Raw genomic sequence first — 115,343 nt, forward strand, 5'->3', positions numbered from 1 at the left:
AAAGAAATTCGAACCAGTGATTGTGATAGGCGAACTGGATGCCGGCCTGTTTGCACTGCTCGCCGCAGCGGTTGAATTTCTCCGAGGCTTGCTTCCAGATGTCGGGAGACTTGCGCAGTTCCTCGGGAATCCAGGGGTTGACAATGTAGTTCATGCCGATCGCTTTCGAGGTTTCGATAACCGCAGGGAACTTGTCGTCGAGCTCGTCGTATTGGACGTGAGTCGAGGGCGCGGTGAGACCGACTTTGTCGAGCGAAGCGCGAACCTGCTGGGAGGTGCGGCCGAAGTATCCGGCGAACTCGACTTCTTTGTAGCCGATTTTTGCGACCTTGGCGAGGGTGCCGTCAAAATCGTCCTTCATGGCATCGCGCACGCTGTAGAGTTGCACGCCAACGTGTTCGGCCCTGTGCTCGCCCGCAGCCCAGCCCAGATGGCTGGTCAGCAAAGTGGCGGCGGTGACGGTGCCTGCGGTTTCGAGAAAAGTGCGGCGATTCATACCCTGCTGATCCCTGCCCTGCTCATTGCCTTCGTGCTTTTTCATGAAGCTTACCCTCTGGAACGCTCGTCTGGGAGCGGGAGTCGAGTCCGGGAGCATTATACGCAGATTGCGGGAGAATGGGACAACTGCCGAGCGAGGGGTTGGGGGAAAAGAAAAACCCATCGAGCTGCGCTCGACGGACAGCCGAGGGCGGCTGTCCCCACATAAGACCAAGAATCAGACCTCGGACCTCAGACGTGAGTCGGTTGGCCGACGACTGACGACCGACGGCCGAAGTCTGAGGTCCGTGATTACGGCTTTACGACTTGCAGATTGTTAGTGACGGAGAAGGCGCCGGACACAGTATTGGCGCGAAGGCCGACGAGATTCTTGTCGGCTTCGCTGTCCACTACGCCTTCCAGAGTCACGTGGCCGCTCTTAACGATGATACGGATTGGTTTTTGCACGCCGAGTTCGTACCTCTGTAAAGCCGGATAACCGTAGATGGCACGGAACAGTCGCATGCGGAGGCGATCATCCATCGGGGATGGAGGAAGAACCTCAATTTGATTGTCGACCTTCTCGACACCTTCAATGTGTTTGACGGCGTTTTCGGCGTCAGACTTGGTAACGGGCCTGACCACCGAACCGAGCAGGGTGACGTTGCCACCGTCCACTTTGAAGGCAATGTAGTCGAAGACGCCAAAGTAGGGGAGCATCATGAGTTCGTGGCGAACTTCTTTGACGATGCGGTCCTGAGACTTGGCAGAGGGTTGTTGAGTGTCCTGGGCGGTGCCCAGAGTAAGTAAAGCGAGCAGTACGGCAAACAAAACCGGAAGCCTGTATCGCATTTGGTCTCTCCTTGCGGACGAAATTCCCGGATTTGGGGAAAGTCTAACCCAGGGGAGTGTTGCTTTGCGATACAACGAATGACGTATGCGGGTGAGAGTAGCGGCGCAGTTCGCCGGTGCGGGGTACGGGGCCTGGAGAAAGCGCCGCCACCCGCACCGGGTTCGGGGTATGTCTGCTGCCGGTGTTTCGATCTTTGTTCGTTGTTCGTTGGTCGTCGGTCGTCGGTCGTCGGCCGTTGGTCGTTGGTCGATCGACCTTCCGTTGTTCGATCTCGGCGCTTAGGCCGTGACGTTGACGCTGCTGCTTTGCGCTGTGCTGCCGGCGGTGCTGGCGGCGTTGTTCAATAGATTCAGGACAATTTGCTGGTTGCTGTTCTGATTCAGGTTGAGGGTGAACTGCTCGGGGCTTTGGTTTTGCCCATTGTTCACGCCGATGGTGACTTGCTCGGAGCCATTGGCGCCATTGCTGACGCCGATCGTGATCTGCTCACCCGGCGTGACGTCGCCGAGGTTCAGGACGATTTCGTTTCCCGCGCCGGACGCGGTCGAAGTTGCAGGCGTCGAGGTGGAGGTCGCATCCGCAGTGGAGGCGGCGCTGAGGTTGACTACGACCGAGGGTGTGACTGGGGCCGATCCTCCGGCCGCGCTTGGCGGATCGGCGGTGCGTTGGTTTTGGAACGTGCTTCTCAGTTGAACCAGCGCCTGTTTCGCGCCCGCCAGGTCTCCGTTTTGCAGGGCCTGACCAATGGCATTGAAATCCGCCTGGCGCTGGTTGATTTTGAATGAATCTCCATTGGCGAATGGGCCGTTCTGCCCCAGGTTCGAGATGGCACCGAATTCCTGCGTGGCCGCAGTCAGGTCCCCATTCTGTAGCGCCTGGCCAAGTTGCTGCAGGTCGGAGGCGCGCTGCTGAAAGTACTGTTGCGAGTCCTTGTAAATCAAATTTGAGGAAACCGCTGCTGTTGACATAAGTCTCTCCTAAGATGTGGGTCCCTTGAACGGAAGTCGTAGAACCTCTTGCCGTCCTGAACTTGATCGGCAGAGATGGGGAAAGCTTTACCAGGAAGTTCGCGTGGATCTCTCACCGACGCTGTCGATGAGCAGGCTTCGCCTGAGGAAGGGTTCCGCTTGAGATGACGCCCGGACGTGCGTTAGCTCAGTAGGAATGGAGGATTAGAGAAGAGTTAGGTTCAAGCCTGCTGGATCCGAGACCGCCGAGGTTACACGGATATCGGCGCAATTGTTGGCGATCCAGTCGGCGCCGGCTTCTTGCAGCGGGGTTTCGTGGACCGTGGTTGTGAAGGCGATCACTCTTGCTCCCGCGGCTTTACCCGAGCGGACCCCGGCGGGGGCGTCTTCGAAGACAATGCATTCTGTCGAATCGAATCCGAGAAGGGATGCGCCTTTGAGATAGGGCTCGGGGTGTGGTTTGCCGTGGGTAATGTCGTTGGAGGTAATGAACTTCATGGGAAGCGGCAGCCCTGCGGCGCGGAGGCGAACTTCGGCCAGCGCGCGGGTGCACGAAGTGACGATGGTCCAACGGTCGGCAGGAAGGCTGGCGAGCAATGCGAGCGCTCCGGGCAGGGGGACGACGCCCTCGAGGTCTGCGATTTCGCGGCGCTCCACCTCGCGATTCTCGGCGTCGTGATCGGCGTGCGGGAGATATTCGCGGACGGTCGTGAGACTGGGGCGGCCGTGGGCGCTGGCGACGACTTGTTCGGGGTCGAATCCGCGCTCGATGGCCCAGCGCCGCCACACGCGGGCGACCGCCGGAGTTGAGTCAATCAGGACTCCATCCATGTCGAACAAGAGAGCGGCGCAGTGAATTCGGGTCATAGTTTACTGATATAGCCATATTACGGTTTACCGGTCATAGCTTACATTTTTCTGGGTTCCTGCATCTGACGCTTTGGGGATGTTGACAGTTCCGTTCGCTCCGTTCGCTCCGTTCGGAAGTAATTGGAAATGGGGGAGAATGAAGTGTCGCGAGGGTCCGTAGGTTTCCTGCGCTTCTTAGGCTATGTCGCGAAGTTTTCCGGCGGGTGTGCGCGTTTTAAGAAGATCCGGGCGAAGGGGTTACTGCGTGCATTGAGCCCAGTTGGGGCGGGCTTGCTGTCACTCAGTTGCGGTTCGGGTCATGCGATCCTTCTGGTGAGCGCTCCGGCAAATGTGGTGGCCGATTCGCCCTTTAACGTTACGGTGACCGCGATGTACCAGGGAAAGCGGGACACGATTATCGATGGGCCGATACACTTCACGACGAGCGACGCGGCCGCGCAGCTTCCCACTCTTTACGTGTTTACCGCGGCTGACGCCGGCTCCCATACTTTTACTGGCCTCACGCTGGTGACCCCCGGCAATCAAACCATCACCGTGTCCGATTATGACGCGACTCCGATTGCGGGAAGCGCGAACGTTGTGGTTTCTGGCGCGGCCCAGTGACGACGGAAGCCGTTGCCGGCAATAGCGATTCCAGCCAACAAATAGAAGTCCTATCGCATCGGAATGCTTTTGGTGGGCATTGTTCGACATTTCGGCGCACTAAGGAAAGAACCCGCAATTGGGCCGGCAGACAGAGATTCCGTTCCACAACGTTTGAAAGAAAAAAGGCCAATGAGACGGCTTGCGGGAAACGCATGCTCTGCGCTCTTGCCCATTCAGAAAGAACGGCAGAAAATCATTTGGTCCCTGGTGTTGCTCTCGGCCAGCATCACTTTGGTTGCACCTTCGGCAGAAGCCCGGGGTTGCGGCTACACGCCGGCGAATTCCGGCAGCGCCGAAATAAATAACTCGCGCGCCTCGTGCCATCCTGCGTGCGAGTGCGAAACGATCGCAGTGGGGCGAGACTCCGGGTCGGATAGCATGGGCCGGCTGGGCTGCGATCGGCAGGAGAACGCCCCGCCCGCGCCGAGTTCGCCGCCGGAAGCGGGCGGCCAACAGGCGGCAAATTCGAGTCGACTGGAGAAAAAACTCCGGCACTCCCAATTGCCCGATTTCAACCGGGAAATTTATTACCGCAATAAGCTCGAATTCTCTCTGGACGCAGGATGGCTGCCCATCAATATTCCATTTCCACTGGACTTTCTCGAGGGCGCTCCTTATGTGCTTTATCCGCTTCGCTACACGCTGGTGCCGGTTGTGGCATCTCTGCGCTGGCACGTGGATGGGGTGGGAAGTCCATTCATTCTGCGGGGCAATTGGGACGTTACTTTCAGCGGGTCGTATACCGCGATTCCGAAAGGCGCGGAGACGCGATATTTTTCCTATGACATGGGCATTCGCCGGAATTTTGTTCCGCGCAATTGGCGCGCCACGCCGTACGTCGATCTCCGGTTCGGCCTGGGCCTGATCGATGCGAAGGGACCGCTCGGCGTGTACTATGCGCAAGGTCAAGACTACACTTTCACTTGCAACATGGGAGCCGGAGCGCGCTATAACTTCAATTCCCGCTATGCCATTTCCGCGGGCCTGAATTGGATGCACATCTCCAATGCGAATTTATCCGCGCCGCTGTACTCGAACTACGGCATCAACGTCTACGGGCCGATGTTTGGGATCGATATGCGTCTCGGTGGACCTCGGCGACATGCTGAATGATTCTTTCGGCTGCGTACTGCCGAAACGAACGGACACCGCTTCGTTTCTTGGGTAGTGGTACAGTTTGGCTTACGCGCAGAGCCGGTCAAGCGGGAGATCCTTCGCTTCGCCTGAAGAACGGCTCCGCTTGATTGGATAACGACGTTGGATGACATCATAGTCTAGAAAGCTAAAGAATCGGTTGACGCTTTATGCCCCTCGCGGACGGTAGTCGCCTAGGCATCTACGAAATTCACGCTCCCATCGGCGCCGGTGGCATGGGAGAGGTGTACCGCGCGACTGACACCAGGCTGGGGCGTGAGATTGCGGTCAAGATTCTTCCCGGCGAGATGGCGCAAGATGCGGATCGGCTGGCGCGTTTCCATCGCGAGGCGCGGGCCGTGGCCGCTCTCAATCATCCCAATGTGGTGACGCTGTACTCGGTGGAGGAGTGCGACGGCGTGCACTTTCTCACCATGGAACTGGTCGAAGGCCTGTCGCTGGACCGGCGCATTGCCGGAGGCGGCCTGCCGGTCGAGCAGATCATCGCAATCGCGGGCGCGCTGGCCGAAGCGCTGGCGGCGGCGCATGAGAAAGGGATTGTGCATCGCGACCTGAAACCGGCCAACGTAATGGTGACGAACGATGGCCGCGTCAAGGTGCTGGATTTTGGGTTGGCGAAAGATGTCGGGGCGGAATCCTCGACCGACGCCACATTGACTTCGGCCGGGCGAACGGAAGTCGGCATGGTGATGGGGACGCCAGGTTACATGTCGCCGGAACAGGTTTCCGGACGCGCGCTTGACCATCGCACCGATATTTTTTCCTTGGGCGTGGTGCTGCACGAGATGGCGACGGGCCGGCGGCCATTCGCCGGGACTTCTTCGGCGGAACTGGTAACTTCGATCCTGCGCGATAATCCGCCGCTCGTCACCGATACCCGGGCCGAGTTGCCTAACGATTTGGCCCGAGTAATCCGGCGTTGCCTGGAAAAGGATCCTCGCCACCGGGTACAGACGGCGCGCGATGTGAGCAATGAATTTCGCGACCTGGCGCAACTGGCATCCCGGCCCAAGCCCGATCCCGTCTCGGCTTCGCGGCCTGTAAGCGCAAACGATTCTGGGGCGGCTCGAGCTGACGAAGGTTTTTGGGTAGCTGTGCTGCCGTTCAAATATGGCGGCTCCAATCCCGATGTGGCGGCCCTCGCCGAAGGCGTGACGGAAGAGATTGTCACCGGCCTCGCGCGCTTCGCCTACCTGCGGGTGATCGCGCACAGTTCGGCCTTGCGCTACGCCCAGGGTGCTGTGGATGTCCGGTCGGCGGGCAAGGATCTGGGGGCACGGTATGTAATGGAAGGGAGCCTGCGCCAGGCCGGCTCAAGGCTGCGCATCGCCGTGCAGTTGGTCGACGCAGTCTCCGGCGCTCATCTGTGGGCTGAGACCTACGATCGTCCTTACCAGGCCGAAGCCGTCTTCGAGCTGCAAGACGAGGTTGTGCCCAAGATCGTCTCCACGGTCGCGGACACCCAAGGCGTTCTGCCGCACAGCATGGGCGAAGCGCTGCGGACGAAGGACGTCAGTCAGCTGAGTCCATACGAGGCGGTGCTTTGCGCTTTCTCTTACCTCCACCGGGTCAGTCCAGAAGACCACGCCAAAGCGCGTGAGGGATTGGAGCGGGCGGTGAAGCAGGCGCCGGGATATGCACCCGCCTGGGCGATGCTCGCGATCGTTACCCGGGAAGAGTACAACCACGGTTTCAACACCCGACCCGATCCTCTGGGACGAGCGTTCGCGGCAGCACGGAGCGCGACGGAGGCCGCGCCCTCGAATCATCTGGCGCATCACGCGCTCGCCTCGGTGCTGTTCTTCCAGCGCGAGTTGCAGGCTTTCCACACCGAGGCGCAGCGCGCAATTGCACTCAATCCGATGGACGGATTCACGTTCGCTTATCTGGGCATGCTGACTGCTTTTGCCGGCGAGTGGGAACGCGGTTGTGCCTGGTCGGAGAAGGCGCGGAACCTCAACCCACATCATCCCGGCTGGTATTGGTTCCCGCCTGTGTTCGATGCTTATCGAAAAGGCGACTATCGCGGTGCGCTGGAGATTGCTCAGAACATCAACCTGCCCAGCTTCTGGCGTACCAATCTCGTGTTGGCGGTAATCTACGGGCAACTGGGCGAGGCGGAGCCGGCGCGCAAAGCCCTGCGGGCCTTGCTGGCCGCGCGTCCCGAATTCGCGGCGGCGCGCGAAGAGTGCGCCAAGTGGTGGCAGCCGGAAATGGTGGAGAAGTTGATCGACGGCCTGCGCAAAGCAGGGCTGGAAATTCCCGGCGGCAATTCCTGAATTATCTAAAAACGTAGTCGTTGTTCGGCGATTGCGGTCAATTCGATTCGCCGGATGCGAGGTACTCCCCACCGCGCATCTCGGGGGTGATATCCAAGGTTCGACAAGGCGACCCCGATCCCGATCACATCAGCACCAGTTTCGTTGAATGGCAGAACCTAATCATGAGAATGCAGATGCGCCGATCCACCCGGCTCACGAATGCGTTCAGCAAGAAACTGTCGCATCTGAAAGCCGCTGTGGGACTGCATTTTCGCATGGTATAATTTTTGTAGAGTACACAAAACATTGCGTGTAACCTCGGCGATGGAGTCTGGAATCGCGGATCACGTATGGGGACTTTCGGAACTCCTCACTGCAAACGAGCTAGCATAAAAATTGACAAAACCTGTCGAACTTCTCCTTGCTTCCCGGAATGGGAGTGATATACCATTCCGGCGAGTACGAAAGTAAACCCCAAATACCTGTTTTGGAATCTAAATTGCTTATACGGTTACCGAAGTACACGCCCGGCTTTTGGTTACCGGGGTTATGTCGGTGATGTTGAACCATCGGCCAACTGATCGCAAAATCAGTTTGCGCCGATAGATTTGTTTCGGAGAGTGGATGGGCACCTTGACAGCACCTGCCGTCGAACTAAAAGAGCACCCGATAATGGTGACCGTCCAGGATTCCATATCTGGAAACGGCTTCCACGCACGCATTACCTTATCTGCTGGACGAGCATTAATGAAGGAAGAGCACGGCAAGTGGTGGATGTACGGGGTGCGTCCTGCCGGGATCGCTGCCTCTGGCGAGAACATCGAGGATGCATTCCTGCGCTTCCGAAGTGCGTACAAGGAAATCCTATTCGACATAGCACAGGAAAGCGCGAGCTTCCAACAGTTCGAGGAAGAGGTAGAGCGTTTTTTCAACGAGAACGACGCCGACAACGAGGATGAGCGACTGTGGGAGAAGGCGTTGGCGACCGTCCGCACGACTGCGTGCTCTCCGCCCGCTCCGTTCGCTAATTTGCCGCGATTGTCGCCGGAGAACCACCCGTCTTTCATCAAGGTGGAGCGGTTGGATGCAGGGGCAAATGTGCGCCTCACGCCCAGCGAGAATGTAGCTGATACCTACGCCTACTCATTCCCTAAAGCCGCCTAATGCATGTCAGCATCCGCCAGTTTCAGTGACATTCAGCGGATGCTGACAACCTGCGCTCCCGGCCACACCATACGACGGACAACGCATGGTCGCTGCGTATCGTATGGAAGCCTCGTATACCGTGACTTGCCGAAGTTCGACACCATCGAAGTGGGGCACGTCAAAAAGATGGCCCGCCATTTTGGGATTTACGATTGCGCGAAAAAATTCCTGAACATCTGCTAGGGGAATGCCGAAGGTTCGGCACCTTGCCGACATGTAGTCACCGGTCGAGTTCCTTGCCTGTGGAAAAGTCATCAACGCACTGTTAGGACACTACCGATTATCAGTTCCAGAACGGCGACATCTCCAGCGTGAGCACTTCGAATGGCCTCAGATGAAACGTGTGCCGTTCCTGCGTCGAAATAGCAATTGACTTGGCGGTGACATTTTTCCACGGGCTGCTTGCCTTGAACGCGCGCGCGGAATTCGCCGGCAATTCGAGCAGCGTCGCCAAAGGCGCAGTGAAATCCTGCGGCTGATCGCTGGGATTGCGCAGCGTGATGATCGCCTTCTCGCGCGACACGCTTTCCCGCACCTTGCTCTCCTTTGACCATGCGCCCCAGCCATAAACTTCCAGACGCGCGGGATCGCCGCCGATCCAGTGCGTGTCTTTGAGAACGCTTGCATTGTCGCGCGACCATTTGGCGGCTTCTGCCAGAACATCCCAGTCGTCGGCGGAGAGCAGCGACGGAGTAATGTACATCTCCTGCAACTGGGTGCCGGTGCCGAAGTAGGAGTGCACTTCGTCGGCAAAATCGTGGCCGGGATCGTCGCCGAGGCGTTCGGCATAACGCGCGTAGATGAGGCCGTGCAGCATGAGCGAATTGATGGGGAACAGTGGGCCGTCCTCGACTATCCAGCGATAGGTTTGCGAGTCGCGATAGGTGATCCAGCGCTGGCGGCTGGTGCCGACGCCGGCGAAGCTGTGGTCGTCGCCGCCGCGCCAGATGGAATCGGCATTGAGCAGCCAGAATGGAGATGCATAGGTTCCGGTTGTGAGGTTGATATAGAGATCGGGCTTCTTCGCGCGCAGTTCGCCGATCAGATGGATAGCGGCATCGAAGTCGCTGTCGAACTCGCTGCCTTTGATGACCTCGTTCGCATTTCCGGTGCCATCGAATTTGAACTGATTCACGCCATATTTCGCGATCATATCGAGGCAGGTGTCGCGGAAATAGCGATAGTATTTCGGCCCGGATAAGGCGAGGCCGCCTTCGTTGGTTTCGAATGCCTGGGCACGAGCGGAGATCAGGCGCTGCTCCTTCGGCTTGTCGTACCCGCCCCAGGGCGAGAGCCAAATGCCGGGCGCAGCGCCGAAAGACGCCGCGGTCTGTGTCACCTTCGTCAGGCCATCGGGGAAACCGGGGTTGAACTTCCATAGGGTGGTGGGATCGTCCCAGCCATCGTCGAACATGAAGCTGTCGAGTTTTACTCCGCGTCGCTTGGTGAGTTGCTCTCCGAAACTTTCCACGACAGCGACTGCCTGCTGCTCGTTGTAGCGGTCGAAATATCCCAGGTCGTACCAGGAGTTGTAATGCAGAAAGGTGCGGTAGGGATGAGCGCGCTCCAGTTCGATGTAGTGTAGAAAGTCACGGCGCATCTGGGTCGGGTGAGCAACGCCAATCACCGACGAATAGGTGAAGTCGCGGCCCGGCTGCAAGGGAAGCTCGCGGGAGAGCCAGCAGGTAGCGCGGTCGGCGCGGACGCGACAGTCGGACAAAGGGTGTTCGAATCCGACGAACCATGTGCCGGCAGTTACGGGCGATCCCTTGACGTGGCCAGAGACAACCGCACCCGGCAAAACAAAATCGAGGAGGCCGATCTGGGTGATCGCCACCGGTTGGTGCAGGATGCGGATGTTAATCTCCTGGCGAAGATAGTTGGCGCCATCGCGCAGGATGGCCTTCCAGATGACTCGGAGGTTGCCGGAGGAATCTTCGAGCACGACGCGGAGTTCGCGGCCGGTCAACTGATCGGCGGCTTTCGGCGATCGCGGCGCGGGGGAAATGTTCCGCAATACGGGCGCAGCCACAATTTTGAAATCGGAGGAATGCAGCGCGGCACCCTCTTTGGGCACCAACTCAAACACGTTGCCGCCGAGATTCAAGTGCGCTGTCGTGTAACGATTGGTCAGGCTCACAGGGCGCAGGATGCCGTCGCGAACGGACCAGGCAGCCGAGATGGCATCGTTGGAAAGGGTGATGGTGCCGTCCTTCATTCCTCTGGGTGTCATTCCGTCAGGCGCGGAACGAGAAGATTGAGCTGGGGCAAAATTCGCCAGGATCGTCAGCAGCAAGGCGCAGTAAAAGTAAAGAAGATTAAGACGTGGCATATTAGGTGGAAAAAATTCCTCGTTCGACGATAGACCGCCAAACAGACTAAGGGAGGAACGGCGCGTGAAACAAGAAGAAAGGCTCGTAAACCGGCGCGTGAGGGGGCCGCACATCGGGCAGAACCGCAGAAAACCATCGCTTGATTTGTATTTTTGAACGCGTTTAATTTCGCTGCGATTTGACTTGACTTTCCCCATAAACGAAAGTAATAGTTTTGACTCGCAATAATATGAAAGTCGCCTTGCTGGAGGCTAGCTATGCGTGTCTGCCTTAGCGGTTGGAATTTCGTCGCATTCCTCATTGTGTTATTGCTCTCGGCGAACGCATTTGGCCAAGGCAGTTATCGGGCGCAGATTCGCGGCGTGGTGACGGACCAATCGGGGGCGGTGATGACCAAGGCGACCGTTACGCTTACGAATGACGGCACCAACATTTCGCAGACGGCGCCGACCAATGAGCATGGAGAATATTTTCTGTCGGAATTGCGGCCGTCGGTATACACCATCAAGGCGCAGGCAGCGGGTTTCCAGATCGCGGAGAAGAAAAACGTGGTGCTGCAAGTGGATCAACAGACCACGGTTGATTTTGTGCTGCATCCGTTGAGCGTCAGCCAGACCATGGAAATAACGGAAACTGCTCCGTTGCTCGATACTGAAAGCGCGACCCTGGGGACGGATATCACCAGTGAATACGTGAAGGAAATCCCGCTGATGAACCGCAACTACTTTGGTCTGACGTTTCTGGCGGCGGGCGTGACCGAAGTGAGCGGGTCGGGCACTTCGGATAACTATCCATCCGGAACTAATTTCACTTCGAACGGGCAGCGCAATGCGACGGCCGAGGTACGGCTGGATGGCGCCCTGATCAGCGCGCCGGAACAGGGCGAGGGCGGGAATTCCAACGTTTACTACGAGCCGCTGGTGGAGAGCATGCAAGAGTTCAAGGTCGAGAACAACAGCTTCTCGGCCGAGTTCGGCAACAACGGCGGCACCGTCCTAAATATGGTTATGAAGAGCGGAACTAACGCCTTCCACGGCAGTGGGTGGTATTTCCTGCAACGCCCGCAGATGGATGCGCGCGATTTCTTCAACCCGGAACCGAATCCCAAACCTGACGTCCGGCGTGACCAGGGCGGCTTTTCTCTCGGCGGGCCGATCGTGAAAGGCAGGACGTTCTTTTTTGTGGACTTTGAAAAAGTCCATTACTCCAGCGCGGTTAGCGGGGTGGTCACCGTACCCACCATGGCGGAGCGAACCGGCGACTTCTCGAACTTGACCAATAACATTTACGATCCGACCGCCGGACTTCCGTGCGCGGGAGGGACGAGGCCGCAGGTGGGATACGACTGCAACGGCAATGTCACTGGGACACCTAATGTAATTCCACAAAACGAACAGGATCCCATCGGAATGGCGGTGCTCAATCTTTATCCCCAACCGACCAACGGGAACGAATTCAACAATTACAACTACACGACTACAACCCAGTCACCGGACTATCAGTTCGATATTAAGGTGGACCACCAGATCAACGACCGCAACCGTATCAGCGGCCGCTACAGCCGGGGATCGAGCAACTTCACGAGCCCGCTCAGTCTAGGGGATGGATTCGATAATGGGGGATACGCCACCAGCCCGGTGGTGGCGCAAAACGGCTCGCTCGAATATACGTGGACGGTTAACCCGCGAATCGTGTGGACGAGTCACGTATCGGTGGACCGGGTGCACCAACTATCGACCACCAATATCCCCACTATCTCCAGTTTTAACGCTTCCCTGTCAAGCGGAACTACGGGATTGCCGCCCGTATACCAGCAAGCCAACGGACTGGATCGGATGCCGACGTTTTTGATGCAGGGGAATCTGCCCTGGACCAATCTCTACGATCAGTGCTGCATCAACACGAGCTTTGCCCACACGCTGGTGAGCTACTCGTCCCAACTGGTGATTTCCAAAGGATCGCACCTCATTAAAATCGGGGGAGAACAGAGAATTTTCTACAACAATTTCTGGCAACCGAACTATCCGACCGGGTTCTTGACGTTTACGGATAACGTCACATCTCCGACTCCGAACAATGACGTTGATTCCTTTGGAAATACCAGCGGCAATCCCTATGCCAGCCTGGCGTTTGGTTACGGGGACAATGTGAACGCCTCGAGTCAGCTGGTGGTGACTCCGTCGGTGGCCAACCGGTCGTTAGAGACGGGATTTTATGTTCAGGATGACTGGAAGGTGAGCCCGAAATTCACGGTCAATCTCGGGCTGCGTTATCAGTGGAGTTCGCCTTACACCTCGCGCGGCAACCAGATCGAGTTCAGCAATTTTACCGCCGACAGCGGCGTGAATCTCGATACGAGCAGCGTCCAGGCGGCACTGCAATCGGTGGGGTTAAATTATCCGTCGTCCACGGAGTTGCTCGGTACAACGCAGTTCCCTACTTCCAGCATGAGGACGGTTCCAACCTACCGCAAAGATGTTGGGCCTCGACTGGGTTTCGCTTACCAGCTTGATGAGAAGACGGTGGTCCGCGGCGGAGCTGGCATTTATTTTGGAATGAGCCCGGCGACAAATTTCCAATATCCCGGCTCCGCGTTTCGCAAGACCGCCAACTTTTTTTTCACCAACGACAATTTTGACACGCAGTCCGCAACTCTCGAGAATCCATTTCCTGCCGGTTTTACCGGACCGCAGGGCAAGCAGTACGGGCAGTTTGCCAACTGGGGTTACCAGAACCCGAACGATCTAGGCACGACGGCGGCGCGGGACGCCGAGATTTATCAGTGGAATGTGGGGATCCAGCGCTTGCTCCCCAGCCAGATCGTGCTCGGCGTGGATTATTCCGCCAATCGCAGCGCTCATCTTCCCTGGTCGGGAACGAACAACCGAGACTACATCCCATCGGCTCTGCTGGCGCAGATTACGGCGGCCGTGACACCCACCGACTCGACGTGCTCGGCTGATAGTTGCGTGAGTAACTTTCTTCAAAGCCAGGTCGCCAACCCTTTTTATGGCATGTTCAACGCCGGATGCGTGCCCAGCGCGACTAACCCCTGCTTCAACGAACCCAATTCGAACTATGGGCAGTCGACGCTGCCGCTGGCATATCTGATCAGTAAGTATCCGCAATTCGCTCAGGACTTCGAAGGCTTGATGCTGGAGTCAGCCAGCTCCTGGTACAACGCGGTACAGATTCGCTTTCAGAAGCGGACGACGCACCACATCAGTTTCGAGGGCAGTTACACGATATCGAAGGCGACCGACGATTCCTCGGCGGGCCGGAACAACTGGGTGGGAGCGCTGGGCGCCGGCATTCCACAACAACTGGACAACCTGGGTGCCGAACGCAGCATAAGCGCCAATGACACCCCGCAGCGGCTCGCGGCCGCCGTAGTTGTCGATCTGCCGATCGGGCGCAAACAATGGATTGGCGGCGACATGAATCGTGTGCTGGATGGCGTGATCGGCGGTTGGTCGATCGCGACGCTGATTACAGAACAGTCGGGACAGCCCATGGCCCTCGCCATGTCGAACGCTCGTCTGGCCAACGGCACGCAACGCCCTGAAGTCATCTGCCCCCAACTTAAAACCGGCGTCAGCATGCACACTGTGGCGTTGCAATGGGAAAACGTGGGTGGGGGGACGAGCACGCCTACCTTTTTGAACCCGAACTGCTTTGCCGATCCTGGCGACCAGGTTCCAGGCAATGCTCCGCGCTATTTTTCCGGGCTGCGCGTCGATGGCATTCACAACATGGATCTGAATCTTTACAAGTCGTTTGTGCCGAAGGAAGGGATGCGGCTGGAGGTGAGGGCGGAGATATTCAACCTGCTCAATCACCCGCGTTTCGCGCAGCCGAATTCGTCCGTCGGCGACGGTCTATTCGGGACGATTACCGGCGATACCGTAAACGGAACGGTTCTCGAAACGCCGCGGTTTTTCCAGTTTGGATTGCGGTTTGAGTTCTAAAAGGTCAGCTGGTGCGTTGGCCTGGCTCTTCCAATTGATTCTGTTATGAGATTTCGACCGGCGCTATTCGGTTTGTTGGCGTGTGCGGCGTGCGGGCTGGCGCTGCTCGCACAGAATATCCCCGCCCAGGATGATTCGATCCCTCAGGACTGGACCAACTACGTCCGCATCGGCGCCTACGGGTTGAAAGGCGGTGATGCGCAGCAGATCGTGCGGCGCGCGCAGGAAAGCGGGGTGTTCGGGATTGAAGTGGACAACGATATTCCCGGGCGTTATGAGAGTTTTCTGCATCCCGAAGAAAAATTGAAGGCGATCCGCGAAGTTGCCGAGGCGGCGCACACCGCCGGCAACTACGCTTTTGTCTACATTGCGGGGACGGAGTGCATTACCGCACACGCCGATCAGACTCCGCATACTTTATTCAAAGATCATCCGGACTGGCTGCAACGCAACATCTCGGGCACGCCTGCCATTTTCGGCGGCGGGACCGCCTTCTGGATCAGAAAGGGCGACGAGGATGTTTGGGTGAGTCCTTATGCGCCGGAGTGGCGGAAAACTTACATGGAACGGGTTAGGCAGATCGCGGCGACGGGGATTGACGGCATCTACGTGGACATTCCCTATTGGATGACGCACTTCGACGGCTGGGAAAATACGTGGGCCAGCTTTGATGACTACACCGTGGCGGCGTTTAAGCGGCAGACCGGGCTGGATGCGAAGCACGATGTGAAGCTGGGGGATTTTTCCGATCCCGCGTTCCGCAAGTGGATCGAGTTCAGGATTCAGACCTTCACGGATTTCATGGCGGAGATTGACCATACGGCGAAGGCGGTAAATCCGAAGATCAAGACGATTCCGGAGATTTATCCGGGGATTGAAGAAGAAGCGGCGCGGGTGGGCGCCGACGTTTACAGCCTGTATGCGGTGGTGGACGCGATTGCGCACGAATACGAATTCGGCAGCGGCGATCACATGGCTTCGTCGCGGACGCCGCTCGACTGGTTCCGCTATCAGGTGGGCATGCATTCGTTTCGCGCGTTTGCGCAGGGAAAGGCGACGTGGATTTTGAATTACTCGTGGGACGGCGACAAGAAGGTGGATGCCCGCGAAGCGATGAAAAATCTGGCGATGTCGCAGATCATGGCAGGGGCCAATTTCTGGGACGCGCCGGGACATTCCATGGCGGGATCGAACGATCTGCCGACCCAGAGGGAAATCTTTTCGTGGATTCAGGCGCACGAGAAGACATTTTATTTGCCTCGGTCGCCGGTGGATCCGATTGGAGTTTACTTCTCGCCGGAGACGCGGAATTTTTATGCGAAGGATTTTATTGCCTCGTATCGTGGAATCTTGATTTTGCTGATGCAGAAGCATCTTGAATTTCAGATTGTGACGCCGCGGACGCTGGCGGATTTTCACGGCAAGACGCTGGTTTTACCCGACGTGCGCGTGCTCGGAGAGACCGAGAAGAAGTGGTTGCAGGATTTCGCGGGGCAGGGGAAGACGCTGGTAATTACGGGAACGGATGCGACTGGATTGAGTAGCGCGGATGGATCTAGTTCAAAAAATATCATCCGGTTTCCAGCATGTCCCGGCCGGGCCTACAACGCTTCGCTAGAAAAAGATTTTGAAAGCGCGTCGCCGGATTCTCAGCGGGACTTTTTCGACAGCTTGCAGGGTGGAAGCGCGGTGAAGATTAAAGCTGGGCCGCAGGTAGCGACGTCGATTGCCCGCACCTCCGACGGCCACATCAACTGTTTCTTTGCCAACTTTAGCGGGCTGCGAGGAGGGTCGAATCCTGTGCAGGCGCCGGAAACCGGCGTGGAAGTCAGCGTCGAATCGAAGGGTGAGGGCAAGGGATTTTTTCTACCGTTTCTTGGCGAGGTGCAGACGGTTAAGGGGACGCGTCACGGAGATGCAGTAAGTTTCGCGCTGCCGCCGATTACGAAGGGCGCTGTGTTTTGGTATGAAGCGGAGTAGCGCCGCCATCCGTTCGGATTCGTTCAGCACGCATTGGCGGCGAACGCCGCTCGAACTTCTCGCGAAAGAATCGGGGCACCCATGCCAGGATCTTTTGAGATTCACTTGCTTACGGCGCGGCAGGCGGGTCGCCCGCCGGACAGCCGCCGGGACGGCGGCGCTACTTACGAACTCGACTCCCAGTTCTTCGATCTCGCGACGGCTTCGTTCCAACGGTTGCGCAGTATGCGCGCCTGGGACGTTGGCAGTTGCGGTTCGAAGCGACGATCTTGGGTCGCGGCGGTATTGAGATCCTCGGGCTTCCAGAAGCCGACCGCCAGGCCGGCTAAGTATGCGGCGCCGAGCGCCGTGGTTTCGGTCACAGCCGGACGAACGACGGGCACGCCGAGAATGTCGGACTGAAATTGCATCAGGCTGTTATTGGCCGCGGCGCCTCCGTCGACGCGAAGTTCCGGCACAGCGTCACCGGAATCGAGATGGATGGCGTCGAGCAGATCGGCAACTTGATAAGCGATGCTCTCCAGCGCAGCGCGGGCCAAGTGTGCGGCCGTGGTTCCGCGCGTGAGTCCAAAGATGGAGCCGCGCGCATAAGAATCCCAATGCGGCGCGCCCAAGCCTACGAAGGCAGGCACAAAATAGATACCGCCATTGTCGGGCACCGACATGGCAAGCGCCTCGACGTCTTCCGAGCGGCGAATCAGGGCCAGGCCATCGCGCAGCCACTGCACGACCGCGCCGCCCACAAAGACGCTGCCTTCGAGCGCGTACTCGGTGACATCTCCGATTTTCCACGCAACCGTAGTAACCAGACGATTCGATGACGGCACCGCCCGGCGCCCGGTGTTCTGTAGCAGAAAGCAACCTGTGCCGTAGGTATTTTTGGTAAGGCCGGGACGGACACATCGTTGTCCAAACAGCGCCGACTGCTGGTCGCCGGCAATGCCGGCCAGAGGAATTTTCTCCAGGCCGGTTACGCTGGTCTCGCCGTAGATTTCGCTGGAGGCGTGCACAGACGGCATCATCGAAATGGGAATTTGAAACAAATCGAGCAATTCGCGATCCCAGGCGCCGGTATGAATATTGAAGAGCATGGTGCGCGAGGCGTTGCTGGCGTCGGTGACGTGAAGACGTCCCCGGGTGAGCTTCCAGAAGAGCCAGGTGTCGACGGTGCCGAAGGCAAGCTTGCCCGATTCGGCCAGACTACGCGCACCGGGGACGTTCTGTAAGATCCAGGAAATTTTACTGGCGGAAAAATAGGAATCGATCAGCAACCCGGTGCGCTGCTGGATCAGCGGGCCGTGGCCCTGGCTGCGCAGGCGCTCGCAGAAATCGGCGGTGCGACGATCCTGCCAGACGATCGCGTTGTACACAGGAATGCCGGTCTCGCGATTCCAGACGATCGTGGTTTCGCGCTGGTTAGTGACGCCGATGGCTGCGACATCGTTGGCGTGCGCGCCCGTTTGCGCCAGAACCTTGAGAGCAACCTCGATTTGGGAGGATGCGATCTCGTCGGGATTGTGCTCGACCCATCCGGGCTGCGGAAAGATTTGAGCAAATTCCCGTTGCGCGACCGAGCGCACTGAGCCTTGCCGATCGAACAATAAAGCTCGCGAACTGGTTGTGCCTTGATCGAGCGCTAAGACAAATTGCACCGAAATTCCTCTCTCGTCGTATGCTTCGACTGCGGTTGGCGCGAACGAGCATTTTACTGGGGCCGCAAGAAACGCCGAATGCCGAGATCGTAGACGGCGGCTCCGGCCAAGCCTCCGAGTAGCGGGGCGACGACGGGAATCCACCACACGCGGGTTCCGTCGGTGAGGCCGTTGTTCCGAAACCCGGCAAACACCGTGAAGAGCCGAGGGCCGAAATCGCGCGCGGGATTGATGGCATAGCCATGCATGCCGCCAAAACTCATGCCGATCGCAACCACGACCAGACCGATCATTAATGGAGCAAGATTCGCGCCGGGCGGCACGTTGAATTCGTCGGTGATCGCGAAGATCAGAAGGACCAGCAGGCCGGTACCGATGAATTGATCGAGAAAACCCGCTTGCGGCATGGCGGGGAAGGCTGGAAATGTAGTGAAGACTCCGGCGGTATGGTCCAGGTTCGGATCGACCTGGTGAAAGGCGGGATTGTAATTGGCGAAAACGAGCGCAGCGGCGACGAAAGCTCCCACGGTTTGAGCGATGCAATAGGGCAGCACTTTGCGCCAGGGAAACCCGCGAAAAACCGCGAGCGCGAGCGTTACCGCGGGATTCAGGTGCGCTCCTGAAATCTTGCCTGCGATGTAAATGCCCATGGTCACGGCGAGGCCCCAACCGAGAGTGATGTTGGTGAAGCCGCCGTGGATGGTCTCACCGGGAATATTGGTCGGGAAGAGCACGACCATAGCGACGACTCCGATGCCGAAGAGCATCAGCACAAAGGCGCCGAGGAACTCGGCGATCAACTCCGCCATCAGCGTCGGCTTCGATTTCATTCGTTCTCCGGTGCGGCATAGCGCTTGCGATGGCGCGAGCCGACCGCGAAGCAGTCTATCAGGGAAAGTGGCTCCTAAAGTAACTCCGGACCGGATTTTCCCTTGACATCTGGGAGCAGGGCCGTAAGATAGAAACATATTTATGCATTAGCATGAATACTTATTCATGATGAATAAAACACTGCGGCAACGGGCGGTTCTGGAGGTGCTGAAGCACGGGTCCATCGCCAGCCAGGACGATCTGCAAAGGCTCCTGCGCAAGCGCGGGTTCAAGGTCGGGCAGGCTACTTTGTCGCGCGACATTCGCGATCTGAATCTGAGCAAGACGCCGCAAGGTTATGCGCTGCCTCATGGCGACAATTCCGCGGGTCTGGCGCTGCCTCCGGTGTCGCGGCTAGTGCGGGAATTTGTACTCGACATTCGGTCGGCGCAGAACCAGCTCGTGATCAAAACTATTGTCGGCAGCGCGCAACCGGTGGCCGCGGCTCTGGATGAAGCGGACTGGAGCGAAGTAGTTGGGACGATCGCCGGCGACGACACGATCCTGATCGTGTGTCCCGACAGAGACGATGCCCGAAAGCTGGCGGGGCGACTTGAGGAAATGCTGGGCTGAGACTGGCGAAGACTGATGTTGGCAAAGACGATGACGGCAAAGTTCAAAACCGCAGTGCTGGGCGCGACCGGGTATTCCGGGGTGGAGCTGACGCGCATTCTTGTGCGTCATCCACGGCTGGAGAAACCGGTATTGCTTCGTCGGCCTGGCAGCGACGGCAGCGTGCCGGATTTGGCCGAGGTATTTCCGGCTCTTTCCGGAAATGGCGGCTATCCCTTGCATTCGCTCTCGTGGTCCAAGCTCAAACAACATGGAGTGGAACTGTTATTTCTGGCGACGCCGCACGAGGCGTCGCGCGAATTGGTGCCGCAGGCGCTCGCGCAGGGACTGCGAGTAATCGACTTGAGCGGCGCATGGCGGTTGAAGCAGGAGCAGCATCGCGCGATCTACAACTTTCAGGACGCGGATGCGGTGACGGCTGCGGAACTCACGGAGGAAGCGGTGTACGGGTTGCCGGAATTAAATGGCGATCGCGTTGGGAATGCCACGCTGGTGGCTAATCCCGGATGCTATGCCACATCTGTGATCCTGGCATTGGCGCCGCTGCTTAAGGCTGGAGTGGTGGATCGCAGTCGCGGAATCGTATCCGATTCGAAGTCTGGAGTCTCGGGAGCAGGTAAGGAACCTTCCGCGCAGACGCACTTCGTATCGGTGGCTGACAATCTGTCCGCCTACTCGGTTTTCAGTCATCGGCACGTTGGAGAAATCGTCGAGCAACTCGCACTAGGTCCGGCGGAATTGATTTTTACTCCGCACTTGCTTCCGATTCCACGCGGCATTCTGTCGACGATTTATTTGCATCTGAATCGGGAGATGACACCGCTGGAAGTCGAATCGTGCTTTCGCAATTTTTATTCGGGCAAGCGATGGGTACGGGTTTTTCAAACGCCGAAGCTGCCGCAGGTGCAGTTTTGTCTCCACACAAACTACTGCGATCTGGGGTTTTGTCTGGCGGAAGACGGAAGGCGGTTGGTGTTGATTTCGTGCATCGACAATCTTTTGAAAGGTGCCGCCGGACAAGCCGTGCAGAATATGAACCTGATGTATGGATGGGGGGAAGACGAGGGACTGCAATGACAATCGTGATCAAAATTGGAGGAGCGGCGCTCGAGGATGCGGCCACACTGCGCAAATGCGCGCGCGCGATTGCGGAACTCGCGCAGGATGGTCACCGCGTGGTTGTGGTTCACGGCGGCGGCAGCGCGCTCACGCGGGTTCTGAAGCAACTGGGAAAGCAAAGTGAATTCATCGGCGGGTTGCGCGTGACCGATGCTGAGACGCGCGATGTCGCGCTGATGGTGCTGGGCGGAATGGTGAACAAGAAAGTCGTGGCGGCGATTCAGGCGGCGGGAATGCCGGCGGTGGGATTCTGCGGCGGCGACGGTATGACATTTCGTGCGCGGCGAAAACAGATTCGCGGCAACGATCTGGGATTTGTCGGCGAGATCTGTTTCGCGGAGCCGTGCTGGATCGAAGCGTTATGGCAGCAGGGAGGAATTCCGGTTCTCGCTTCGCTGGCGCTGGGAGCGGACGGCGAGTATTACAACGTGAATGCGGATGAGATGGCGGCGGCGTGCGCGGCGGCCTGCCATGCCAACGCGCTGATTTTTCTCACTGATGTGCCGGGAGTGAAAGACGCCGAAGGCAGCGTGATTCCGTGGCTGAATACGAAACAGGCACAGGATCTGGCCGACGGATCGGTCGTCAGCGGCGGCATGTTGCCCAAACTGGAGGCCTGCCGCCAGGCGTTGAAGCAGGGAGTGGGCCGGGTGCGGATATTGCCTGCGGCGGAAGCGGAGACGCTGCCGCAGTTCTATCTCACGAAATTGAATTGCGGCACCGAGGTCACCTGCGCGTGAACGCGAGGGATGCTGCAGTTCGGCTTACGCGCGAGGCAGGTTCCGGCCGGAGATCCTTCGCTCCGCCTGAAAAACGGCTGCGCTCAGGATGACAGACGCAGTTTAGGAAGTCACACAGCAGCGAACGCGGAAATGGAGTTTCGAGACAGGAGTGAGAGTTGAACAGTTCATCGCAAAGCAGAGCGTTGCAAAATAGTACGGCGGCGGCGGAAACATTTCCTGGCGTCTTCTGGTGCCCGGACCTGGTATCGACCCGGGATCTTGGGCCGCAGGGCGTGCAGGCCGTGCTGCATCTGGCGGAGCTCATGAAATCGCGACCCTCGGTTTTCCAGCGGTCGCTAGCGGGCAAACAGATGGTGATGTTCTTTGAGAAGCCGTCGCTCAGAACGCGACTGACGTTCGAAGCGGGAATGACGAGCCTGGGCGGGACGGCGATGTTCGTCGATCAGTCGCAGAGCCGGCTGGATGCCCGGGAAAGACTGAGCGATATCGCGCACAATCTCGAACGTTGGGTGGATGTAATTGTGCTGCGGACTTTCGCGCAGGAAACCATTGAAGGCATGGCTCGCTTCGCGTCGGTTCCGGTGATCAACGCGCTCAGCGATTTGGAGCACCCATGCCAGGCGCTGGCCGATTACTTTACGTTGCAGGAAAGGTATGGCGATCTCAAGAAGATTTCGCTGGCGTATGTGGGAGACGGCAATAACGTTGCGCATTCTCTTTTGCTGACGTGCGCGTGCCTCGGGTCTTCGATCCGGGTCGCGACGCCGAAGGGCTACGCACCGAATGCGCAGATTGTTGCCGATGCTCGGAAGATTGCGAAGCAGACCGGAGCTGGAATTGAGTTGTTTACCGATCCTCGCGCGGCGGTTGCCGGCGCGGACGCAGTCTATACCGACGCGTGGGCGAGTATGGGGCAGGAGCAAGAAGCGGCGCAGCGCGCTGAAATATTTCAACCTTACCAGGTGAATCGGCAACTCATGGCAGACGCCGCGCCACATGCGGCTTTTATGCACTGCTTGCCCGCGCATCGGGGCGAGGAAGTTACCGACGAGGTAATGGACTCCGAGAATTCGGTCATCTTCGAGCAGGCGGAAAACCGGCTGCACGTGCAGAAATCTATACTTTATTTATTGCTGGGTGGCGCGGTGCGCCTGCCCGTTAGGAGCGCTCATGCCTGAGAAAGTTGTTCTTGCCTATTCCGGTGGTTTAGATACGTCGATCATTATTCCTTGGTTGAAGGAAAACTATTCCTACGACGTCATCGCGATGGTTGGCGATGTTGGCCAGGGCGATGACATTGAAGCCGTGGTTGAGAAAGCTTACAAGACGGGCGCCAGCAAGGTGATCGTTGAAGACCTGCGCGAAGAGTTTCTCACTGGGTATGTATTCCCTGCTCTGAAGGCCGGAGCGGTTTACGAGCACAAATATCTGCTCGGGACGTCGCTGGCGCGGCCGGTGATTGCGAAGCATCAGGTCGAAGTGGCGCTGCGCGAAGGGGCGACGGCGGTTGCGCACGGCTGCACCGGCAAGGGCAACGATCAGGTGCGATTTGAATTGACCTACCAGGCGCTGGCTCCGGAGTTGAAGATCATCGCGCCGTGGCGGGAGTGGACTTTGAAGTCGCGTGAAGACTGTCTCGATTATGCGGAGACGCACGGGATTCCAGTAGCGGCGAGCCGCGAGAAGATTCATAGCCGCGACCGAAATTTATGGCACATCAGCCATGAAGGCGGCGAATTGGAAGATGCCGGCAATGCACCGTTGCCGACGACGTGGCAAATTACGCGATCGCCGCAGGACGCGCCGGATAAGGCGGAAGAAGTAAACATCGGCTTCGCGCAAGGAATTCCGGTTTCGGCGAACGGGATGAAAATGGATCCTGTGTCTCTGGTCGAACTGGTGAACGAAATTGGGGCACGCAACGCGATTGGCCGCATCGACCTGGTCGAAAACCGATTTGTTGGAATGAAGTCGCGGGGATGCTACGAAACTCCCGGCGGGACTTTGCTGATTGCGGCTCATCGCGAACTCGAGGCTCTATGCCTTGAGCGCGAGGTTGCCCACTTTAAAGAACACATCGGCCTCAAGTATGCGGAGATCGTTTACTTCGGCCTGTGGTTTACGCCGCTGCGCGAGGCACTCGATGCCTTTGTCGAAAGCACGCAGAAAGAAATGACGGGCAGCGTGACGCTCTCGCTGTACAAGGGAAACGTGTCGGTGGTCAGCCGCGAGTCGGAGCATTCTCTTTACCGTACTGATCTTTCTTCCTTCACCATGGGCGACAGTTACGACCAGAAGGATGCGGCCGGATTTATTCGCATTCTGGGCTTGCCGTCGCGGTCCCGCGCCAAGACTCGCCTGGAGGTCGCGCGATGAAGATGTGGTCGGGAAGGTTCCGGCAGGCGCTGGATCCTGATTTTGAGCGCTGGCAGCGGTCGTTCAGTTTTGACCGACGTTTGCTGAAATGCGAACTGATGGCCAGCAACGCGCATGCGCGGGCGCTCAAAGCGGCGGGCATCCTCTCGTCCGACGAACTGATTTGCATTTTGCAGGGCCTGGGGCAGATCGGCGACAAAGCGGCCGCGCCCGCATTTCTACACGATGACGAAGCGGAGGATGTGCATCATTTCGTCGAGAAGCAACTGGTAGCGCTGATCGGCGAAACGGGATACAAGTTGCACAGCGGCCGCAGCCGCAATGAACAAATTGCGACGGATCTTCGTCTCTACGTGCGAGCGGCGATCGATCAACTACGGCAGGAACTGGCCGAGTTGTGCGGCGTAATCACCGATCGGGCAGAACAGGCCGGGGACGCGGCCATGCCCGCCTATACGCATCTCCAAAGAGCGGAACCGGTTCTGGTCGGGCATTGGCTATTGGCGTATGTGGAAATGTTTCTGCGAGATGCGGAACGGCTGGCGGACTGCCGGAAGCGCTTGAATCTTTGTCCGCTGGGATCGGGTGCGGTTGCCGGTGCGACTTTGCCACTCGACCGCGGCTTGATGGCGAATGCGCTGGGATTCGACAGCGTAACGGCCAACAGTATTGACGCTACCAGCGATCGGGATTTCGCACTCGAGTTCGTCAATGTGCTGTCGGTACTCGCGGTGCATCTTAGCCGCTGGGCTGAGGAGATGATTTTGTTATCGTCGCAGGAATATGCATTTGTGATTCTGCCAGAAGCTTATTCGACAGGCAGTAGCGCGATGCCGCAGAAGAAAAATCCGGACTTGCTGGAGTTAGTGCGGGGCAAGAGTGGGCGTCTCGTGGGAAATGCCATCGCTCTGATGGTTGCGGTGAAGGGCCTGGCGCTGGCCTACAACAAGGATTTGCAAGAAACCCAGGAACCACTTTTCGACTCCTGCGACCAGCTTCTGCAAATGTTGCCACTGATCACGGGATGGATGAAAGCAGTTGAGTTTGATCGGGAACGGATGCAGGAGGCCGCCCAATCGGGGTCGATGAATGCGTGGGCCGCAGCAACGTATCTAGTGAAGCGGGGCATGCCGTCGCGGCATGCGCATGAACGGATTGGCAAGGCGGTGCAGATTTGTATCGAGCGTAGCTGCGAACTACAAGCGTTGCCGCTGGACGATCTGCGAGCGATCAGCCCTGCGTTTGATGAGGATTTCTACGACGCGCTGAAACTGGCTTCGGTGCTGGCGGTACACGATGTTGCGGGCGGCACGGCTCCCAGCCGCGTGCGGAGTGCAATTCAGACGACGAGAAAAAAGATCGAGATACTTCGCGAGGAGGCCCATGCGCACGCGTAAAGCGATTCTGCCCGACGCAAACCAGATTCACGAGTTGATTGCGGCATACTCCGGTGACGGCACGCTGCTGCCGCGCACGTTGCCCGAAATTTGCGAGAACGTCAGGGACTTCGTTGTGCTCGAAGACGACGGCCGCATTATTGGCTGCGGCGCATTGCACCTGTATGGCACACACCTGGCCGAGATTCGCTCGATCACCGTAGCTCCGTGGGCGCAAGGCAAAGGCGGCGGCGGACGCCTGGTGAAGGCTTTGCTGGCCGAGGCCAGGCGTCATCGGGTGGGTTGCATTTGCCTGTTCACGCGCAAGCCGGATTTCTTCGCGGGTCAAGGGTTCTCGGTCGCTCAACGCGAAGACTTGCCTGACAAGATCTACAAAGATTGCCACGCCTGCCCGCGGTTTCACTGCTGCGATGAAGTGGCGATGGTCCGCGGAGAGTTGCCGAAGTTCGCTATTCTTCCGGAACCGGCGAATTGGCTGGTGAAGTTGCAGGGCTGGAGTCCGAACCACACCAGCTCTAGTTAAGTTCTCCGGCGCCATCTTCTGCGGTGCAGAGATAGACTTGGGCGGCAATTCCGGTCAGGCGCAGATAGCGTTCGACGATTTCTTGCGCGAAGTCGTCGGTACTTTCTTCGTGGACGAGATTGATGGTGCATCCACCGAAGCCGCCGCCCATCATGCGGCCACCGCAGAATCCGGGCAAGCCTTCGGCCGCGTCGACCATAATGTCGAGCTCCCGGCAACTGACTTCGTAGAGATCGCGCAGGCTGCAATGGGATTCGCGCATCAAGTCTCCGACCCGACCTAAATCGCCTTCCGCGAACGCACGGGCGGCATCGAGGGTGCGCTGATTTTCGCGGACGACGTGCGAACATCGTTTGGCGACTGTCATTGGAAGCGCCTGGGCATGCTCCTCCAACAATTCCTGCGAGACATCGCGTAGCGCGCCAATCCTGGGATCCAATTTCGCGAAATAGTTGACTCCTGCTTCGCATTCTTCGCGGCGAGTGTTATACGCCCCAGTCGCCAGAGCATGCTTGATCATAGTGTTGCAAACCACGAGGCGAACGCCGGCGGGAATGGGAACCGGTTGATACTTGAGCGAGCGGCAATCGAGAAGCAGCGCATACCCTGCTTTGCCCAAGCAGGAGACGAACTGATCCATGATGCCGACACGCGCACCGACGAAGCTGTTTTCGGCCTGCTGGCAGAGCCGGGCGATTTCGGGTAGCGGCAGTTTCGTTTCGCCGCTGCTCATCGACAACAGTGCAAGGGCTGAAGCAACTTCAACGGCGGCAGACGAACTGAGTCCCGCGCCGATCGGGACATCGCCGTGAACGAGAAGATTCGCTCCGGAAAACTGGACGCCCCGTCTCTGTAGCATGATCGCGACACCGAGGACGTAGTCACACCACTCGCCGGTGCGCAGCACAGGAAGGCTATTGAGATCGAACTCGAAATTGCCGGGAAACTCTTCGGAGTGGATTACGAGTGTATGGTCCGGGCGCCCCGCGATTGCCACATAGGTCGAGAAAGCGACGGCGGCGGGCATGACAAATCCATCGTTATAGTCGGTGTGCTCGCCGATCAGGTTGACGCGCCCGGGAGCGCGGAAGATGCGGGGACGATCTTGAAAGAGAGTCTGAAAATGCCGGCTGAGGTCCGCTACATTCATTGCTTTATGCCCGAATGCCCATGCAGAATGGATCCCACGAATCCAGCACGAGTTCTGCTTCGGCATTTACAAAAGCAACGCCCTTAATGCTGGGATAAATTTGTCCGTCCCGCACCGTAACGCTGCCTTCGAAGACACTTCCGACAATGCTCTCTTGCCTCAAGACTTGGCCTTTGCGAATCTTTCCGTCTGCGTACAGGCAGGCCAGCTTGGCGCTGGTTCCCGTGCCGCAGGGGGAACGATCGTAAGCTTTGCCCGGACAGAGAACGAAATTCTTGCTGTCGACCGAAGGCAGACGGGACGGCCCGAATAACTCGATGTGGTCGATTTCCCGATTCTCTGCCCCGGTAATTCTCTGCTGCCGTAAAGTCTGGCGAATCGCCCAAGTGAAGTCGGTGAGTTTGTCGATGTTGCTAAGCGATAGTTCCATTCCGTGGTCTTGCATTTCGTCGCGAACCAGGAAGAACCAGTTTCCTCCCCAGGCCACGTCGCCACGCACCTTGCCGTAGCGCGGGACATCGACTTCGATGTTCGCCGACAGGCGATAGCTGGCAACGTTGTTCACTGTGACTGCGCCGTCCGGGTGCAGGATGGCGTTCACGGTTCCCACGGGAGTCTCAATGCGGTGCTCTCCCGCTTCGATCCGTTTGATAAAGGAGAGAGTCGAAATCAAGCCAATCGTGCCGTGGCCACACATGCCGAGATATCCCACGTTGTTGAAGAAGATAACGCCGGCGGCGCAAGCGGGATCGACTGGTTTGCAGAGCAATGCACCGACCATCACATTGGAGCCGCGCGGTTCATTGACGACTGCAGAACGGAAATCGTCGTGGTCGCGGCGAAGGCGCTCCAGGCGTGCGGCGAGTGGACCAGTGCCAAGATCGGGGCCGCTGCTCACAATCACGCGAGTGGGCTCGCCGCCGGTGTGGGAGTCGATCACTCGAACTCGGCGGATCTGGCGGTCAGTCATGGGATTGGTCGTGGGTCGAAGGCTCAGCGGAATCTTTAGTGGAAATTCAGATCGAGGTAATGACTGAAACTGGCGATTGAAATCTGATCGCTACCGGGAACGTAGAAGCCGAACCGACCTGAAGAGAGATTAGTTCCGGGCAGCGTCCAGCGGTCGAGCACGAACCATGCGTTGCCTTGCTTGATCTGGTGGACAATCTCGGTTGGCGATACATGAATCTGCAAGGTGCGAAAACTCTTTTTTCCTCCTTTGTGAGGAATCTTGGCATCGCTCGTCTTCTGGCCGTTACGGATGTCGGTGCGGTAGAAATTATTGTCGTCCATCTGAAACAAATCGTAGTTGTTCGGGTCCGTGTAGTTCACGACCCATTGCAGGCGATGTCCTTTCGTGAGCATGGCGGAAAAGACGAAGGTTCCGCTGGTGGGAGTAACGCCGTAAAGGATGTAGTCGCCGCCCTTGCGAACGAACGCATCGTTTTCCTGCTTCCAACCCGAAGGGTCGTCCCACCTAGACATTCCGCTGGGGGCCAGTGGCAGTTCGATTGTCCGCGATTGTCCTGCGAGGACCTCGAGCGTGGAATTACGGACGAAATTATCGGCGGTGCGGGCAGTCAATGTATAGGTGCCGGTGGGCAGACTGAGCGGAGTCCCGCTGTTGACTTTGACGGGCGCATCTCCACCTTTGACCAGTGTGACTTGAGCATCGGCGGGAGAAAATGCGATTCTCAATTCGGCGGGCGCAGCGTCAAGAGTTGTATCGGCCGCGGACAAAATTACCGGCGTCCCTACGACGAAATGCTTTTTGACTTGTCGCGGCTTGAAACGGTCTTTACGCAGCTCGATCACGTGATCGCCGGGAGCGATCGACGACAGTGTCAGAGTGCCATCGGGCTGCACGGTTCCCGCACTCATCTGATCGATGAGAACCGATGCGCCAGGCGGTGCGCCCTGAATATTGAGCGATGCCATATGTGGAATCGGAAGAAGACCGAAGACCAGCCTGCCATGCTGGCCTTTGCGAATCCGGATCTTTTGATCGGGCGCATCCTGATAGCCGCCCTTCGCGACCCGCACGACATATTCTTTGGGCTCAAGGTTCGCGATCCGAAGCTGGCCTCCGTCGGTCAGTTGAGGAAACTCTTTCCCGTTGAGGAATACGTGTGCTTTGTCTTGTCCTGTAACGACGACGAGCGTGCCGACGTTCTGTCCGGATTCGACAAACAGGTTCAGTGCCGGTGCGGCGGCCACTTCGATCGATAGCTTGTATTGTTCGCCGCCCAGGTTCAAGGTCAAGTCATGCGAGCCCGGCGTAACTGACGAAAGGTCAATGCCCTCGGCGGTGAGATCGACTGGGGGTTGGCCGTCGAGCGCGAATTTCGCCCTGTCATCGCTCGAATACACATGAACCCGATCGCCCATGCTGCTCACAACTACGGCGAGAATTCCTTTCGCGGTCAACGGTGTTTTGACCACAGGCAGGGCGCCGGCCGTCGAGGTAAGTGCAAGCCCGAAAGCGCCTGACGCGCTATCGAACTTGAGAGTGTGATCGCCGGAAGGAATTTTGTCGAGCGACCATTGTGCATCCTGCAAGTCAGCCGGCGGTTGATCGTCGAACGTAATTTCGCCGCTGGCCGTATCGGAGGACAAGCGCATGCTGGGCAGTTCGAGTTGAGGCTGCGCGACGATTGCAGCGGGTTGCACGGCGACGGGTTCGGGCAATGGCTCTACGAATTTCTTATGCCTCGGCAGAAAAAACCAGATGGCGCCCAACAGCACGACGAATGAACCGGCGGCAGCCAGAACCTTTGCGTCGCGCGGGCCTAGACTGAACGCGGCTGTGGCGAGCCGCCTCGGGGGCGCGAGCGCGGCTGCCGGTTGTGTGGGGAGCTCTCGGGGTGCTTGCGAAAGCGGCGGCGAGGGTGGCGTGGGCGGTGGAGCGTCGATGGTTGCGGTTCCCGCGAAACTCAGGGTTGCAGCGGACGTCACGTCTGGGGCGATTCCCTTTCCGGACGATCCCGTTCTGCCAACCGCCGGCAGATTCAGCTTTTGCAGAAGAACATTCGCGCTGGATAAAACTTCTTCGTCCTCAAGATATTTGTCGGCTAGAGCTCGCGCTTTCGATCCCAGAGTTTGCTTGGTGTCGGGATCGCTGGCGGAATCGGCTTCGCTGTCCAGTCGACGTAATTCTTCGAGATCGCGACGGCGCGACTGCCGGCGCTGGGTTTGGAGATCGCGCTGCACCGCGTCGCGAATCTGAATGAGCCGCATCTCCCGCGGGTAGGACGATAGCGCATCCTCAACTCGTGACAACGCAGATTCCAAGTCGCCCGAGGTTTGCAGTTTGCGGGCTTGAGAAACGGCTTCTCCGACGAAGCTCTCGCGCTTCTGATCGAGAATGAGCGTGCGGAGGGTCTTGGCCATGGGGTGCGCCGGATTGAGCTCGAAAGCCTCTTTGGCGATCTTCTCCGCCTCATGCCAGTCGCGTTCGACCAGAGATTGCGCCTGTTCGATCAAAGTGTTGGCGAGAACCGCGCGCGCCAAAGGGTTGTTCTCGTCCAGTTCGTAGGCCTGGCGAAGCAACCGAATCCCCTCGGCAGGCTTTTCTTGCGCCCACAGGTCCTGCCCTTCCGACATCAGGCGCTGGGATTCCGTCTTGCGCTCGATTCCCTTCTGCGCGTGCTTTTCCAGCTCCTGCAATTCTTCGTCGTTGGGGAATTCTTGGGCCGCGGAGTGTAGTAAGTCGAAGGCGCGGGCATAGTCGCTGGAGTGCAGGCAGGAGTCGATTTGCTCGATGAGCTGGGTTCTTGACTCGATGCGGGCTTGCTGATCCCGGCGCTTCTGCAGCCGCTCCACCTCGAACTTCAATCCGGGATATTGACTGTAGATGGTTCGCAGAATCTCCCAATCATTGAGGGCATCGCCGAAGGCGGCTTGCTCTTCGTGCAAGTGAGCGCGTGCGACGATGGAATTTACCAGGTCGCGCTTGTCCTGCACCAGGCGCAAAGCGCGCTCGAAGTGCGATTCCCCCGGATGCTGATCCAGCGCTTCGCGCAGGATGCTGACGCGCTTGTCGAGATCGGGCTCGGCCTCTACCTGGCGGTCGATTTGCGCAATCAGCGACGAGAGATTTTGCCGCTGCTGCTCTTCAATGTCGTAGCGGAGGGCCTGAAAAATCGCATTAGTCGGATATTTCGATAGGTACGTTTGGCAAGTGACAATCGCCTTTGCGAAGTTGTGATCCGCCAGTTGCTTGCGCGCTTCCGCGTAGGCGGTGTTCATGGCATCATGTTCAGACCGCACTTCGTTGTAAAAGCTCTGGTAGCGGGCGCCGCTTTCGCGATTAACGGAGTCGGGAGCTTTGCGGTCGAGTTCGAGCACCACGCCCAACTTGGCTAAGGCGCTGCTAACGTCGCCTTTCTGCCACGCGTCCATGGCCGCTTTGTGGACCTGTTCTTTATCCTGGCGGAGCTTTTTGTATTCCAGCTCCTGCCGGTCGACTTCGGCCAGCAACTGCAAGGCGCGAACCTCTCTGGGCCGGAGTTGCAGCACGTTCTGGAGCGCCTCGCGCGCGTGCGGATAAGCATGATTGTCGATGTGCTGCTTCGCCAGGCGATACCAGTTTTCGATCTGATTCTCGCTGCGGCGGTTTTCGATTTTGCTCTTCAACGCCAGCGCGGTGGCGTTGTCGGGCTCGATTTGCAGAGCTTCCTGCAATTTCTGCAAAGCCAGCGGATCTTCGTCCTCCTCATAGCGAGCGCGTGCCTGCTCCAGCAACTGCGCCAGCGACTTGCGGCGGACGGCGTTGTCGAGCTGCCGGCGCAGCGACTGGATCTCGGCGTCCATGTGGCCTTCGGCTTCGACCTCGCCGAGAATCTCGCCGGCAAATTGCAGGTCGCCCTCAGCCAACGCCTTAGTGGCGCGCAGCAGCCGCGGCCGGGTGCGTTCCGCATCGAAAATCTCGATGGGTTCGTTGCGCAGCGCCTTGCTCAGAGTGTCGCCAAATTCTCGCGCGCTGGCGAAGCGGTGCCAAGCTTGCTTCGCCATCGCTTTGTGGACAACCCGACTCACCGACGTGGTGATGGCCGAGTTCACTTCAGACGCTGGAGGCGGTATCTGGTTCAGAATGGCTTCGACCACTTCGTCGGCGCGGGTGCGTTGGAACGGATGGCGTCCGGTCAGGGCCTCATAACAAACCACGCCCAAGGAGAAAATGTCAGATTGCGCCGACAGAGGCTTCAACTGAATCTGTTCGGGAGACATGTAGAGCAGAGTTCCTTTTTGCGCCCGCGTGGTGTGCGCATCGGCCATGTGCGCCACCCCGAAATCGATAATCTTGACCGAGTCGTCTTCCATCACAAAGATGTTGCTGGGCTTCAGGTCGCGATGCACCAGCCCGCGTTCATGCGCGGCCTGTAGTCCGCGGCAGGTCTGGGAAATAATTTCGACCGTGCGTTCGACGGTAAGGTGATGGCTCGACTTGCGCACAAAATGATCGAGTGTCGTGCCCGGCAAGAGCGGCATGACGAAGTAAGGCTTCTTTTTTCCTTCTTCTTCGAATTCCCCAATATCGAAAATTTCCACGATGTTGGGGTGGCTCATTGAGGCGAGGACGTCGCACTCTTTGTAGAACAGTTGAAGAGATGCGGGATCGGGAATGTCGAGGATCGTCTTGACGGCAACTTCGCGGCGCACAACGGTATCGTAGGCGCGATAGACCAGGCCCATGCCGCCCTGGCCGAGGATCTGCCTGACTTCGTAGCGACCGGCTAGTTTTTTAAGAGATCCCGTGGTGTCCATGGCGCTTCCTGCGAAGTGGGGCCCCAGCATTCTATATGAATTTTGCCGGTTGCTGTACCTGCTTTTTGGGGAAAGTGGGCAGGCCCAGAATGCCCCAAAAGCCTTGCTGGAAGGCAGTTTCAGGGAACGTAAAACCATCCGTGGAGTTCACTGCCCATGAGATAGATGCCCAGGCCACCTGAAGGAATCGTGCGGGGCAATGTAGAAGGGGAGGCTTCGGTGCACGGCTCAGCGAACCGGCCCGTGCGCCGGATTTCTTACTTGCCCTGAGCCAAGAATGCTGACAGTTTCTTCGCGATGTTGTCCGCGAAGCTGGATGACGCACTCCGAGCGAATGGACTGCTGTAGACCGTAGCGGCCCATATCACTGTGCCATCTCTGTCTACGAGCCGCATAGCTCCTTGAACACGAACGTGGCGTTCGTCGGGCGATTGGACCAGAATAGTTCCGGTCAGGACGCTATCCGCGGTGTCCTCGCCAGTGTCACCGTTTTCCTCTAAAACAGCGCAATTGGAACCACAATCCTGAACCAATGAACTTATCAATTTTGCGCGGACGAACCCGTCCCAGTCCGGATTGCTTGGGAAGTGAAGATTGTCCACAAAGATTCGGTGGACGTGCTTAGCGGAAGCGGGCTTGACGGTAGGGGACTGGCCGTTGAGAAACGTTGTTCCAGCCAACAGAAACGCGATCAAGATAGTCCTCATAGCAATCTCCATTCCTACTTGCATTCCCAGATGAACTGGTTAGTGCTCTCGTCCATTGTAGCTGTGCAGTTTTTGTTCACTTCAACGAGTTTGGTATGCAATAGCCCCGTCTGCTTCACTTGCGTCTTGGCAAAACCCGACATGTGTCTGTCGGAATCCCTGATCATGCTGACCTGCTCGACTATGAATCCCTTTTGCTCCAGCTTGGCCCGGATGTCGGCTTCGGTCTTCTGGACGTCGGCTTGACTGAATTTGGGAGCAGAGCTACACGCGGTCGCCATTGAGACCGCGAGGAGCAATATCCCGACTTTCCTCATAGCGAACCTCCAAGGGGAAAGAGAATTATCGAGTCGCCCGGGGGCCGAAGACCAGATTACGGAAGTTTGGTTTCCAGACTCGACAACCAGGCACGGTCTGCCGAAAACCAGTCCAGACTTTTCTGATGGTTGCCATAAGAAATTTGTATTGGACTGCATCGATAGGCACATTTATCGTCGGCGGATTGATTCTGGCTAGCAACGCGTGTGGGTTCGTCGGCGCGGCACCGGGGGGTTGTCCGCGCCGCTGATCCTTACGGGATGCCAATCGAAATTGCGCACGATTCACGAACAGGAGCACTGAAAAAGATGACAAAGCGAGCAGGGAGGCGTTCTCTGCGCCGGTGGCTGGCTTGGGCCAGCACCGCGATCGTTCTCGTAGCCGGAATGTTAGCCGGATTCTCTGCTCCCAGTTTTGCCGATGAGCCCAAGCCCGACCCTGCCGGCACCGCCACAGGAGATAGAACTGCGGCCGTCGATGCGGCCGGAAATCCCTTCGTGGTGGTTGAGCCGACCGATAAAACGGCTCCCGATTACATCCCGAACAAAAAGGCATTCGACGAGTACCAGGCCCAGGCCGCCAAGGAGCCGCTGGCTCTCAAACTTGCCGATAGCGTAGGCCACGTGCGCATCGCCACTAACATGGCGTGGACTCTGAACACGGGTTATCTGGTTCTATTCATGCAGGCCGGATTTGCTTTGCTCACCTGCGGGCTGGTGCGTAAGAAGAATGCCTCCCATTTGATGATGTTGAACTTCGCCGCCTATGTCTTTGCGTTCCTGGCGTACTACGCCGTCGGATACGCATTTCAGTTTGGAGCGGTCGCAATCAACGCCGCGCCGACGAATCTGGGTGGCGTACCGACGCTGAATCATTTCCTGATTGGCAGCGGGCAGTGGGGATTCGTCGGGGGAAAGGGTTTTTTTCTCGTAGGTCCAGCCTATGACAGCGCCAGCAATTGCCTGACGTTATTCGAAGTCGTGTTCATGGAGACCGCCGGCTACATCATCGTCGGAGCGATTTGCGAGCGCATCAGTTTCTGGGCGTTTCTGCTTTGCGAATTATTTATCGGCGCGATTCTCTATCCGATTTCCGGATGCTGGACGTGGGGCGGAGGTTGGATGTCGCAACTGGGATCGACCATGAACCTCGGCCACGGATATGTCGACTTTGCCGGGTCGAGCGTGGTTCACGCCGTTGGCGGCTTCTGCGCCATGGCACTCGCGATCGTGCTGGGGCCGCGACTGGGGAAGTTTGGTCCGGGAGGAAAAATTCGCGTCTTCCCCGCTCACAATATTGTGTACGTGGTTACAGGAACGTTCATTCTTCTGTTCGGCTGGATGGGATTCAATCCGGGGTCGACGCTGGGAGCAACCGACTTTCGCATTTCCGTGATCGCAGTGAACACGAATCTGGCTGCGGTCGCGGGCTCGGCGGTGGCCATGCTGATCTGGTATTTTCTTTTCGGCAAGCCCGATATCACGATGGCGTGTAACGGAATGCTTGCTGGCCTGGTCGCGATCACCGCTCCTTGCGCGTTTGTTTCTCCCACATCGTCGGTCATTATCGGCGTATTGGCGGGCTCTCTAGTGTGTGGCGGAGTGCTCTTCAACGAGCGTGTTCTGAAGGTCGACGATCCCTGCGGAGCGGTTTCCGTGCACGGATACTGCGGATGGCTGGGAGCAGTTTCCGTGGGCATTTTCGCCGACGGGACCTACGGATCGGGCTGGAACGGCGTCGGCGCCGCCAGCTATCTGGGTCATGCGGGTCAAGGCGTAACCGGCCTGATCCACGGCGACATGCGACAGTTCTGGTGTCAGCTCATGGGCGCGACTATCTACGCAATCTGGGCCTTCGGCGCCACGTTCGTTGTCTTCTGGGTCGTGAATAAAGTGAAAAGCATGCGTGTGCCTCCTGAATCTGAAGAGGAGGGATTAGATGTGCCCGAGTTTGGCATGCCGGGTTATCCCGAGGATGCGGTGGTTACGGGATCGTATTGAGATTGCTCAAGAATGGAATGAAGGTCCTCCGGGCGGCGCGAGCGGCGCGGACAACGATCAGAAAAAATGTTTAGAAAAACGATTTTTTCTGTAACATGGTCGCCATGCCAAACCGCCGGCGCGCTTTCAGGGTAGAAATTTATCTGATCTTCTTCGTTTTTATCGTTCTACTTCTTCCGTACGGTGTCTCCCAGGAAAATCAGCCGGCTTATCGCAATCCGAATCTCCCCGCCGAAGTACGCGCCGCGGACTTACTGAAGCGCATGACTCTCGAGGAAAAGGTCGATCAACTTGCGGGCGGGCGCCGGCGGGCACGGGCCACAGAAAGCCCCGAGGCAAAACAAATCTTTGAGGCGATGGGCAAGATATATCGCGAAGATTCGCAGGTGAGCCCGCACGATGCTGCCGCTGCGCGTAATGCGGCGCAGCATTATCTCGTCGAGAAAACACGCCTCGGCATTCCCGGGATTTTTCAGGGCGAGGCCTTGCATGGATTCATGGCGTATGGCAGCACAAGTTTTCCTCAGGTGCTGGGTCTGGCCAGCACGTGGGATCCGGGGTTGGTGCAACAAGCCTTCAACGCCGCTGCCGATGAGATGGCTTCCGCCGGAGTGAATCAGGCTTTTTCTCCAGTGCTCGATCTGGCGCGCGATCCGCGTTGGGGGCGGACTGAAGAAACTTATGGCGAAGATCCATATCTAGTTTCGCGCATGGCGGTGGCGGCTATCAACGGTCTGCAAGGCGCTACATGGGTGATTGACCGGCATCACGTGATGGCGACGATGAAACATTTTGCTGCCCACGGCCAGCCAGAGAGCGGCACCAATACGGCTCCGGCTAATTTTTCTGAGCGCGATTTGCGAGAAACATTTCTCGTTCCCTTCCGCGCAGCCGTACAGGAAGCGCACGTGGGCAGCGCGATGGCGTCGTACAACGAAATCGATGGCATCCCGAACCACATCAATCACTGGCTGTTAGATCGCGTACTCCGCCAGGAGTGGGGCTTCCGCGGGTATGTGACTTCAGACGGAAACGGCCTGCAGATGCTGGTTGACACGCACCACGTAGCCGCTGATTTTGGCGAAGCGGCGCGTAAGGCGCTTGCCGCCGGCGTGGACTTCGATCTGTCGGACGGCTCGGTGTACGCCACGCTCGTCGATCAGGTGCGCGATGGGAAGGTGTCCGAAGCTGAAGTGGATCGGGCGGTGCAGCGAGTACTGGAAGCGAAGTTCCGTCTCGGTCTGTTCGAAAATCCTTTCGTCGACCCCGACTATGCCCAGAAAATTACGAATAGCTCTGAGCATCAGGAATTAGCGCTGAAGGTGGCGCAGAAAGCGATTGTGCTGTTGAAGAACGAGGGCAATTTGCTGCCGCTCGATTTGAAGAAACTGAAGACAATCGCGGTAATCGGGCCGAATGCGGCCGATGTTCACCTCGGCGGCTACAGCCGCGACCCGGGACCGGGAAATCAGATCAGCATTCTTGATGGCATTCGCAAGCGGGTGGGCAGCAATGTCAAAGTGCTCTACGCGGAGGGCTGCAAGATCACGACCGGCAAGCAGGGCTGGTCGGCGTGGTACGAAAACAAAGTAACTCTGCCCGACCCGAAGGCCGAAATTGAGAGCATCCGTGCCGCAGCCGCCGCCGCGAGGCAGTCTGATGTGGCCATTGTCGTGGTGGGCGAAAATGAAAGCACCAATCGTGAGGCTTGGTCTGAGCAGCACCTGGGCGATCGCGATTCGCTCGATCTGCTGGCATCGCAGCAGGCCCTGATTCAAGCGATCGTGGAAACCGGCAAGCCAACGGTTGTGCTCCTGATCAATGGGCGGCCATTGTCGATCAACTACGTCAAGGAGCATGTTCCCGCGATTCTGGAAGGGTGGTATCTTGGCGAAGAGGGCGGTACCGCCGCGGCCGGTGTTTTATTTGGCGACGTGAATCCCGGAGGCAAACTGCCGATCAGCTTTCCGCACTCCGTGGGCCAGCTTCCCGATTTCTACAATCACAAGCCCTCGCGCAACCGCAGCTACCTGTTCAACAGCCGCGAGCCTCTATTTGCTTTTGGGTACGGCCTTAGCTATACGCAATTCCACTTTGATAATGTCCGGGTGGAACCGACAAGTATTCGCCCCGCCGCTTCAACCAAGGTCTCGGTTGACATTACGAACACCGGGAATCGTGCGGGAGACGAAGTCGCTCAGCTATATATCCACCAGCGCGTTGCATCCGTGACTCGCCCAGTCATGGAACTCCGCGGGTTCAAACGTGTTAGCCTGGCGCCGGGACAGAAAGTTACCGTGGACTTCACGCTGACTCCTGAAGACCTATCGTTGATCGATGTCAACATGAATCGCGTGGTCGAGCCTGGCATCTTCGATCTGATGGTCGGGCCCAGCTCGGTAGAAACTAGCAGCATTCCGCTCGAAGTGGTTAACCCATAGCTATAGGGCAATTGTTCTAGAACACTGGAGACTCGGTTTTCTCATGAGACAGTCCCCGAAGTTTGCCGTTTTATTCCTGAGTGCCGTTTTCTCTTGCCTGCTGTTCGCTACCAGAGCCCACGCCCAATGGACGGCGATGAATCCGGTTCGGAAAGTTCAACAAGAGGCCGACGGCGTTCTCTTCACCATGGGAACTGGCACCTTGAAAGTACAAGTGTGCTCGGATTCGGTGGTGCGGGTGCTTTACTCGGCCACGGCCACATTTCCAAAACGCACCGATTTCGTCGTGATCAAAGAAAGTTGGCCGGCGACCCACTGGGCAATGCAATCAACCGACGACGCCGTCACTCTGACCACTTCCCTGTTGAAGATTACGGTCACTCGCAAGGATGGTGCCATCAATTACGCTGAGGCTCACGGAGGAGCGCTGGTGCAGGAGCAGTCCCGCAGCCTGACTCCGGAAAAAGTGAATGGCGAAGATACCTACCGCGCCGAATCCTTCATCAGCATCTACGGCTCGCACGAAGCGCTTTATGGCTTGGGCCAGCACCAAGCCGGCGTCTGGAACTATCGAGGAGAGTCTGTTGACATCTCACAGGAGAACAGCAACATTTCCGTGCCCCTGATGGTCTCCAGCAAAGGCTACGGAATTTTTTGGAACAGCACCGCGCGCAGCCGCTTCAATAATCGCTTCGCAAATTACCTTTACATCAGCTCCGAAGTTGCCGAGGTGATCGATTATTACTTTCTCTATGGTCCCGACCTCGACAAAATCATCGCCAGCTATCGCGACCTCACGGGGCAGGCTCCTCTGTTTGGCAAGTGGGCCTACGGATTCTGGCAGTGCAAGAATCGGTACAAGTCGCAGGATGAAATCCTGGGCGTGGCGCGCAAGTATCGAAAACTGCACATTCCGGTCGACAACATCGTTCAGGATTGGTTCTGGTGGAATCGCAAGGGCGAGTTCATATTTAATAAGAATTATCCCGATCCCAAGGCAATGCTGGATCAGTTGCACGGCGAAAACTTTCATCTGATGATTTCGATCTGGCCATTTTTCGAGCCCGGCTCCGCGAACTACGACTACATGCAGAACAAAGGCTGGTTCGTCGACAAATTCAAATACGCGAAGCCGCCCTACCATACCGACGCGATGGCCGTGTATGACGCTACCAGTCCGGAGGCCCGCAAGTATTATTGGGACGAAGTGAACAAGGGCTTATTCAGCATTGGTGCCGATGCCTGGTGGATGGATACGACCGAACCGGAAACCGAAGGCCAGGAAGAAAATATTTTACTGAATCACAAACTCGCGGCGGGGAGCGGAAATCGTTATCTCAATGCTTATCCATTGCTCGACACGCAGGCTGTGTATCAGGGACAGCGCAGCGCGTCGGATGAGAAGCGCGTGTTCATCCTGTCACGTTCCGCGTTCGCGGGATCGCAGCGAAATGGCGTAACCGCCTGGTCAGGCGACATCAATTCGGACTGGCTCAGTTTCCGGCGGCAGGTTCCAGCGGGTTTGAATTTTGCGCTTTCTGGAATTCCGTACTGGACCACTGACATCGGTGGATTTGTTTTCGGCAGTCCGAGCGATCCTGCATTCCGCGAGTTGTTCATCCGCTGGTTTCAGTATGGCACGTTCAATCCCATTCTCCGCGTTCACGGCACGCGCAATCCCGACGAGAACGAATTGTGGTCCTACGGACCCGATGCGCAAACCATTCTGGTGAACTTCGACCGTCTGCGCTATCGCATGCTGCCCTACATTTACTCTCTGGCATGGAAGACGACCAGTGAAGCTTACACGCCAATGCGGCCGCTGGTGATGGACTTTCGCACCGATCCCCGCGCCCAGAATGTCGGCGATCAATTCATGTTCGGCCCCGCCTTCCTGGTGAATCCTGTGACCGAACCGGCGGCGACGACGCGGCAAGTTTATTTGCCAGAAGCGAAGTGGTACGACTTCTGGACTGGATCGACAACTGAGGGACGGCAAACCATTGCGGCCATTGCGCCGCTCGGACGTCTGCCTCTGTACGTCCGCGCAGGATCCATTCTCCCGCTCGGTCCCGACGAAGAATGGTCAACGCAGAAGGCCACCGACCCGATCGAGCTTCGCATTTATCGGGGCGCGAACGGGGATTTCACGCTCTACGAAGATGAAAACGACGGTTACGGTTACGAAAAAGGCGTGTACGCGACGATTCCGTTGCATTGGGACGATGCGGCCCACACCTTAACTATCGGCGACCGCAAGGGACGGTTTCCCGGCATGCTCGAGAATCGGACGTTTCGCGTGGTTCTTGTCGGCGAGAACCATGGAGTTGGGATCGACGCTGCGGACGAGGCAGACAAGGCCGTGCAATACTCGGGAAAGCAGATCGTGATTGAATAATGACGCCCAGTAATCCCTTCCAATAATCCCGTCGCAGTGATCTCGAAGAATTATTTTCCCGGGCCCTGAGCCTGTTGTTTTGCCGTGATGCTCTCCACAATCTGCCGCTCTTTGGCTCCGTCATCGGGGCGATGCAGACGATAGTATAAAGTTGCCAGTTCGACGTGCGGCTCGAGCCAGTTGGGATCGTCTTTCACCAGCAATTCCAATTCTTTCGCCGCGGTTTCGTAATCTCCCGCCGTGCTCTTGAGCATCGCATCTTCGTAGCGCGCCATCGAGTCTATAGGCTTGAGCCGTAGCGCGCGATCAAGGTAGCCCTTGGCCTCAGCAATATCGCGGCGCTTGTAAAGAATAGCTCCGAGATAAAGATTGGCCTCGAAATCGTCGGGGTTGGTTTTAAGCGCCTCGCGAAAGGCAGCCTCGGCGTCTTTCACGTCTCCGGTCTTGTCTCTGGCTGTGCCAATGAGCGTATATAGTCCGGGGAGTGAGGGTTTCAGGCGAAGCGCTTCCTCAAGATCCTGGCGCGCCGGTTCGTAGTCATTTAACTCTAGCAGCGTTGCCCCCGCGATCATGTAGGAATCCGCGGCAGAAGTTGCCTTGGCAACTTTCTCCATACGTGCCACTCCTTCGCGCCGCCGGCCTTTGGTGTCGATCAGCGCAGATGCAAGAACATATTCAAAATCCATATTCTGTGAATACCTGCTTTCGAGAGGTTCGAGAAGAGTGAGTGCGGCTTCCGTCTTGCCGGTTCGCAGATCGCTGTCCCCTAACAGAATCGTGACACGCGCCTCATTGGGCTGGGAGTCGTGAAGGATTTCGAATTGTTCGCGGGCGTGTTCGAAATCACCTTTCTTGTAATAGGCGAGAGCGAGGTTCAGCAGGACGGGATTCTTGTCCTTGATCGAGGTGAGGGAGGCGCGGTACATCGCAATCGCTTCGTCGAACTGGCCCACGTGTACCAGTGCGGCGCCGAGATTCACCTTGGCCTGAACGTCGTTAGGTTGCAGCTCGATTACCTTTCGATAGTCGCGGATCGCTGCGGAGAAATCGCCGCGCTGCTGCTCATCGATCGCACGACTGAGAAGCTGGTCGGGATTCGCGTCCTGCGCCGCGACGATGGTCGGAAACAGAGCAACAAACAATATTACGGCTCGCATGTTTAACAGGATATAGCAGTCTGAGTCCTCGATTAAGTGGAACGTTTAACCCTCAATTTCGCGAAGCCGAATGCTACTTTGCGGACTCGACCACTTTCAACACTTCGTCAGCAGGGATATTTTGAAGAGTCTGAATGATGCCTGAAGGCCAGTGAATCTCAACCAAGTCCACGCGACTCTCGGGGCCAAGGCCGAAATGCACCGGTCCATCGCTCGATGAGGCGTAGCCCACGCTGGTCGTCATATGGTTGTATTGTGCGCCAGCCTTGGTCACAATCTTAATGCGTGCCCCAATGCCGTCGCGGTTGCTCTTGGTTCCCTCCAAATTGATATCGAGCCAATGGCCGGACTTTTCGCTGCGGTTCATCCAGATTTCGGCATCCTTCCCAATCGCGCTGACGACGACATCGACTCGCCCGTCGCCATTGAGGTCGCCGAAGGCGCAGCCCCGATGGCGGGCGGGAGGAGCCGACGTGAACCCGGCTTCTTCGGTCAGGGATGTCCATTTACCACTGGCGCCGAGATTGCGGAAAATAGTGTTCGGCTGATCGACGGGCTGGCCGGGCTGGTTCAGCGATTCGACGTGGCCGCGGCTTACGAATAAATCTTTCCATCCGTCGTTGTCGAAGTCATAGAGTGCCGCGCCGAAGCCGGACATTTGCCGACTGGGATCGCGCATTCCGCTCTGGGTAGTGACTTCGTGGAAGTCGCCCTTGCCGGTGTTCTGGAAGAGCGGAAACGTCTGGTTGTTCAACGCAACGAATGCTATGTCGGGATAGCCGTCATTATTGAAGTCGCGAAAATCCAGGCCCATGCCTGAGATGAACGCTCCGTCTTCGGTAAGGGCAACGCCGGTCTCGAAAGCAACTTCCTCGAACTTGTTTCCCATGTTGCGGAAGAGCGAGTTGTACGACGCGTCGTTGGTGACGAACAGATCGGGGCGGCCGTCGAGGTCGTAATCCGCCATGCCGACGCCCATTCCCTTGCCGACATGAGCGCGAAGGCCCCATTCTTTCGAAACATCCTGAAAGGTGCCGTCGCCTTTGTTCAGAAATAGCTGGTTGGGCTGCCCTTTGTAGAATTTTGGACTACAGTAGTCGGCAATGCCGCCAATCGCGCAGAGCGGCTTGTCGGAGTAATTCCACTGCATGTAATTCACGACGAATAGATCGAGCCAGCCGTCATTGTTCACGTCGACCCAGACGGCCGTGATCGCCCAGTACGCGCCGAACTCCGGGTCGGGACGATTCAAGCTGTCCTCCAGTCCCGCTTTCACGGTCACATCGGTGAAAGTGCCATCCCCGTTATTGTGGTAGAGCGTGCTGTGGTGCAGCCCGGCGACGAACAAATCTGGATGGCCGTCGTTATCATAGTCGGCGGCCGCAACACCCATGTCGTAGCCGGAACCCGCGAGGCCCGCGGCGTCGGTTACATCAGTGAATAGGCCCTTGCCATCATTGCGAAAGAGGCGGTTGCGATATTTTGGCGAGTCTTTCTTGAGCGTGGAGATGCTGGCGCCGTTGGTGAAAAAAATGTCGGGACGTCCGTCGCCGTTGTAGTCGAAGACGGCGACTCCGCCAGGCATGGTCTCGGGGGCATTGCGAGCCGGCGTTTCGTCGTTCTCCAGCCGGAATGGAATTGTCTTTAACTCGAAACGGATAGGACCAGGCGCGGAGGCTCCGGGGAGCAGAATAACCGCGGCGCAGCTCAATGCCGAAATCGAAACAATTCGTCGAGCCCACCCGGGAGAAAGCATGCGCGTTCAGAAAACTCGCGTTCAGAAAAATTAAGGGGTGGCTTGCGCCACCCCGGATGATTCTATCTCGTTCACCGCGGTCTAGAAGTAGTACTTCACGGCGAACGTCAGCGTCCGGCTACCGGTTTTGAACTTCGGTATGCCGTTCGTGGTGAGGTTCGTATTGGTCGGGCTGATGCCCGTGACCTTGGCAGCGCAGGTTGTGCTGGTGTTGTTGGCGGTGTCCACCATTCCTTTGGATGCGAGCCACGTGCACTCGTTTCCATCGCTCCCCAACGCCGTATTCGAGATCGGTACTTCATAGTGATTGGTGAAGTTCAATTCCTGATCGCTGATGCCCGCCAAACCGAATTGGCGGAGTGGATGATTCAGGAAGTTGACGGCCGAGATGCGGAACTGCAACTTCTGCCGCTCGGTGATCTGGAAGTTCTTGAACAACGCCAAATCGCTGTCAAAGTAGGCCGGCCCTCTCATATAAGGCCATTCCAACGGACCCTGTTGTCCATAAGCCGGGAAACCGAAGCACTGATCATTGAAGGACTGACCGGACTTCAGGTTCTTCGACGGATTGCAGGTCAATGTTGGCATCAGGAGATTGTAGGAGTTTGAGCCGAACCAGTTGGCAGCGTTGACATTGGTCGCGTACAGCGAATTCGGCAGATGGATGGAGTTATCGGGGAGATCCGGCGCACCGGCCACCGGATAGGTCAACGCAACTCCGGCATTGTTGATATTTAGATTGTTAACGATATTGGGCTCGAGGGCGGCACCGCTCTGGTAGGTGGTGTAACCGGAAAGCTGCCATCCATTGACCGCTCCCCCTAGAATCGGATTGCCGTGAAGGAACTTGGGCATGTTCCACACATACGAAAAGTTCAGAATGTGCGTGTGATCATACGCCAGCGGCATGTAGTTGTTCCGGATGTTGAAAGGATCGACCACGCTTCCATTTCCGGGTCCGTTGTCGGTTTGCCCGTCCACGATACCCAGCACCTTCCCGAAGGTGTAATTGGTCAGGAAGGTTACGGGACCCGATTGTTTTTGCCACGAAACCTGCAGCGAGTTGTAGTTCGCAAAACTGCCGTGATTCAATAAGTAGATATCCTGGTAGGCATTCAGCGGACGATAGTCATTGGAGTTGAAACCCAAATTGTAGTAGGTTCCAGCCGTTTGCGGCCCAGTAATCGGTGAAGTTTGAATGATCCGATTGCAATCGGTCGCCCAGAAATTGGGATCGCTGTTAGCGGCCGAATTGCACGGGAGCGGGCTGGGTGAGGTAATGGCTGGTTGGCAAACTTGATTATTAACGCAAAGCGTCTTGAGCGGATCGGGAAGGAACAGCGAACCCGGAATAATGTTGTTTAGGTCCTGCAATTTGCCATTCGATCCGTTGATCCATTCATTTTGGCTCTTGTTCCCTACATATGAGACTTCCAGAACCGATCGCCACGGAAGTGCCTGTGAGACCGTGACGTTCCAGTTCATGGTCAAAGGAGTCTTGTTGTCCCCCGCCTGAAGCGCAGAGATGCTGGCCCCGTTTTGCGCGACGGACGACGGGGGTGTGAACCCGTTGCATCCAGCGCTGCCCGGCGAGCAATCGATCTGTGCATACCCGCTGGCGGGGACTCCTGAAACATACCCGGTGCTCCCCGGCGTTGTGAATGTGAACGATCCCTCAGGCCCGGTAGCGGCGTTGGCTACCTCCGTGGATACTTGATAGTGGAATACGGCAAATCCAGAACGTAGCACCGTCTTGCCGGTTCCGAAGATGTCGTAGGCCAATCCGACGCGCGGCTCGTAGTAGAACAATGGCGATGGGAAGCCAGACAGCGGAACGCTGCTGTTCAGTTGGTGCCATAGCAAACCAGCGTTGTCGGCGGCAGGCGTAATGGTAACGCCGCAGTTAGTCACGGAGGGGCCTGGCGTGCAGCCAGTGGACGCGGCGGTGCCGTATTTGATGCCGTTGTTTTGATAGGTGGCTGGGTTCCAGACCTGGAAGCCCTGCGGAGTTCCATACCACTGACCGACGTGATCAAAACGCAGGCCGTAGTTCAGCGTGAGTTGGCGGTTCGCCTTGAATGAATCCTGAGCGTAAAGCGACCATTGATGGAACTTGAGGTCGTTCGTCGGGAACGAGCTCACTTGCTGATAGCTGGCCGTTTTCCCTAACAAGAAGTCGGCTACCACGTTGCCCGAACTGTTGGGGCCCCACCCCAGGTTGTAGTTGCCATTGTCGCTTACCCCAAGGCCGCCACTGGACTGGATGTTCTCGCTCGTGTCCCAGTAGAAGCCGGCTTTCAGAGTATGGGAGCCAATGACTTTGGTAAAGTTATCGTAGAGCGCCGGGTCTCTCTTGATAGCGCCGAAAGCATTGCCCTGGAACCCGCCATCGAACGAGAACTCTTCGATATTCGGGAAAGCTCCGCCCCAGGGACCCTGGAAGTTCGGGATCTGGGCGGTGGTGTGGCCAAACAGGCCGGTTACATTAAACCCGATTTTGGTGCGATCGACGGCAGCGGGATTCGTGAGTGTGCTGGGGTTAATATAACGCGCCAAGGTGAAGACAAACTCGTTGGTCGTCGTGGGACTGAACACGTGCGTAAAGTTTGACATGATCTCTTGCGAGGTCGTGGCCGCGACGACATTTGAGGGATACGGCAAGGTCCACGGTGGAGTCCACCAAACGCCAATCGGGTGCTGATCGTTTTCGATCTGCCGGGTGTAGGAGACCGTCAGTTTGCTGTTGTCGCTGATGGCGTAGTCAACTTTACCTGTGGCTTCCCACCGGTTCTGGGGAACGGTGCTGATGTACTGATAGTTGTTCCAGCCATTTGAACCCGAAGGCGTGATATTCGCCTTCGGCATGAAGTTCAGGATGGGAAGCACGTTGGGATCGAACGCAGCAGAAGTGAAAGAACTCGCCCCATTGTAAGCGTATTGCCAAACGCTCTGGAGTTGCGCCAAAAGCGTGGTTGATTGACCGTTTACCGTTTCCGGCGTCGTGGGACTCAAGCCGTTGATCGTGGTATTGCTGAAGTCGCCTGTTTTCTGCTCGACGGTGGGCACGTTGAAATTCACCGGGGTGGCAGCCGGATGCTGGTTCATGTATTCATAGCCAGCCCAAAAGAAAAGCTTCTTGCGGTTCTTATTGAAACCGAGACCCGGTATGAGGATCGGACCGCCGATGTTGCCACCCATATAGTAAAAGTGCTCGGCCGGATTGGTCAGGCCTTGACTGGCGCTATAGGCATCGACTGAATTAAGAGCGCTGTTGCGGGCGTACAAATATCCTTCGCCGTGGAACTGATTGCCGCCGCTCTTGCTGAAAGCCTGGAAAATCACCGGGCCTTTGGCGTATTCAGCGCTGTAAGAAGACATCAAAACTTTGACTTCGGAAACCATGTCCTGATTGATGTTGGCGATCTGCGTGCCGGCGTTGCCGGGATCGACCAGGTTGGCGCCATCAAGCATGAACGCCATCGAACCGTAGGGCTGCGTGCCATTCGACGAGTACGCGCCCACTGGACCGTTATTCGTGCCGACTACCTTATCGTTAAACCCGGATCCTTGGGTGAGACCGTTGGTCAAAGCCATGCCGGGCATGACCTTCAGCAATTCGCCCGCGTCGCGACCCAAGATCGGAACATCCTCAATCATTGACTCATTTAGGGTAGTGCTAACCTCGGAATTGTCGGGGATGACAACGTCAGCCCCCGCCTTGATTTCGACCGTTTCAGTGACCTGGCCGACCTCAAGCTTGATGCTGGGCAAAGTGCGGCTGTCGCCTTGATTGAAGACGATCCCAGTCTGATCCCAAGACTTAAATCCGGGAGCCTCAATGTGCACGCTGTAGGTTCCAGGCTGAATAGCCGTAACGGTGAAGTAGCCCGAACCGTTCGATACCGTAGTACGAACGTCACCCGAGGCTTGATTCTTCATCGTGACTTTTGCATTCGGGACGACCGCGCCCGCGGAATCGGTTACCGTGGCACTCAGAGTGCCAGTGAGCTGCTGCGCGAAACAGGCCGACGCCAGCAGGATGACAAACAGGATCGAACCTGCCACGCCGATCATCCTCTTCAAAGCCGAGACCTCATAATTCAGACTCATTGCCCCTCCCCAAGTTTGCATGGAACTCTTTCCCCAGAAATCAGGCCTCAAAACTCTCTCGCCTGATCTCTCTCCCCCGCAGCTGAAAGTCCCCAAGTAAACGCCCGTAACCGATTACGTAATGGTTTCGTACTACGCCAAGGACGACGCACGTTACCGCCTATCGTCAAGAACTGTCAAGAGAAAAAACGATTTTTTAAGGAAAACGTGCAAATTCTGCACATCAGGGGTAAACTGGCGCTCTGGATCGGGCTTTAATCGAAGGAAAAAACCGCTAACTGGGACGCACGGCGGGGACTTCTGAGGTGGGTGTATGCCTGCACGAATCCTTCTTGTATTTGCCTTGAACGCCTTGATTTCTCTCCCCATGCTTTGCCAAGCCAGCCCTCCTGCCACCGCTGAACAAGAGCGCCCGGTGATTCATAGCAGTACGCGGGAAGTGCTTCTCGACATGGTCGTCCGCGACAAACATCACCACGCAGTGACCGATCTTCGGCCGGAGGAAGTGGAAGTCTACGAAGACGGGGTCCGGCAGAACATTAGGGTTTTTCGCAGCATTCGAGGCAGCGAGCAACTAGAGACCGAACGAAGCGCAGCCAGCGCTGAGAGCACGGCCGCAGCCAAAAGCGGCGAGATTCCTCGCCCTCTGAATTCCATGCGACAGGTGAACTTTGTATCGGTTGTGTTCGCGGAGATTGCTCCACTGAATCTGGAGTTCGCGCGGCGTGCGGTGCAGGAGTTTCTCAACAGCGACAATCTGCCAAACACCTACATCACGATCTACCAATTGAATCGCACTTTGCAGCTGATGCAGCCCTATACCAGCGATAAAGATTTGCTGGCGAAGTCCGTCGAAGCAGCTACGAAAGGCTTGAAAGGAGGGGGAGGGCCGGGTATCACGTCGACCGTAGCCAGCAGCGCTCTGGCAACGCTGAACGCAACCACAGAGAACATTCTTGCGTCTCCCGCCACAGGGGCGGCCACTACACAAGCGGCCCAGGCGGCGCTGGACAATCCGCTGGCTGCGATCGCTCGTGATCCGCTATTTGCAGCCAATGCCGCATCCCAGGATGTTTCCATCCAACTGGGCAGCGCAATGCTCGCTCAGGCCGCGTTGGTCAAAGGGCTGCGTTTCTCGACCAGTCTTTCCGACGGCATGGACGCCATGGATTCGCTGCATCAACTGGTTCGCAGTGAAGAATTGTTACCGGGCCGCAAGGTAGTGCTCTACCTGGCGGACGGATTGACTTTTCCCATGAACCGGCGTGATGCCGTCGACAACCTGATCAGCTACGCCAACCGCTCCGGAGTCTCCTTCTATACCATCGACACCCGCGGATTGAATGTGGAAGATCCCATGATGGACGCTCTGGCAGCGCAACGTCGCACCGGAGCCGAGAGTGTGGCGGCAGTGGTCGATCCTATCAACGCGCACCGCGAAGACGATGACGTTCAGTTGACCGCAGTCGCGAGCGGCCAGCTCAACATGCGGGAACTCGCCGAATCGACCGGCGGATTCGCAGTCACCAATACTAACGAAATATCCCTGCCCATGCAGCACATGATGGAGGACATTCGTACCCATTATGAACTGGCTTATGCTCCGACTTCGACCAATTACGATGGGCACTTCCGTAAGATCGAAGTCAAGATCAGCCGCCCCAAGGTAACCCTCCAGACTCGAAAGGGCTATTACGCCGTGCCGGACTTGAATGGAGAGCCGTTGCAACCCTACGAACTGCTGGCGTTGAATGCCATGAAGGCACGGCCGGTCTCTTTTGAGTTTCCCTATCAGATTTCTGCCATGAAGTTCCGGCCGCACGAAAATGCGGTGCAGTACGAAGTCGCGTTTGAGATTCCGCTCTCCGGTATCAAACCCGTTCCGGATAGAAAGACCGGTGAACTCCGCGTACGCGCGGCTTTGGTCGCGTTTATTCACGACTCCACGGGAGAGATCGTGAAAAAAGTAAGCCGCGAGGTGCTTCGAAAGGTAGCGAGTGCAGACGCCGCGCAACTGCAAAGCGATCGCATTCTCTACGCTGAACCCGTCGACCTGCAGCCTGGGCACTACGTCATCGAGACGGCGGTGACCGATGAAACGACCGGCAAAACATCGACCAAAAGTGTTTCTCTGTACGTCGACCCGGGCAAGAATCTATCGCTGAGTTCTCTCGGATTAGTGCGTCGTTTCGAACCTCTGACTGGGCCGCCCCGCCCGCTGAGTCCCTTCGAGCTGGAGAATGGCCGCGTGACTCCCACACTTGCCGATTCCGTACCCGGAAACCCGGTCAGCCTGTACTTCGTTGTCTATCCCGCCAAGCACCCAGATGGCGAAGCCCCGAAAGTCACCTTGAAACTTCTGCGCGACGGTAAGGAGATCGCGTACAAGCCCTTGAATTTGGACCAGCCCGGGCCCGATGGATCGATCCCCATGCTGGTACAGCTGACTCCCGGCCCAGGGCAATGCGACGTTCTGGTCACAGCAAAGCAGGGATCGTCCGTTGCGGAGTCAAGCCTTTCTGTGAGAATCGAATAAGAGGATCGAGAAAGCGGTTAACGCTGTTTCCGATTCGGGGCTACATACCCTGATAGCGAATATTGACATTTGATCAATCGCGACCTGGGGTAAAATTACGCCACTGGTACAACTCGTCGGCAGCTGGGGATTGCATGGTCGTATCGGTCTTGCTCCAAGCACGTGTTCTTCTCCTTACAGCCGCTTTGTGCGTGGGCACGGTCGGCGCGCAGATCACGATCATGGGATCGCAGGCTCCCGATACTCTCGATCCTCATCTCGATCCTCAAAAAGTTGATTCGCAGACGGCAGAAGCCAGCGACCTTGTCTTCCGCCAAAACGTGCGCCGAGTGGTGGTCGACGTAGTCGTTTCAGACTCGAAAGGTAAGCCAGTTTCCGGGCTCACCGCCAAAGACTTCTCGATCGCCGAGGACGGCAAGGCTCAGCCGATTCGTAACTTCGACGTCCATGACTTCGATCTGATTTCAGACTCTTCTCTCAAAGCTCCCAGTTCCCTTCCGCTCAACACTTTCGTGAATGTTCCCGATGGCCCGGAACGCGGACCGCTTTATGTTTTGCTTTTGGACCTTCTCAATATGGAGGTCGACGACCAGCCCGCGGCGCGCCAGCAACTGCTGAAGTTCGCCCGCAGCAAGCCGTTGGGTACCCGCTTCGCCGTCTTCGTTTTGAGCGATGGCCTTTATCTGCTCCAGGGTTTTACCGAAGACCGCAACCGGCTCGCCGATCTGCTCGATCCTAAAAATTCCCATTCTCATTTGCCGCGAATCTTTTTGTATGCCGATAACTTTCGACCGGCGATTTCAACCCCAATGGCGCTCATGAAGATCGCGCAATTCCTGGCGGAGCTTCCGGGACACAAGAATGTGATCTGGATTTCGGCGTCGTTTCCTTCGGCCACCATGCCCAGTTCCGATCCCGGCAATGAGGGCCTCAGCATCAGCGATCAAATCAAGGAAACGACCGACGCGCTGGCTCGCGGACAGATCGCCGTCTATCCCATCGACGTTCGGGGCGTGGCCGGGACCGGCGCCTCGGCCTCAGATGTGTCTAGCCGTTCGAATGCCTCTACGAGCAACAGCGCCGACTACGCTTTGAACGCCCGCCACATGACCGAAGAGGAAATCGCGGACGCGACTGGGGGCCGCGCCTTCTACAACACGAATGACCTGGCCAGCGCACTCACCGAAGCGACCGAAACCGGCGCCCACTATTACACGTTGACTTACTCTCCCAGCAATCAGAACTACGACGGAGGGATGCGTCATATTCACGTCGCACTGGCCAACCGCGGCTATCGCCTGGCCTATCGTCACTCTTATTTTGGAAATCCCTCGCCGCCGCCAGAGCCCGCCAAGGCGCTTCACCCGGCTTCGGACCTGGAATCGGTGCAAACGGCGCAGCCAGCCGATTCGTTGTATCCCAACATGCAGCATGGCGCTCCGCTCGCTCATCAACTACTATTCCGCGCGCACATTCACGCCGTGGCTCCGCCCCGAAAAGCCACGCCTCAACAGATGGCAAATCTGGCCGATCAAGCCTCTTATTTTCGTGCTCGCAGCCAAAAGCATCGTGACAAATCACTTCGTCCCATTCAACTACAGACCTATGAAATCGATTACACGGTCGCCGCTCGCTATCCCGCTTTGGAGATAGCCGCCGCAGCTTTTGACGAGGACGGAAAAATGGTAAATGGCATGGTCCAGCGCGCCGCCCAAGACCACGACCAAATCTTCGCTGGAACCAGACGCGATGGCATCTATCGCATTCAACAGCATTTCGATGTGCCCATGTCAGCCGTCTCTGTGCGACTCGGGGTGCGCGATATCGCGACCGACAACGTCGGAGCGGTAGAAGTGAACCTGCCGCTCGATCCCGAGCCAACCACCGAGGCCAAGATGCACTCGGATTCCTCCCATGCTTCCGATCAGGCCGGTTCAACGCAGCAGTAGCGAAGCTGCCATCTCACAGGTTCCGTCGTATCCGGGAATCCGCCCTTTCCAGCATGTTATATTCCTCTTCATCGAGTAAAGCCGTGGGATTTGGGGAAATGACCGCAATCAGGGGCTGGGTAAGGCGATTCAGTTATTGCGCTTTTCTCTTCGCGTCGCTCATTTTGGCAAATTTCCAGCTTTCCTCGATTGCCACAGCCCAGATTGCCGATGCCCAAACGAATTCCGCCAGATTTTCCGATATCGCTTCGAAAGCCGTAGCCGCCCGCGACGCGAACGATATTCCCGCCGCGATCGAACTCTACCAGCAAGCCTTGAAACTCAATCCGAAATGGCCAGATGGATGGTGGTTCCTGGGTTCTCTGCAATACGCATCCAACGCGTACGCGCCCGCCCGGGATGCCCTTTCGCACTATCTCGAACTCACTCCCAACGCCGCGCCTGCATTAGCCATGCGCGGACTCTGCGAATTTGAGATCGGCGACTATCAGGCATCCCTCACGGATATTCAGCGGGCTCTTGCAAATGGCGCTGCCAATCAATCCCGTAACGAGAAAATTCTTCGCTACCATGAAGCCCTGCTGCTGACTCGAACCGGCCGCTTCGAAGAGGCTCTGCGAAGCTATGCCTTTTTCGCCAAAGATAAAAATGACGACTCCAACCCTGAACTGTTAATGGCGATGGGACTGGCAGGCCTTCGCACGCCACTGCTCCCGAGAGACTTGCGGGCAGATCAGCAGGAACTGTACATCAGCGCCGGCAAGGCCGCCTTCGATTTCATGAAAAAAGACACCGAAGCCGCGCGGGTGGACTTCCAGCATCTCTTCGAGCGCCTCCCCGAGGTGCCCAATGCTCATTATCTTTATGGCTATTTGCTCTACGCCACCGACCCTGACGCGGCCAAAGTTGAACTCAAAAAAGAGTTGGAAGTCGATCCCAAGAGCGCAGTCGCAGAGGTAATGCTGGCCTGGATTCCCCTGCTGAAGAATGACGGCGCCGAAGCCCTGCCCTACGCCCGTCGGGCCGTTGCAGAGGATCCTTCACTTTCCAGCGCTCAACTGGTGCTCGGCCGCGCGCTCACCGAGACGGGCGATCCAAAGGGCGGCATTGAGCATCTGGAAAAAACATTACAGGTACAGCCCGATAATCTTGAAGTCCATTTGGGGCTGGCTAAGGCGTACTCAAAATCCGGCCGCAAAGAAGACGCACGGCGCGAGCGCTTACTGTGCGTCGAGATGACGAAGAATGATCAGCCGGCCACGCATCCTTAACCCGTTCGCGCAAATCGCGATTTTCGTCGCCGCGATCTCGGCCGTTTCTCCGCTGGCGGGCGCGCAAGGCAAGACCGAATCCGCATGCGTGTCGTGCCACCGCGCACGCTCCGAGACGCAGCCGCGCACGCCGATGGGGCGGGCGATGGAACTTCCCGCCGAGAATCCAACGCTGCACGCACATCCTAAACTCACAGTTCGCAAAGGCCCGTACACCTATACCGTCGAAACCCACGGCGAGCAGAGCATATACAACGTGAGCGATGGCGCGCGCACGATCTCAGTGCCCATTCACTACAATTTTGGCGAGGGCGCGCAGACCTGGGTTTTGGACTACAACGGGAAACGCTATGAGAGCGCGGTCAGTTATTATCCGTCGATTGCGGGGCTCGATTTCACTACCGGCGATGAAGACTTGAAGCCGCGAAATCTCGAGGAAGCCATCGGACGTCCCATCGAACTCCGCGAAACCAAAGTGTGCTTCGGTTGTCATACGAGTAACGCTGTCACCAACGGCGAGATGAGGTATGACACAATGCGCCCCGGCGTAACCTGCGAGCATTGCCACGCCGGCACCAGTACTCACATCGCCGACTCGTTCAACAACGATTTCAGTTCCACCCCGCCCGATATCCGCAAATGGTCTTCGGAAGACATCTCGAATTTTTGCGGCCAGTGTCATCGCAGCTGGGAGACGGTAGTTCGCAATCATTGGCATGGTGAACTGACGGTACGCTTCCAACCCTACCGTTTGGCCAACAGCAAGTGCTTCGACGGCACGGATCCCCGCATCAGTTGCATTGCGTGCCACGACCCTCACCAGGACGTTGTCGTCCAGGATTCGTCTTATGACCGCCAGTGCCTAGCCTGCCACTCCGTTCCGTCGGCGCCGGCAGCTTCTTCCGTTCCCATAGCCAGCGAGGTCGAGACGTCCGTTCAGAACAACGGGCCGATCCATGCAAAAATATGTCCCACGGCCAAATCGGATTGTGTGAGCTGCCATATGCCCAAAGTCAAATTGCCGAACGGCCTCATGACCTTCACCGATCACGAGATCCGGGTCGTAAAGCCGGGAGAGCCCTTTCCCAACTAAGCGGAACGTGAAACAACTGGTTAATCGAAAGACTCCACGATCGTCCGATTTCCCATATTTGCTCGGTCCGAATATGGATGTAGAATAGCTTCCCCTGAAGTCTTAGCTCGGACTTGAGATTCGATTGATACAGTTAAGGCAGACTCTTCATGAATAAGCGTGGCGTCATTGCTCTGCTGACCCTCATTCTTCTCCCCTGCGTTTACGGTCAGACGAATCCAGTTCAAAGTCCGCAGGTTCCGACGGTCGTCTCCAACGCCGACGAGGTCACCATCGATCTCGTGGTTCGCAGGAAGAGCAAGCCGGTCATGGATCTCAAGCCCACCGACATCGCCGTCAGCGATAGCGGTGCTCCCGTTAAGCTTTCGGATCTTCGCCTCGTTGCGGCCACATCGGCCGCCGATCATCGCATCACGCTGGTCTTCGATCGTCTGGAACCTTCCGCCGCGAAGAACGCGCGCAGCATCGCGGCCAAGATTCTGAAGATGGTTCCCGCTAATCAGTTTTCATTCGCTGTGATGAACGTGGAGGGCCGTCTCCGACTGTTTCAGGACTTCACTTCCGATACTGCCGCTGTGGGCAGGGCCATTGAAGGCGCAACCGAAGTCCGCGAAGGAACCTCAGATGATGCCGCCGCGTTGCCGGAGAAAAATCTCGTAGCCGCGGCACAAACGGGAAAAGATCCCGCAGGAAAAGCCCTCAATCCGAAAGACCGCGAGACCGCCCGCGTGATGCTGGCCACACTCGAAGAATCGCAACATATTGTGCAAGATCAGCACTGCCGGCCTTGGCTCGCCGGATTACTCGCCGTCTCGCGCATCCAGCGCCAGATTCCGGGTCGAAAAGTTGCGATTTTTTTCGAGCAGGCGCCGCAACTGGATTCGAATGCAAAAGATATGCTGCTCTCCATTGCAGGCGCGGCCAATCGCGCCAGCGTGAGCATTTATGCCGTGGACGCAACCGGCATTGACGATCAGGCAGGTCAGGGGCTACTCGCAACCCAAGCCATCGGAGGAATGATGGCGTCAGGCCACGGCCCAGTCGCACCCGCGGGGCTAACGGCGCAAAACGCCGCATCGACACCGATGCCGCCCGCCGGATCGATTACAGCAGGCGCCGATTCGCTGAACCGGCTTGAAAACGAAGGCCTCGCGGGTTACAAGAGCCCGCTCGGCGAACTCGCGGTTAGCACCGGCGGCGCGTACATCACCGCTACCGATCGTCTCAAGAAGCCGATGCAACAAATGGTCGAAGACATGACCACATACTACGAGGCCTCGTATGTTCCGGCGATTGAAGACTATGACGGAACGTTTCATCCCGTTGCGGTAAAGCCCATCCGCAAAGGACTAAAGATACACGCTAAGGCGGGATATCTTGCACTGCCGCCAGAGCCCACTACCGGAATCAGGCCTTTTGAAGCGCCGCTTCTGAAGCTACTGACCGAGTCTCAACTCCCCATTGATTTGAAATTCCACGCGTCCATTCTGCATTTAGGCGACCTGCCCTCCGGCAACGAGAATGCTCTGGTGGTGGAAGTTCCCATCGCTGAACTGGAAACACGCGACGATCCGAACTCCAATCTCTATTCGCTGCATGCTTCGATCGTGGCGCAGGTCAAGAACAAAGCCGGCGAAGTAATCGAACATTTCAGCGAGGATGTCCCTCGCCACGGCTCCCTCGATTCCAAAGGAACTGCGCTCTCGGAATCCATCACCATGCAGCGTCATTTCATCGCCGACCCGGGACAGTACGTACTGGAAGCCGCAATTCTTGATCGCAACAACGAAAAGGCCGGCGCGCAACGCATGGCATTCGAAATTCCGGCCGAAACTGCCGCACCGTCTCTCAGCGATGTGGCAATCGTGCAACGAGTAGAACCCCTGCCCGCGGAAATGAATTCGGTCGAACCCCTTCGCTACGGAAGCGGGAAGGTCGTGCCCAGCATCTCCGGCCGCGTGCCCCATGGGGCTAAAGAACTGTCCTTCTTCTTTGTAGTTCATCCCGATCCTGATTCCACCGAACCACCGACCTTAGAAATGGAAGTTCTAAAGAGCAACGAGTCCATCGCACAAGTCCCGCTGCGCCTAATGAAAGCGGTGGGACCAGGCTCTATCCCTTATCTGGCGTCGATCCAGTCCGCGTCGCTGTCGAGCGGTGACTACCAGGTCATCGAGAAGCTTACGCAGGGAGGAAAAACGACTGAGCGAAGCGTAGCCTTCCGGATCGAGGGACCGGAGTTGGCGGACGCCACTACTCCGAATAGCACCAGCAAATCGCAAACCGACGACGCCGATATTGCGACTGCTGGCCCACTGCCCACTGACATCGACGGGCACAGCAGCCGTCATCTCGTCATCACTACCCTGCCAGCCGGCGCCGTTCCTCCGCCCTCGGCCGATGAGCTGCAAGCCATTATCGAAGGCGCCAGAAAACGGGCGCTCGATTACAGCAAGTCTTTGCCAAATTTCATTTGCGTCGAAGTCACGAACCGATCGGTGGACCAGTCTGGCAATGGCAACTGGAAACACCGCGACTCGATCGCTGAACTATTGACCTATCATGACAATCAAGAGACGCGCAGTACGCTCGAAGTCAACGGCAAACGCAGCAGCATCAAACGTGCCGACATGAATTCCTCGTGGCCAACTTCTGTGGGAGAATTTGGCGCATTGCTCAACCTGGTTTTTGCGCCTTCTTCGAAAGCCCAGTTCGAATGGAAAGAGGCTGGAACCCTGGGCGATGGATCGGGAGTTTTGCAGGTTCTGAGTTATCGCGTGTCTCACGAAAATGCCACGCTCGATCTCGCGGAGAGCAACAACACGATCGGCGTCGGCTTTCACGGCTTGGTTTATATCGACGCCCCTACTAGCGGAATCCGGCGGATCACGGTCGAGGCTGATGGCCTGCCGCGTACTTTTTCGATGCACGCGGCTGCTATGACGGTGGATTATGACTACGTCGCAATCTCCGCGCGCGATTACCTGCTGCCGGTGCATTCCACGGTGAGCTTGCGAAGACACCAGAAGCAGATTGAGCTCAATGAGATCGCTTTCCGGAACTATCGACGCTTCGCGTCACGCACCAAGATCAAGATGATTCAGTAACCGCTAATTTATAAATATTTCACTGCGCGCCCTCGCCCGGATAAATCGCAATCCGATGGTTGCGCACCCGCGGCTTCAACTTTCTCCCATTCGTGTCGGAGACTAGCAGTTCCGACTCCTGCAAGGGCATGTGACAATCCACGCAGTTATTGGCAATAGCCGCGCCCAGCTTGGGATAGCGGCCACAAGCCTCGACCTTGTGGCAACTTAGACAATGCACTGAAAATGACGGCGCATCACGTTGGCGCTCATGGACGTTGTGACAGGTCGTGCAGGTCATCTGACTCGATTGGAAACAGCGGCTCTTCTTAAGGAGTTGTATCTGATTGCCATGCACGTCGACGGGAACATCTTTGTCAGAGACCGGTATATACAGATACTCGTCGATCGGTTCTCCGGGCACAAACGACAGCGGAGGCGCGATCGCCTCAGCTGCGCCTGCGTGGCACAATGAACAGGTGTCGATTTGCCGGTCGCGTGGGAACGAAGCTGGGTTTAGAATCGACTTCGATGGCCCTGGACCGGATTGTCCCGGACCGGTTTCTCCCCGACTCGGACGATTCTTGGAACTGTGGCGCGCTACATGCTCGCGCCCCGGTCCGTGACACTTCTCGCACGTAATACCCAGCACCAGACTTGTCTTGATATATCGATTGGCCGGCGGGGGCACCCATTGGAACGAAGTCCCATGACATTCCAGACATCGCGGGACGACCGGCTTATCGAAATGCGGCGAGCCGTCGGGATATCCCGGGCTGTTGATCCAATTATCCAACTCCGTCCAGTAACTCACGGGCAGTTCAAAGAGTTTGTCGCCTTTCCAGAACAGAAAAGTCTGACCCTTGCGCCCGGAACCGATCACAACATCAATCCGCTCTGTATGAGAAATCGTTTTAGAGGGCGAGAGTTCTTCCACCGCGCTTTCAAAATATCCATCTCTAGTAGCGGTCATCGAGTACGACAAATACGGATTGGAAGTTTTCAGAACGTTGGAGCCGGGAGTGAACTTGCCGGCAATCGAATTCTTGCTGGGCAGGCGCGAAGTAAGGTGGTGCGCCGTCTCGGCGTAGGCCTGGGCTTCTTTCTGATGACACAAACTGCACGCCTTGTCGCCGACGTACTCTTGCCGCGAAGAAACCCTATTCGATGCGGCTGAAACACTGGATTCTTGTCTGCCGTTTGGCAAAGCAGCACGGGGTAATTCGGACGCCTGAATCAGGACCGCGCCCGAAGAAAAAAACTTCAACGGCAACAGAAATACTAATAACGCAACTAGCAATCAGTTAGTTGAAGATGGCCGCGTGCACCAGCTTCTCTCCGTGTTCTGCCGCCCCCAGCTTCTGCAGGCTCAAAACTTGCGCTCAGGTTGCAGGTCCACCAGTGGCTCAATTATGCTGCATTTTACGGAAGATGGCATCTGCCGCCCAGAGCCAACCGACGAACTGACCAACGAAGAGCCGACCGACGAATGTCAATGCATCTCAAGCTGCTTAGGGTGGGTCTGGCGCTGGTGATTTGCGTGAGCGCGACGCTTTTTGCCGGCGCAGTCTGCACCGGTCCTCCGGCGCTCGAAGCAAAAATAAAAGCTCAGCCCGACGCCGACACTTACGTGGAACTCGGTGGCTGGTTTGGCGATCACCATCAGTACGGCTGTGCCGTGGATGCCTATCGGGCTGCGCTCAAGTTGGAACCCGGCTCGGCGAAGCTTTCTTATCTTCTGGGCTTGGGGCTCTACTTCGCCAGCCAGCCAGAAGAAGCGGTCAGCCCGCTGCAACAATCCATTCAACTGATGCCCGAGGAAATAAAGCCGCACATCATTCTGGCCCGAGTCCTCAGCCAATTGCATCGCGGCGAAGAAGCGAAAGCGGAGTGGGAGGCGGCGCTGAAGATCGATGCCACTTCGGCGGATGCGCTCGATGGTCTCAGCAAGTCATTGATCGCAGAAGGCGATTATCGCTCCGTTATCGGCCTCTTGCATTCCGCTCCGCCCGCCGAGGACCTGACCCTGGATCTCGCTCGAGCCTACGATATGGCCGGAATGCTCGACGAAGCGGCCAAGATGCTCGACGCTGCGGTGCATGCACATCCTTCGTCTTTGCGTCTGAGCGAAGCGCTGGTGATGATCCTCGCCCGCCAGGCTCATTTCGAGCAGGCCGCGGAGCTGGCTGCGAAAAGAGTTCGGTTGCATCCTGGCGATCTCGCGGCGCAAGAACTCTATCTTCACGTTCTGGTCCTGAATGATGATACGAAGACGGCAACGCCGCTCGCGCGCAAATTGCTCACCCTCGCCCCGCACGATTTCGGAGTGCTCTATCTGAACGGCGTTCTGGAACGCGAGTCCGGCCAATATCCTGCCGCGCGCAAACATCTGGAAGAGGCCATCGCTCTCGATCCCAACCATTACAATTCCCGCTATAACCTGGGCGTCGTGCTGGCTGAACTCGGCGATCCTACGGGAGCTCGCGAGCAACTGGAGAAAGCTCTGGCGCTCGGAGCCAGCGAGCCCCAAATACGCTTCAAGCTGGCGTCCGTTCTCCGCACCCTCGGCGAAACTCAACTGGCGCAGGAGCAACTCAAGCTCTATCAGGAAGAAGAAAAAGCCAAAGCCGATCGTACCCTCGCAGCGAGCAAAGCTGCACAAGCGGCCAAAGAATTCGAGGGCAAGAATTTCGCAAAAGCCGCTCAGCTCTATCGCGAGGCTCTCAACGCCTATCCCAAAGACGCGTCGCTGGCCTATAAACTGGCGATGGCTCTTGACGGCGCTGGAAATAACGAAGAGGAGCGCACGGTCCTAGAACAGGCGGTTCAACTCGACCCCGACTTCGCTTTGGCGCAAAATCAACTGGGCTATCTTGCTTCGAAAGGCGGCGATACTGCATCTGCCGAAGAGCACTTCCGTCAGGCGGTGCGCTCCTCTCCCGATTACACTCAGGCGTGGATCAGCCTGGCTGCAACTCTCGGCATGGAGTCTCGCTTCCCCGAGGCCCAGCAAGCCGTCGCCAGCGCTCTGCGACTTGAGCCCAATAACTCCGAGGCACAACAACTCCGCAAGGATCTTGCGGCTGCGCAGGCGCAGCGTTGAGCCTCGATTATTGATGTACGGGAGAATGTACCTGAGAGGATGCTGCCTGCGATGAGTACCCCGAAGTCGGGCCCCTGGACGCGGCGCCGCCTGCTGTCCACAATTCCGGCGATTCTCACGCCCGCGCTGATTCCGGCAAGGCTTCGAGCCTTGCTCGCGAGGGAGAGGCTCACGACGGACAAGCTCGCAGCAGATAAGCCCTCTCCCACCAAGCAATCTCCGTTTTCCCGCTTTGTCGATGTTGCCGAAAACGCAGGCCTCACCAAAACCGTCTTCTACGGCGATTCCACCAAGAATACATACATTGTCGAAGTCAACGGGACCGGTTGCGCATTCTTTGACTATGACAACGACGGTTGGATGGACGTTTTCATCCTCGGCGGCCGCCGTCTGGAGGGCGTTCCCGCCGGCTCCAGCAATCGCCTCTACCGCAACAATCGCGACGGAACTTTCACCGACGTCACCGAGAAAGCCGGTTTGCTCGAGCCCGCCGGATGGGCCTGCGGCGTTTGCGTGGGCGACTATAACAACGACGGCTTCGAGGATCTCTTTCTTACCTACTACGGCCAGAATCGCCTGTATCGCAACAATGGCGATGGAACCTTCACCGACGTTACCGCGAAGGCTGGCCTACTGTATCCGCAGACTCGCTTCGGTTCCGGCTGCTGCTTCGTCGATTACAATCGCGACGGCCTGCTCGATCTCTTCGTTTCCAACTATCTCGATGTCGATCTCGCAACCCTGCCCAAACCTTCCTTACAAGTTCCCAACTGTAACTACGAAGGCGTACCTACGAATTGCGGCCCGGCCGGCCTCGCCGCACCGGTTCATTTTCTCTATCGCAACAATGGAGATGGAACTTTCACCGATGTTTCCAAAGAGTCTGGCGTGGGCGCAATCAAGGGCTCGTTCGGCTTCACTGTCGTTGCTTTCGACGCCGACGAAGACGGCTGGCAGGACATCTTCGTTGCCTGCGATTCCACGCCAAGCCTGATGCTGATGAACAATCGCGACGGCACGTTTCGCGAAGAGGCCCTGCTGCGCGGAGTTGCCCTCGGTTCCGGCGGCGAACTGCTTGGAGGAATGGGTGTCGGCATCGGCGATTACGATCTCGACGGTCATCTCGATCTGGTGAAAACTCACTTCCAGGGCCAGTCCACCGGCCTTTATCACAACAACGGCAAGGGCGAATTTGATGATGTCACGGCCAAAGCCGGCTTTAGTCCCGAACGCCGCTTCATCAGCTGGGGCACAGGCCTGGTCGATTTTGATAACGACGGTTTCCCCGACGTGCTGGTTGTCACTGGCACGGTATATCCGGAGCTGGAAAAGTTCTATCCGAAATATCCCGCGCTCACTCCGCGCCTTATGTTCCGCAATCAGGGCAATGGAACATTCGTAGAGTTGGGCGATGAGGCCGGACCCGGCATCTCCGCCCGCCACATGAGCCGGGGCTGCGCCTTCGGCGACTTCGATAACGACGGCGACATGGATGTGCTCATCATGAATCGCAACCAGCCGCCGTCGCTCCTGCGCAACGATGCGCCTTCCGGCAATCACTGGATCAAAGTGCGTCTGGAGGGAACGAAGAGCAATCGCAGCGCGATTGGCGCGCGTGTGCTGGTGCGCTACGGCGGAAAAGTGCAGGCTCAGTGTCTGACCAGCCAGTCCAGCTTTCTATCGTCGAACGACCCGCGGCTGCACTTCGGGCTGGGGGCCGACACCAAAGCCAGTATAGAAGTGCACTGGCCGATGGGCACAACCGAGACCTTCGCCGACCTGCCTTCGGATCAACTGATCACCATCCGCGAAGGCCAAGGGATCGTCAAGGGTCGGCCATTCCGCTAGCGATTGATATTCCAGGAGTGATTAATTGGAGTGAATGATATCCGGTCGCGTTTACGGCGTGACGCATCCGGCCTTCGCCGACGAGATCCCCGCTCCCACTCGGCAGTAGTGGCGTTTGGCACCGTCGGCAGAAAGAGCCCAAGTCGATTCACAGCTCCAAAAAAAACTGGCGGAGAGAGTGGGATTCGAACCCACGTTAGAGTTTCCCCTAAACACGCTTTCCAAGCGTGCGCCTTCAGCCACTCGGCCATCTCTCCGGCGTGAATCGGACGGAAGAACGGCACCCCGCGGAATTTCTTCAGAAAGCTGAAAATCTGACCATCCCGCGGCTTTTCTTCTGCGTTCTTATCGATGCGTTCTTATCGATTCTATGGGTGAAGTCCTAGAACCGCAACTTGAAAGCCAGGGCGAACGATCCTCGTCGGAGGACAGAATGCGATTGTAGTCGGAAAAGAATCGGAGAGAATAAGAGGCGTTGAACCTAGGATTGCTTTCCCGGATACTCCGCGCTCACGTGGGACGCGGCACCAGAATTGGCAACTGGCGCTGAGGCCACGCCGGTGGACGACGCTCCGGCTACGGCGGCATTCGCAGCATGGCCATTTGTCGGAGCGGTCGGCAACGGAGGTACTTTCGTATTGTCGACCACATGATGATTGAGGCAGTAGAGCGCTAGTTCCAGACGATCGGCTACTCCCAGCTTGTCGTATACCTTGCGCAGGTAGTTCTTCACCACCTGCTCGGTGGTGCCCACGCGCAGTGCAATCTCTTTATTCTTCATGCCCTGAGTGACGCACGAAACAATCAGCGTTTCTTTGGGCGTCAACTGCACCTTCGGACGAGAACCAGCGGGCCGGTTCGTCTGATTGCGAAAGGCTTCCATCACCCAGCGTACGCCTTGAGAATCGAGCCAGGTCTCTCCTGCCACTACTTTCCGCAGGCACTCTACCAATAATTCCGGTTCCACTTCGCGCGACACGATGCCGTGCACACCCTTGCGGAACAGATCGAGGGTTAATTCTTCATCTGCGCCCGGAGTTACAACCACAACGCGAAGCTTTGGGCTCTGGCGCATCAACTCGGCGACTGCTTCTACCGGATCCGGTGTCAAGGCGGATTCGAAGATCAGCACGTCCGCGCTAAACTTCACAGCGGCGGATTGCGTTTGCGCCAGCGTCTCGGCCTGGCCCACCACGCGAATGTCATCCTCGAGCGCGAAGACTTTGCGCAAGCCGGCGCGGAAGATGGCCTGCGTATCGGCCACGATCACGCGGACGAACTGACCTTTGCCGTCGTCCTCGCCTGCTCCGAAATTTTCTTCCACGCTCACCGGAATAGTAGCCATTCAGTCCTTGCGACTACGCTCGCTCAAAATGGTATTCGTCAATCACTACGCCCACGCCGCGGCGGCCGTTATCTTCGAAGCTGCGCACGACCCGGCCGCGGCAATCAATCTGCACATCGCGACGCGCGCCCACCACGTCAGCCGGCAGTAAAATCGTGAAGTCCACCATCGATCCCACAGGAACATCCCTGTCCATGGCGAACAGCACACCGTTGGCGGAAATGTTCTCCGTCTCTGCCGCAAGCGCCGTTCCCTGACTCGTAACCGATGCGGCGAGATGCAGTGGAAACCTCGGCGCGCTCTGCATGTCTTCGTAGTGTCCCGTTCTCGCCTGCGTCCCGGTCATCGGTGCTGTGCCTTCTGCGGCCACGCTGTGAAGACCCTTCCTGCCGGGAGCGTCGTTTCCGCTTCCCGAACTCTCATGCAACTCAACGCAGCGTACACCCGCGAATCTAGTGAAGAAAGTTACCGAAGTCATTGAACGAGCGGGGCTTAACCGCTTTTTTTTGAATAGATTAGAAGGGATTTACAGGTGCAGGATGGACCCTCAAATAGCCGGCCCAAAGCCGTCAATTAGGGGTGAAATACAGGTCGATTCCGGCAATTATCGGAGACAATCAACGGTAGAAAACTGAGGTTTGACACTCTTGCTCCGAAGAAGTCCGGCAAACTTTTCTCTCGAATTCTGCGACGCCTCTCAGAACTTCGTCACTTCGGTGAAGTTGAAGTCTTTCACTTTCATCGCGGGCACCACCATGTCAAGCGATTCCTCTCCACAGGATCGCACCGGCACGCTCATCGCTTCCACATTCGACAGCATATGAATCAGGCTCTCGTTAAAGCGAAAATTTCGCACACCGCCCTGCACGCGCCCGTTCTCGACATAGAATGTGCCGTCGCGGGTCATCCCGGTCAGCATTTTTTCAAACGGCTCCACTTCCCGGATGTACCATAGCCGCGTCACAAGCACTCCGCGCTCCGTGGAAGCGATCATCTGGTCGACGCTCTGTGGGTCGCCGACCGGCGCGAAGACGATATTCAGAGGCATCTCTCCCATTTCGTTCGGCAATGGGAACCCGTGGCCGGTCGCTTCGACCGGACCCACTTTATCTTTGTACTCCGATCGTTTCATTCTCTCGGCAGTCGCGCGGGCATAGACCACTCGCTTCACTACCCCATTTTCCACGAGCCCCACTCGTTGCCGCCGCATCCCTTCACCATCGAACGGAGAGCCCGTCTGCAGGGGATGCGCCACATCGTCCCAGATGCTGATGTTATCTCCGAACAGTTTCGTGCCGATTCGCCCGTTCAGAAAAGAACGCTGATCCAGAATCGCCATTCCCGAGTAATCCCAGAACATGAATCCCACCATATCGAGCACTGCCGCGGGCTCCAGGATTACCGTATACTTCTCCGCTGGAATCTCCCGCGGATGCGCCGAATCGGCCGCCTTCTGCGCTGCCACTTCGGCTAGCGCCAGCGCATCAAGATTCGCCACATACGGCGAATTCGCTTTCTGCCAGCCGGATGAGTCTGTCCCGAGCATCGTTATGGAAATCTCCGCCATGGTCTGCGTATGCCACCGGGTCAATCCCCGCGTATTGAAGATTCCATCGATCGATTCGGCGCTCGAAAAAACTCCCGCAGTACTGAGTTTGTGCCGTTGCGCCACGCCGACGATTTTCTTGACACCCTCGGCTCTCGATTCAGGAGTGATACTGGCGGTCGCCGCGAAGTGCCGCGAAGCTGTCTCTGAGGCGCGGGTGTTCCCGCCCGCCTTGCCCGCGGCCTCGCGCGCATCCGGCATCGGCAACAAATCCGGATCCGCATATTGCACCCGCGCCAAACTCTCCGCCGACCGCACTACCTGCCGCAAACTTTCATCATCAAACTTGTTCGTAAACGCCCGCGCTGTCTTGCCCCCAAAAGCCGCGCGCACTGAGACCACATGATTCTCCTCCGCGACGTTCTGGTGAACCACATTGTTGGCGAAGCGAGTCAATGCGAATTTCCCGCCCGAGAAGAGCACTTCCACCTCATCGGCAGTCGAGAGTTTCTTGATGCGATCGAAAATGTCGCCAGCTTGTTCTTGGGTAAGCATTCAGCTTGCTTGCTATTTCTCTGTGACTCCGTGTCTCCGTGGTGAACTAACTCTTAAACGCAGTCCCCACCTTGATCCCGTGAAAGCGCGACGGCGCCGCGCCGTGTCCCGTGCCCATCACTTGCTGCGGCTGGCCCTTCCCGCAATTCGGAGTTCCCCATAACGTCCATTCGTCGCGCGAGCAAATCGCATCCAGTGAATTCCAGAATTCCGTCGTGATTCCCGAATACGAGGGATTCTTCACCATGCGCGCGCGTTTGCCGTTCTTGATCTCCCATCCGATCTCGCAACCGAACTGAAAGTTATACCGCTTGTCGTCAATCGACCACGAGCGATTGGTCTGCATGAGAATTCCGTGATCGGCCGACGCGATCAATTGCTCGAGACTCAAAGGTTTTTCCCCCGGCAGCAGACTAATGTTCGTCATGCGAATCATCGGCAGCCGGTTCCATCCTTCCGCGCGTAACGTTCCGCCCGACCGGCTCTCGCCAATGGTATGCGCCGTTTCGCGCGAACTGAGATATCCCGTAAACAGCCCGTTCGTGATGATCGGCGTACACTGCGCCGCCACGCCTTCGTCGTCGAAACCGAACGTCCCCAGCCCCGGGCCATGCTCCTGCCGCGCATCGGCCACCACATTCACCATCTCACTCCCGTAGCGCAATTTTCTCAACTTGTCGATGCTTAAGAACGAAGTGCCGGCAAAATTCGCTTCCATTCCCAGCACGCGGTCCAGTTCAATCGGATGCCCGACCGATTCATGAATCTGCAACCCTAGCTGCGAGCTGTCGAGAATAATGTCGAACTTCCCTTCCGGACATTGATCCGCCTGATGAAGCGCGACCGCCTCATCCGCAATACGCCGGGCATTCTCCACCAACTTTAATTCTTCAATCAGCTCATAGCCTTTGTTCTGCCACTGCCCGCCATACGAATTCGGATAAGATCGTTTCTGAATCTCGTTCCCGGCAAAGGCATACGCCGCATATCCCGCGCCCGTCGAGAGTTTGGTCTGATGAATGTCCGCGCCCTCCGACGACACAAACCACTGCTCTTCGCGGTTGAAGTTCAGATTCGTTTCGGCAAGAGTAATACCGGAAACGGAACGCAACTCCGCGTCGATCTTCAGTAACAATTCAATATTCTGTTCCACTGAAACGCTGAAGGGATCGATTTTGTAAGGCGTGCTCCACTCGGCGACAGCAGCTTTTTCGGGCGCGAGTCGCACATCTTCTCGCTTCACTCGCGACGAAGCGCGCGCGATCTCAACTGCCAGTGCGGCGGTGGCCTCGACTGCGCCGCGCCCTAACTCCGAAGATGACGCAAATCCCCAAGCCCCGTCTGCGATCACGCGTACACTCATCCCGACCGACTCCGCGTCTGACGCGCTGCCCACCTTCCCGTTTTTCGTCGTCAGAGCACGGCTCCGCTGCGCGACTACGCGTACATCAGCGTAGCTAGCTCCACGCAGCGCCGCAATGTTCAACGCCCAATTGGCAACATGTTTCATGGAAGAAGTTTAAAATCTAACACACAAGACAGTTATCCACAGACGAAGGTAAGCGCTGGGTGACATCCATCACAGCCACACTACCGTCAATCTTCATATCCTGTGCTCGCTCAACAAGAGGCCCGGAGGGCCGAACACAATTTAGCCCAGCGCTTCAAGCGCTGGGTGAGCCGGGCAAGGCTTGGAATTAAGTCCCGGAGGGACGACGCAATGTCGCATACCTACTCCAGCAATCGCGTCCACGTAATCTTCAGCACGAAGGAACGCAAGAAAGCCCTATCTGATGAATTTCAACCCAAGCTCTGGGCCTACATGGCAGGTATCGCCCACAATCAGGGCTTCGAAGCAATAATCATCGGTGGCGTGCGCGATCATGTACACGCCCTCCTCGTCTTGCCGCCGAGCATACCGTTAGCCAAGGCCGTGCAGCATCTCAAGGGCAGTTCGTCAAAATGGATCAACGAAACTGCAACCGAACGTTTTTCCTGGCAGGAGGGATATGGAGCATTCAGCGTCAGCGCGTCCCAAACCGAAGATGTCGCAGCCTATATCCGGAACCAGCGCGCACATCACGAAAAGAAGAGCTTTGAAGAGGAGTTTATGGAGTTCTTGAAGAAGTACGGAGTAGATTACGATCCAGCTTATGTGCTCGGCTGATTATGCCGTCCCTCCGGGACTTATTATTTCTTTGCACAATACCCAGCGCTGAAGCGCTGGGCTAAATTGTTTTTTCCCCTTCCGCGGCGCGTCACTCTACGGCGTCGCGTGCGCCGCATCCAACGCCCTCTTCACCGCCAGCAATTCTTTCAACACGCCGCGAAGTTTCGTCGACTCCAGCGCATTCGCCCCATCCGACTTCGCTTCCTTCGGATTGTCGTGAACTTCCATGAACACTCCGTCCACGCCCGCCGCCACCGCCGCGCGCGACAATACAGGGATAAACTCCGGCTGTCCTCCGCTCACCGCGGGACCATTTCCGTCCGACTGCGACGAGGGCAACTGAACCGAATGCGTCGCATCGAATACCACCGGCGCAAACTTGCGCATGATGGCCAGCGACCGCATATCGACCACCAGATTGTTGTAGCCAAAACTGGCTCCGCGCTCGCTCAGAAAGACTTGCGTGTTGCCCGCATCGCGGCACTTCTCAACCGCGTGGCGCATATCCCAGGGCGCAACGAATTGTCCTTTCTTGATGTTCACCGCGCGACCGCTGAGCGCCGCCGCCACCACCAGATCGGTCTGCCGGCTCAGGAACGCCGGAATCTGCAACACGTCTGCGACCTCGGCGACCTTGCCCACGTCCGCCGTCTCGTGCACATCGATCAGAACCGGCAGTTGCAGTTCATTCTTGATCTTCTTCAGGATGCGCAACCCTTCCTTGATTCCCGGTCCACGAAAACTGCGCATCGAAGTGCGGTTCGCTTTGTCGTAACTCGCCTTAAAGATGAAGGGAAACGCCAGAGCCTTGGTTACGCCCTTGATGATCTCCGCCATCCGCATTGCGTGCTCTTCGCTCTCGATCACGCACGGCCCCGCGATCAGAAATAGATCGCCGGACCCAATGTGAATGTCGCCGACTTGGAATGCTGTAATCAAACGCGGTCTCACCCCTAAAATCATTTCATCACGGAGTCACAGAGCCACGGAGAAAACAAGATTGAGTTTCTCTGTGTCTCCGTGCCTCCGTGATGATTATTCCTACCGATGCGCTACTTTCTCCGGCCGGTGGAACATTTCCACTGCCGCCGTTTCTTTTTCGGCGCGCCGTTTCATGCCATACTCATACGCCGCGCCCACAAACGAACTGAACAGCGGATGCGGTTCTAGCGGCTTCGACTTAAACTCCGGATGAAACTGGCACCCGATAAAATGCGGATGGTCGGGCAACTCCACCATCTCGACGTAAGTCCCGTCCGGCGTCGATCCGGAGATGCGCATGCCCGCGGCCGTCATGGGCTCTTCATACTCGCGATTGAACTCATAGCGATGCCGGTGCCGCTCGCTGATCTCCAACTTCCCATAAATCTTCTGCGCTAGAGTGCCGGGCTCAATTTTGCACGGCCATGCCCCCAGTCGCATCGTCCCGCCGAGTTCTTCCACGCCGCGCAACTCGCGCAACTTGTAGATGACGCGATGCGGCGTCGCCGGATCGAACTCGCTTGAATTCGCCTCCGCCAGGCCCACGACATTCCGGGCAAATTCGATGCAAGCCGTCTGCATCCCCAGACAAATTCCGAAGTACGGAACATTCTTTTCGCGCGCATAGCGGATCGCGAGCAGCATCCCTTCGATACCGCGCTTGCCAAATCCTCCGGGCACTAGGATTCCGTCGTAGCCCTCGAGCTGCGCTTCGTAGCTCTTGTCTCCCTCGGCGCTCTCCAGTCCTTCGGCCTCAATCCAGTTGATCTGGAGCTTCAGGTTATGGGCCAACGCCCCGTGCACAAGAGCCTCCTTCAGCGATTTGTAGGAATCTTCATACTCCACATACTTGCCGACAATCCCGATCGTCACCGTATCTTTCGGGTTGTAGACGCGATGGACAATGTCCTCCCACCTCGACAGGTCTCGATCCTTCGCTTCCATATGCAGACATTTCAGCACTAGGCTATCGACACCTTCATTAGCGAATACCAGCGGCACTTCGTAGACGGAAGCCACGTCTTTCGCGGTGATCACCGCTTCATCCGCGACATTGCAGAACAGCGCAATCTTCGACTTGATATCCTTCGCCAGAAAGCGATCGGTGCGGCAGAGCAAAATATCCGGCTGAATTCCAATACTGAGCAACTCTTTCACAGAGTGCTGCGTCGGCTTGGTCTTCAACTCCTGCGCCGCGGCAATAAATGGCACCAGCGTAACGTGCACAAACAATGTATGCTCGCGCCCCAGTTCCTGCCGCATCTGGCGAATGGCTTCCATGAACGGCAGCGACTCGATGTCGCCGACGGTTCCGCCAATCTCGACGATCGCGATATCCACATCCTGCGCGACCTTCTTCATCGCGGCTTTAATCTCGTTGGTAACGTGGGGAATCACCTGCACCGTCTTGCCAAGATAATCCCCGCGCCGCTCCTTGGCGATGATCTGCTCGTAGAGGCGTCCGGTGGTCCAGTTATTGTCGCGAGAAAGTTTGGCGTGGGTGAAGCGTTCGTAGTGGCCGAGGTCGAGATCGGTTTCCGCTCCGTCGTCGGTCACGAAAACTTCGCCGTGCTGAAACGGCGACATCGTCCCCGGATCGACGTTCAGATACGGATCGAACTTCATGATGTTGACTTTCATTCCCCGGCTCTCCAGCAGGCAGCCGATGGACGCCGCGGCCAATCCCTTGCCGAGTGAAGACACAACTCCGCCCGTCACAAAGATGTACTTCGCTGGCATCTCTTCCTCGCTTTAAATTGTCTTTGAAAAATGGTGCAGGTGGGGTGCACGATCAATTATGCCAGAAGTGAGCTGTGGAAAGAAACGGAAGAATTTGGTGATGGCAGTTTGCGCTCTTATAGAGCCGTCCAATCAAATAAAGCAGTGTCATCCTGAGCGGAGCCGTTTTTCAGGCGAAGCGAAGGATCTCGCCCTAATCCGCCATCGCGCGTACGCCAAACTCCTCACAACCCGCGTTGACTATCCGCGCGCTGTCAGCGAGAATACTTAAGGCTCGTCCGCAACGGACGATTCGCAGCACTATCCCCAAACAGTGGGCCTGTGGCGCAGCTGGGAGCGCGCTTCCATGGCATGGAAGAGGTCGTCGGTTCGATCCCGACCAGGTCCACCAAATTCCTCTCCCGCAAATCAGGCCGTACCGCCGAATTTCAATCGTCCAGATCATCCGGATCGAACACCGGATCGTCATTCGACACCGGACAGATTCGCTGCGAAAGCACCGTCTGCGGCAGAGGCGTCTGCGAATAGTTGAACGCATCCTGCAAATCGTTGGCAATCGTGTCCGCTCCGCCCAGGTTCGGCAGCGCAAATGTTTCTTCCATGAATCGCAGCACGCTGGCAAACTCGACCTGCGTGTGATACACGCCTTGAATCGCCCATGGGCTGATGATGATGAACGGCACTCGAATGCCCATCCCGTACTGATCGCGAAATGGGGGTGGGACGTGATCGTAGAATCCGCCAAAGTCATCCCATGTGAGAAAGATCACCGTGTTCTGCCACTGGGATTGCGGGCCTTGCATCACCGCGTTGATCTGCTGCACGGTCCAGTTTTCTCCCACGCATGCGCTGTCGGGCGGATGGTCGGTGTCGATACTCGGCGGCGTGACCCAACTGAGCGCCGGCAAATTTCCTGCCAGTGCATCGGTAATGAAATTCGATTCGGTCACGACCTTGGTCGTCCAGTCGGCCGTGTTATAGATCGCGCTGAAGCTGCGGTACGGGTTATAAACGTAGCCGCTCTCGCCGTTCACCGACGTGTAGGCTTTCCACGAAACTCCCGCCGTGTCCGCCAAATTGCCCAACGTCGTCGCGCTAAAGCACGGAAATACCGGCGACACGACATAAGTCGAACTCATGGCGGGGACGTTCGTGCCAGCGACCGCATCGCATCCCCATTGCTCCTGAATCGAACTCCGAGGATTGTCGATCGTGGTCTGCGAACTTCCGGAGACCAATTGCAGGTGCGCCGGATACGATCCCGACTCGACACTGCTGAACGTCTCATCCGCCAATGCGTAGTTCTGCGCGTACGCCCAGTAATTCGGAATGTCCGCTTGATACAACTGGCTCAGGCACAAATTGTCGCCGTTCACCGAACACATATACTCCAGGTCCCAGCGGTCCATGCGGCCGGCATCGATGTTGCTGTGACTGTCGGTCCATTCGTGGCCCATATCATGCTTCGGCTTGTCGGGTGTATGGCCCAGCGTTTTGACTTGTCCTGTTGAGAGCGTAGCTGTCGTGGCGCCGTTTGCTCCCGGAAAGGTTCCAAAGTATTGGTCGAAGCTGCGGTTCTCTTTGACGATGAAAACTACATGCTGAATGTTTCCAAACGACGCCGTGCTCGGTGGCACGCTGATGAAAGGCGTGAACTGGCTCCACACCGTGCCATAGCCGGGAGACTTGTTGTAAGTGGCGACAATTAGAGCCGACCCGGTGCCAAGCATCGTTACCAGCCCTGTTTTCGATACCGTGGCAATTGTCGGTTCGATGCTGGTCCACACTGAGGTCTTCGTCACGTCAGCTGCGTTGGACGCCTGCAAATACTTGTAGGCGTGCATCTGAAGCGTCTGCCCTTTTTTCATTTGCGCCTGCGGTGGCGTAACCACGATCAACTGTGCCGCCGACACTCCGCCGAACAGCGCACTGGATAGCAACAGGGAAGCCAGCAAATTTCTCATAAAGCCTCCTAGCCTGCCGAGTGAAGAAACGACTTTGGTCCCTAATCCTCCAGATCGTCCGGGTCATAAACCGGCGCGTCCTTCGACACCGGACATGTGCGCTGCGACAGCACGAGCGGCGGCAGCGGCGACTGCGAATAATTGAATGCATCTTGCATGTCGTTGGCGAACATATCGGCTCCGCGTAAGCTCGGCAACCCGAATGTCTCTTCCATAAACCGCAGCACGCTCGCAAACTCGACTTGAGTGTGATACACGCCTTGCACCGCAAAGGGGCTCAGGATGATCATCGGCACTCGAATACCGAGACCATACTGATCGCGATAGGGTGGCGCAACGTGGTCGTACAGTCCACCAAAATCATCCCAGGTCAGAACGATTACCGTATTTCGCCACTGCGTGATCGGCCCCTGCATCACGGCGTTGATCATCGACACCGACCAGTTCTCGCCCACACAGGCGCTGTCCGGCGGATGATCCGTATCAATACTGGGCGGTGTCACGAAACTCAGAGCCGGCAGATTCCCCGCCAGCGCGTCGGTGATGAATTGCGACTGGTCGACAACTTTCGTCGTCCAATCCGGACCATAAAAAATATTGCTGAAGCTACGAAACGGGTTGTAGATATAACCGCTGCCGTTATCGATGATGGTGTACGCCATCCACGACACTCCCGCCGAGTCCGCCAGGTCGGCAATCGTAGTCGCGCTAAAACACGGAAACTCGCTCGACACCGTCTCGGTCGCCGTGAAATACGGCACGTTCGTTCCCGCGACTCCGTCGCATCCCCACTGCGCCGGCTCCGAACTGCGCGGATTATCCAACACGTTCTGCTCGCCTCCCGACACCATCGCCAAGTGAGCCGGATACGATCCCGAGGCCACGCTGCTGAATGCCTCATCCGCTAACGCATAGTTTTGTGCGTACGCCCAATAATTCGGAATGTCCGATTGATACAACTGCTTCAGGCATTGCATGTCGCCGTCGACCGAGCAAGTCAGCCCCAAGTCGAAGCGGTCCATGCGCCCGCCATCGACGTCGTCATGACTGTCGGTCCACTCATGTCCCATATCGTGCTTCGGCGGATCGGGAAGGTGACCGAGAGCGACGACTTGCCCTGTACTAAGCGTGGCCGTCGTGGCGCCATTGGCTCCCGGATAGGTTCCAAAATATGAGTCGAAGCTCCGGTTCTCCTTGACAATAAAAACGATGTGTTCAATCCTGCCCGCCGATGCGGTGCTGGGGCGGACTTTGATGAAGGGTGTGAACTTGTTCCACACCGTTCCATAGCCTTTATAGCCCTGATACGTCGCCTTGATGAGAGCCGTCCCGGCGCTCTTCATCGTCACCAATCCGGTCTTCGTGACCGTCGCGACCGAGGACTCAATGCTCGACCATGCTACCGTGCCGGTCAAATCGACGACACTTCCGTCCGAGTAATAGCCATAGGCGTGCATCTGCTGGTTGTGTCCCGGGGCGAGCAGCACCTCAGGAGGCGTAATGATGATGATCTCAATCCGATTCTCGACGGCAAACACATTGGCCGAGAGCAGCAGCAACACAAATAAATATTTCATCACTTCTCCTGCGCCGCGAAAGTCTGAGCGAACCCCTGCTGGAAGTCAAGATGAAACGCCGTTTCTACCCAGTGCGAGCCGCATTTTCGAGTCGCCGCCCTGGACCTGTGCAAGATCTTGCAAGCAACATTGCAGGAACTTGCATGCTGCATGATCTTTCCCGCCGCGAATGCCAAGCCTTTGAAAATCCATGTGTAAAGATTTCTCTAAATCGATTTTCCGGTTTACATCCCGCACGAGTCTGTCGTAAGCTCGTGCAGCTTTCTCGCTGATTCCCCCCGATCAGACCGCCGACCAGCCGCCGAAAAAAAACGTTCCAAAGGAACCTCATGCCATTTCGTCAACTGTGTACCCGCGCTGCGCTCGCAATTTGCACCTTCGTCCTCTCCCTATTGTCTCTGGCCGCCGGTCAGACTGCGATTACGACCTACCACGTCGATAACAACCGCACCGGCTGGAACTCTCACGAGACTGTGCTCACTCCGTCGAACGTTGGGAGTTCTTCGTTCGGTTTGTTGAAATCCGTTGCGCTCGACGATCAGGTCGACAGTCAACCGCTATTTGTTCCCGGCGTGACCATTAGCGCGGGAGGCCACCAGGGCGTGCATGATGTGGTCTATGTCGCCACCCAGGGCAACAGTATTTACGCCATCGACGCCGAAGCCGGCACCGTGCTGCTGCACCCGAACTTTGGCACGCCGGTTACCTGGCCGTTGGGCTGCAACAACAACGGCCCGCATGTCGGCATCAACTCCACTCCAGTCATTGATCTCACCAGCAATACTCTCTATGTAATGATTTACACACAAGACTCGACCGGTCCGGCGTATCGCCTTCACGCTCTCGATCTCGGCAGCCTCACCGACAAAGTCGCTCCGCAAGTGGTGACGGCCTCGCACACTTTGAACGACGGCACTACGTTCAGCTTCAACGCCACTTACCAGCGCCAGCGTCCCGGCTTGCTGCTGGCAAATGGCAGCGTCTACGCCGGTTTCGGCAGCTTTTGCGATTACTCCGCCAATCTATCCCGCGGCTGGCTGCTGGGTTGGTCCACCGGATCGCTCACGCCGCTTCCAGGCAACCAGCTTCTCGACACGCAGGCGTCGTCCAGCAACAATTTCTTTCTCTCTTCCATCTGGATGTCCGGCTATGGACTCGCGGCCGACGACTCCGGCAACATTGTCTTCGTAACGGGGAACTCCGATTATTCCGGCAATAGCTACGACGGTGTGAGTAACATTCAGGAGAGCGTCGTCAAAGTTTCACCCAATCTCGGTACTGTTCTCGATCTATTCACGCCAAAGAACCAGGGCTCGCTCGATCAGGTCGACGAGGACTTCGGCTCTGGGGGAGCGCTCGTCCTGCCCGACCAGCCCGGTTCTACCCCACATCTGGCAGTCGCCGCCGGCAAAGCCGGAACGCTTTTTCTGATGAACGAAGATCACCTGGGCGGATACTCGACGACCAAGAACAACGTGCTCGGAAGCTATAACGTGGGCGGCTGCTGGTGTGGACAATCGTACTTTGTCGCTCCCGACGGAGTCGGCCGCGTGGTCACCAGTGGGGGTTATAACGTGCAGGCGTACAAGATCCGAACCTCGCCCAGCCCCGCGCTGTTCCTGGCTTCCACGTCTCCGACGGTCGCCAACGCGCAAGATCCCGGCTTCTTCACCAGCATCTCTTCCAGCGGAACAGCCAATCCCATCATTTGGGCGGTGTCGCGGCCCTCGGGTACGGGAAATCCTATCTACCTGTACGCCTTCAATCCGCAAGTGCCGGTCGGAAGCTCCATGAAGCAAATCTTCAGCAGTAAAGCCGGCGCCTGGCCGAACCTCAACGGCAACTCCAACCTGGTGCCCGTCGTTGCGAACGGCGAAGTGTTCGTTGCCAGCTATGCCAGACTGACAATCTTCGGAATCAAACCTGGCCGCAAGAAGTAAATTCGAGAAGCGAAGAAAAGGCCGCGGACGAAGAGTCCGGCGGCCTTTTCTGCTGGAGGGACAACGACAATTTTCAGTAGGAGTACTATACTATAATGTCGATTGGTTTAGTATATATAGCTAAAAGAAAATTTAGCGCTTGTGAATTAGGGTTGGATCTCAATCGGAGCCCCATCCGCCACCGCCAGCCAGATCTCGTCGATCTCCTGATCCCTAACTGCGATACACCCATCCGTGTCAGAACCACGCCACACAGCAACCAAGCCGTCAACCCATTAAGATCCCGGATGCGCATGCCGGGGATTTTATCGCCCCAATTCCACAAAGTGCTACGCTGATAAAGTGAGCTTCTCGGATCAAAGAGTAAAAAGCTGTGGAAGAAAAAGACTCCTGTGGCGATGGCCGCCCTTCGACAAGCTCAGAGCTTGCCCTGAGCCTGACGAAGGGGCAGGCTCTTGGCCGTCCCGCCAGGGCGAAGCCCGGCGCTCCCGTGGAAGCTTCGCCCTCGTAGTGAGCTTCGTCGTATCGATAACCGCCGTCACACTCCCCGCCTCAGCCGCCGACTGGACCGTCCACGCTCTTCCCACGCGTCTCGTCAACGGCGCCCCGGTCCTGTTCCAGGTCAAGCCGCCCGTCAAACTCGAATCCCTCACCGGCACCTGGCGCGCTCACCAACTCGCCTTCAGCTACCAACCTTCCACCAAAACTTGGTTCGTGCTCGCCGGTGTCCCCTTTGAAACCGAACCCGGCAAATACGCGCTGGAATTGTCCGGCGAACGCTCCGCGACGAAGACGCCAGTGACTTTCACGCGCAGGTTCACCGTCGCCCGCGCCAAATATCCTCAAATCAAAGTCGAGCTCACGGTCGAGAAAAAATTCACCGAGCCTTCTCCCGAGCAGGAACAGCAGATCGCCGAGGGCGTGAAGATCAAAGAGGAGTACCTGGGCCGTGTAACCCCAACTCGCGAGTGGGAAGGAAAATTTACCGCACCCGCCAACGCCGCCATCTCCGACGTCTACGGCTCCCAGAGGATTTTTAACGGCAAAGCGCAACGCCCGCATTGGGGACTCGATTTTCGCGTCCCCACCGGAACCCCAGTCGCCGCCATGAACGACGGCACGGTCCTGCTGGCGCGCTTCTTGTACTTCGAAGGCAACTGCGTTGTCATCGACCACGGCCAGGGTCTGCTGACGCTCTATTTTCATCTTTCGGAATTTAAAGTGAAGGAAGGAGACGCGGTAAAACGCGGCCAGACTATTGGACTCAGCGGCGGCACCGGCCGCGCCACCGGCCCGCATCTCCACGTCGCCGTGCGCTGGCAAGGCATCTATCTCGACCCGGCGCCATTATTCGAATTGGCTCTGCCTTGAACCGCACGACAAATTTCATCGAAGAATATTATCTTCTACTACGCTGAGAACTTCCGTCCTCGCAACACATCCAGCAACGCTTCTTTCAGTCCCAAATTCCGAATCAACCGGTGCAGATAATTTGCATGCACTCCCAGGATCGCCGCCGCCTCCACATAATTCCCCCGCGTCTGTTCGACCGCATCTAGGATCAATTGCTTTTTTAATTCCTTTACGCTGGCATGGTATTTGCCTTCATGCATCTCCGCCGCCGATTCCTGCTCCAACAGGGATTCCGGCAAATCCTCCAGCAGCACGGCAGCGGACGATCCCATCACCAGCGCACGCTCAATCGCATTCTCCAGTTCGCGCACGTTCCCAGGCCACTCATAGTTCACCAGCGCCGCCATAGCTTCGCGCGACACCGGCTTCGGTTTTACCTTGCTGCGCTTCGCATATTTCTGTACGAAGTGGCGGGTCAGCATCGGAATGTCTTCCCGCCGTTCGCGCAGCGGCGGCATCGTCAGCCGGACCACGGCCAGCCGGTAATAAAGATCCTGGCGAAACCGGCCACTCTTCACGGCTTCGTCCAAATTGCAATTCGTGGCCGCGATTAATCGGATGTCGACCTTAATGGGATGCGTTCCCCCCACGCGTTCAAATTCCCGCTCCTGCAACACGCGTAACAACTTCACCTGAAGCGCTGAAGCCAGTTCTCCAATCTCATCGAGAAACACAATGCCGCCGTCGGCGATCTCCAACCGTCCCCGCTTCAGCGAGGAAGCGCCGGTGAACGCGCCGCGCTCATGCCCGAACAGGTCGCTCTCCAGAAGGGTCTCGGGAATCGCTGCGCAATTGATGGCCACGAATTGCTTGTTCGCCCTGGGGCTGTTGCGATGCAACGCGCGCGCTGCCAGTTCCTTGCCCGTGCCGCTCTCGCCCTCAATCAGCACGGTCGATTCGCTGGGCGCGACCCGCGCCACAAACTGAAAAATCTCTTTCATTCGCGCGCCTTCACCCACCAGGCTCTGTTCCTGCCTGATTTCAGTGGTAAGCCGCTGATTTTCCTGTTCCAGCCATTGCTGGCGCCGCGCATTGTCCAGCGCCACCGCTGAAATCGCGGCAATCGCAGCCATGAGTTGTAAATGATCTTCGTTGAACCGGTTCGCTATGTCGGTGCTGTCAAGGTAGATACAGCCAATCACGCGCTGAAACACGGTCAGCGGTACGCACAGCAGCGACCGCACCTCCGCGGCCACCAGGCTTTCTACCGCGCGCAGCGCGCCAGTGGAAGGAACGTCGACTCCCAGGATCGCAACATTTTCCTGCATTACCTGGCGCGCTATCGTTCGGCTCACCCGCACCAGTTGCGGTTGCCTCACCTGCCGTGTCCGCGCATACTGCGAGTTGAATTCCTGGCCGCCCCCCTCGGCCAGCAGAATCGCGCCGCGGGAAGCCGGCACCAGTTCAAAAATCAAATCCAGCAACTGCGCTTGCAGTTCCTCTAGATCCCGGATGGCATGGACCACCCGGCTGATCTTGAGCAAGCCGCTCAAATTACGCGCCACCTGCGATGTTGCCGGCAACTCCCGCAACAAGCGGTCCGGCTGTAGATAAACCACTTCCCTGGGATGAATCAGCTTGGTCTCAGCCGTCGGATGGCTGTCATCAAACTCGATGCGGCTCGCCGGAAGCGCCTGGTCCTCATCGTCCACCAGAAACAGGAACACGGAGTCGCCGGTCGCCACCTCATCCCCGTGGCGCAGCCACTGTTCTTTTACCGCCAGTCCGTTGACCAGCGTTCCGTTGCGGCTGTCCAAATCCTTGATCTGGAAACGGTCGTCTTCGGCGCGACGCAGCAGGCAGTGTCGTCGCGACACCGATGTATCGGGCACCGACACTGCGTTCGTCGCATCGCGCCCCACCGTGGCTTCTCCGTCGGGCAACGGAATGGTTAAATCTTTTGCAGGGCCGGCTATCACCAGGAGTCTAGGGCGCAATCAGGGGTCTCCCATTCCATGCAGAACTTCTTATCACAGCTTGGCCAGAAATGCATGCTCTTCGCGACCCTTTTCCGATATCCGAACGGCTAGTTCGGCTATCCGATCGGATAGCTTTCGATGCCATTAGTGGGCGGCGAGTAATCCTCGCACCACTAATCTGAGTAAGTTCTAACTTGCAGGAAAAAATAACGTTACACCGCACACGCCGGGCTGCAGAACGCGGTTCGGCTGCCCTTGGAAGTCGGCGTGCAGTCCAGTGTTATGCGGGTGCTCGGCAAAAGCGACGGGGGAAGCGCTTTCGATCAGTTCTAGCCGAGGATCGCTAGTCAGGAGTTCGGGAGACCCCCTCATCGAACTCCTGACTTTTTTCTTTTTGAAATTGAATTGTTGAATTGAATCGAAATTAGGATCGGGGATTGGGATTGCTTTGAAAGGGCGCGGCTTCTAGCCGCGCCCGGATCAAAGAAGCGCCGCAAGGCCACTGTCTGGTGCTAGCTCCGATGACTGCGCCGTCCAGGCGCTGGGCATCGCGAAGTGGGGACCAGGCTACAAGTGGCCGATTAGCCTCGCAAAGTTTCGAAGCACTGTTCGGTTCTAGCGTTACGTCCTGCACGAACAGCCGAAAAGGACTTCCCCTAAAAATCATTAAAAAAGGAGTTCCACAAAACGAAAAGATTGCTAATTGTGTTTCTATTCCTGTCCGCCTTGTGCTTAGGTCAAGCACCGCCCCCACAACTGATAGGTGACAACTACACCACCACAACAGCGTACACCGTAATCAATAACCTCGGCAATTGTGTCACACATAATTGCTTTTTACTTAACAACAACAAAGACACCGGAGGTACAATTTCTCTTACTCAAGTAACCTCGGGTTTGGATGGGTATACGGTTGGCGTGACCTCGACCGGAAGTGTTTATCAACTACCCTTTGCAGTAAGTGGGGGACCGCTATGGACTTCCCAATCCGTTTATGGAACGGGTAACCAACAGATCGCTTTCCACACGCAGGCAGAAGTATATGCACTTCGGGCTAACTCCAACTGTCCGGGTTCATATGGTATGTATCGGTGGAATAGTGGTTGGGCCTCGATCCACCAGTGCGCCTCTTCTAGCCTTTCAATCAGTCCTAACAATGTGCTAACTGCCATCACTTCGGCGGGAGTACTTGTTTACAGCACAAACCCGACCGACCCAACCCCAACTTGGAGTTCTTTGTCCAGTGGGCAATGGTCGCAGGTGTCGGTGTTTGGTGTGTCTGTTGCGTTTGGTTTAGGTTTTAACACGCACTCCCTTTACAACATTAACCTGAGTACGGGTGCATTTTCGTTGTTCACTGGCGCACCAACGGCATCCGCGGTCAAGGCTACTGGAGATGGCTATTTGTTTCTTCTGTCCGCCACGCCAGGACCAAATGGAAATGTGTACTACCTGAATCTGTTTGCTCAATCACCGACATGGGTAAACTTAACCGGGACTTTCACCGGATTGGGGGGGTTGACTGGAGATACGTTCTTTGCTTTGAACAACACTACACCCTACCATTTTTTGTTGACCGCTCTACAAGCAACGACAATAGCGAGCGGGAACTATATTTGCCCTCCAGGGGGCTGTCCCCCTGGCGCTTATCACACCATCACTGCAACCACCAGTTTCCCGGGTGGGTACTTTAGCGGAGGGCATAGTTCTGCAGCAGGGGCCCCCGCTGATGTTATCAGTGCTTCCTATTTTGATATCGCTGGGGGTTGTGATTTGATTTACGGTGACCCAAATGACCCCACTTGTACGTCGGCAGGTACCGGTGAAGTTGATTGCTCGCAAATGGGTAATGTGTATAGCGGGGGAGGTGGTGGTAACATAATCCTATTTGAGATTGCTTATACGCGAGTACAAGCAACCGGTGGTCCCAGAGGAAGTTGTACTCCCGTTGGGGGCGCGTTGTACTGTGCATATCCGGTTCGCAATTGGTGTACCCCATCAACGACCCCGCCGGACAATGATTACACCGGCCGCACAGTATCCGACCGCACCATTTACGGATATTGGGAGACGTTTACGCCGGGGGTAAGCATACTTGGGGGACCGTGGGAATTTGCCAACGGACAAGCCTGGGGCACAAATGCCCCGTTGGATTACGCCAATTGCACCCGCAGTAATTAGCGAGTACGCTTCCCAAAGGGATTTGCTATGACTGTTGAACTCAATGAACTAGAGATGATGTTGATTCAGCAACTCTTGAATCAACACATTGTTGCTAAGGTTCGTGCCAAAGAGGAAGTCCCAACCGCATCGCAGCTGCTTGAAAGGCTGCATGACATACGGGACGCTTCGATCATTGCAGAAAGGGCTGCTCAGGAGCCCTCCAACAGGTAAACCAAAAGGAACTTGCAAAGCTCTGCCCCAAAAGACTGTCTTTGGGGCAACTTCTTTTTGGAGGTGTTGCCGATCCTCAGTACCCACCGGGGCAAAACCCCTAGAAAGCCGGGGTTTCGTGACAAAGGTTACCCCCGGGAATAAAAATGCCGTTTTAAGGCGATTTAAGCCCCCGTAAGTTTCCCACCTACCTCGGCACCCAAAATTGAATTATCTTCGGGAAATCGAAGCCCTGTAGCGGCGTTGGCCATTCTGCGCGAAGGAAAAACCTGGCGACGACAGTTGAAACACGGAAGCACGTGGACGAGGAACGTTGATGACAAACGTTGGTATAACTGGTACATGGAAAACTCCCGTAAATACTCGGGTTGTCAGCAAGTTAAGACGACGAGTGATTTCGGGGGTAAAAGTCACGAAAGTCGCGTACGCCATTCACGACAGTCGCGCCTTTAGGCGCTGAGGTCGCTTCACACCTGCGAACTACCCTAACTCGCCGCAGCCTCTGGCGCGATCGCCTGCTCCGCCACAACTGCAATCCCATCGCGATAGCTCACGGTCCTGCCGGAAATCGCCGGCACTCTCTCCCCCGGCACCAGAATCCCAACCAAATTGAGCGGATCGGCCGCCGACAACGTGATCGTGTCGCCACTGAGCGGCAGGCCGCGCATGGCCCGCACCGACTCCACTGCGACCGGCAGCGCGAATTGTTCGCCGAGAAATCCATCGACAAAGCGCCCGCCCCGAATCTCTCCCCGATCTTCGAGCCGCCGGAAGGCCATCAGCAACTCGCGCCACGGCGGTAAATTCGACTCCCGCGCCAGCAGATCGCGAATCACGATGCCATAGCGCCGTAGCAGCATCCAGCAGGCCGCCTCTACTGCGCGGGCTCTTTCCGCAGCCACGTCCGCATGCAGGAGCGCCCATCGCCCCGCGCTGTGCCGCGGACGCGTGCTCTTCCCGCTTCCCTGTCCCGCCCGCCGCTTGGGATCGATCAGCGCCCGCAGATTGTCGAATCCATCTGCCGTCACCAAACCCGCCGCCACCAGTTCCCAAAGGCCAGTTTCAATCTCCGCTTTCAGCTTCCCTGTGCCGCGCACCATATCGGCAAAGAACGACGCTCCGCGCTGCCGCAGAAACTCCAACACCAGTTGTGCGATATGGCTTAACCCGCGCGTCTCAGCCTCCTCGCCAGCTGCGTGCCGCGGAATCATCCAGTCCGCCTGCTCACGCACAAAAAATGTGATCGGCGCCACACTTGTCGGAACCACCCGGCGCTGTCGCGCCTGCGGCGCATCTTCGCTCACGGTAGGCTTTACTCTGGCATCGATCGTCGCCGGATGCGGCGACAATCTCCCCCATCCCACCGCCCCGGTCAGGCAAAGCTGATCCAGCCACTTCGGATCGTAGTCGGCAACTCTTCGCGCCAGCACCTGGCGCTCCCACGCATTGGCCGGAATCTCAAATCCCTGCAACTGCTGTAACACTTCCAGCGTCCCACGCTCGCCCAAAACCTCCGACCCCGGAGCCAGGTGCTGCCAGCGCAACAGCCACCGCATAAACCCAGCCGCCGTGATGGGCTCAATCTGCTTCCGCAGCATCCCCACGGTCAGCCGATGAATTCGCGCCAGCAACCGCCGCTCACACCACTCCGTCTCGCCGGCTCGTGGAGGAGCGGACGCCCCCGTTCGCCCGATCGACCGAAGCTCGATCTCTTCTTGCGCCGTCTCCTGTGGCGCGGGCACTCCTGCCCGCGAGGCAGCGCCACTAAAGCTTCCCCGCAGTACAGTCCCGGCAGCTTCCATGCGCAGCAAAGCCTTCTCAATATCAGAAGCCGCTATCCCCACCATTTCCCCAAGTCCAGAAGCAGTCACTGGCCCCACATGCGACATCCACCCGGTAACCAGCGAAAGCAAAGCGTCATCGCGCGAGATGTCTCCAGTCTCCACGTCAGCCAGAGTCTGTTCAAATTCCCCTGAAGGAAACAAAGCCGCGAAGCTGCGAGCCCGTTCGGCCGCAACCCAGTACCGCCGGCCCTCGAACGAAGTCACTCCAGCGCGCCCTTCGTTCACCAGTCTCTCGAAGTACCCATGCCATTCGGCAGAAATCATGTGGGGACAGCCGCCCTCGGCTGTCCGGTTCAGCGAAGCTGAACTGTCTTGGCCGAAAGCTTCGGACACTCCTGCGGCAAGGATAGGTCGAGCTTCGCTCGACCGGACAGCCGAGAGCCTGCCCTGAGCTTGTCGAAGGGGCGGCTGTCCCCACATGAGTTCCAACTCCTCCGGCAGCACCACCAGTGTATGCAGCACGTCATGCAACTCATCCGCATCCCGCACATCCGGCCAAGCCTCCTGCCGCACCTGCGCAATCGCCCCCGGATCGAGCCCGCCCACCTCTTCCAGCACCGATTCCGGCAGCACCCGCCGCATATTCACTGCACGCGCCCGCCGCTCTTCCAGCGGCGCGTCATCCAGATACGCATACGGATTCGCATTCAGAATCTCATGCGAAAACTGCGACGGCACCGGCGTATCGACCGCAATCACGCGAATCGCACCCGAAGCCATGCCCCGCAACAGTGACTTCAGTCCTTCCACATCCATCGCCTCGGTGAGCACATCTTTCATCACCTCGCCCACCAGCGGATGGTCCGGAATCTTTCTTTCACCCTCGATGTTCTCGAAACAGGCCGCCGCGTCAGGAAACACCGACGCCAGCAGATCGTCCGACCGCATTCGCTGAATCTGCGGCGGAACTTTCTTGCCGTTTTGAAAACGCAGCAACGCCAGCGCCCGGTTCGCATCCCAGCGCCAGCGGGTAGCAAAGATGGGAGAATCAAGCGCCGCCTGCTCCAGAATCGGCTGCACCGTATCCGCTTGCAAGAATTGAAAAACGTCGCCCAGCGGAAAACTGTGCTGCTCGGCCAGCGCAATGTTCAATCCGTTGTCGGTCGCCGCCGCCTGCAACTCGAAATTGAACCCCACGCAGAATCGCTTGCGCAGCGAAAGTCCCCAGGCCTTGTTAATCCGCCCTCCAAACGGTGCGTGAATCACCAACTGCATCCCGCCGGCCTCATCAAAAAACCGCTCCGCGATCACCGTCGTCTGAGTCGGCACCGCTCCCAGCACCGCCCGACCTTGCAGCACATATTCGATCATCTGCTCCGCGCCGGAATCATCCAGGCCGCACTGATCCTTCAGCCATGAAACCGCAGCGGCCACTTCCGGCTGCGTCGCCGAAAATCCGACGGAAGAAGTATGCGGCAGCATTTCGCTGATCTTTTCTCGCAGCTCGCCCACATGCGCCGACAATTCCTGAGTCCGTGCCGGAGCTTCCCCGCGCCAGAACGGAACGTTGGGCGGCGCGCCGTGCGCATCCTGCACCAGCATGCGTCCGGCATTGGTCTCGATGCGATGAATCATCCACGACGTGTTTCCCAGCAGCATGATGTCACCGCGATTGCTCTCGACCGCAAAATCCTCGTCGACGGTGCCGACGACCACGCCGTCGGGCTCAGCAACCACCGTGTAGAGAGAATTGTCCGGAATCGCTCCGCCGCTGGTGATTGCCGCCAGCCGCGCCCCTCGGCGTGCCCGCAACTTCCCATTCACCCGATCGCGATGCAGATACGCCCCATAGCGCCCGCGCCGCGCCGCAATCCCCTCCGACAACATTTCCAGAATCGAATCGAACGTCGCGCGCTTCAGAGCACGATAGGGATAAGCGCGCCTCACAAGATCGAAGAGTTCCTCTTCGTCCCATCCGTCATCACCGGCGTCGCTTCTCGTAGCGTCGTCGGCAGCGCCACTCTTTGTAGCGCCGGCGTCCCCGCCGGCTGTCGCGGGGCCATCCTGGCCGCGAAGCTGGAGTTGAGGCGCAGTTGTCGAGTTTTGCCCCGCCGCCGCACAAGCCGCCACAATCTGCTGCGCCAGCACATCCAGCGGCGCCTCTGGAATCATCAGTCGATCCAGATCCCCCTGCTTGATCGCGCGCACCAGCGCCGCGCACTCCATCAAATCATCGCGAGTCGTGCAAAAGAACCGCCCCTTCGGCACCGCTCCCCGCCAGTGTCCCGACCGCCCCACGCGCTGAAGAGCAACGGCGATCGCCCGCGGAGAATTAATCTGCACCGCCAGATCGACCGTCCCCACATCGATCCCAAGTTCGAGCGACGCGGTCGCAACCAGCACTCGCACTTGACCTTCTTTCAACTTCTTCTCCGCCGCCAGCCGCAGCTTGCGCGACAAACTGCCGTGATGCGCCGCGACATTCTCTTCGCCCATGCGCGCGCCCAACTCGTGACACATGCGCTCCGCCATCCGGCGCGTATTGACAAACACCAGCGTTGATCGGTGTTGGTTCACCAACTCGACCAGCCGGTCGTAAATCGTGTCCCACATCTCATTCGACGCCACCGGACCCAGCGGCATGGGCGGCACTTCGATCCCGAGATCGAGCTTCCGCTTATGCCCGATATCAACAATCACGGGATCGGGCCGTGTCGTCCCAAGTTCAGAACTCCCCATCAAGAAATGCGCCACTTCCTCAATCGGCTTCTGCGTCGCGGAAAGCCCAATCCGCACCGGAGGCCGATGCGTCAGCGCCTCCAGTCGTTCCAGCGACAGTGCCAGATGCGCCCCGCGCTTGTCATCGGCCACGGCATGAATCTCGTCGACGATCACCGTCTCCACATCGCGCAGGATCGCACGGCTCTTATCCGCAGTCAGCAAAATGTAGAGGGACTCCGGCGTGGTCACCAGAATGTGCGGAGGCCGTTTCAGCATCGCGCGCCGCTCCGGTTGCAGGGTGTCACCAGTGCGCACCGCCGTGCGAATCTCCGGCATCAGCAGCCCACGCTCGCCCGCCAGCGCGAGAATCTCCCCGAGTGGTATCTCCAGATTTTTTTGGATGTCGTTGCCCAACGCCTTGAGCGGCGAAACGTAAAGCACTTCGGTGCGATCGGACAACTCGCCCGCGAGCGCCTTGCGCACCAACCGGTCAATACACGCTAAGAATGCAGCGAGAGTTTTTCCGGACCCGGTCGGTGCCGAAATCAGCGTGGTCCGCCCCGCGAGAATGTGCGGCCACCCCTGCTCCTGCGGCTCCGTAGGAGTCCCAAACTTCCCCACAAACCACTCCGCCACCAGCGGGTGAGCCCAAGCCAGGGATTCAGGAAGGAACTGCATCAGGACATTCTAGAACGAAACGGGATTTTCGCCAAGCATTCGCCTCGCATAGCTTCTAGCTCCTGGCTCCTAGCCAAAAGCAAAAAAGGCAGAAGGCGCCAAGGACCTGATAATTGTTTCTTCAGTGCGCAAGATGCTCTGATAACTAAAATCCTCTGCGCCCGGTCTTCGTGATTTTGGTTTGGTTCAGGTTTTTGTTCTTGGCTAGAAGCTAGTAGCTAGGTGCTAGAAGCTGAAAACAAAAACCCATCGGATGCTTGCTTGGGGCGTGCTCGGGTCAGCATCCGATGGGCTACCGTTTTCTCCTTACTCACCCTGTTGTTTTCAGGAGTATGTTTAAAAATTAAACACCCGATGCGCGCGAAGTTCCGTCTAATTTTGTAAAGCTTTGTAAAATCCCGCTCAGATTTTTTTTTCGAATTTAATTTGATTCCGTCAGCGCCGGAGGCTTTGCCGCCATGAGTTCGGTAAAGCGCTTATCTTTTCGCAGTTCCGCAAATTCCGCGTCGTTGTACACGCTATTAAAATCCTTGTACCCCGCTTCCAGCGCCTTCTTCAGATATTCCAGCGACCGGTCGGAGTAACCCATCTTGGCGTAGAGTTTGGCAACCGTGAAGTCGTATCGAGCGCGATCCCCGGGACTTGGCAACTGTGCCTGCACGCCGCCGCGCGACGTTCGCTCAAACACGTCGGGATCGATTTGCACGGCGCGCTCATACGCCAGCACGGCCGGCTCGAATTCCTTCTTGGCAAATAGCGCCGCTCCCAGATTGCTGTAAAACGATGCCGAAGTATTATCGATCGCAATCGCCCGCCGGTAGTCCTTAATTGCCGCCCCGTATTTCTTTTCTTCGTAGAGCGATACACCGCGATTGTTATAGGCATCGGCATATTTGCGGTCGGCTCTGACGGATTCATCGAAACACTTCTTCGCTTCACGATTACGCTGCAACATCAGATTCGTAATTCCAATCTTGTTGAGCAAGTTCGCGGAGTTCGGATGCTTGGCCAGCGCCGCGCGATAGTAGTCGAGCGCGTCCAGGTAAAGTTTGGAAGCGCGCAATTGCTCGGCTCGCGCCTCCAGTACCTCCGCAGTCGCATCGGGCGCCGGCGGGTCGATCGTCCGCAACATGGGCGGTCTAATCTGAACTTGTTCGGAGTGCGCAGCCTGACCCCACATCGGACTCGAAATCAGGCAAATAAAAACGGTGAGAAACGAGACGGGAACCAACAGTACTTTCGGGCAGGACGACATTGGCCACCCCCCAGCTATTGCACACATTCTGGCACAGTTTCAGGCAGCCGGCGAAGATTTTATCGCAACGGGTTTGAGCGAAAGGCCTGAAATCTGAGGTCCACGCCTGACGCCGTTTAGTGCGGCACAGTCTGCCCGCTGTCTATAGGCTTAGACACCGGAGCCGGGTTTTTGTCATCCTTAAATATTCCCGCTATCTTGCCGAATAAACCCTTCTTTTTCTTCGGATCCTGAGGATTATTGGGATTATTCGGGTCCTGACCGGCTTGGGCCTGGACGGGCTGCACCGGTTTTTCGCCCCCAAACATACGCGAGAAGAACCCCTTCATCCCATTTTGCGCATCGCAGGTATCGTGCGGCTCCGTGCCCGCCACGAACGCCGAGACATAGTCGTCGGTGCAGTTGGGTGTGGCCAGGCGGTTCGTCGCCTTGTCCAGCTGCACATCTACTACGCCGGTCGGCTGCTGGAATGCCTTCATATCGGAGTATTGCGGCAGCGCCGCCGCCTTCTTCATGAACTCCGCCCACATCGGCGCCGCCGTCAGTCCACCCGTGATTCGTAGATCGCTGTAATCGTCGTATCCCACCCACACAATGCACAGCAGGTTCGAGGTGTACCCCGCGAACCATCCGTCGTGCGAACTGCCCGTCTTTCCCGCCGCCGGAGGCTTGAATCCCCGGCCGCGCACCGCCGAAAATCCGAGCCCGTTATTAATCACGCCCTCCATCATGTTGGTCATGACGTAGGCGACCCGTGGATCTAGGACCTGCCGCTGGTCTGTCGTGTAATTCGCGATCACGTCGCCCTTACCGTTGCGCACCGACCGCAGCAGAATGGGCGACAGCCGTATGCCATTGTTCGCAAATGCCGTGTACGCTCCCGACATGTCCAGCGGTGAAGCGTCATACGATCCCAGCGCCATCGCTGGAGTCGCCTTCACCGAAGCGATCCCCGCCGATCGCGCCAGGTCCGCCACTTTGTCGTAGCCCACTTCCTCCGCCACTTTCACCGTCGCGTTATTCAACGACATCGCCAGCGCATACCGCAGCGTTACGTCTCCGTGATATTCCTCTTTGTAATTTCTCGGCTCGTAGATCTGGTCGCCATAGGCAAAGCTCGCCGGCTCGTCGGTCACCGTCGACGCCGGGGTCAGCACGGCCTGCGAACCATCCAGCGCGGTATTCATCGCCGCGGCATAAACAAACGGTTTGAAAATCGATCCCGTCGGCCGCTTCGCCACCGCATGATTCAATTGGCTCCAGCCGTAATCGCGCCCGCCCACCAGCGCCAATATCGCTCCCGTATGTGGATCGAGCACTACCATCGCCACTTGCGCCTGCGGACCTGTCTCCACCTTGGTCTCAAACTTCTTGCCCACCTTTATTCGCTTGGTCCGCAACTTCTTCACTTGCTCGTCGACCAGCTTGATCCCCATCTCCACCGACTGCGCCGCCGCCTTCTGCAAATCCGGATCGAGCGTCGTATAAATGCGATACGACTGGTCGTTCAACTCGTTTTCGTTGAACTTGCTGATCAGCTGATCGCGCACCATGTCTACAAAATACGGCGCGTCGCTGGCCTCCACGTTCGGGGGAGCCAGTTTCAGCGGCACCGCTTTGGCTTTGTCCGCTTGCTCGCGCGTAATTACGTGAGTCTCCACCATCGATTCCAGCACCAGATTCCGCCGCTCCAGAGCGCGCTCCGGATGCCGGTACGGCGACAAATAACTCGGCCGCTGAATCAATCCCGCCAGCAGCGCCGCCTCGGGCAGCGTAATGTCCTTCAGATCCTTATTGAAATAGGCTCTGGAAGCCTCCGCGAACCCGCTGATCGCAAACGATCCCCGCTGCCCCAGGTCCACCCAATTCGCATAGAACTCGAAAATCTGCTGCTTCGAGAACTTCTGTTCCAGTTCTTCGGCGATCAGCATCTCGGTCAGCTTGCGCCGGATCGTCTTCTCCGGAGTCAGAAAGAATCCTCGCGACAGTTGCATGGTCAGCGTCGAGCCGCCCTGGTCGTGGCGTCCACGCGCCACGTCGATCCAGGCCGCTTCCGCCATACGCAGAAAATTTACTCCGCTGTGTTCGAAGAAGCGCCGGTCTTCAATCGCCAGAACCGCCTGCACCATGAGGGGAGGAATGTCGTTGTACTTCACCAATTCGCGTTTCGACCGCTGCTCCGCGTCGAACAGCGCGGTCACCAACTGCGGCTCCAATTCATACGCCGAAAGATCGTTGCCGTTACTGCTGATCTGGTCCACCTGCCCGTCGTGGATACTGATTCGCGCCGCCTCCGGACTGTGGTACGACTCCGGCCCCGGCGCGATCTCGATGCCGTCCTTCAGCATGCGGAAGCTGCCCAGCTTGGACTCATTTTCTCGATCCGCATACCCGGCCCGCCGCAGCTCCGCTGCAATTTCTTTCACCTGAATCTGCTCGCCATCCCGCACGATCTTGGGCAGGGCATAAATCTTTGCCGAATTCGCGAAGATCGGCGTGCGAAACCGCTTCTCGATAATTCGGTCGTACTTGATATAGAAGTAAGAAAACAGAACCGTAAACGACATCGCCAGGATCAAAAATGCCACCAGCGCCGCCCGCAGCACCGGATCGCGCGGCAGCCCGCGTATCTTCTTGCCCGGTTCGCCCGTCCCCGCCTTCGGAATTTTGATTGTGATCGTCACTTTTTAGAACTTTCGCGGTTTCGGTACACTACCAACGAAACTGCTCCTTATCTTTCAGACGTAGGGACCGACCAAAAGGTTTGTCTACCCGCACGTTTCCTCAGTTGGCACATCAATGAAAACGCAAGGATGCCTTCATTGTACCGCTCGCGCAGAAATGAAAAGAGACCCGCAGTACCTGCGAGTCTCTAGACCATCAACTGTGAAAAAATATAAAAGCCGCCTTAGTCGGTCGCCGCAAACGGGAAGTTGCTGGTCACGGACAAGTCGGCTATGTGCGTTAAGACTCCGGTGGAGGTGCTTGCGCCATTGACGGTTAGTGTGGACCCAAACAGCGAACCAGCGCAGAACAAAACCGTCCCACCCTGGTCGAATCGGCATCCCTCAGCTGTCGGCACTCCAGTGAAGATTCCCATTGAAGCTAACGCGCCGGTTGAGGAATTCAACGTGAAACCCTCGATTGGCGCATCCACACCTGTGCTCGGTACAGCCTCCAGAGCATAGACATACCCGCCAGTGGGAGAGATGGCGAAGTCAAACGGCGCATCTCCGGTGCCGGTGAGAAACGGCGAACCACTCACCGCAGTCGGAACCCCGGTGGTCGTGTTGATGCTGAACACATAAATGTGCGGGTCGGTCGACCCGGTGTGGCCGTCTTGGATTTCCGCAGTCCCAAGCAGCAGTTCCGCCGTCGGGCTGGCATGCAATTGCGCGACTCCCAGAGGGAAGGCCGTTCCCAGCGACGTCAAAGCACCACTCGTCTGATCAATCGAAAAACCGGCAACTCCCAACGAAGGATCCGTCTGACCTGCATACAGGAACGTGCCGCTCGCGTCCACGGTCATCTCATCCGCAACGAACGTCAAGCCCCCAGTGAACGGAGAACCCGCCGTTGCCGTCAACGCCCCCGTAGATGAGTTGATCGTGAATACCCAGATATCGGGAACGCTCTCGCTTCCCACGAATAGAAACCGGCCTGCGGGATCGGTCGCTACATCGTCCGCCGTCACCGAAGTGCCAGCGACTGTAAACGGACTGCCTGGAATTACCGTAAGCGCCCCCGTCGACCGGTCGATGCTGAACCCTTCCACCGTCGCATCCCCCATCGGAATAAAGAGGAACTGCTTGTTCACGACGATCATGTCGTCCGCTACGTTGCTGGGCAGTGTAGGAGGGACATAAGAAGTCAGAGTCTCGAAGGTGCCCGAACTGGTAACCCCCGCAGCATCAATGGCCGCAGCGTTGTAATAGACGAGCGCCAGAGCCTGGGAGGCATCCACGGTGCTTCCACCGCCGCCTCCTCCGCCACCACCGCCGCCGCCGCTCCCACCGCCGCCGCCGAAAGTCGTTCCGCCCGACGAGGTACACGTGGAGCTGCCGAATGTCGCTGGACCGCACCCCGGCGCACCCCCGCAACTCGCCAGCAACAGCGCCAGCAGGATGAGCACGAGACTCACGATCGCTCGATAGAAATTCTTCATGAACTGCCTCCGCCCGACCGCAGCGCCGCCCGCATTATCCGACCGCGTGCGTCAGGAGATTAATTCGTGATTCCGGATGGGCCGAATTCCCGCCGCAGTCGCTATACTCGCCATCGGCAACCGAGCGATGAAAAGACTCTTATCCCTTTCCGCATACTAGGAGGCAGTTAGCGCAGTGACAACGTTACGAATGTCACTGGCCTATGACGATGGATCACAATGCACTGACGGCCGCCGCTGAGCATGCCTCCAGCGACACCTCTCGTCACTATTAAATGAAAACGGAAAATGCAGCCGCTTCCTCACAGCTCTGTACTTGAACGGCCGCATGAGCTAAGATTCCCGGAAGACGCCCGCCACAAGCTGACTGCCGCCTTTTCCGGTCCTCTGCGCCGATTCGTTCCGCCTTCCACTTACTCCAAATGATGTTGCACTCTGTCTCCAATGATCCGCCTTCAGACTCCTCGCCTCACTACACGCACGTAACCTCGCATGATTGCATCGCCGGAATTGGTCGAGCCCTGATCATCATCGGCATTTCGTCCTGTATTCATGCGGGTGAAATCGCGATCGGCACACCTCGAACCTGCCTTTCTGCCCCACACTGTGACCATCGGACGTGAACATTGGTGTCTTGCCCCCAAAATTAGAAGCTGACAACATGCGAATTGAAATCTTCGCGGAGGATTCTTGCCAGTGAAACGCACAAAAGTTCTCGCCACACTTCTCATTGCTCTTTCGCTCGCCACGAGCGGCTGCGGCAACTCAGACAGCATTAAGTCGCTCTTGCTCACCTCGACCGGAACCTCCAGCGGAAGCACTTACAACCTGCCGGGCGTCGATTCCACTCTTCAGTTGAAGGTCTGGGCTGTTTACAACAGCGGAAAACAGATCGACGTTACCAATAAGGCCACTTGGAACGTGGCGACCGTGGGAACGGACGATCAGCACAATCCGCTGCCTCCCTACGGCCCGGATTCGGTGCCCATCAACGCCACCGGACTGATGACGGCGATCGCGCAAATTTGCACCTGGGCGGACACAATGAATACCACGGCCACACCTCCGGTCCTTTGGAACCCGCCAGTCTGGGTCTACACCGGCTACTATCAAACCACCGCCTCATATCGAGGATTCACTTCGCAACCCATTGGTATTGGCGTCGGCGTGACCACAAGCAACGCGCCCGCAGGCGGTTGCGGCCCTTCGTAGTCTCGCGGCTGCAAAATAATTCGTCAGCAGAAGCGATTTCCTAGTGCTTCGATCCACAGTGCAGCCCCGCAAGGGCTGCACTCGCGCTTTTCGCCTTCTATTTCCATCAGCCACTTTCGATTCCACAGCTCTCCTGATGCCGTCGGCCACGGGCGTCGCAGTTGATGCGTGAAAGGCTGGAGGAAGCATTCCCTCTATCGCTCTGAAATCGAGACCAGCATAAAACCCCGCGGGGCTGCTTCAGGCAAGAACCCAACTTCGATACGCAGACCATCCCGATCTTCAGATCAAGAGATCGTCGAAGTGCTCCAAGGCTGAGTGAATTGAGAGGGCAACTGAGATGGGTCAACCGACTGCCAAGCAAGCCACGCGACTCCCTGTTCGGGTTCGCTTGCGTTTACGAATTGACTCTCGGTTCGTGCGGCATGGCGCAGGCGGTGAGCACAAGATGTTTCTTGTGACGCAGCTATGAAGTCCCGAGGTTCATGTCTGAGGTCTGAGGTCTGAGGTCTGAGGTCTGAAGCCCGACGCCTGAGGCCCGATGCCTGACGCCCGCTCCTAGAATCCCTTGTTCCCGCTGGAAGGACTGAAATGCAGAGTGAAGGAATATCCAGGCAGACTCACCGGGACACTGTACTCCGCGGCCACATACACCGCCGGAGAGCCCGGCGTGCCGATGCGCTGCACCGTCACCGCCTCGGGAGGCAGCGTGATCTGGTGGTCCAGGGCTTTTTTCACGACCGAATCAATCAACTCCTGGTCGCTGGTGTGCGGATTGGCTCCGCCCATCACAGCCACTTGCCGCAAGTCGTCCTGAAACGAATAGTTCGCCAGCTCCGGCGGCACAATCTCAAACCCGGCGTAGACCGCGGCAATCACAACCAGAAATCCGATGATGGCTTTGACTGTTCCCATGTCCCACAATCTGCTCAGCGGGACCGGAAACAACTTTACTACCCACTTGACCTAGATTCAAGTGACCCAGTCCGGCCGAGCAACTCCCGAAAAGTATCTACAACCGCCGTGATCCTAACATCGCGTACCTCGCGAGTCGAGCGTAGAACGACCTCCACGGTACCTTCGGTAACTTTGTTCCCGACCGTGATTCTAAAGGGGATACCGACCAGATCGGCATCCTTGAACTTCACCCCCGGCCGTTCGTTGCGGTCGTCGAGAATCACGTCGAAGCCGGCCTTCTCAAGCTGTTGAGCAATATCCTCCGCCGCGGTTTTCACGGCTTCGTCCTTCACATTGACCGGCGCAACGACAATCTCGAACGGCGCTATCGTCGGCGGCAGCCAGAATCCATTCTCATCGTTGCTTTGCTCGACCGCCGCCGTCAGGATGCGCTCAATCCCGATCCCATAACTCCCCATAATCGGCGTGACTTCCTTCCCATTCTTGTCCAGAACCCGCGCGCCCATCGCTTCTGTATACCGGTAGCCCAGCTTGAAAATGTGCCCGATCTCTACCGCCGTATCGATACGCAAAGCCGCCCCGCAATTGGGACAAGCCTCGCCCGCCGTTACCGCGCGCAGATCGACGTACGCCGTGGGATGAAACTCTTTCCCAGGGGTCAGATTCTTCAGGTGATAATCCTCTTTGTTCGCGCCAGCGATCAGATTCGTGCGCCCTTCCAGCGCCTTATCGACCAACAGCACCGGCTTGTCGCTGTCTTTCTTTCGATCCCTGGCCCACTCGATCCCCAGCGGCCCTAAATATCCCGCCGGAGACTTGAACAAAGTCTTGATCTCATTCTCATCCATCGGCCGCGTTGTCACTCCGACAGCCGCGTTTAACTTCGCCTCGTTTAGCTGATGATCGCCGCGCATCAGGACGACAATCGCGCGAAGCTTCGTCTTGCCCGCCTTCTCATCTTTCTCTTCCGCCATCAGCGCCAATGTCTTGATCTTGTTCTTCGGCGACACTCCCAGAAACCTCGCCACATCCTGAATCGTCTTCTGGCCGGGCGTGTGCACTTCGAGCGGCGAGCCATCGCCCTCAGCCGCGAGGTCCACAACCGCTTCCAGCCTCGAAGTCGCCTTCTCCATGTTCGCTGCGTAATTACACCCATCGCAGCTGACAATCTGATCTTCTCCTGCCGGCGTCCGCACCATAAACTCGTGCGACTCCTTCCCGCCCATAGCGCCCGAATCGGCCTCGACCACCATGTACTTCAGCCCGCAGCGGTCAAAAATTCGGCAGTAAGTTTCGTAATGTTTCTTGTAAGAAACATCCAGCCCCTCCGCGTCGATGTCGAACGAATAAGCGTCTTTCATCATGAACTGCCGCACCCGCAGCAGCCCGGACTTCGGCCGCGGTTCGTCGCGAAACTTCGGCGCAATCTGATACCAGATCTGCGGCAACTGCTTGTAACTGCGTAATTCTTTCAAGGCGATCGAAGTCATCACCTCTTCTTCGGTCATGCCCAGCGCCAAGTCTGCTCCCTTGCGGTCTTTCAACCGAAACAAATTCTCTCCCATCAGCGCCCAGCGCCCGCTGGCCTCCCAAATCTCTCGCGGATGCAGCGCCGGCAAGTAAAACTCCTGCCCAATCTTGTCCATCTCCTCGCGGACAATCCCCATAATCTTGTTGAATGACCGATTGCCCAGGAAAAGATAAGAATAAATCCCCGCCGCTAGCTGTCGAATGTACCCCGCCCGCACCAGAAATTTATGCGAAGCCACCTCCGCGTCCGCCGGCGCCTCGCGCAATGTAGGAATAAACGACTCTGACCATCGATGCATAAGTGTGATATCCAAATGAAAAGAGAATCTCAGATTGTAAATGATGGAGTCACCAAAGCTCATGTGGGGACGGGCGCATTCGCCCGTCCAGCCGAGCGCAGCGAGGCTCAGCGCCACCTCTGCGGCCGGAGGACAATGCTAGAAGAGGACGATGCTAGAATCCGCAAGCGGAACGTACGTAACATCCGCATGCTAGAATTCTTCAGAAGGCGCCAACTATGCCGAAAGCGCGTTACCACTACAACATCATGCTCCGGCCCGAGCCCGAGGGCGGTTACACCGCCCTAGTTCCCGCGCTGCCGGGTTGCGTTACTTATGGGCGGACATTGAAAGAAGCCCGCGAAATGGCTAAGGATGCCATCTCCGGCTACATCGCGAGCTTGCGCAAACACAACGACCCAATCCCCACCGACGAGGAAACCTTGGTCGCTTCTCTTGATCTGGAATATTCGCGCTAGCTATTGACATCCGGTCGGTGTGATCCTAACATGCGCCACCGAACATGCCGAAACTACCCGCTGTCAAACCGCGGCAATTAACTGGCTTTCTGGAAAAGAATGGCTTCGTTCTCGACCACACCTCCGGCAGCCACTTCGTCTATTACAACCCGGTATCACGTCGACGTGCCGTCGTGCCGCAGCACAATCGCGACTTGCCGAAGGGAACCCTGATGTCACTGCTGAGGGAAGCCGGCTTCACGCGCGACGAATTGGTCGACTTTATCACTTGAGGCTGAGCGAGAGGCTACGCGGGATATTACCCCGCCAACTGCACCAAAATCTCTTTCCCCAGCTTCTGCGCCTCGCCAAAAAACTTCTGATACTCGAGAAACAGCCGGTTCAGTTCCAAAGCTTTGTCTGTCGAAGGATGTTTTCGCAGGATCATATCCCGCACATGCACGGGATTCGGCAGTGTCGCATCCTCAGTCAATTCTTCCAGCGCCGTATTGGGATCGTAGTGATACATAGACACCTGATTGAGCAATTTTGTAATTGAGTAATTGTGTAATTGAAACCAAAATCGTCCAGCAGCTTCTTTCAATTACACAATTACCAAATTACCCAATTACTAAATCTCTTTAAATCATCTCCGTGCTCCACAGATCATGCAAGTGCACAATCCCTTCCAGCTTCCCCCGTCCGTCCACCACCATCAGCGACGTAATCTTCTTTTCTTCCATCAATGCCAGCGCGGTGGCCGCAAATTCGCTAGCGCCGATCGTTTTCGGATCGCGCGTCATCGCTTCGCCTGCGGTCAAATCCATCCCATCTTTCCCGCGCTTCTCGAGCAACCTCCGCAAATCCCCATCGCTGATGATGCCTACCAATTTCCCGCCTTCGACCACCGCCGTTACGCCCAGCTTCTTGCGCGACATCTCATAAATCACGTCCGGCATTCTTGTCGAGGGCGCTACCCGCGGCAACGCATCCCCTGCGTGCATCAGCGACTCCACCCGCGCCAGTCGCTTCCCCAGCTTTCCCCCCGGATGCAGGTTGGCGAAATCTTCTTCTTTGAATCCGCGCCGCTCACTCAACGTCACCGCCAGCGCATCTCCCAACGCCAGCATCGTAGTCGTCGAGGCCGTCGGAGCCAGCCCCAACGCGCAAGCCTCCTCTGTGATGGAACAATCCAACGCCACATCCGCCGCCGCCGCCAAAGTGGAGGCACGCGTAGTGCGGACACTCCTGTCCGCTGCCTTCGACTTTGATTTCCTCGCCGCCAAAGATACCGAGGCTGCACCAACCTTCGTGCTTTTCGAAGGGAGAGAACCAACACCTATCTCATCCCCCGTCATCGCAATCAGCGGCACCCTCAGCCGCTTGATCGTCGCCAGCAACGCCAGTATCTCTTCTGTCTCTCCCGACGCCGAGAGCGCCAGCACCACGTCCCCCCGCACCACCATCCCCAGATCCCCGTGCAGCGCCTCCACCGGATGCAGATACAACGCCGGAGTTCCTGTCGAGCTCAGTGTCGCCGCAATCTTGCGCGCAATCAGCCCGCTCTTCCCCATCCCCGTGACTACCACCCGCCCCGCGCAACCGAACATCAACTCCACCGCGCGCCCAAATGCCTTCGCCATCGGACCGGCAATCCGGTCGGCCAGCGCGCGCAAGGCGTCCGCCTCAATGCGCACCACATTTTCGCCCGTATGTCTTTTCATTGGATGGGGATCGAAAAAAGTGATGTTAGCACGCATCGTGGAAGAGCGGCCCTTTAGGGCCGCGTTAGAAATCGCGAGACTTCGGCTTTAGCCGCTGTGGTCATCCTCGCGTGCGTCACACTGTGATCGGTCGGAGGCCTTCAGAAATGATCCTCGCCCATCGGCACCGGAACCGCCGCCTTCTGCCCTAATATCGCCAACCCGCGCGCCTGGATCACCCGATCCCACGGTCCCGCCTGCCAGTTGTCCCGGGCCTTCTCCGCAAACCTCCACGGCGGCAGCGTCAGCATCAGATTGCGACCGGTCGAATGCGCATACGGTTCATACATCGACCGCAACTTCGCTAGTTTGTCCCGCCCATAATCGTCGCTGCGTAGCCGCAATCCCGCCGCCGCCAGCGCATCCTTCAACCCCACCAATTCCGCCTCCGGCAGGCGGTTCGGGGCCCCCGCGTCGTATCTCGCATTCACCACCTGCGCCAGATCCACCGCCGCGTGCCGGGCCATGGCGAATGTCAGCTTCGCCTGACCCGGATGCACTCCCTCAATTCCGGTCAGAAGCAGCGAAGTGACATCGAGCATTGTAGTCAACGCTCCCAACCACGACTGGTTACTGTGCTGCGACCGGAAAAAACTCAGCACCGGATACGAAATCTGGCTCTCCAGCAACTCCGCCGCCCAGCGCTCCCAATCCCGCAGTACTTCATCGAGAACTTTCTGATCCACGCCAGGGTCGTCCGACCTGCCCGCCAGTCGTATTAACAACTCCGCCGCCGTCGGAGGCGATCCCGCCCGCGAATCCAGCATCGAAATCTGAATCTCACGTCGCGAAAATGACGCGTACACGACAGGAATGTAACCGATCACCGTGCCCAGGAACCCAAAGCCCATGCCCGCTTCCAGCACCGACAAGAAACGCGCCAACGCCGATGTCGGCACAATATCGCCATACCCGAGCGTAAAAAAAGTCTCGCCGCTGTGATAAATAATTTTGCCGAAAGTAAGCCGTTCTCCGGTGAGTTGCTCGTGCCCGCCGATGCCGTATTGCAGCAGGGCGAAACCAAAGATCAGTCCCGCCGCCCAGAACACGAGCAGCAGCAAGAGCGACAGCGGCCCAAAATATCCCAGAAAATTCTGCTGCCGTGAAACCGGCTTGATCCGCTCCGCTATCCTGCGCCACGGAATCCACGTCCGCCGAATGAACCAGGTCGTTAGTTTGAATTGCCGCGTAACCCGCCGCGGCAACACCACGGTCTCAAAAGCGTCCTGCAACACCACACAAATGATGACGATTCCAAACACCATCCCGACAATGCTGCCGTGCAAATTCATAAAGGAATCGGACATCGACCTCAGCCGTCGGACCCCAGAGTTCGAATCGGGGTGCTGGAGCTGAAATGTAGATGTGCTTGGGAAGATTAACAGATTCGATCAAGGGAGGCTGCGATGTCGGGAGGTCCAAGGTCTCTGAGGTCTGACGCCCGCTACTGCGGTTTCGCGGGTGCTGTCGTCGCCGGAGGAGTCTGCGTCTGTCCCGGTTTGGGCTTGGCCGTCGTGCCCGGCTTCGCTGCCGGCTTCTTCTTCGCGACCGGCTTCTTCGGCGGCTCGGTGTCGTCGACCACAATTTTCTTGGGCGGTTCGGCCACGGCCTGCGCCGACTTCAACTCGGTCCGCAGCCGCACAATCTCAGCTTCCTTCCCTGCCGACAAGGTCTCAATCCGCTGCGCTAACTGCTTGCGCGTATTTTCAAAGGCGCTTAGATCATTCGAGAGAGACTGGAAATCGTCTTTCGATCCAAAGGCCCCCGCTCCCTCTACCACGCTTCCCACAACGTCATATAGCGCGTCGAGATTGCGATAAAGCTTAAATGTCGTGGGGAGATCTTCCGGCCCAGATCGTAATTCGGAAATGATCGCCGGCAGCGCCCCCTGCAAGTTCCGCTGAATCGAATCCACATTCGTCAGATTGGCTTTCTTGGACGCGGTGTCGGTCTTCCAATGCTCGATCCGCAACTTCACGAGGTCGGACTGAGTATTTTTCGAAGTCGCTTCCAGCTGCGCCAGCAGCCCATTGAGCTCAGTCACCGATGCGTAGGAAACCGGCTGGCCGCTTTGCGTACTTACCGCAGTCCCGGTCGGCGCCGGCCCCGACTGTCCCACCGCCGGTGCCGAGGACAGCATCAGAAAAAAAGAGAGAATGAACAAGATGACAGAGAATCGTTTCATTGTTTGGAGTAGTCGCTTCGCGGCCATCAGGATACTACAGTTGCCGCCCACCTGTGGATCGGGTGAAGCATGCAGGGGCAGACGCCTCGTCCGCCCGTCGAGCAACGCTCGACCCGCGTCCGCCATCACACCATTCGACTCTTCGTCCGAGACGAACGATAATTACAGAATTAAACCAGAACCCATCCGCGATCTCCATGCCCGCAAAACCCACGTCCGCGAAAGCGCAAAGAAGAATGTGCGTAACCTCTCAACGTGCTTTGGGCCGAGTGATCCTTTCCTCCGCGCTCGCCCTCGTGCTCGCCATTCCCACCCTCTCCCAGGATCTCGCCCACCGCCTTATCCTGAAAGACGGCTCCTATCAACTGGTCACGAAATACGAGGTCAAAGGCGACCGCGTCCGCTACCTGAGTGCCGAACGCGATGACTGGGAGGAACTACCCACTTCGCTGGTCGATTGGCCCGCCACCGATAAATACGAAAAAGAACGCGCCGCCGGAGCTGTCCCCGAAGCCGTTCAACTCGACAAAGAAATTGAACAGGATCGCGATCGCGTTGAGACTTTGCTTCCCGAAGTCGCTCCCGGACTCCGCCTTCCAGAAGACTCCGGCGTATTCTTACTAGACAACGTGCAAGGCGAACCGCAAGTTGTCGAAATCCAGCAAACCGCCGCCGATGTCGCCCACAACTCCAAGGCCAACATTTTCCGCAACCCGCTGAATCCCGTCGGAGGCATGAAAGAAACCATTGAACTGGATGGCGCCCACGCCCTCGTGCAATCGCACGTCGATGTTCCATCGATCTACATCAACCTGGACGCCGCGCCCGACCAGCCCGGCACAACGAAAGACTCCAACGCGACCCCTCAAGGGCCTCAGCAACCACAACAACCTCAAGGGCCCGCCATTCCCTATGATCGTTTCCGCGTCATCCGCACAGAAGTTAAGGGCGGACACCGCATCGTCGGCGACATCAAACGCCAGGCCACTGGCAAAGTCAGCCAGGACCAGCACGCCGTAAAAACCACCATCACCCGCGTCACCGGAGGCTGGCTTAAAATCACCTCCACCGAGCCCTTGGCCACGGGAGAATATGCGTTGGTCGAATTGACCGGTGCGGAAGATGTTCTGGGAAAACAGGGCATGAATCTTTACGTCTGGGATTTCGGCGTGAATCCTAAAGCCCCCGCCAATCCGAATCCCTGGAGGCCTGAGGCAAGAACCGCAGCTCCGCCCCCGTCGAAGTCAGATAACTAGAAGATCTTGGATCCTGGGTCTGAAATCAGAATCTGAATTCTGAAATCAAAAGCCCAGATTCCTAAAGTCGCAGCTATTACCCAACACCCGCTCTCCTACTCCTTCAACATCCCACGCTGCGCGATACCAATATTATCCCGGCTGGAATTCTTCACCACATACATCATCCCATCGGCCTGCCGGATCACGTCATGCGCCGTGCGCGCGTCGTGCGGATAGGTTGCCAGCCCGATCGAAGCCCGCACATTCAAGTTCAATCCCTCTTCGCGGCAGAAGCAACTCGCGCGCAACCCGTCGCGCAAGCGCTTCGCCACCACCAGTGCCTGATCTTTCGAAGTCTGGGGCAGCAGCACCACAAATTCATCTCCGCCATACCGAAAGGCAAAATCAATCAGCCGCAACTGCGCCTTCACCAGATAGCCGATCTCCGCCAGCAGCTTGCTCCCGACTAAATGCCCATGCGTATCGTTGACCGACTTGAAGTGATCCAGGTCGATGAACAAAATGCTGAATTCGTATCCAAATCGCGACGACCGATAAACCTCTGTCTCCAGCGTCTTATAAAGATGCCGCGCGTTGTACAAGCCCGTGCAATCATCGGTGATGGTCAACTCCTGAATCTTCTCTACCCAGCGCGCATTCTCGATGGCGATCGCCGCGTAATCGCACAGGGACTGGAGAAAAAACAGCTCCGCGTCTTTGAATGTCTCCAGGTCGACGTTCACCAACTGGATCACGCCCAGCACGCGAAGCTTCGAGCGCAGCGGCACGCAGATCACCGATCGCGTCTCCCACTGGATCGCTTCATCCACGCGGCTGGCAAAAAGCGGGTCAGCGCTCACATCCGGCACCACACGCGCTTCGCCATGCTTCGCCACCCATCCGGCAATCCCCTCGCCCATTTTTAGCCGGACGTTTTTCAGCGCCTCGGCCTTGTCTCCCACCGCAATCGCAAAATAAAGCTCGTCCTGCCGCTCATCCACCATCAACAACGACCATGTATCGGGACGGAAATATTCCGCCATCTTCTCCATGATGGTTTGCAGAATCGAGTCAAGATCCAGCGACGACGTCAGCGCCTTAGCCACGTCGTGAAAGATCGTCACTTCCAGGTTCTGACGCGTCAATTGAGTGCCGGCCTCAGGCATGCGGAAAATACCGTTGTTCCTCGCTAGACGAATGGTGTTCAAAAATTATAAGCGGCACTTTCGTACACGGGCAATGACCGTTGGTAACCGGTCTCCCTAAAACCAACTACATGAATACTTTCCCGTCCCGGGATGCGCGTGCATCGTTGAGAATGCGACCTAAGAATTCGATTATGTGGGACAGATTTGATTAGCGGGGAAATTTGATTAGTGGGAAGGGATTTTGATTATGTGGGGACAGCGGCCCTCGGCTGTCCCGGCCGAGAACAGCTCGGCTCGCTCTGGTCCGTAGCTCTGCTCTTGCGGTATCCTAAACTTATGCGCCGCCTCAGCTTAGCCATCTTCGCCGCGCTCCTCCTTCTTCTCATCCCACGCTCCCCCGCAGCCGCTCAAACTCCCGACCCTCATGCCGTCCCCGTCGTCGACGGCGGCATCGGCCAATGCTCCGTCGATTTCACCATCAATGACGAAGGCGGCTCTCCCGTTTACGCCGCCCAAATCAAAGTCCATATCGCCTACGGATTCATGTACGCTCGCAAACTCGATCTCGAAGTTGGCACCAACACTGACGGTAAAGCCCGCTTCACCGGCCTTCCCGATCGCGTAAAGCACGGCCTCTTTTTTCAGGCCTCCCAAGCCGACCGCACCGGCAACGCCTTCGACGATCCCTCCACCACCTGCAAAAACCAGTTCACCGTAGTCCTGCGAAAAAAACCCTAATATCGTCTTGGTACCGGAAGCAAGCGGAGATCATCCGAAACGGAACCGGGTGGTTACCCGCGTCTAGAACTCTCGGCAGTGGCAACCCCTCCCGGCTTGTCCTATGATGTTTCCACGTAGGGACACACAGGGAACTCAAGTGGGAGAATTCGGCGACAAATTCCGCAAGGCACGCGAGAAAAAAGAACTCTCGTACGATGACGTTTCCAACGTCACCAAGATCAGCTCGCGCATGCTGCAGGCCATCGAAGAAGAACACTTCGATCAGCTTCCCGGCGGCGTATTCAACAAGGGATTCATCCGCGCTTACGCCAAGCATCTTGGCCTGAATGCGGAAGACGCCATCACCGACTACCTCGCCTGCTTGCGCCAGGCGCAAATCGACGCCCACGAAGTCTGGGATCCTCAACCTACCGCAAAGTCCCCAGCAAAACCCCACACCGCTGCCCCAGAAAAAGTTCGCGCCGAAAGACCTCATTTCGTCGAGCCCGCAAAGCCCGCAGTGGAATCGCAAGTTCCGTCTGAAGTCCAGGAACTCCCCGAGTTGCAACTTCCTCGCGCCGAACACGTACGCCCCGGTCGAAAAGACCTGGCACTCAAACCGTCGCGCGAACTTCCCTGGGGAATTCTCGCCGTCGCCGCACTTATTGTCGTACTCGGACTCGTACTCTGGATTCGCCACACTCACACCACAAACGCCGCCACACGTTCTTTTTCCACCAATGCGGCGCCATCGAATACCACAGCAGAAAACCTGGCGTCAGCAAAGCCAGCACCGGACGAGCCCGCAACAGAAAAGACGGCGCTGGGAAAGTCCGCGCCGGTAAAGCACGAACCGGTAAAGCACAAAGAAGAAAAGCGCGGACCTGACGCGCCCGCTCCTCCTCTAGTGTCCGTCTCCTCCACGCCCGCGCCGCAGCCGGCGAGCAGCGCTTCCGTCAATGCTCCGCCAAGCTTGACGCACGGCTCTTCCAATTCCCAACCACTCGCAAACTATTCGGCAGCCACGCCCAGCGCAACCTCCCCCGCCGCCGATGCCAATGGCGTGGACAGCGATAAGAACGACGTCTCCGTTCGTACCTTCCCCAAGTCGACAGCGAAACTGTCCGTCAAGTCTGTGCCTCCGCTCACGCTCACGATCCGCGCCACCGAGACTTCCTGGATCTCCGTCCTCGCCGACGGACAACCCGTAAGCCAGGAAACTCTCATCGCTCCCGCGCACACTTCGGTCCGCGCCACCCGCGAAATCGTCGCCCGAATCGGCAACGCCGCCGGAGTCACATTTCTCTGGAACGGCCACGAAATCTCCGCCGACGGCGCTGAGGCCGAAGTGAAAACCTTCGTCTTCGACGCCAATGGCATGCGAGTCCTTCCGCAGAACCCCTGAGCCGCGCGGGCCGGACGGGCCTGTCCGTCGTCTTGATCTTAACGCCAGTCGTTCGGTTTCAAATCCGCGCTGCCATTCCGCGCCCACTTGCGCACCTTCGAGCGCAATCCCGGATGAGGCCGCCCGCGGCCGCTAAAGAGCCGACTTTTCACGTTCCAGCAAATATCGCCGCAGAGCATCTTGCCACACGGGCAGGATCACCCCGTATGCTTGCAGACTCTTCGTCGATAAGACGGAATACGCCGGACGCGGCGCTGGACGGGCCATTTGCTGGCTGCTCACCGCGCGCACTTCGGTGGGAAGGCTCCAGCGCTTGACGATCTCGCGCGCGAATTCATACCAGGAACATTCCCCGGCATTGGTCACATGCACAATACCGCTCGCGCCACGGAGGCATAGTTGAATGATGGCTCGCGCCAGGTCCAACGTATACGTGGGACATCCGCGCTGGTCCTCGACTACATCCAACGACGGACGGTGGGCCGCCAGTTTCAGAATCGTGTCGGGAAAGCATTTCCCGCCGATCCCAAACAGCCACGAGGTTCGGACGATGCAACACTCGGGCGCCACTTCGAGCAAGCGCGTCTCTGCTTCTGCCTTCGATCGACCGTAAACGCTTTGCGGATTAGGAACATCGTCGGTTTCGTAGGGATAGTTTTTTTTCCCGTCGAATACGTAGTCGGAACTCAGGAAAAGAAGTTTCGCGCCGCTCTGCCGGGCGGCCCGCGCAACATTCACCGCGCCGTCCCGATTCACCGCAAACGCCAGATCGGGATGGCTCTCGCAGTCATCGACATTGGTGTAGGCGGCGGCCAGGACAACCCATTCTGGACGATTCTTCGCGATCGCGGCTCGCACTTTCTCCGCGTCGCGAACGTCTGCCTCGCGCGAGGCCAGACCGACAATCTCGTCGCCGCTCCACTCCCGCAGCAGCGCCTTGCCCAGCAGGCCCGAGGCGCCAAAGATCATCGCTTTCATGGGATGATTCCACTCCAAGATCTACGCTCTCAGGATTCTTTGCGTAGCTATTCGAAGGTTTCGGCATCGCGCAGAGCGGCGCCGCGCTGGTCCTTGACCGATACGATGGGATCGCCTTCCAGTTCCCAATTAATCTTCAAGTCGGAATCGTTCCATGCCAGCGTGCGTTCGTGTTCGGGAGCGTAGTAGTCGCTCGCTTTGTACAGCACTTGGGCCTGCTCGGAAATAACGCGGAATCCGTGCGCAAATCCCGGCGGAATCCAAAGCATGCGCTTATTTCCGCTGGACAGTCGCACCGCTTCCCATCCTCCAAATGTTGGAGAACTGCGGCGCAGGTCGACCGCAACATCCAGCACTTCTCCCTCGACTACACGCACCAGTTTCCCTTGCGGCTGCCGGATCTGATAATGCAGGCCGCGCAGCACATTCCGCCGCGAAGTGGAATGATTGTCCTGCACGAACCGCTGCTCGATCCCCAATTCTGCGAATATCTTTTCGTTATAACTCTCGAGGAAAAAACCCCGTTCGTCGCCGAACACGCGCGGCTCGAGCACGACCACGCCGGGCAAAGAAGTCGAAATTTTCCGCATCGCATCCATCGCGTTCGTTTTCATCGCCGGCCGAATTCCTGAAACTGCCGTCATGTCAGAATACCTTCTCCCGCAATAGCTGGAGGAGATAGGCTCCGTAACTGCTGCTCTTCATTCTGATGCCGTTCTCTTCCACCTGTGCCGCAGTAATGTAGCCGGAACGATAGGCAATTTCCTCGGGACACGCCACCATCAATCCCTGCCGCTTTTCAATGGCCTGAATGTACAGCGACGCATCCATCAACGATTCATGCGTGCCCGTATCGAGCCACGCCATGCCCCGACCCATCACCACCACTTCTAGTTGCGCCTCTCGCAAATAATGTTGGTTGACATCGGTAATTTCAAGCTCGCCGCGGGCGCTGGGTTTCAGCGATTTCGCAATTTCCACGACGCGGTTATCGTAAAAATAAAGTCCGGTGACGGCGTAGCGCGATTTCGGGTGCTTCGGTTTCTCCTCGATGCTCAGGGCCTGTCCGTTGGCATCAAACTCCACCACGCCGTAGCGTTCCGGATCGTGAACCGGATACGCAAAGACCCGCGCTCCCTGAATTTTACCCGCCGCCTCCCGCAAGTCTTTCGCCAGATCGTGTCCATAAAAAATGTTATCCCCCAGAACCAGGGCACAGGGACTGCCATCCAAGAATTTTTCCCCGAGTAGAAATGCCTGCGCTATCCCCTCAGGCTGGAGTTGCGTCTGATATTGCAGGCGGATTCCGTACTGGTTGCCATCGCGCAGCAGCGCCTCAAACTGCGGCGCATCCGCGGGAGTGGAAATCACCAAAATGTCGCGGATTCCCGCCAGCATCAGCGTGCACAGCGGATAATAAATCATGGGCTTGTTGTACACGGGCAGCAGGCTTTTCCCTATGACCTGCGTCACCGGATACAAGCGCGTGCCCGCCCCGCCCGCTAGGATAATGCCTTTGTAGCGCGTGCTGGCTTTCATAGTACTTTCTGGCATCGTGCGCTCGTTCATCATTCAAATCGAATAGTGCGTCCCGACCCATTGGCGATAGGCGCCACTGGTCACATCCCGCACCCACGCCTCGTTCTCAAGATACCAGCGAACGGTCCTGCGAAGGCCATCTTCAAACGTGGCCTTTGGCCGCCATCCCAGTTCGCGCTCGATCTTGCGCGCGTCCATAGCATAGCGGCGGTCATGTCCGGGACGGTCTCTTACATACGTGATCAATTCGCGGCGGGAGCGCGCCGGCGGTGCCATCTCATCGACGAGATCGCAGATCATCTGGACAATTTCAATGTTCGGCTTCTCATTGCACCCGCCGATGTTGTAGGTTTCACCGGGCCGTCCGCCGCGCAGCACGGTCGCGATGGCCTCGCAGTGGTCCTCCACATAAAGCCAGTCGCGGACGTTCTTGCCGTCGCCGTACACTGGCAGCGGTTTGCAATCGCGCGCGTTGAGAATCATGAGTGGAATCAGTTTTTCGGGAAACTGAAATCTTCCGTAATTATTCGAGCAGTTGGTTGTGAGCGCGGGCAGGCCGTAGGTGTGATGATAGGCGCGCACCAAGTGATCGGACGCCGCCTTCGACGCAGCATACGGACTGTTGGGAGCGTACGGAGTTTTTTCGCTGAAGGCAGGATCATCCGGTGCGAGGGATCCGTACACTTCGTCGGTGGAAACATGCAGGAAGCGAAAAGATTTCTGCTCGGTGTCGGGTAGCGCGCTCCAGTAGGCGCGCGTCTCTTCCAGCAGCGCGAACGTCCCGTCGACATTGGTGCGGATGAACTCCTCGGGTCCGCGGATTGACCGGTCAACATGGCTTTCCGCGGCGAAATGAATAATGGCACGTGGCTGATGCGCTTCCAGGAGTTGCCGGACCAAACCGCGCTCGCCAATATCGCCGTGGACGAACGTGTAGCGACGGTCCGACGACATGCTCTCCAGATTACGCAGGTTCCCCGCGTAGGTCAGCTTGTCCAGATTTACGATCGACGTAGAATCGTCCTGCATCTGCTGCAGGATGAAGTTCGATCCGATGAACCCCGCGCCGCCAGTGACCAGAATAGTATTTCGCATGCGGACGCGACCGGTCCGAGCGCCTATTTCGCACGCATCGCCGGCCACGCATTCGATTGTAATAAAAAAGGACGGGTTCGCCCCGTCCTCGGCTTGAATGTCGTTACTACTTTCGGGTAGACAACTTTCGCGGTCGGCCCGGCCGCTATCCGGCCCGCCGTTTCATATCGTCGCCTTCGCCGTCTGAAACAGCGCTTGCGTTCGGCTTCTTCGCGGACGCCTGCATTGCCTTCTCCCCCAGCATCGTGAAGTAAACTCTCTCGATCCCCTCGGCGACTTTCTGCCACTGATACTCGCGCTCGATGCGCTTCCTTGCCGTTCTTCCCGCGGCTTCCCGCGCGGCAGGGTTCGCGATAAGGAAGCGCAGGCGATCCGCCAGATGTGCCGCATTCCCCCGCTCGAAGGTAAATCCCGCGCCATCGACTACTTCCCGATTTTCGGGAACATCGCTAGCCAGCACGCACAGGCCCGCCCCCATCGCATCCAACAGGGCCAAAGACAGGCCCTCCAGATCCGACGGCAACACGAATACCATGGCATTGGTCAGGAGTTCGTCTAGGGTCTCGCCCGAAACCCAATCGAGCATGCGAATGCGATCGCTGGCGTGGGTCCGAAGCTCACGGCTATATTCATCGCAATAACTCGCGGCCCCCGCCATCACGAGCTTGACCTCCGGGTCGATCTGCTTCTCGATCTGCTCGAACGCGTCGACCAGCAGATGGCATCCTTTTTCCGGCGAGAAACGTCCCAGGAATAGAATGTACTTGCCCGGATCGAGTCCCCACTCCAAAATCTTCCGCGGCTCACGACGTTCGCGCAGAAGACCACCGTTTGGCACATAAAAAGCCTCTACGCCATGGGCTTCGCGGTAACGCCGCCGCAGAGCCTGCGATACCACCATGGTCGCATCCGGCAACCGTACCGACGCGCGCTCTCCCAGGCGCAGCACCGCCGACGCCAGCCGCCCCCATTTCTTCCGCTGCCAATCCAATCCTTGCACCGTCACAGCCGCCTTCTTCCCCAGCAATCGCGGAAGAAATGAAAACAGCGCCGGCCCCAGCGCGTGATAATGCACCACATCGTACTTCTGCGTGAGCGCGTGCGCGCTACTGAGCAGCGTGTGAATGACCGTCTCCCAGTGCTTCGACCGGATAGTGGGCAACCGCACCAGCCGCATGCCTTTGTGTTCCGCCAGAGCCGGCGTGAAGTAATTGCGGCAGTAGACCGTGACCTCATGCCCCATCTGCACCAGCCGTTGCCCGACCTCCTCGTAATAAGTTTCAATGCCACTGTATTTTGAAATCACTCCGCGCCCGCCAATAAACGCCACCCGCACTCGCCGTTCCTGACCTGCGGCAACGTTCTTCATTCGGACAGGCGTCGTCCGGACAGGCTTCATTCGTATCGGAGATGTCCGGCCGTCCGCGTCCGTCGCGGTCTGCCGAGCCAGCCTCTCATACAAACTCAACAGCTTCTCATAGTGTCCCTGAGGCGTGTGGCGCTCCCGCACCGTCTCCCAACCGGCACGCCCCATCTTCGCCGCTAAATCCGGCCTAGATCCCAGGGATCCGATGACGCGCGCGAGTTGATCGACATCGCCCACACGATAAAGAAATCCCGTCTCCCCTTCGTGAACCAGTTCCCGTCTCGATCCCAGATCGGAAGCGACCACCGGCCGCCCTTCGGCATACGATTCGAGGATGGTCTTCCCCAGAGTCTCGTACGCGTGCGATGGCAGCACGGTAAACCGGGACTGAGCGATGAGCAAATCCCGCTCCGCGCCCCCAACATGGCCCACAAATTTCACGTTAGTTAACCGCAATGTGGCGGCCAACTCCTGCAACTCTCGCCGCTGCGGTCCGTCGCCTGCGATGACCAAGTTCATGTGCGGCACTTTCTGCATCGATCGCAACAGGTCGTCGATGCCCTTCTCCGCCGAAAGCCTGCCAAAGTACAGGAGCGGACTGCCATCCCCCGGTGCCGCCGGCAACGTGTGAAGCTTCTGAAAATGCGGCAGTACCTCGAACTTGTCGCTGTCCCAGCCATGCTCCAGGAACTTGTCGCGCACAAACTGGCTTGGCGCCAGGAACAAGTCTACGCAGTGCCGATACGTGCCCACACAACGGTGTACATACGCCTCGGCAGCCAGCAGAATGCGTGCAGCTAAGCCCGGATAGCATTTCGACGTCACCACATGCCGAAATGATCCGCCCTTACAGGCCTCGCAAGCCTCCCCCTGCGAAACCAGGTTGTAGCTCGGGCAGAGAATTTTGAAGTCGTTGAGGTGATACAGCACAGGAATCCGTTGCGCCTTGAGCTCCCACAGAATCGACGGTGAAAGATGGTGATAGATGTTGCGCACGTGCGCCACATCCGGGCGGAAGTCTGCAATCATCGCCCGCATCCTGCGGCGCGCGTCGGTGGAATAGATCGCATGGCCGGCCCGCTGTGCCTTCTGCCACCATCCGGCCTTCGCTTTGAAATCGATATGCGGAACGAAGTGCCGATCGTACGGGGTCGGTTCGCCGCGCCCATCGGTCATCGAAAACAGCGCGACTTCATGGCCCTGCGCGCGCATCAGATCCATCAATTCGAACAGGTAGGCCTCGGTCCCGCTGAAGCGATAGTTATATTTGTTGCAGTACAAAATTCTCACGAGGAACGCTCTCCGTCTGCGGTGCGACCCGCTGTAGAAACAAGTCTCCGAACGATTCCAGATTCCATTGGCGGTTGAAATTGTGACGTACATACACTCGCGCCGCGTGCCGCACCCAATCCAGTTGCCGCGCCGCCGAAGGATTCGAATGACGAACCGCATGATCATGCTGAGCTGTCATTGGCGAACGAACCATCAGGGACCGAATGAAGAGCAGTCGCTGGACAAAAGAACTCAGCGAGCCCGGTTCGTACAGGAATCCTGTCTCGCCCGGAATCACCAGCTCGGGAATTCCCGTGATCGCCGGCGCCAGCACGATCTTTCCGCGTGCCATCGCCTCCATTAGCACCAGCGGAATCCCTTCGCTTCGGCTGGTCAGCACAACCGCGTCCGCCCGGTCATAAAGCGCGGTCATCGACGAGCGCGCAACCTCTCCCAGCAGCGTGACTCGCTCTTGCAACCCATATTTTTGAATCAGCGCTTCGAGCTGTCTGCGCTCCGGTCCCTCTCCCGCAATCAAGCACGTGAAGTCGGCGTTGAGGTCTCTTAGTTGGGCGCATGCTCGAAGCAGGAACGCATGATCCTTCACTGCGTGCAGTCTTCCCACTGCCAACAGCACCGGCGGCTCACTGTCACGCATTGCAAGCGCGAGAGGCTCGCGCACCGAAACTTCCACACCCATACGACTCACAATTACTTTCGCAGGATCAATACCGGCATAGTGCTCCAGAACGTAATTCCGGTTGTACTCCGACACGGTCAGGCAGAAAGCACAGTTCCGTAGCTTGGCTTCGAGAAACGTTCCATGCAGAAGCAAGTCCGATCCGTGGAGCGTCATGCTGAATTCCGCGCCCACCAGCCGCGCCGCCACCATTGCAATCCACGATCCGAAATAGCCGTGGTGCACGTGGATGTGATCTACGCCGTGTTTTTCCAGCCGCACCGCGTAACAGGCTCCCAGCCACGTATGCGCCAGCGCCTTCATCCGCTGGTACGGCCCTTCAGGACCGCGATAGAAAACCCATGCCATCAACGATGAAATCCGATTCCACCGCGCCACGCAGAACCATGCCGCTCGCAGCAGAACAATTGCTGGCAACGCCTCCAGTACCACTTCCGGCATACATCCAATCCCGAATTCCGATTGCGTCTTTGGCTTTCGTACGCTGCCCGCGATTACTCGAACTCCCCGCCTGCGCAATTCCTCGATCTCTTCCACCACGTAGGGCTCGACCGGCGACGGAAATTGATTGGAAAGATACGCGACCGTCACCATGAACGAGCCTCCGACGCCCTGCGCTGCTGCGCCGCCAGCATTCCGGCCAGCGTGAATAACAGGCCATTCACAAATTGGTAGCTCATCACTACCATGGCCGCGTTTACCCAATACACTGCGAGCACAATCGGCCACACACGATGGAACTCCCGGTCGAGGAATCCGCTTTCCTCCCCCATTGGAATCGCACCGCGACCCAGCCGCCACATCTCCCACATCAGCCACAAATACAGCGCAAGTCCCACCACTCCAAACTCCACCAGCAACTCCAGATAGGTATTGTGGGGATAGAGCACTTTTTCCCGGTATCCGCTGACATGGCGCGGCAGCTCCCCCGGCATCTGGTGAAAGCCCCAACCCGTCAGCGGACGCTCCAGAAACATCTGCCATCCGCCCGCATACACTGCCTCGCGATAATCCACGGGGCCTTGTTCCGTCAGCCGGTCGCTCAGCGCGTCTGCCATCTCCCGCGAGCTCAAAACCATGGCGATCGCCACTCCCGCAACCAACAACACGCCCAGGCACACGCGGCGTAAGGTGCGATTACTCGTTCGCGTCCTCAAGAACTTCCTCGACAGGAAGATCACAGCGACCACGGTTCCCGCGAACGACAGCCAGATCGCCCGCGTCATCGTGGCCAGAATTGCAACCGGCACCGACGCCAGAAGCACCACAATCTTGATCCCCCGTGCGCTTCCCCGTTGGTATGCATGCAGGGCGAGCAGGCCGAGAACGTTCAAAGACACTCCATTCGCGACGGCCTGCAATAGCGGCCCCCGCGCCCGATCGGCATGAAACCCAAGGCTTTCGTCGAGAATGAACCGCGGAAAGATCAGCGCGTGCGCACCCGATAGAAACGCGATTGCCGTAAAAGTTAGATACGCGAGCACGATCAGCGCATACACTTCGAACTGCCGGATCCGTCGCTCGTTCGTGAAAACCAGTGCCGCCAGATGAAACAGCGCAAAGGGAACGATGAGCTTCGACGCGAACAAGCTCCAGGTCTCATGATCGAAGGGTTGCGCCAACACGCTGGCGAGCGCCAGGAGGATCAACCCGATCATCGGCCAACTCACGCGTTCCAGCACCAACAGCCGTTCCCGCAGCACGATCGCCCGCGCCCCGACCCCCACGATCAAAAGGCCGAACGCCACGCGGTCAATTTGATAAAACGCCACGTCGGGATGCCGCAGCAGCATCGCCGTCAATGCCGTCACGAACAGCAGAGACGGCGCCGCCATCAATGCCTGTAGCGGACGCAGAGCCACCTGCCCAGCCCAGACCAGGAGATCCGTCCCGGCTTCCAGCCGCCGTGCTGGTAGCGCGGTCGCCGGCATCAGTCTCCGCTCCCGCACAGCACCACTCGAACCGTTTTCAGCAAAATTCGCATATCAGACCCCAGACTCCAGGTGTGAATGTATTCCCGATCCAGGTCCATGCCGCGCTGAAACGACGGGTCGCGGCGCGCCGTAACCTGCCACAGCCCTGTAATCCCCGGCGTCACATCCAGCCGCGCCAGATGTTCGATCTCATAGCCGGCAACGTCGTCCAGCGGATGCGGCCGCGGACCCACCAAACTCATCTCTCCTTTCAGAACGTTCCAGAGCTGCGGCAGTTCATCGATGCTGTAATGCCGCAGAAACCGTCCCAGGCGCGTGATCCGTGGATCGTCGGCGATTTTGAAAAATGGCCCGGAACGCTGATTATTTCGCCGCAAAGGCTCTTTCAACGCGTCCGCATTGCTTACCATGGTGCGAAATTTGTAGCAGCGAAACCGTTGTCCTTTGCGGCCGGCCCGCGGCGCGCAGTACAGCACCGGTCCGCGCGAATCGAGTTTGATCAACCCCGCAATCGCTGCCAGCAAGGGTGTGAGCACCACGAATGCCAGCCCCGCTCCGATTACGTCAACCAGCCGTTTCAACACCAGACCGGCCGCCGGCAATTGCTCGTTGTGCAGGCTAATCAACAGCAAATCTCCGAGCCGCTCCGTGCCTCCGCCGGTCTTGCAGCCGAACAACTCCGGGACTATTTTCAGATCGAGCCGCAACCGGCGCGATTCGTGCAACACTTGCCGCGTCAGCTCGCGGTTATGTGGCGACGCCAGAATGACCTCGTCGACAAATCCCATGCGCGCGAGCC

Annotated in this window: 76 protein-coding genes and 2 tRNA genes (2 of these 78 cut by a window edge); 34 read left to right on the plus strand and 44 right to left on the minus strand. The window is 57.5% G+C overall.

The genetic code is table 11. From position 1 onward, the window contains the following. The 4 genes from VGM18_16510 to VGM18_16525 form a co-directional block, all read right to left on the minus strand. Window positions 1-541 carry the 5' portion of a sugar phosphate isomerase/epimerase gene (locus VGM18_16510; GenBank protein ID HEY3974609.1) on the minus strand. It extends 386 nt beyond the left edge of the window, so only the first 541 of its 927 coding nucleotides appear in the window; its start codon is at window positions 539-541; the stop codon falls past the left edge of the window. Window positions 542-789: 248 nt separating this feature from the next. Further along, on the minus strand, window positions 790-1,329 hold the full coding sequence (locus VGM18_16515; protein HEY3974610.1) for a BON domain-containing protein: 540 nt from the start codon (window positions 1,327-1,329) through the stop codon (window positions 790-792). Between the two features lie 279 nt (window positions 1,330-1,608). Then, a complete protein-coding gene (locus VGM18_16520; protein HEY3974611.1) occupies window positions 1,609-2,298 on the minus strand; it encodes a hypothetical protein in 690 nt (229 codons plus the stop codon). Window positions 2,299-2,502: 204 nt separating this feature from the next. Further along, entirely contained in the window at window positions 2,503-3,165 is a 663-nt protein-coding gene (locus VGM18_16525; GenBank protein HEY3974612.1) for an HAD-IA family hydrolase, read from the minus strand. 144 nt (window positions 3,166-3,309) lie between these two features. Here VGM18_16525 and VGM18_16530 point away from each other — a divergent pair, with 144 nt between their 5' ends. From VGM18_16530 to VGM18_16545, 4 genes are all read left to right on the plus strand, one after another. Beyond that, window positions 3,310-3,771, plus strand: coding sequence for a hypothetical protein (locus VGM18_16530; GenBank protein HEY3974613.1), 462 nt, complete (start codon window positions 3,310-3,312; stop codon window positions 3,769-3,771). A gap of 171 nt (window positions 3,772-3,942) precedes the next feature. Then, complete coding sequence (locus VGM18_16535; protein ID HEY3974614.1) at window positions 3,943-4,926, plus strand: acyloxyacyl hydrolase; 984 nt, start codon at window positions 3,943-3,945, stop codon at window positions 4,924-4,926. A gap of 191 nt (window positions 4,927-5,117) precedes the next feature. Next, window positions 5,118-7,247, plus strand: a complete 2,130-nt coding sequence (locus tag VGM18_16540) for a protein kinase (GenBank protein ID HEY3974615.1) — start codon at window positions 5,118-5,120, stop codon at window positions 7,245-7,247. A gap of 606 nt (window positions 7,248-7,853) precedes the next feature. Then, the gene (locus VGM18_16545) at window positions 7,854-8,393 is read left to right on the plus strand and encodes a hypothetical protein (GenBank protein HEY3974616.1); all 540 of its coding nucleotides are present in this window, start codon (window positions 7,854-7,856) and stop codon (window positions 8,391-8,393) included. A 325-nt stretch (window positions 8,394-8,718) separates the two neighbouring features. Here the strand turns inward: VGM18_16545 and VGM18_16550 are convergent, their stop codons facing one another. Continuing rightward, window positions 8,719-10,668, minus strand: a complete 1,950-nt coding sequence (locus VGM18_16550; GenBank protein HEY3974617.1) for an enterotoxin — start codon at window positions 10,666-10,668, stop codon at window positions 8,719-8,721. Window positions 10,669-11,025: 357 nt separating this feature from the next. Here VGM18_16550 and VGM18_16555 point away from each other — a divergent pair, with 357 nt between their 5' ends. Continuing rightward, complete coding sequence (locus VGM18_16555; protein ID HEY3974618.1) at window positions 11,026-14,736, plus strand: carboxypeptidase regulatory-like domain-containing protein; 3,711 nt, start codon at window positions 11,026-11,028, stop codon at window positions 14,734-14,736. Between the two features lie 45 nt (window positions 14,737-14,781). After that, window positions 14,782-16,716, plus strand: coding sequence for a hypothetical protein (locus tag VGM18_16560; protein HEY3974619.1), 1,935 nt, complete (start codon window positions 14,782-14,784; stop codon window positions 16,714-16,716). A gap of 164 nt (window positions 16,717-16,880) precedes the next feature. On the opposite strand, the gene glpK is transcribed toward VGM18_16560, so the two are convergent. Further along, window positions 16,881-18,368 carry a glycerol kinase GlpK gene (gene glpK / locus VGM18_16565; protein HEY3974620.1) on the minus strand — a complete coding sequence of 496 codons (1,488 nt, stop codon included), beginning with the start codon at window positions 18,366-18,368 and terminating at the stop codon, window positions 16,881-16,883. 53 nt (window positions 18,369-18,421) lie between these two features. After that, a complete protein-coding gene (locus tag VGM18_16570) occupies window positions 18,422-19,198 on the minus strand; it encodes an MIP/aquaporin family protein (GenBank protein HEY3974621.1) in 777 nt (258 codons plus the stop codon). Between the two features lie 166 nt (window positions 19,199-19,364). Between VGM18_16570 and VGM18_16575 the strand changes: the two genes are divergently transcribed. The 7 genes from VGM18_16575 (at window position 19,365) to VGM18_16605 (ending at window position 25,969) form a co-directional block, all read left to right on the plus strand. Then, on the plus strand, window positions 19,365-19,811 hold the full coding sequence (locus VGM18_16575) for an ArgR family transcriptional regulator (protein ID HEY3974622.1): 447 nt from the start codon (window positions 19,365-19,367) through the stop codon (window positions 19,809-19,811). Between the two features lie 15 nt (window positions 19,812-19,826). Next, a complete protein-coding gene (argC, locus tag VGM18_16580; protein ID HEY3974623.1) occupies window positions 19,827-20,888 on the plus strand; it encodes an N-acetyl-gamma-glutamyl-phosphate reductase in 1,062 nt (353 codons plus the stop codon). Next, window positions 20,885-21,670, plus strand: coding sequence for an acetylglutamate kinase (argB, locus tag VGM18_16585; GenBank protein HEY3974624.1), 786 nt, complete (start codon window positions 20,885-20,887; stop codon window positions 21,668-21,670). The genes argC and argB overlap by 4 nt, the downstream gene beginning before the upstream one ends. Before the next feature lie 185 nt (window positions 21,671-21,855). Then, window positions 21,856-22,851 (plus strand): ornithine carbamoyltransferase, encoded by a 996-nt coding sequence (argF, locus tag VGM18_16590; protein ID HEY3974625.1) that lies wholly within the window; start codon window positions 21,856-21,858, stop codon window positions 22,849-22,851. Further along, the gene (locus VGM18_16595) at window positions 22,844-24,049 is read left to right on the plus strand and encodes an argininosuccinate synthase (protein HEY3974626.1); all 1,206 of its coding nucleotides are present in this window, start codon (window positions 22,844-22,846) and stop codon (window positions 24,047-24,049) included. Before argF ends, VGM18_16595 begins: the two co-directional genes overlap by 8 nt. Further along, window positions 24,046-25,446 carry an argininosuccinate lyase gene (argH, locus tag VGM18_16600; GenBank protein HEY3974627.1) on the plus strand — a complete coding sequence of 467 codons (1,401 nt, stop codon included), beginning with the start codon at window positions 24,046-24,048 and terminating at the stop codon, window positions 25,444-25,446. Before VGM18_16595 ends, argH begins: the two co-directional genes overlap by 4 nt. Then, on the plus strand, window positions 25,433-25,969 hold the full coding sequence (locus VGM18_16605; protein HEY3974628.1) for an N-acetyltransferase: 537 nt from the start codon (window positions 25,433-25,435) through the stop codon (window positions 25,967-25,969). The genes argH and VGM18_16605 overlap by 14 nt, the downstream gene beginning before the upstream one ends. On the opposite strand, the gene galK is transcribed toward VGM18_16605, so the two are convergent. From galK to VGM18_16625, 4 genes are all read right to left on the minus strand, one after another. Beyond that, entirely contained in the window at window positions 25,962-27,119 is a 1,158-nt protein-coding gene (gene galK, locus VGM18_16610) for a galactokinase (GenBank protein HEY3974629.1), read from the minus strand. The genes VGM18_16605 and galK overlap by 8 nt on opposite strands. Before the next feature lie 4 nt (window positions 27,120-27,123). Further along, window positions 27,124-28,089 (minus strand): proline racemase family protein, encoded by a 966-nt coding sequence (locus tag VGM18_16615; GenBank protein HEY3974630.1) that lies wholly within the window; start codon window positions 28,087-28,089, stop codon window positions 27,124-27,126. A 35-nt stretch (window positions 28,090-28,124) separates the two neighbouring features. Continuing rightward, window positions 28,125-32,885, minus strand: a complete 4,761-nt coding sequence (locus tag VGM18_16620; protein ID HEY3974631.1) for a protein kinase — start codon at window positions 32,883-32,885, stop codon at window positions 28,125-28,127. 721 nt (window positions 32,886-33,606) lie between these two features. After that, window positions 33,607-33,909, minus strand: coding sequence for a hypothetical protein (locus tag VGM18_16625; GenBank protein HEY3974632.1), 303 nt, complete (start codon window positions 33,907-33,909; stop codon window positions 33,607-33,609). Between the two features lie 309 nt (window positions 33,910-34,218). On the opposite strand from VGM18_16625, the gene VGM18_16630 reads away from it, so the two are divergent. The 3 genes from VGM18_16630 to VGM18_16640 all read left to right on the plus strand — a co-directional run bounded on the left by VGM18_16630 (window position 34,219) and on the right by VGM18_16640 (window position 40,749). Beyond that, a complete protein-coding gene (locus tag VGM18_16630) occupies window positions 34,219-35,910 on the plus strand; it encodes an ammonium transporter (protein HEY3974633.1) in 1,692 nt (563 codons plus the stop codon). 104 nt (window positions 35,911-36,014) lie between these two features. Then, window positions 36,015-38,351, plus strand: coding sequence for a glycoside hydrolase family 3 N-terminal domain-containing protein (locus tag VGM18_16635; protein ID HEY3974634.1), 2,337 nt, complete (start codon window positions 36,015-36,017; stop codon window positions 38,349-38,351). Between the two features lie 43 nt (window positions 38,352-38,394). Next, window positions 38,395-40,749, plus strand: a complete 2,355-nt coding sequence (locus VGM18_16640; protein ID HEY3974635.1) for a glycoside hydrolase family 31 protein — start codon at window positions 38,395-38,397, stop codon at window positions 40,747-40,749. Between the two features lie 50 nt (window positions 40,750-40,799). Here VGM18_16640 and VGM18_16645 read toward each other — a convergent pair whose 3' ends face one another. From VGM18_16645 to VGM18_16655, 3 genes are all read right to left on the minus strand, one after another. Further along, a complete protein-coding gene (locus VGM18_16645) occupies window positions 40,800-41,906 on the minus strand; it encodes a tetratricopeptide repeat protein (protein ID HEY3974636.1) in 1,107 nt (368 codons plus the stop codon). Window positions 41,907-41,979: 73 nt separating this feature from the next. Then, window positions 41,980-43,662, minus strand: coding sequence for a CRTAC1 family protein (locus tag VGM18_16650; protein HEY3974637.1), 1,683 nt, complete (start codon window positions 43,660-43,662; stop codon window positions 41,980-41,982). Between the two features lie 81 nt (window positions 43,663-43,743). Then, complete coding sequence (locus VGM18_16655; GenBank protein HEY3974638.1) at window positions 43,744-47,772, minus strand: carboxypeptidase regulatory-like domain-containing protein; 4,029 nt, start codon at window positions 47,770-47,772, stop codon at window positions 43,744-43,746. A gap of 313 nt (window positions 47,773-48,085) precedes the next feature. Here VGM18_16655 and VGM18_16660 point away from each other — a divergent pair, with 313 nt between their 5' ends. The 5 genes from VGM18_16660 to VGM18_16680 all read left to right on the plus strand — a co-directional run bounded on the left by VGM18_16660 (window position 48,086) and on the right by VGM18_16680 (window position 57,728). Further along, on the plus strand, window positions 48,086-50,308 hold the full coding sequence (locus VGM18_16660; GenBank protein HEY3974639.1) for a VWA domain-containing protein: 2,223 nt from the start codon (window positions 48,086-48,088) through the stop codon (window positions 50,306-50,308). A gap of 149 nt (window positions 50,309-50,457) precedes the next feature. Continuing rightward, window positions 50,458-52,257 carry a VWA domain-containing protein gene (locus VGM18_16665; GenBank protein ID HEY3974640.1) on the plus strand — a complete coding sequence of 600 codons (1,800 nt, stop codon included), beginning with the start codon at window positions 50,458-50,460 and terminating at the stop codon, window positions 52,255-52,257. Between the two features lie 98 nt (window positions 52,258-52,355). Next, entirely contained in the window at window positions 52,356-53,528 is a 1,173-nt protein-coding gene (locus tag VGM18_16670; GenBank protein HEY3974641.1) for a tetratricopeptide repeat protein, read from the plus strand. Next, window positions 53,503-54,621: a multiheme c-type cytochrome gene (locus VGM18_16675; protein HEY3974642.1), complete on the plus strand. Its 1,119-nt coding sequence runs from the start codon at window positions 53,503-53,505 to the stop codon at window positions 54,619-54,621. The genes VGM18_16670 and VGM18_16675 overlap by 26 nt, the downstream gene beginning before the upstream one ends. 149 nt (window positions 54,622-54,770) lie before the next feature. Then, window positions 54,771-57,728 (plus strand): VWA domain-containing protein, encoded by a 2,958-nt coding sequence (locus VGM18_16680; protein HEY3974643.1) that lies wholly within the window; start codon window positions 54,771-54,773, stop codon window positions 57,726-57,728. Between the two features lie 19 nt (window positions 57,729-57,747). Here the strand turns inward: VGM18_16680 and VGM18_16685 are convergent, their stop codons facing one another. Further along, complete coding sequence (locus VGM18_16685; GenBank protein ID HEY3974644.1) at window positions 57,748-58,824, minus strand: multiheme c-type cytochrome; 1,077 nt, start codon at window positions 58,822-58,824, stop codon at window positions 57,748-57,750. Window positions 58,825-59,196: 372 nt separating this feature from the next. Between VGM18_16685 and VGM18_16690 the strand changes: the two genes are divergently transcribed. Together VGM18_16690 and VGM18_16695 are read left to right on the plus strand one after the other, a co-directional pair. Continuing rightward, entirely contained in the window at window positions 59,197-60,810 is a 1,614-nt protein-coding gene (locus VGM18_16690; GenBank protein ID HEY3974645.1) for a tetratricopeptide repeat protein, read from the plus strand. Window positions 60,811-60,861: 51 nt separating this feature from the next. Then, entirely contained in the window at window positions 60,862-62,658 is a 1,797-nt protein-coding gene (locus tag VGM18_16695; protein HEY3974646.1) for a CRTAC1 family protein, read from the plus strand. 167 nt (window positions 62,659-62,825) lie between these two features. Here the strand turns inward: VGM18_16695 and VGM18_16700 are convergent. From VGM18_16700 to VGM18_16720, 5 genes are all read right to left on the minus strand, one after another. After that, a tRNA-Ser gene (locus tag VGM18_16700) sits at window positions 62,826-62,915 on the minus strand. 224 nt (window positions 62,916-63,139) lie between these two features. Continuing rightward, window positions 63,140-64,003 carry a response regulator transcription factor gene (locus VGM18_16705; GenBank protein ID HEY3974647.1) on the minus strand — a complete coding sequence of 288 codons (864 nt, stop codon included), beginning with the start codon at window positions 64,001-64,003 and terminating at the stop codon, window positions 63,140-63,142. A 13-nt stretch (window positions 64,004-64,016) separates the two neighbouring features. Then, the gene (locus VGM18_16710; protein HEY3974648.1) at window positions 64,017-64,373 is read right to left on the minus strand and encodes a PilZ domain-containing protein; all 357 of its coding nucleotides are present in this window, start codon (window positions 64,371-64,373) and stop codon (window positions 64,017-64,019) included. 327 nt (window positions 64,374-64,700) lie between these two features. Beyond that, window positions 64,701-66,104, minus strand: coding sequence for a TldD/PmbA family protein (locus VGM18_16715; GenBank protein HEY3974649.1), 1,404 nt, complete (start codon window positions 66,102-66,104; stop codon window positions 64,701-64,703). A 46-nt stretch (window positions 66,105-66,150) separates the two neighbouring features. Further along, window positions 66,151-67,614 carry a TldD/PmbA family protein gene (locus VGM18_16720; GenBank protein HEY3974650.1) on the minus strand — a complete coding sequence of 488 codons (1,464 nt, stop codon included), beginning with the start codon at window positions 67,612-67,614 and terminating at the stop codon, window positions 66,151-66,153. A gap of 102 nt (window positions 67,615-67,716) precedes the next feature. On the opposite strand from VGM18_16720, the gene tnpA reads away from it, so the two are divergent. Beyond that, entirely contained in the window at window positions 67,717-68,271 is a 555-nt protein-coding gene (tnpA, locus tag VGM18_16725; protein HEY3974651.1) for an IS200/IS605 family transposase, read from the plus strand. A gap of 96 nt (window positions 68,272-68,367) precedes the next feature. Here the strand turns inward: tnpA and kdsA are convergent, their stop codons facing one another. Both kdsA and VGM18_16735 read right to left on the minus strand, forming a co-directional pair. Beyond that, the gene (gene kdsA, locus VGM18_16730) at window positions 68,368-69,213 is read right to left on the minus strand and encodes a 3-deoxy-8-phosphooctulonate synthase (protein ID HEY3974652.1); all 846 of its coding nucleotides are present in this window, start codon (window positions 69,211-69,213) and stop codon (window positions 68,368-68,370) included. Window positions 69,214-69,315: 102 nt separating this feature from the next. Continuing rightward, a complete protein-coding gene (locus VGM18_16735; GenBank protein ID HEY3974653.1) occupies window positions 69,316-70,995 on the minus strand; it encodes a CTP synthase in 1,680 nt (559 codons plus the stop codon). A 315-nt stretch (window positions 70,996-71,310) separates the two neighbouring features. On the opposite strand from VGM18_16735, the gene VGM18_16740 reads away from it, so the two are divergent. Continuing rightward, window positions 71,311-71,386, plus strand: a tRNA-Ala gene (locus VGM18_16740). Between the two features lie 37 nt (window positions 71,387-71,423). Here the strand turns inward: VGM18_16740 and VGM18_16745 are convergent. Continuing rightward, window positions 71,424-72,959 (minus strand): alkaline phosphatase family protein, encoded by a 1,536-nt coding sequence (locus VGM18_16745; GenBank protein ID HEY3974654.1) that lies wholly within the window; start codon window positions 72,957-72,959, stop codon window positions 71,424-71,426. A gap of 41 nt (window positions 72,960-73,000) precedes the next feature. Beyond that, on the minus strand, window positions 73,001-74,536 hold the full coding sequence (locus tag VGM18_16750) for an alkaline phosphatase family protein (protein ID HEY3974655.1): 1,536 nt from the start codon (window positions 74,534-74,536) through the stop codon (window positions 73,001-73,003). A gap of 329 nt (window positions 74,537-74,865) precedes the next feature. Here VGM18_16750 and VGM18_16755 point away from each other — a divergent pair, with 329 nt between their 5' ends. Both VGM18_16755 and VGM18_16760 read left to right on the plus strand, forming a co-directional pair. After that, complete coding sequence (locus tag VGM18_16755) at window positions 74,866-76,476, plus strand: hypothetical protein (GenBank protein HEY3974656.1); 1,611 nt, start codon at window positions 74,866-74,868, stop codon at window positions 76,474-76,476. Window positions 76,477-76,986: 510 nt separating this feature from the next. Further along, complete coding sequence (locus VGM18_16760; protein ID HEY3974657.1) at window positions 76,987-77,847, plus strand: M23 family metallopeptidase; 861 nt, start codon at window positions 76,987-76,989, stop codon at window positions 77,845-77,847. Between the two features lie 38 nt (window positions 77,848-77,885). On the opposite strand, the gene VGM18_16765 is transcribed toward VGM18_16760, so the two are convergent. Further along, a complete protein-coding gene (locus VGM18_16765; GenBank protein HEY3974658.1) occupies window positions 77,886-79,826 on the minus strand; it encodes a sigma 54-interacting transcriptional regulator in 1,941 nt (646 codons plus the stop codon). 2,190 nt (window positions 79,827-82,016) lie between these two features. Here VGM18_16765 and VGM18_16770 point away from each other — a divergent pair. Further along, entirely contained in the window at window positions 82,017-82,202 is a 186-nt protein-coding gene (locus tag VGM18_16770; GenBank protein ID HEY3974659.1) for a hypothetical protein, read from the plus strand. Window positions 82,203-82,687: 485 nt separating this feature from the next. Here the strand turns inward: VGM18_16770 and VGM18_16775 are convergent, their stop codons facing one another. From VGM18_16775 to VGM18_16790, 4 genes are all read right to left on the minus strand, one after another. After that, window positions 82,688-87,385, minus strand: a complete 4,698-nt coding sequence (locus VGM18_16775) for a DEAD/DEAH box helicase (GenBank protein HEY3974660.1) — start codon at window positions 87,383-87,385, stop codon at window positions 82,688-82,690. A 421-nt stretch (window positions 87,386-87,806) separates the two neighbouring features. Continuing rightward, entirely contained in the window at window positions 87,807-88,640 is an 834-nt protein-coding gene (locus VGM18_16780; GenBank protein ID HEY3974661.1) for a tetratricopeptide repeat protein, read from the minus strand. 116 nt (window positions 88,641-88,756) lie between these two features. After that, window positions 88,757-91,324: a PBP1A family penicillin-binding protein gene (locus VGM18_16785; GenBank protein HEY3974662.1), complete on the minus strand. Its 2,568-nt coding sequence runs from the start codon at window positions 91,322-91,324 to the stop codon at window positions 88,757-88,759. A gap of 224 nt (window positions 91,325-91,548) precedes the next feature. Beyond that, a complete protein-coding gene (locus VGM18_16790; GenBank protein ID HEY3974663.1) occupies window positions 91,549-92,805 on the minus strand; it encodes a beta-propeller fold lactonase family protein in 1,257 nt (418 codons plus the stop codon). 696 nt (window positions 92,806-93,501) lie between these two features. Between VGM18_16790 and VGM18_16795 the strand changes: the two genes are divergently transcribed. Further along, the gene (locus VGM18_16795; protein HEY3974664.1) at window positions 93,502-94,017 is read left to right on the plus strand and encodes a hypothetical protein; all 516 of its coding nucleotides are present in this window, start codon (window positions 93,502-93,504) and stop codon (window positions 94,015-94,017) included. A gap of 558 nt (window positions 94,018-94,575) precedes the next feature. Here the strand turns inward: VGM18_16795 and VGM18_16800 are convergent. Both VGM18_16800 and VGM18_16805 read right to left on the minus strand, forming a co-directional pair. Then, a complete protein-coding gene (locus VGM18_16800) occupies window positions 94,576-94,932 on the minus strand; it encodes a hypothetical protein (protein HEY3974665.1) in 357 nt (118 codons plus the stop codon). A 38-nt stretch (window positions 94,933-94,970) separates the two neighbouring features. Beyond that, on the minus strand, window positions 94,971-96,764 hold the full coding sequence (locus tag VGM18_16805) for a proline--tRNA ligase (GenBank protein HEY3974666.1): 1,794 nt from the start codon (window positions 96,762-96,764) through the stop codon (window positions 94,971-94,973). A gap of 218 nt (window positions 96,765-96,982) precedes the next feature. On the opposite strand from VGM18_16805, the gene VGM18_16810 reads away from it, so the two are divergent. Both VGM18_16810 and VGM18_16815 read left to right on the plus strand, forming a co-directional pair. Further along, on the plus strand, window positions 96,983-97,222 hold the full coding sequence (locus VGM18_16810; protein ID HEY3974667.1) for a type II toxin-antitoxin system HicB family antitoxin: 240 nt from the start codon (window positions 96,983-96,985) through the stop codon (window positions 97,220-97,222). A gap of 44 nt (window positions 97,223-97,266) precedes the next feature. Then, entirely contained in the window at window positions 97,267-97,494 is a 228-nt protein-coding gene (locus VGM18_16815; GenBank protein HEY3974668.1) for a type II toxin-antitoxin system HicA family toxin, read from the plus strand. A 26-nt stretch (window positions 97,495-97,520) separates the two neighbouring features. Here VGM18_16815 and VGM18_16820 read toward each other — a convergent pair whose 3' ends face one another. The 4 genes from VGM18_16820 to VGM18_16835 form a co-directional block, all read right to left on the minus strand. Next, window positions 97,521-97,730, minus strand: a complete 210-nt coding sequence (locus VGM18_16820) for a hypothetical protein (protein HEY3974669.1) — start codon at window positions 97,728-97,730, stop codon at window positions 97,521-97,523. 112 nt (window positions 97,731-97,842) lie between these two features. Continuing rightward, entirely contained in the window at window positions 97,843-98,925 is a 1,083-nt protein-coding gene (locus VGM18_16825) for an SIS domain-containing protein (GenBank protein ID HEY3974670.1), read from the minus strand. A 140-nt stretch (window positions 98,926-99,065) separates the two neighbouring features. Further along, entirely contained in the window at window positions 99,066-100,271 is a 1,206-nt protein-coding gene (locus VGM18_16830) for a potassium channel family protein (GenBank protein HEY3974671.1), read from the minus strand. Between the two features lie 137 nt (window positions 100,272-100,408). Then, window positions 100,409-101,149: a hypothetical protein gene (locus VGM18_16835; protein HEY3974672.1), complete on the minus strand. Its 741-nt coding sequence runs from the start codon at window positions 101,147-101,149 to the stop codon at window positions 100,409-100,411. A gap of 269 nt (window positions 101,150-101,418) precedes the next feature. Here VGM18_16835 and VGM18_16840 point away from each other — a divergent pair, with 269 nt between their 5' ends. After that, on the plus strand, window positions 101,419-102,405 hold the full coding sequence (locus VGM18_16840) for a hypothetical protein (protein ID HEY3974673.1): 987 nt from the start codon (window positions 101,419-101,421) through the stop codon (window positions 102,403-102,405). A 95-nt stretch (window positions 102,406-102,500) separates the two neighbouring features. On the opposite strand, the gene VGM18_16845 is transcribed toward VGM18_16840, so the two are convergent. Next, window positions 102,501-103,553: a sensor domain-containing diguanylate cyclase gene (locus VGM18_16845; protein ID HEY3974674.1), complete on the minus strand. Its 1,053-nt coding sequence runs from the start codon at window positions 103,551-103,553 to the stop codon at window positions 102,501-102,503. A gap of 318 nt (window positions 103,554-103,871) precedes the next feature. Between VGM18_16845 and VGM18_16850 the strand changes: the two genes are divergently transcribed. Together VGM18_16850 and VGM18_16855 are read left to right on the plus strand one after the other, a co-directional pair. Further along, on the plus strand, window positions 103,872-104,273 hold the full coding sequence (locus VGM18_16850) for a hypothetical protein (GenBank protein HEY3974675.1): 402 nt from the start codon (window positions 103,872-103,874) through the stop codon (window positions 104,271-104,273). Between the two features lie 139 nt (window positions 104,274-104,412). Continuing rightward, entirely contained in the window at window positions 104,413-105,660 is a 1,248-nt protein-coding gene (locus VGM18_16855; protein ID HEY3974676.1) for a RodZ domain-containing protein, read from the plus strand. 132 nt (window positions 105,661-105,792) lie between these two features. Here VGM18_16855 and rfbD read toward each other — a convergent pair whose 3' ends face one another. The 8 genes from rfbD to VGM18_16895 all read right to left on the minus strand — a co-directional run. Then, the gene (rfbD, locus tag VGM18_16860; protein ID HEY3974677.1) at window positions 105,793-106,638 is read right to left on the minus strand and encodes a dTDP-4-dehydrorhamnose reductase; all 846 of its coding nucleotides are present in this window, start codon (window positions 106,636-106,638) and stop codon (window positions 105,793-105,795) included. A gap of 47 nt (window positions 106,639-106,685) precedes the next feature. Continuing rightward, the gene (gene rfbC, locus VGM18_16865) at window positions 106,686-107,252 is read right to left on the minus strand and encodes a dTDP-4-dehydrorhamnose 3,5-epimerase (protein HEY3974678.1); all 567 of its coding nucleotides are present in this window, start codon (window positions 107,250-107,252) and stop codon (window positions 106,686-106,688) included. A 31-nt stretch (window positions 107,253-107,283) separates the two neighbouring features. After that, entirely contained in the window at window positions 107,284-108,192 is a 909-nt protein-coding gene (gene rfbA, locus VGM18_16870) for a glucose-1-phosphate thymidylyltransferase RfbA (GenBank protein ID HEY3974679.1), read from the minus strand. Window positions 108,193-108,210: 18 nt separating this feature from the next. Beyond that, a complete protein-coding gene (rfbB, locus tag VGM18_16875) occupies window positions 108,211-109,272 on the minus strand; it encodes a dTDP-glucose 4,6-dehydratase (protein ID HEY3974680.1) in 1,062 nt (353 codons plus the stop codon). 145 nt (window positions 109,273-109,417) lie between these two features. Then, window positions 109,418-111,928 (minus strand): glycosyltransferase family 4 protein, encoded by a 2,511-nt coding sequence (locus VGM18_16880; protein ID HEY3974681.1) that lies wholly within the window; start codon window positions 111,926-111,928, stop codon window positions 109,418-109,420. Continuing rightward, the gene (locus VGM18_16885; protein HEY3974682.1) at window positions 111,900-113,204 is read right to left on the minus strand and encodes a glycosyltransferase family 4 protein; all 1,305 of its coding nucleotides are present in this window, start codon (window positions 113,202-113,204) and stop codon (window positions 111,900-111,902) included. Before VGM18_16885 ends, VGM18_16880 begins: the two co-directional genes overlap by 29 nt. Then, window positions 113,198-114,541: an O-antigen ligase family protein gene (locus tag VGM18_16890; protein HEY3974683.1), complete on the minus strand. Its 1,344-nt coding sequence runs from the start codon at window positions 114,539-114,541 to the stop codon at window positions 113,198-113,200. Before VGM18_16890 ends, VGM18_16885 begins: the two co-directional genes overlap by 7 nt. Beyond that, window positions 114,541-115,343, minus strand: partial view of a sugar transferase gene (locus VGM18_16895; protein HEY3974684.1) — the end only. 883 nt of this gene lie beyond the right edge of the window; only the last 803 of its 1,686 coding nucleotides appear in the window; its start codon lies off the right edge, out of view — the gene reads right to left on this strand; its stop codon occupies window positions 114,541-114,543. Before VGM18_16895 ends, VGM18_16890 begins: the two co-directional genes overlap by 1 nt.

Origin of the sequence: Candidatus Sulfotelmatobacter sp., from assembly GCA_036500765.1 — a bacterium.
In the GTDB taxonomy this organism is placed as follows: domain Bacteria; phylum Acidobacteriota; class Terriglobia; order Terriglobales; family Acidobacteriaceae; genus Sulfotelmatobacter.

Coding starts and splice junctions, on each gene's coding strand:
- VGM18_16705 (HEY3974647.1), bottom strand. CDS start 64,003: ATGGCTACTATTCCGGTGAGCGTGGAAGAAAATTTCGGAGCAGGCGAG.
- rfbB (HEY3974680.1), bottom strand. CDS start 109,272: ATGCGAAATACTATTCTGGTCACTGGCGGCGCGGGGTTCATCGGATCG.
- VGM18_16555 (HEY3974618.1), top strand. CDS start 11,026: ATGCGTGTCTGCCTTAGCGGTTGGAATTTCGTCGCATTCCTCATTGTG.
- VGM18_16615 (HEY3974630.1), bottom strand. CDS start 28,089: ATGACTGACCGCCAGATCCGCCGAGTTCGAGTGATCGACTCCCACACC.
- rfbC (HEY3974678.1), bottom strand. CDS start 107,252: ATGAAAACGAACGCGATGGATGCGATGCGGAAAATTTCGACTTCTTTG.
- VGM18_16715 (HEY3974649.1), bottom strand. CDS start 66,104: ATGCTTACCCAAGAACAAGCTGGCGACATTTTCGATCGCATCAAGAAA.
- VGM18_16520 (HEY3974611.1), bottom strand. CDS start 2,298: ATGTCAACAGCAGCGGTTTCCTCAAATTTGATTTACAAGGACTCGCAA.
- VGM18_16815 (HEY3974668.1), top strand. CDS start 97,267: ATGCCGAAACTACCCGCTGTCAAACCGCGGCAATTAACTGGCTTTCTG.
- VGM18_16735 (HEY3974653.1), bottom strand. CDS start 70,995: ATGCCAGCGAAGTACATCTTTGTGACGGGCGGAGTTGTGTCTTCACTC.
- VGM18_16890 (HEY3974683.1), bottom strand. CDS start 114,541: ATGCCGGCGACCGCGCTACCAGCACGGCGGCTGGAAGCCGGGACGGAT.
- VGM18_16825 (HEY3974670.1), bottom strand. CDS start 98,925: ATGAAAAGACATACGGGCGAAAATGTGGTGCGCATTGAGGCGGACGCC.
- VGM18_16790 (HEY3974663.1), bottom strand. CDS start 92,805: ATGAAGAATTTCTATCGAGCGATCGTGAGTCTCGTGCTCATCCTGCTG.
- VGM18_16645 (HEY3974636.1), bottom strand. CDS start 41,906: ATGCGAGCCGTAATATTGTTTGTTGCTCTGTTTCCGACCATCGTCGCG.
- argB (HEY3974624.1), top strand. CDS start 20,885: ATGACAATCGTGATCAAAATTGGAGGAGCGGCGCTCGAGGATGCGGCC.
- VGM18_16595 (HEY3974626.1), top strand. CDS start 22,844: ATGCCTGAGAAAGTTGTTCTTGCCTATTCCGGTGGTTTAGATACGTCG.
- VGM18_16550 (HEY3974617.1), bottom strand. CDS start 10,668: ATGACACCCAGAGGAATGAAGGACGGCACCATCACCCTTTCCAACGAT.
- VGM18_16655 (HEY3974638.1), bottom strand. CDS start 47,772: ATGAGTCTGAATTATGAGGTCTCGGCTTTGAAGAGGATGATCGGCGTG.
- VGM18_16515 (HEY3974610.1), bottom strand. CDS start 1,329: ATGCGATACAGGCTTCCGGTTTTGTTTGCCGTACTGCTCGCTTTACTT.
- rfbA (HEY3974679.1), bottom strand. CDS start 108,192: ATGCCAGAAAGTACTATGAAAGCCAGCACGCGCTACAAAGGCATTATC.
- VGM18_16625 (HEY3974632.1), bottom strand. CDS start 33,909: ATGAGGAAAGTCGGGATATTGCTCCTCGCGGTCTCAATGGCGACCGCG.
- VGM18_16660 (HEY3974639.1), top strand. CDS start 48,086: ATGCCTGCACGAATCCTTCTTGTATTTGCCTTGAACGCCTTGATTTCT.
- VGM18_16690 (HEY3974645.1), top strand. CDS start 59,197: ATGTCAATGCATCTCAAGCTGCTTAGGGTGGGTCTGGCGCTGGTGATT.
- VGM18_16540 (HEY3974615.1), top strand. CDS start 5,118: ATGCCCCTCGCGGACGGTAGTCGCCTAGGCATCTACGAAATTCACGCT.
- VGM18_16770 (HEY3974659.1), top strand. CDS start 82,017: ATGACTGTTGAACTCAATGAACTAGAGATGATGTTGATTCAGCAACTC.
- VGM18_16630 (HEY3974633.1), top strand. CDS start 34,219: ATGACAAAGCGAGCAGGGAGGCGTTCTCTGCGCCGGTGGCTGGCTTGG.
- VGM18_16570 (HEY3974621.1), bottom strand. CDS start 19,198: ATGAAATCGAAGCCGACGCTGATGGCGGAGTTGATCGCCGAGTTCCTC.
- VGM18_16805 (HEY3974666.1), bottom strand. CDS start 96,764: ATGCATCGATGGTCAGAGTCGTTTATTCCTACATTGCGCGAGGCGCCG.
- VGM18_16750 (HEY3974655.1), bottom strand. CDS start 74,536: ATGAAATATTTATTTGTGTTGCTGCTGCTCTCGGCCAATGTGTTTGCC.
- VGM18_16525 (HEY3974612.1), bottom strand. CDS start 3,165: ATGACCCGAATTCACTGCGCCGCTCTCTTGTTCGACATGGATGGAGTC.
- VGM18_16695 (HEY3974646.1), top strand. CDS start 60,862: ATGAGTACCCCGAAGTCGGGCCCCTGGACGCGGCGCCGCCTGCTGTCC.
- VGM18_16745 (HEY3974654.1), bottom strand. CDS start 72,959: ATGAGAAATTTGCTGGCTTCCCTGTTGCTATCCAGTGCGCTGTTCGGC.
- VGM18_16835 (HEY3974672.1), bottom strand. CDS start 101,149: ATGAAACGATTCTCTGTCATCTTGTTCATTCTCTCTTTTTTTCTGATG.
- VGM18_16675 (HEY3974642.1), top strand. CDS start 53,503: ATGATCAGCCGGCCACGCATCCTTAACCCGTTCGCGCAAATCGCGATT.
- VGM18_16830 (HEY3974671.1), bottom strand. CDS start 100,271: ATGTCCGATTCCTTTATGAATTTGCACGGCAGCATTGTCGGGATGGTG.
- VGM18_16575 (HEY3974622.1), top strand. CDS start 19,365: ATGATGAATAAAACACTGCGGCAACGGGCGGTTCTGGAGGTGCTGAAG.
- argH (HEY3974627.1), top strand. CDS start 24,046: ATGAAGATGTGGTCGGGAAGGTTCCGGCAGGCGCTGGATCCTGATTTT.
- VGM18_16560 (HEY3974619.1), top strand. CDS start 14,782: ATGAGATTTCGACCGGCGCTATTCGGTTTGTTGGCGTGTGCGGCGTGC.
- VGM18_16885 (HEY3974682.1), bottom strand. CDS start 113,204: ATGGTGACGGTCGCGTATCTTTCCAATCAATTTCCGTCGCCGGTCGAG.
- VGM18_16820 (HEY3974669.1), bottom strand. CDS start 97,730: ATGTATCACTACGATCCCAATACGGCGCTGGAAGAATTGACTGAGGAT.
- VGM18_16810 (HEY3974667.1), top strand. CDS start 96,983: ATGCCGAAAGCGCGTTACCACTACAACATCATGCTCCGGCCCGAGCCC.
- VGM18_16635 (HEY3974634.1), top strand. CDS start 36,015: ATGCCAAACCGCCGGCGCGCTTTCAGGGTAGAAATTTATCTGATCTTC.
- VGM18_16650 (HEY3974637.1), bottom strand. CDS start 43,662: ATGCTTTCTCCCGGGTGGGCTCGACGAATTGTTTCGATTTCGGCATTG.
- VGM18_16670 (HEY3974641.1), top strand. CDS start 52,356: ATGACCGCAATCAGGGGCTGGGTAAGGCGATTCAGTTATTGCGCTTTT.
- VGM18_16535 (HEY3974614.1), top strand. CDS start 3,943: ATGAGACGGCTTGCGGGAAACGCATGCTCTGCGCTCTTGCCCATTCAG.
- VGM18_16800 (HEY3974665.1), bottom strand. CDS start 94,932: ATGGGAACAGTCAAAGCCATCATCGGATTTCTGGTTGTGATTGCCGCG.
- argC (HEY3974623.1), top strand. CDS start 19,827: ATGTTGGCAAAGACGATGACGGCAAAGTTCAAAACCGCAGTGCTGGGC.
- VGM18_16845 (HEY3974674.1), bottom strand. CDS start 103,553: ATGCCTGAGGCCGGCACTCAATTGACGCGTCAGAACCTGGAAGTGACG.
- rfbD (HEY3974677.1), bottom strand. CDS start 106,638: ATGAAAGCGATGATCTTTGGCGCCTCGGGCCTGCTGGGCAAGGCGCTG.
- VGM18_16620 (HEY3974631.1), bottom strand. CDS start 32,885: ATGGACACCACGGGATCTCTTAAAAAACTAGCCGGTCGCTACGAAGTC.
- VGM18_16720 (HEY3974650.1), bottom strand. CDS start 67,614: ATGAAACATGTTGCCAATTGGGCGTTGAACATTGCGGCGCTGCGTGGA.
- VGM18_16780 (HEY3974661.1), bottom strand. CDS start 88,640: ATGTCGTCCTGCCCGAAAGTACTGTTGGTTCCCGTCTCGTTTCTCACC.
- VGM18_16755 (HEY3974656.1), top strand. CDS start 74,866: ATGCCATTTCGTCAACTGTGTACCCGCGCTGCGCTCGCAATTTGCACC.
- VGM18_16640 (HEY3974635.1), top strand. CDS start 38,395: ATGAGACAGTCCCCGAAGTTTGCCGTTTTATTCCTGAGTGCCGTTTTC.
- VGM18_16775 (HEY3974660.1), bottom strand. CDS start 87,385: ATGCAGTTCCTTCCTGAATCCCTGGCTTGGGCTCACCCGCTGGTGGCG.
- VGM18_16545 (HEY3974616.1), top strand. CDS start 7,854: ATGGGCACCTTGACAGCACCTGCCGTCGAACTAAAAGAGCACCCGATA.
- galK (HEY3974629.1), bottom strand. CDS start 27,119: ATGAATGTAGCGGACCTCAGCCGGCATTTTCAGACTCTCTTTCAAGAT.
- VGM18_16850 (HEY3974675.1), top strand. CDS start 103,872: ATGCGCCGCCTCAGCTTAGCCATCTTCGCCGCGCTCCTCCTTCTTCTC.
- VGM18_16605 (HEY3974628.1), top strand. CDS start 25,433: ATGCGCACGCGTAAAGCGATTCTGCCCGACGCAAACCAGATTCACGAG.
- VGM18_16680 (HEY3974643.1), top strand. CDS start 54,771: ATGAATAAGCGTGGCGTCATTGCTCTGCTGACCCTCATTCTTCTCCCC.